General features: G+C 43.4%; 114 protein-coding genes, 3 tRNA genes, 1 other RNA gene and 1 pseudogene (2 of these 119 cut by a window edge). 44 read left to right on the top strand and 75 right to left on the bottom strand.

Going from position 1 to position 115,343, the window contains the following annotated elements; translation table 11 throughout:
* The 5 genes from Q8J82_RS04315 to Q8J82_RS04295 form a co-directional block, all read right to left on the bottom strand.
* Positions 1–1,630 carry the 5' portion of a DNA topoisomerase IV subunit B gene (locus tag Q8J82_RS04315; RefSeq protein WP_304890811.1) on the bottom strand. 356 nt of this gene lie to the left of the window's left edge, so 1,630 of the gene's 1,986 nt are visible here — the first part of the coding sequence; its start codon is at positions 1,628–1,630; the stop codon falls past the left edge of the window.
* A 426-nt stretch (positions 1,631–2,056) separates the two neighbouring features.
* Complete coding sequence (gene cyoE / locus Q8J82_RS04310) at positions 2,057–2,959, bottom strand: heme o synthase (protein WP_304890821.1); 903 nt, start codon at positions 2,957–2,959, stop codon at positions 2,057–2,059.
* An 85-nt stretch (positions 2,960–3,044) separates the two neighbouring features.
* Positions 3,045–4,052 (bottom strand): heme A synthase, encoded by a 1,008-nt coding sequence (locus tag Q8J82_RS04305; RefSeq protein ID WP_305327815.1) that lies wholly within the window; start codon positions 4,050–4,052, stop codon positions 3,045–3,047.
* 1 nt (position 4,053) lies between these two features.
* On the bottom strand, positions 4,054–4,665 hold the full coding sequence (locus tag Q8J82_RS04300; protein WP_305327814.1) for a hypothetical protein: 612 nt from the start codon (positions 4,663–4,665) through the stop codon (positions 4,054–4,056).
* Positions 4,666–4,743: 78 nt separating this feature from the next.
* Positions 4,744–5,595 carry an SURF1 family protein gene (locus tag Q8J82_RS04295; protein WP_305327813.1) on the bottom strand — a complete coding sequence of 284 codons (852 nt, stop codon included), beginning with the start codon at positions 5,593–5,595 and terminating at the stop codon, positions 4,744–4,746.
* A gap of 32 nt (positions 5,596–5,627) precedes the next feature.
* Here Q8J82_RS04295 and Q8J82_RS04290 point away from each other — a divergent pair, with 32 nt between their 5' ends.
* Complete coding sequence (locus Q8J82_RS04290) at positions 5,628–5,822, top strand: twin transmembrane helix small protein (protein WP_304890815.1); 195 nt, start codon at positions 5,628–5,630, stop codon at positions 5,820–5,822.
* Positions 5,823–5,911: 89 nt separating this feature from the next.
* Here Q8J82_RS04290 and Q8J82_RS04285 read toward each other — a convergent pair whose 3' ends face one another.
* The 6 genes from Q8J82_RS04285 to Q8J82_RS04260 all read right to left on the bottom strand — a co-directional run bounded on the left by Q8J82_RS04285 (position 5,912) and on the right by Q8J82_RS04260 (position 11,474).
* Positions 5,912–6,820, bottom strand: a complete 909-nt coding sequence (locus Q8J82_RS04285) for a cytochrome c oxidase subunit 3 (RefSeq protein WP_305327812.1) — start codon at positions 6,818–6,820, stop codon at positions 5,912–5,914.
* A gap of 90 nt (positions 6,821–6,910) precedes the next feature.
* Positions 6,911–7,483, bottom strand: a complete 573-nt coding sequence (locus tag Q8J82_RS04280; protein ID WP_304890817.1) for a cytochrome c oxidase assembly protein — start codon at positions 7,481–7,483, stop codon at positions 6,911–6,913.
* A 179-nt stretch (positions 7,484–7,662) separates the two neighbouring features.
* The gene (gene ctaD, locus Q8J82_RS04275; protein WP_304890818.1) at positions 7,663–9,255 is read right to left on the bottom strand and encodes a cytochrome c oxidase subunit I; all 1,593 of its coding nucleotides are present in this window, start codon (positions 9,253–9,255) and stop codon (positions 7,663–7,665) included.
* Positions 9,256–9,320: 65 nt separating this feature from the next.
* Positions 9,321–10,493 (bottom strand): cytochrome c oxidase subunit II, encoded by a 1,173-nt coding sequence (coxB, locus tag Q8J82_RS04270; protein ID WP_305326763.1) that lies wholly within the window; start codon positions 10,491–10,493, stop codon positions 9,321–9,323.
* Between the two features lie 20 nt (positions 10,494–10,513).
* A complete protein-coding gene (locus Q8J82_RS04265) occupies positions 10,514–11,080 on the bottom strand; it encodes a DUF2244 domain-containing protein (RefSeq protein ID WP_305327811.1) in 567 nt (188 codons plus the stop codon).
* Between the two features lie 309 nt (positions 11,081–11,389).
* Positions 11,390–11,474 (bottom strand) — tRNA-Leu (locus Q8J82_RS04260).
* 61 nt (positions 11,475–11,535) lie between these two features.
* On the opposite strand from Q8J82_RS04260, the gene queA reads away from it, so the two are divergent.
* Positions 11,536–12,588 (top strand): tRNA preQ1(34) S-adenosylmethionine ribosyltransferase-isomerase QueA, encoded by a 1,053-nt coding sequence (gene queA, locus Q8J82_RS04255; RefSeq protein WP_305327810.1) that lies wholly within the window; start codon positions 11,536–11,538, stop codon positions 12,586–12,588.
* A gap of 101 nt (positions 12,589–12,689) precedes the next feature.
* Positions 12,690–13,559: a hypothetical protein gene (locus tag Q8J82_RS04250; RefSeq protein ID WP_305327809.1), complete on the top strand. Its 870-nt coding sequence runs from the start codon at positions 12,690–12,692 to the stop codon at positions 13,557–13,559.
* Positions 13,560–13,662: 103 nt separating this feature from the next.
* Here the strand turns inward: Q8J82_RS04250 and Q8J82_RS04245 are convergent, their stop codons facing one another.
* The 13 genes from Q8J82_RS04245 to Q8J82_RS04185 all read right to left on the bottom strand — a co-directional run bounded on the left by Q8J82_RS04245 (position 13,663) and on the right by Q8J82_RS04185 (position 23,519).
* Positions 13,663–14,166, bottom strand: a complete 504-nt coding sequence (locus tag Q8J82_RS04245) for a DUF1097 domain-containing protein (protein WP_305327340.1) — start codon at positions 14,164–14,166, stop codon at positions 13,663–13,665.
* A gap of 214 nt (positions 14,167–14,380) precedes the next feature.
* Positions 14,381–14,956 (bottom strand): lytic transglycosylase domain-containing protein, encoded by a 576-nt coding sequence (locus Q8J82_RS04240; RefSeq protein WP_370653568.1) that lies wholly within the window; start codon positions 14,954–14,956, stop codon positions 14,381–14,383.
* Positions 14,957–15,016: 60 nt separating this feature from the next.
* On the bottom strand, positions 15,017–16,741 hold the full coding sequence (locus Q8J82_RS04235; protein WP_305327961.1) for a proline--tRNA ligase: 1,725 nt from the start codon (positions 16,739–16,741) through the stop codon (positions 15,017–15,019).
* 123 nt (positions 16,742–16,864) lie between these two features.
* The gene (locus Q8J82_RS04230) at positions 16,865–17,506 is read right to left on the bottom strand and encodes a hypothetical protein (protein ID WP_305327808.1); all 642 of its coding nucleotides are present in this window, start codon (positions 17,504–17,506) and stop codon (positions 16,865–16,867) included.
* Positions 17,475–17,981 (bottom strand): TPM domain-containing protein, encoded by a 507-nt coding sequence (locus tag Q8J82_RS04225; protein WP_305327807.1) that lies wholly within the window; start codon positions 17,979–17,981, stop codon positions 17,475–17,477. Before Q8J82_RS04225 ends, Q8J82_RS04230 begins: the two co-directional genes overlap by 32 nt.
* Entirely contained in the window at positions 17,981–18,835 is an 855-nt protein-coding gene (locus Q8J82_RS04220; RefSeq protein WP_370868624.1) for a YgcG family protein, read from the bottom strand. Before Q8J82_RS04220 ends, Q8J82_RS04225 begins: the two co-directional genes overlap by 1 nt.
* A gap of 42 nt (positions 18,836–18,877) precedes the next feature.
* Positions 18,878–19,477: a LemA family protein gene (locus Q8J82_RS04215; RefSeq protein WP_305327805.1), complete on the bottom strand. Its 600-nt coding sequence runs from the start codon at positions 19,475–19,477 to the stop codon at positions 18,878–18,880.
* A 95-nt stretch (positions 19,478–19,572) separates the two neighbouring features.
* Entirely contained in the window at positions 19,573–20,253 is a 681-nt protein-coding gene (locus Q8J82_RS04210; protein WP_305327804.1) for a hypothetical protein, read from the bottom strand.
* Between the two features lie 24 nt (positions 20,254–20,277).
* Positions 20,278–20,739, bottom strand: coding sequence for a ribosomal protein S18-alanine N-acetyltransferase (rimI, locus tag Q8J82_RS04205; protein ID WP_305327803.1), 462 nt, complete (start codon positions 20,737–20,739; stop codon positions 20,278–20,280).
* The gene (gene tsaB, locus Q8J82_RS04200; protein ID WP_305327960.1) at positions 20,736–21,425 is read right to left on the bottom strand and encodes a tRNA (adenosine(37)-N6)-threonylcarbamoyltransferase complex dimerization subunit type 1 TsaB; all 690 of its coding nucleotides are present in this window, start codon (positions 21,423–21,425) and stop codon (positions 20,736–20,738) included. The genes rimI and tsaB overlap by 4 nt, the downstream gene beginning before the upstream one ends.
* Positions 21,426–21,432: 7 nt before the next feature.
* Positions 21,433–21,843 carry an alternative ribosome rescue aminoacyl-tRNA hydrolase ArfB gene (gene arfB, locus Q8J82_RS04195; RefSeq protein WP_305327802.1) on the bottom strand — a complete coding sequence of 137 codons (411 nt, stop codon included), beginning with the start codon at positions 21,841–21,843 and terminating at the stop codon, positions 21,433–21,435.
* 176 nt (positions 21,844–22,019) lie between these two features.
* Complete coding sequence (locus Q8J82_RS04190; RefSeq protein WP_305327801.1) at positions 22,020–22,877, bottom strand: pirin family protein; 858 nt, start codon at positions 22,875–22,877, stop codon at positions 22,020–22,022.
* Between the two features lie 75 nt (positions 22,878–22,952).
* Entirely contained in the window at positions 22,953–23,519 is a 567-nt protein-coding gene (locus tag Q8J82_RS04185; protein ID WP_304891512.1) for a YceI family protein, read from the bottom strand.
* Positions 23,520–23,719: 200 nt separating this feature from the next.
* On the opposite strand from Q8J82_RS04185, the gene Q8J82_RS04180 reads away from it, so the two are divergent.
* Positions 23,720–24,601: a LysR family transcriptional regulator gene (locus Q8J82_RS04180; protein ID WP_304891511.1), complete on the top strand. Its 882-nt coding sequence runs from the start codon at positions 23,720–23,722 to the stop codon at positions 24,599–24,601.
* A gap of 47 nt (positions 24,602–24,648) precedes the next feature.
* Here Q8J82_RS04180 and Q8J82_RS04175 read toward each other — a convergent pair.
* Positions 24,649–24,724: transfer RNA gene (locus Q8J82_RS04175), tRNA-Lys, on the bottom strand.
* 640 nt (positions 24,725–25,364) lie between these two features.
* On the opposite strand from Q8J82_RS04175, the gene Q8J82_RS04170 reads away from it, so the two are divergent.
* Positions 25,365–25,703: a hypothetical protein gene (locus Q8J82_RS04170; protein WP_304891399.1), complete on the top strand. Its 339-nt coding sequence runs from the start codon at positions 25,365–25,367 to the stop codon at positions 25,701–25,703.
* Positions 25,639–25,950: a hypothetical protein gene (locus tag Q8J82_RS04165; protein WP_305252933.1), complete on the top strand. Its 312-nt coding sequence runs from the start codon at positions 25,639–25,641 to the stop codon at positions 25,948–25,950. The genes Q8J82_RS04170 and Q8J82_RS04165 overlap by 65 nt, the downstream gene beginning before the upstream one ends.
* Positions 25,951–26,022: 72 nt before the next feature.
* Here the strand turns inward: Q8J82_RS04165 and Q8J82_RS04160 are convergent.
* Positions 26,023–26,178, bottom strand: a pseudogene (locus Q8J82_RS04160) (IS256 family transposase); the annotation flags it as partial.
* 184 nt (positions 26,179–26,362) lie between these two features.
* On the opposite strand from Q8J82_RS04160, the gene Q8J82_RS04155 reads away from it, so the two are divergent.
* Positions 26,363–26,551 carry a hypothetical protein gene (locus tag Q8J82_RS04155; RefSeq protein WP_304891400.1) on the top strand — a complete coding sequence of 63 codons (189 nt, stop codon included), beginning with the start codon at positions 26,363–26,365 and terminating at the stop codon, positions 26,549–26,551.
* A 105-nt stretch (positions 26,552–26,656) separates the two neighbouring features.
* Here Q8J82_RS04155 and Q8J82_RS04150 read toward each other — a convergent pair.
* Together Q8J82_RS04150 and ffh are read right to left on the bottom strand one after the other, a co-directional pair.
* Positions 26,657–26,732: transfer RNA gene (locus Q8J82_RS04150), tRNA-Lys, on the bottom strand.
* 232 nt (positions 26,733–26,964) lie between these two features.
* Positions 26,965–28,329, bottom strand: coding sequence for a signal recognition particle protein (gene ffh / locus Q8J82_RS04145; protein WP_304908783.1), 1,365 nt, complete (start codon positions 28,327–28,329; stop codon positions 26,965–26,967).
* An 81-nt stretch (positions 28,330–28,410) separates the two neighbouring features.
* Here ffh and Q8J82_RS04140 point away from each other — a divergent pair, with 81 nt between their 5' ends.
* Positions 28,411–29,217: an inner membrane protein YpjD gene (locus Q8J82_RS04140; protein WP_305252075.1), complete on the top strand. Its 807-nt coding sequence runs from the start codon at positions 28,411–28,413 to the stop codon at positions 29,215–29,217.
* Between the two features lie 20 nt (positions 29,218–29,237).
* Here Q8J82_RS04140 and Q8J82_RS04135 read toward each other — a convergent pair whose 3' ends face one another.
* The 6 genes from Q8J82_RS04135 to Q8J82_RS04110 all read right to left on the bottom strand — a co-directional run bounded on the left by Q8J82_RS04135 (position 29,238) and on the right by Q8J82_RS04110 (position 35,365).
* Positions 29,238–29,906: an HAD family phosphatase gene (locus tag Q8J82_RS04135; RefSeq protein WP_304891937.1), complete on the bottom strand. Its 669-nt coding sequence runs from the start codon at positions 29,904–29,906 to the stop codon at positions 29,238–29,240.
* A 41-nt stretch (positions 29,907–29,947) separates the two neighbouring features.
* Positions 29,948–30,823, bottom strand: a complete 876-nt coding sequence (yedA, locus tag Q8J82_RS04130) for a drug/metabolite exporter YedA (RefSeq protein ID WP_304891938.1) — start codon at positions 30,821–30,823, stop codon at positions 29,948–29,950.
* A gap of 111 nt (positions 30,824–30,934) precedes the next feature.
* On the bottom strand, positions 30,935–32,509 hold the full coding sequence (locus Q8J82_RS04125) for a 2-isopropylmalate synthase (RefSeq protein ID WP_304891939.1): 1,575 nt from the start codon (positions 32,507–32,509) through the stop codon (positions 30,935–30,937).
* Between the two features lie 382 nt (positions 32,510–32,891).
* A complete protein-coding gene (gene pssA, locus Q8J82_RS04120; protein ID WP_304891940.1) occupies positions 32,892–33,701 on the bottom strand; it encodes a CDP-diacylglycerol--serine O-phosphatidyltransferase in 810 nt (269 codons plus the stop codon).
* Between the two features lie 52 nt (positions 33,702–33,753).
* Positions 33,754–34,746 (bottom strand): phosphatidate cytidylyltransferase, encoded by a 993-nt coding sequence (locus tag Q8J82_RS04115; RefSeq protein ID WP_305327800.1) that lies wholly within the window; start codon positions 34,744–34,746, stop codon positions 33,754–33,756.
* Positions 34,747–34,759: 13 nt separating this feature from the next.
* Entirely contained in the window at positions 34,760–35,365 is a 606-nt protein-coding gene (locus Q8J82_RS04110; protein ID WP_305327799.1) for a lysophospholipid acyltransferase family protein, read from the bottom strand.
* Between the two features lie 127 nt (positions 35,366–35,492).
* Between Q8J82_RS04110 and tgt the strand changes: the two genes are divergently transcribed.
* From tgt to clpA, 7 genes are all read left to right on the top strand, one after another.
* Entirely contained in the window at positions 35,493–36,596 is a 1,104-nt protein-coding gene (gene tgt, locus Q8J82_RS04105) for a tRNA guanosine(34) transglycosylase Tgt (RefSeq protein ID WP_304891943.1), read from the top strand.
* Between the two features lie 88 nt (positions 36,597–36,684).
* The gene (gene yajC / locus Q8J82_RS04100) at positions 36,685–37,002 is read left to right on the top strand and encodes a preprotein translocase subunit YajC (RefSeq protein WP_304891944.1); all 318 of its coding nucleotides are present in this window, start codon (positions 36,685–36,687) and stop codon (positions 37,000–37,002) included.
* A gap of 56 nt (positions 37,003–37,058) precedes the next feature.
* Positions 37,059–38,888, top strand: coding sequence for a protein translocase subunit SecD (gene secD, locus Q8J82_RS04095; protein WP_304908786.1), 1,830 nt, complete (start codon positions 37,059–37,061; stop codon positions 38,886–38,888).
* A gap of 54 nt (positions 38,889–38,942) precedes the next feature.
* A complete protein-coding gene (gene secF, locus Q8J82_RS04090) occupies positions 38,943–39,908 on the top strand; it encodes a protein translocase subunit SecF (protein WP_304890714.1) in 966 nt (321 codons plus the stop codon).
* 120 nt (positions 39,909–40,028) lie between these two features.
* Positions 40,029–41,300, top strand: coding sequence for an HlyC/CorC family transporter (locus tag Q8J82_RS04085; RefSeq protein ID WP_304890715.1), 1,272 nt, complete (start codon positions 40,029–40,031; stop codon positions 41,298–41,300).
* A 213-nt stretch (positions 41,301–41,513) separates the two neighbouring features.
* Positions 41,514–41,840 (top strand): ATP-dependent Clp protease adapter ClpS, encoded by a 327-nt coding sequence (gene clpS / locus Q8J82_RS04080; RefSeq protein ID WP_304908787.1) that lies wholly within the window; start codon positions 41,514–41,516, stop codon positions 41,838–41,840.
* A gap of 43 nt (positions 41,841–41,883) precedes the next feature.
* Positions 41,884–44,160 (top strand): ATP-dependent Clp protease ATP-binding subunit ClpA, encoded by a 2,277-nt coding sequence (clpA, locus tag Q8J82_RS04075; RefSeq protein WP_304908788.1) that lies wholly within the window; start codon positions 41,884–41,886, stop codon positions 44,158–44,160.
* Positions 44,161–44,201: 41 nt separating this feature from the next.
* Here the strand turns inward: clpA and Q8J82_RS04070 are convergent, their stop codons facing one another.
* Positions 44,202–44,819, bottom strand: a complete 618-nt coding sequence (locus tag Q8J82_RS04070; RefSeq protein ID WP_304908789.1) for a glutathione S-transferase — start codon at positions 44,817–44,819, stop codon at positions 44,202–44,204.
* 12 nt (positions 44,820–44,831) lie between these two features.
* On the bottom strand, positions 44,832–45,848 hold the full coding sequence (locus Q8J82_RS04065; protein WP_305327798.1) for a quinone-dependent dihydroorotate dehydrogenase: 1,017 nt from the start codon (positions 45,846–45,848) through the stop codon (positions 44,832–44,834).
* A gap of 180 nt (positions 45,849–46,028) precedes the next feature.
* Between Q8J82_RS04065 and Q8J82_RS04060 the strand changes: the two genes are divergently transcribed.
* From Q8J82_RS04060 to Q8J82_RS04045, 4 genes are all read left to right on the top strand, one after another.
* On the top strand, positions 46,029–47,216 hold the full coding sequence (locus Q8J82_RS04060) for a cupin domain-containing protein (protein WP_305327204.1): 1,188 nt from the start codon (positions 46,029–46,031) through the stop codon (positions 47,214–47,216).
* A gap of 82 nt (positions 47,217–47,298) precedes the next feature.
* Entirely contained in the window at positions 47,299–47,796 is a 498-nt protein-coding gene (locus Q8J82_RS04055) for a hypothetical protein (protein WP_305327797.1), read from the top strand.
* 19 nt (positions 47,797–47,815) lie between these two features.
* Positions 47,816–48,652 carry a secretin N-terminal domain-containing protein gene (locus tag Q8J82_RS04050; protein ID WP_304908793.1) on the top strand — a complete coding sequence of 279 codons (837 nt, stop codon included), beginning with the start codon at positions 47,816–47,818 and terminating at the stop codon, positions 48,650–48,652.
* 190 nt (positions 48,653–48,842) lie between these two features.
* The gene (locus Q8J82_RS04045; RefSeq protein ID WP_305327796.1) at positions 48,843–49,118 is read left to right on the top strand and encodes a hypothetical protein; all 276 of its coding nucleotides are present in this window, start codon (positions 48,843–48,845) and stop codon (positions 49,116–49,118) included.
* Positions 49,119–49,191: 73 nt separating this feature from the next.
* Here the strand turns inward: Q8J82_RS04045 and Q8J82_RS04040 are convergent, their stop codons facing one another.
* From Q8J82_RS04040 to dapA, 3 genes are all read right to left on the bottom strand, one after another.
* Positions 49,192–49,965 carry an MBL fold metallo-hydrolase gene (locus tag Q8J82_RS04040; RefSeq protein WP_304908795.1) on the bottom strand — a complete coding sequence of 258 codons (774 nt, stop codon included), beginning with the start codon at positions 49,963–49,965 and terminating at the stop codon, positions 49,192–49,194.
* A 21-nt stretch (positions 49,966–49,986) separates the two neighbouring features.
* Positions 49,987–51,228: an outer membrane protein assembly factor BamC gene (bamC, locus tag Q8J82_RS04035; protein WP_370867108.1), complete on the bottom strand. Its 1,242-nt coding sequence runs from the start codon at positions 51,226–51,228 to the stop codon at positions 49,987–49,989.
* 76 nt (positions 51,229–51,304) lie between these two features.
* Positions 51,305–52,198 (bottom strand): 4-hydroxy-tetrahydrodipicolinate synthase, encoded by an 894-nt coding sequence (dapA, locus tag Q8J82_RS04030; RefSeq protein ID WP_305252080.1) that lies wholly within the window; start codon positions 52,196–52,198, stop codon positions 51,305–51,307.
* Positions 52,199–52,460: 262 nt separating this feature from the next.
* Here dapA and rsxA point away from each other — a divergent pair, with 262 nt between their 5' ends.
* The 15 genes from rsxA (at position 52,461) to Q8J82_RS03955 (ending at position 65,132) form a co-directional block, all read left to right on the top strand.
* Entirely contained in the window at positions 52,461–53,054 is a 594-nt protein-coding gene (rsxA, locus tag Q8J82_RS04025) for an electron transport complex subunit RsxA (protein ID WP_304909470.1), read from the top strand.
* 24 nt (positions 53,055–53,078) lie between these two features.
* Complete coding sequence (gene rsxB, locus Q8J82_RS04020; RefSeq protein ID WP_304909471.1) at positions 53,079–53,660, top strand: electron transport complex subunit RsxB; 582 nt, start codon at positions 53,079–53,081, stop codon at positions 53,658–53,660.
* A 40-nt stretch (positions 53,661–53,700) separates the two neighbouring features.
* Positions 53,701–55,614 carry an electron transport complex subunit RsxC gene (rsxC, locus tag Q8J82_RS04015; protein ID WP_304890393.1) on the top strand — a complete coding sequence of 638 codons (1,914 nt, stop codon included), beginning with the start codon at positions 53,701–53,703 and terminating at the stop codon, positions 55,612–55,614.
* Positions 55,615–55,643: 29 nt separating this feature from the next.
* Entirely contained in the window at positions 55,644–56,666 is a 1,023-nt protein-coding gene (gene rsxD, locus Q8J82_RS04010; RefSeq protein WP_304890394.1) for an electron transport complex subunit RsxD, read from the top strand.
* A gap of 21 nt (positions 56,667–56,687) precedes the next feature.
* A complete protein-coding gene (gene rsxG / locus Q8J82_RS04005; RefSeq protein ID WP_304890395.1) occupies positions 56,688–57,326 on the top strand; it encodes an electron transport complex subunit RsxG in 639 nt (212 codons plus the stop codon).
* A gap of 9 nt (positions 57,327–57,335) precedes the next feature.
* Complete coding sequence (locus Q8J82_RS04000; protein ID WP_304890396.1) at positions 57,336–58,022, top strand: electron transport complex subunit E; 687 nt, start codon at positions 57,336–57,338, stop codon at positions 58,020–58,022.
* 51 nt (positions 58,023–58,073) lie between these two features.
* The gene (nth, locus tag Q8J82_RS03995) at positions 58,074–58,712 is read left to right on the top strand and encodes an endonuclease III (protein ID WP_305327795.1); all 639 of its coding nucleotides are present in this window, start codon (positions 58,074–58,076) and stop codon (positions 58,710–58,712) included.
* Positions 58,713–58,749: 37 nt separating this feature from the next.
* Complete coding sequence (locus Q8J82_RS03990; RefSeq protein ID WP_305327794.1) at positions 58,750–59,865, top strand: FIST C-terminal domain-containing protein; 1,116 nt, start codon at positions 58,750–58,752, stop codon at positions 59,863–59,865.
* Between the two features lie 16 nt (positions 59,866–59,881).
* Complete coding sequence (locus Q8J82_RS03985; RefSeq protein WP_304890399.1) at positions 59,882–60,322, top strand: DUF1841 family protein; 441 nt, start codon at positions 59,882–59,884, stop codon at positions 60,320–60,322.
* Positions 60,322–60,894, top strand: a complete 573-nt coding sequence (locus Q8J82_RS03980; protein WP_304890400.1) for a sigma-70 family RNA polymerase sigma factor — start codon at positions 60,322–60,324, stop codon at positions 60,892–60,894. The genes Q8J82_RS03985 and Q8J82_RS03980 overlap by 1 nt, the downstream gene beginning before the upstream one ends.
* 4 nt (positions 60,895–60,898) lie before the next feature.
* A complete protein-coding gene (locus Q8J82_RS03975; RefSeq protein ID WP_304909474.1) occupies positions 60,899–61,171 on the top strand; it encodes a zf-HC2 domain-containing protein in 273 nt (90 codons plus the stop codon).
* A 44-nt stretch (positions 61,172–61,215) separates the two neighbouring features.
* Positions 61,216–61,605 (top strand): hypothetical protein, encoded by a 390-nt coding sequence (locus Q8J82_RS03970; protein ID WP_304909475.1) that lies wholly within the window; start codon positions 61,216–61,218, stop codon positions 61,603–61,605.
* A gap of 79 nt (positions 61,606–61,684) precedes the next feature.
* A complete protein-coding gene (locus Q8J82_RS03965; RefSeq protein WP_304909476.1) occupies positions 61,685–62,566 on the top strand; it encodes a DUF692 domain-containing protein in 882 nt (293 codons plus the stop codon).
* The gene (locus Q8J82_RS03960) at positions 62,563–63,354 is read left to right on the top strand and encodes a DUF2063 domain-containing protein (protein WP_304890403.1); all 792 of its coding nucleotides are present in this window, start codon (positions 62,563–62,565) and stop codon (positions 63,352–63,354) included. Before Q8J82_RS03965 ends, Q8J82_RS03960 begins: the two co-directional genes overlap by 4 nt.
* Before the next feature lie 248 nt (positions 63,355–63,602).
* A complete protein-coding gene (locus Q8J82_RS03955; RefSeq protein WP_305327959.1) occupies positions 63,603–65,132 on the top strand; it encodes a SulP family inorganic anion transporter in 1,530 nt (509 codons plus the stop codon).
* Between the two features lie 56 nt (positions 65,133–65,188).
* On the opposite strand, the gene Q8J82_RS03950 is transcribed toward Q8J82_RS03955, so the two are convergent.
* From Q8J82_RS03950 to Q8J82_RS03940, 3 genes are all read right to left on the bottom strand, one after another.
* Positions 65,189–65,389, bottom strand: a complete 201-nt coding sequence (locus Q8J82_RS03950; protein WP_304890404.1) for a DUF1289 domain-containing protein — start codon at positions 65,387–65,389, stop codon at positions 65,189–65,191.
* A 30-nt stretch (positions 65,390–65,419) separates the two neighbouring features.
* Positions 65,420–68,143, bottom strand: coding sequence for a preprotein translocase subunit SecA (gene secA / locus Q8J82_RS03945; protein WP_304890405.1), 2,724 nt, complete (start codon positions 68,141–68,143; stop codon positions 65,420–65,422).
* Between the two features lie 136 nt (positions 68,144–68,279).
* On the bottom strand, positions 68,280–69,197 hold the full coding sequence (locus tag Q8J82_RS03940) for a M23 family metallopeptidase (RefSeq protein ID WP_304890406.1): 918 nt from the start codon (positions 69,195–69,197) through the stop codon (positions 68,280–68,282).
* Between the two features lie 41 nt (positions 69,198–69,238).
* Between Q8J82_RS03940 and Q8J82_RS03935 the strand changes: the two genes are divergently transcribed.
* The 3 genes from Q8J82_RS03935 (at position 69,239) to Q8J82_RS03925 (ending at position 72,840) form a co-directional block, all read left to right on the top strand.
* Positions 69,239–69,655: a DciA family protein gene (locus tag Q8J82_RS03935; RefSeq protein WP_305327223.1), complete on the top strand. Its 417-nt coding sequence runs from the start codon at positions 69,239–69,241 to the stop codon at positions 69,653–69,655.
* Between the two features lie 296 nt (positions 69,656–69,951).
* Positions 69,952–71,982: a sodium-translocating pyrophosphatase gene (locus tag Q8J82_RS03930; RefSeq protein WP_305327793.1), complete on the top strand. Its 2,031-nt coding sequence runs from the start codon at positions 69,952–69,954 to the stop codon at positions 71,980–71,982.
* Positions 71,983–72,147: 165 nt separating this feature from the next.
* Complete coding sequence (locus Q8J82_RS03925) at positions 72,148–72,840, top strand: VIT family protein (protein WP_304891308.1); 693 nt, start codon at positions 72,148–72,150, stop codon at positions 72,838–72,840.
* 98 nt (positions 72,841–72,938) lie between these two features.
* Here the strand turns inward: Q8J82_RS03925 and ppa are convergent, their stop codons facing one another.
* The 10 genes from ppa to Q8J82_RS03875 form a co-directional block, all read right to left on the bottom strand.
* Positions 72,939–73,487, bottom strand: coding sequence for an inorganic diphosphatase (gene ppa, locus Q8J82_RS03920; RefSeq protein WP_304891309.1), 549 nt, complete (start codon positions 73,485–73,487; stop codon positions 72,939–72,941).
* A 114-nt stretch (positions 73,488–73,601) separates the two neighbouring features.
* Complete coding sequence (locus Q8J82_RS03915; protein ID WP_304891310.1) at positions 73,602–73,883, bottom strand: YkvA family protein; 282 nt, start codon at positions 73,881–73,883, stop codon at positions 73,602–73,604.
* A 26-nt stretch (positions 73,884–73,909) separates the two neighbouring features.
* A complete protein-coding gene (locus tag Q8J82_RS03910) occupies positions 73,910–74,812 on the bottom strand; it encodes a phosphoribosylaminoimidazolesuccinocarboxamide synthase (protein WP_304891311.1) in 903 nt (300 codons plus the stop codon).
* Between the two features lie 128 nt (positions 74,813–74,940).
* On the bottom strand, positions 74,941–76,377 hold the full coding sequence (pyk, locus tag Q8J82_RS03905) for a pyruvate kinase (protein ID WP_304909483.1): 1,437 nt from the start codon (positions 76,375–76,377) through the stop codon (positions 74,941–74,943).
* A 113-nt stretch (positions 76,378–76,490) separates the two neighbouring features.
* On the bottom strand, positions 76,491–77,672 hold the full coding sequence (locus tag Q8J82_RS03900) for a phosphoglycerate kinase (RefSeq protein ID WP_304890520.1): 1,182 nt from the start codon (positions 77,670–77,672) through the stop codon (positions 76,491–76,493).
* Between the two features lie 49 nt (positions 77,673–77,721).
* On the bottom strand, positions 77,722–77,958 hold the full coding sequence (locus Q8J82_RS03895; protein ID WP_304909484.1) for a hypothetical protein: 237 nt from the start codon (positions 77,956–77,958) through the stop codon (positions 77,722–77,724).
* 70 nt (positions 77,959–78,028) lie between these two features.
* Positions 78,029–79,027: a type I glyceraldehyde-3-phosphate dehydrogenase gene (gene gap, locus Q8J82_RS03890; protein WP_304891042.1), complete on the bottom strand. Its 999-nt coding sequence runs from the start codon at positions 79,025–79,027 to the stop codon at positions 78,029–78,031.
* 184 nt (positions 79,028–79,211) lie between these two features.
* Positions 79,212–81,227: a transketolase gene (gene tkt, locus Q8J82_RS03885; RefSeq protein WP_305327792.1), complete on the bottom strand. Its 2,016-nt coding sequence runs from the start codon at positions 81,225–81,227 to the stop codon at positions 79,212–79,214.
* Between the two features lie 309 nt (positions 81,228–81,536).
* A complete protein-coding gene (locus tag Q8J82_RS03880) occupies positions 81,537–82,559 on the bottom strand; it encodes a Gfo/Idh/MocA family protein (protein WP_305327791.1) in 1,023 nt (340 codons plus the stop codon).
* On the bottom strand, positions 82,556–83,110 hold the full coding sequence (locus Q8J82_RS03875) for a thioredoxin family protein (protein WP_305327790.1): 555 nt from the start codon (positions 83,108–83,110) through the stop codon (positions 82,556–82,558). Before Q8J82_RS03875 ends, Q8J82_RS03880 begins: the two co-directional genes overlap by 4 nt.
* A gap of 90 nt (positions 83,111–83,200) precedes the next feature.
* Between Q8J82_RS03875 and Q8J82_RS03870 the strand changes: the two genes are divergently transcribed.
* The 6 genes from Q8J82_RS03870 to Q8J82_RS03845 all read left to right on the top strand — a co-directional run bounded on the left by Q8J82_RS03870 (position 83,201) and on the right by Q8J82_RS03845 (position 88,281).
* Entirely contained in the window at positions 83,201–83,935 is a 735-nt protein-coding gene (locus tag Q8J82_RS03870) for a 16S rRNA (uracil(1498)-N(3))-methyltransferase (protein WP_305327789.1), read from the top strand.
* A 266-nt stretch (positions 83,936–84,201) separates the two neighbouring features.
* Entirely contained in the window at positions 84,202–85,812 is a 1,611-nt protein-coding gene (gene argA, locus Q8J82_RS03865) for an amino-acid N-acetyltransferase (RefSeq protein WP_305327224.1), read from the top strand.
* 62 nt (positions 85,813–85,874) lie between these two features.
* Complete coding sequence (gene argB / locus Q8J82_RS03860; protein ID WP_304909487.1) at positions 85,875–86,759, top strand: acetylglutamate kinase; 885 nt, start codon at positions 85,875–85,877, stop codon at positions 86,757–86,759.
* A gap of 1 nt (position 86,760) precedes the next feature.
* Positions 86,761–87,435: a pyrimidine 5'-nucleotidase gene (locus Q8J82_RS03855; RefSeq protein ID WP_304909488.1), complete on the top strand. Its 675-nt coding sequence runs from the start codon at positions 86,761–86,763 to the stop codon at positions 87,433–87,435.
* A 45-nt stretch (positions 87,436–87,480) separates the two neighbouring features.
* The gene (gene slmA / locus Q8J82_RS03850) at positions 87,481–88,041 is read left to right on the top strand and encodes a nucleoid occlusion factor SlmA (protein ID WP_304890461.1); all 561 of its coding nucleotides are present in this window, start codon (positions 87,481–87,483) and stop codon (positions 88,039–88,041) included.
* Positions 88,042–88,059: 18 nt separating this feature from the next.
* Positions 88,060–88,281, top strand: coding sequence for a DUF2788 domain-containing protein (locus Q8J82_RS03845; protein ID WP_304890460.1), 222 nt, complete (start codon positions 88,060–88,062; stop codon positions 88,279–88,281).
* On the opposite strand, the gene Q8J82_RS03840 is transcribed toward Q8J82_RS03845, so the two are convergent.
* From Q8J82_RS03840 to rnpB, 21 genes are all read right to left on the bottom strand, one after another.
* Positions 88,278–89,498 (bottom strand): multifunctional CCA addition/repair protein, encoded by a 1,221-nt coding sequence (locus tag Q8J82_RS03840; protein ID WP_304890459.1) that lies wholly within the window; start codon positions 89,496–89,498, stop codon positions 88,278–88,280. The genes Q8J82_RS03845 and Q8J82_RS03840 overlap by 4 nt on opposite strands.
* A 12-nt stretch (positions 89,499–89,510) precedes the next feature.
* Positions 89,511–90,458 carry a complex I NDUFA9 subunit family protein gene (locus Q8J82_RS03835; protein WP_304890458.1) on the bottom strand — a complete coding sequence of 316 codons (948 nt, stop codon included), beginning with the start codon at positions 90,456–90,458 and terminating at the stop codon, positions 89,511–89,513.
* A 39-nt stretch (positions 90,459–90,497) separates the two neighbouring features.
* Complete coding sequence (locus Q8J82_RS03830) at positions 90,498–92,447, bottom strand: transglycosylase SLT domain-containing protein (RefSeq protein ID WP_304890457.1); 1,950 nt, start codon at positions 92,445–92,447, stop codon at positions 90,498–90,500.
* 41 nt (positions 92,448–92,488) lie between these two features.
* Positions 92,489–93,418, bottom strand: a complete 930-nt coding sequence (lpxC, locus tag Q8J82_RS03825; RefSeq protein ID WP_304909490.1) for a UDP-3-O-acyl-N-acetylglucosamine deacetylase — start codon at positions 93,416–93,418, stop codon at positions 92,489–92,491.
* 188 nt (positions 93,419–93,606) lie between these two features.
* Positions 93,607–94,779: a cell division protein FtsZ gene (gene ftsZ / locus Q8J82_RS03820; protein ID WP_304909491.1), complete on the bottom strand. Its 1,173-nt coding sequence runs from the start codon at positions 94,777–94,779 to the stop codon at positions 93,607–93,609.
* Positions 94,780–94,954: 175 nt separating this feature from the next.
* Entirely contained in the window at positions 94,955–96,193 is a 1,239-nt protein-coding gene (gene ftsA / locus Q8J82_RS03815; protein ID WP_304890913.1) for a cell division protein FtsA, read from the bottom strand.
* Positions 96,194–96,222: 29 nt separating this feature from the next.
* Positions 96,223–97,137 (bottom strand): cell division protein FtsQ/DivIB, encoded by a 915-nt coding sequence (locus tag Q8J82_RS03810; RefSeq protein WP_370868614.1) that lies wholly within the window; start codon positions 97,135–97,137, stop codon positions 96,223–96,225.
* Positions 97,091–98,050 carry a D-alanine--D-alanine ligase gene (locus Q8J82_RS03805; protein WP_305327958.1) on the bottom strand — a complete coding sequence of 320 codons (960 nt, stop codon included), beginning with the start codon at positions 98,048–98,050 and terminating at the stop codon, positions 97,091–97,093. The genes Q8J82_RS03810 and Q8J82_RS03805 overlap by 47 nt, the downstream gene beginning before the upstream one ends.
* A 9-nt stretch (positions 98,051–98,059) precedes the next feature.
* Positions 98,060–98,947 carry a UDP-N-acetylmuramate dehydrogenase gene (murB, locus tag Q8J82_RS03800; protein ID WP_370867109.1) on the bottom strand — a complete coding sequence of 296 codons (888 nt, stop codon included), beginning with the start codon at positions 98,945–98,947 and terminating at the stop codon, positions 98,060–98,062.
* Between the two features lie 17 nt (positions 98,948–98,964).
* Positions 98,965–100,359 carry a UDP-N-acetylmuramate--L-alanine ligase gene (gene murC, locus Q8J82_RS03795; protein WP_305252086.1) on the bottom strand — a complete coding sequence of 465 codons (1,395 nt, stop codon included), beginning with the start codon at positions 100,357–100,359 and terminating at the stop codon, positions 98,965–98,967.
* Positions 100,356–101,441 carry an undecaprenyldiphospho-muramoylpentapeptide beta-N-acetylglucosaminyltransferase gene (gene murG / locus Q8J82_RS03790; protein ID WP_305327228.1) on the bottom strand — a complete coding sequence of 362 codons (1,086 nt, stop codon included), beginning with the start codon at positions 101,439–101,441 and terminating at the stop codon, positions 100,356–100,358. The genes murC and murG overlap by 4 nt, the downstream gene beginning before the upstream one ends.
* A complete protein-coding gene (gene ftsW, locus Q8J82_RS03785; protein WP_304890027.1) occupies positions 101,438–102,601 on the bottom strand; it encodes a putative lipid II flippase FtsW in 1,164 nt (387 codons plus the stop codon). The genes murG and ftsW overlap by 4 nt, the downstream gene beginning before the upstream one ends.
* On the bottom strand, positions 102,598–103,989 hold the full coding sequence (gene murD, locus Q8J82_RS03780; RefSeq protein ID WP_304909497.1) for a UDP-N-acetylmuramoyl-L-alanine--D-glutamate ligase: 1,392 nt from the start codon (positions 103,987–103,989) through the stop codon (positions 102,598–102,600). The genes ftsW and murD overlap by 4 nt, the downstream gene beginning before the upstream one ends.
* A gap of 31 nt (positions 103,990–104,020) precedes the next feature.
* A complete protein-coding gene (mraY, locus tag Q8J82_RS03775) occupies positions 104,021–105,124 on the bottom strand; it encodes a phospho-N-acetylmuramoyl-pentapeptide-transferase (RefSeq protein ID WP_304890029.1) in 1,104 nt (367 codons plus the stop codon).
* The gene (gene murF, locus Q8J82_RS03770) at positions 105,124–106,560 is read right to left on the bottom strand and encodes a UDP-N-acetylmuramoyl-tripeptide--D-alanyl-D-alanine ligase (protein WP_304909498.1); all 1,437 of its coding nucleotides are present in this window, start codon (positions 106,558–106,560) and stop codon (positions 105,124–105,126) included. The genes mraY and murF overlap by 1 nt, the downstream gene beginning before the upstream one ends.
* A complete protein-coding gene (locus Q8J82_RS03765) occupies positions 106,557–108,023 on the bottom strand; it encodes a UDP-N-acetylmuramoyl-L-alanyl-D-glutamate--2,6-diaminopimelate ligase (protein ID WP_305327788.1) in 1,467 nt (488 codons plus the stop codon). Before Q8J82_RS03765 ends, murF begins: the two co-directional genes overlap by 4 nt.
* A complete protein-coding gene (locus Q8J82_RS03760) occupies positions 108,020–109,780 on the bottom strand; it encodes a penicillin-binding protein 2 (protein ID WP_305252087.1) in 1,761 nt (586 codons plus the stop codon). The genes Q8J82_RS03765 and Q8J82_RS03760 overlap by 4 nt, the downstream gene beginning before the upstream one ends.
* Positions 109,780–110,148, bottom strand: a complete 369-nt coding sequence (gene ftsL, locus Q8J82_RS03755) for a cell division protein FtsL (protein WP_304891615.1) — start codon at positions 110,146–110,148, stop codon at positions 109,780–109,782. Before ftsL ends, Q8J82_RS03760 begins: the two co-directional genes overlap by 1 nt.
* Entirely contained in the window at positions 110,145–111,095 is a 951-nt protein-coding gene (gene rsmH, locus Q8J82_RS03750) for a 16S rRNA (cytosine(1402)-N(4))-methyltransferase RsmH (protein WP_305327957.1), read from the bottom strand. Before rsmH ends, ftsL begins: the two co-directional genes overlap by 4 nt.
* 140 nt (positions 111,096–111,235) lie before the next feature.
* The gene (gene mraZ, locus Q8J82_RS03745) at positions 111,236–111,682 is read right to left on the bottom strand and encodes a division/cell wall cluster transcriptional repressor MraZ (protein ID WP_304909502.1); all 447 of its coding nucleotides are present in this window, start codon (positions 111,680–111,682) and stop codon (positions 111,236–111,238) included.
* Positions 111,683–112,260: 578 nt separating this feature from the next.
* Positions 112,261–112,600: RNase P RNA component class A (gene rnpB / locus Q8J82_RS03740), an RNA gene on the bottom strand.
* Between the two features lie 296 nt (positions 112,601–112,896).
* Between rnpB and Q8J82_RS03735 the strand changes: the two genes are divergently transcribed.
* Positions 112,897–113,400, top strand: a complete 504-nt coding sequence (locus Q8J82_RS03735; RefSeq protein WP_305327787.1) for an FxDxF family PEP-CTERM protein — start codon at positions 112,897–112,899, stop codon at positions 113,398–113,400.
* A 311-nt stretch (positions 113,401–113,711) separates the two neighbouring features.
* On the opposite strand, the gene pyrC is transcribed toward Q8J82_RS03735, so the two are convergent.
* The gene (pyrC, locus tag Q8J82_RS03730; RefSeq protein WP_305327231.1) at positions 113,712–114,746 is read right to left on the bottom strand and encodes a dihydroorotase; all 1,035 of its coding nucleotides are present in this window, start codon (positions 114,744–114,746) and stop codon (positions 113,712–113,714) included.
* An 82-nt stretch (positions 114,747–114,828) separates the two neighbouring features.
* Positions 114,829–115,343, bottom strand: partial view of a 16S rRNA (cytidine(1402)-2'-O)-methyltransferase gene (gene rsmI, locus Q8J82_RS03725; protein WP_305327232.1) — the 3' portion only. It continues 328 nt past the right edge of the window; 515 of the gene's 843 nt are visible here — the last part of the coding sequence; the start codon falls outside the window, past its right edge; the stop codon is at positions 114,829–114,831.

The raw sequence follows: 115,343 nt of genomic DNA, 5'->3' as shown, positions 1-115,343 counted from the left end.
GTGAAATATAAACATGACCGCGTTCAATCAATTTAGGCGCATGACGCAATAACAAGGTAAGCAGCAACACCTGAATATGCGAGCCGTCAACATCAGCGTCGGATAATATGCATAACTTGCCGTAACGCAGGCCTGAGAAGTCAGGATTATCTTTGATGGTATGAGGCTCAATACCTAGTGCTACAAAAATGTCATGAACTTCAGAATTACCAAAGATACGCCCGGCATCGACCTCCCAAGTATTCAGCACTTTGCCGCGTAACGGCAGCAATGACTGGAATTCATTATTGCGCCCCATCTTGGCGCTACCACCAGCAGAATCACCCTCAACTAGAAACAGTTCAGCGGCCATCGTGCCCGCCGCCTCACAATCAGTAAGTTTGGAAGGCATCATATTGACGCCAGAAGATTTACGCTTCTCGATTTTCTGCGTCGATTTATTTCGAGCAGCCGCAGAGCGATTCACTAAATCAGAAATACGCTTTGCAGACTCAACATTCTGACTAAGCCAAGTTTCCATGATTGGCTTGACTGATGAAGCCACCATTTTCATGGCGTCACGATTAGTCAGCTTTTCTTTAGTTTGTCCTTGGAATTGCGGGTCCAATACTTTTGCCGCCAATACGTAACACACATTATTCCAAACATCTTCCGATGAAACCTTAATGCCACGTTGCATCATACTGTGATGCTCCATAAACGACTTGATAGCTTCAAATACGCCATTACGCAATCCGGCTTCATGTGTGCCGCCAGATAATGTTGGAATAAGGTTTACGTAGGATTCACCGCGCGCACCGCCTGCGCCAAATGACAATGCCCATAAAGCGCCTTCGCCTTTTGATATACCGTCATTACTTTCGTTATGGTAAAACTCGCCTGAAATAATAGGAATTGGCGGCTCATTATCAACCTCATCGCGCTCGCCAATCATTTCTTCTAAATATTGGGGTAGCCCACCTTCATACGTCCATGAACGCTCATCGAAACCATCAGCACCTTCAGTCGTTAAGGTGACGCTAACGCCTCGTAAAAGTACTGCCTTGGATTTAATTAGATGCTCTAGCTGCGAGAGCGACACTCTTGGAGAGTCAAAATATTGTGGATCTGGCCAGCATTTCACTGAAGTGCCAGTATCTTTCTTCAAACATTTGCCAATTTCTTTTAGCGGCTCTATGCAATCACCATTAGCAAATACTAGCCCGTGAACCTTGCCGTCTCTTTTGACTTTTACTTCTAGTCTGGTAGATAGCGCATTGGTCACAGAAACACCAACACCATGCAATCCTCCGGAGAACCTGTAGGAGCTGTTTTCGTCTTCCTTATCAAACTTACCGCCCGCGTGCAGTTGGACAAAGACTAATTCAACGGCAGGCTGAGACTCGCCTGTAGGTATTTCTACCGGAATACCTCGGCCATTGTCAGACACCTCAACAGCGCCATCCTTATAAATAGTAACGCTAATATGTGTTGCATGACCGCCAAGTGCTTCATCCGCCGCATTATCAATCACCTCTTGCACGATATGCGTAGGTGAATCTGTCCTGGTGTACATACCTGGTCTAGCACGTACTGGTTCTAACCCACGCAAAACTCTTACCGAGTCTGCACTGTATTCTTTTTCTGCCATTAATGTTCCTTACAGATTACAAACTAGATGGTTCTTGTAATAAGCTTTCTTTAATCAAACTATTTATAGAAATCATCTTGCCCGCTGTAGCCCCACTGCTAAAGTAGTGACTGATTTAACTTCTTATATTTCAAACACAGCAATATAGCCATTCTCAAAAAGGAAATAATTGCTCACTTTAAAATAGGCTATCCGCTTTCTTTTTTACATAGGTAAAAAGGGGGTGTTTTAAGTAGCACGAATCCTTTGTAAATAGCTTATATTAACCAAAGAGCCGGACATTTGAATAGCCCTAGACGTACTAAAACAAAAGAGATTAGCTTGACAGCCAATCTCTTTTGTTTTGTCAGCAATACCATCTCAATTTAAAACAGGCTATTTTGTATTTTAACTTGAAAGTTACCCTATAAATTGCTCTTAGTGCACCTAAATTAGCCAGTAGTGGTCTACTAATAGCGCTGCAAAAAGTAATGTTAAGTAAATAATTGAATATTTGAATGTACGTTTTGCCAAATCATCTGAATATTGTCGATACAAACCAATCACATAGGCCATAAAAATAGCATTTAAAACAACTGCTGATACCAGATAGATTAAGCCACTCATACCTAGTCCATAAGGCATAAGTGATACCGCCACCAAAATAATGGTATAGAGCAATATATGTAGCAGCGTAAACGCCTCGCCGTGCGTAACGGGTAGCATAGGCATACCTACTTTCGCATATTCTTCACGTCTATATAGCGCCAATGCCCAAAAATGCGGCGGGGTCCACGCAAAGATAATTAAAAACATAATAAGCGACTCTGGTGAAACGGTATTGTTTACTGCTGCCCAGCCTAATATTGGCGGCATGGCACCTGATGCGCCACCTATGACGATGTTCATTGGTGTCGCTGGTTTTAAGAATACAGTATAAATAACCGCATAACCGACGAAGGTTGCAAACGTTAGCCACATTGTGAGCGGGTTTACATAAAAGTAAAGTATAGCTAAACCACTGCCACCAAGTATGGTTGCAAATATCATGGTTTGCATTGAAGAAACTTGGCCTGTCGGCAAGGCTCGTGCACGCGTGCGCGCCATTACTGCATCGATTTTATGTTCAATCAGGCAATTAAATGCTGCCGCTGCACCCGACGCAAATGCGATACCAAGCGTGGTTGCAAGCAGCAACGTTAGCGGCATTGCCTCGACAGCAGGTTTGGCGAGGTACATGCCGATAATTGCCGTAAATACGATAAGCGATGTGACTCTAGGTTTACATAGAGAAAAGAAGCTTTTAATGCTTAAGCCTATACTTTGCATTGTGGTTGCATTGATACTCATTTGACGCTCTCGCTTACTTTTGTTTAATTCAACTATCATGTGAAGCTACTTATAAGATTAAAGATGCTGGTTCATCAGTAATAGATTACCTAGAAGAGCTAGAAATTTTGGAGTTTAACGTCACCAAAATAATCACTAGCAAGCCCGCAGTAAAGTTGTGTGCAACAGCAAGGACTAAGGGCAAATGCAATATCAGATTAGAAATTCCTAACAAAATTTGGGCACATAGCACTACAAACAAGGTTATGCCCAGACGTTTTAACTGCCAGTACTTCATTATGTTGAGCACCAGTAAACCCAAATAAATAAAGGTGATCAGCGCACCAACTCGATGCGCCCACTGAATTGCAGTGATTGAAGCAAGCGTTAAGCCACCACCATTGGCACTTTGCCCTAACTCACGAACCATGTGAAATGCATCTTTAAAATCCATTTCCGGCACCCACATGCCGTGGCAGGTTGGAAAGTCAGTACAAGCAAGGGCTGCGTAATTGGTGCTAGTCCAGCCACCTAAAAAAATCTGCATAAATAGAATCAATAGTGCGAAGCGTATAGCAAACTTAAGGCGGCCTGATTTCACAATACTCGCGGAGTAATGCCCCCAATGCCGATGTGCTAGCCAAGTTAGAATAGCCAGTGTCGACATTCCGCCCAGCAGGTGCGCGCTGACGATGGCTGGTTTGAGTAACATTGTGACTGTCCACATACCCAGCATCGCCTGAAATGTAATCAGTACGAGTAGAAAGGTCGGTGTCCACGGGGAACATTTTATTTCGGCTTTTGCGCGCCATCCGAATATAAAAATAGCCAGAACAATCAAACCCAATATACCAGCTAAGTAACGGTGTGCCATTTCACGCCACGCCTTACCCACTTCAACGGTACTGTGCGGGTAGCCTGCCTGTGCACTGGCAATCGCCGCTTCACTTTGCGGCACGGTCAGCGTACCATAACAACCTGGCCAGTCAGGGCAGCCTAGACCAGCATCGGTAAGCCTGACATAAGCACCAAGCACAGCAACACATAATGCTAAAACTGAAGCGATTAATACTAAAGCTTTAAAATACCTGTAGATTTTTGTAGTTAAATACATCTTAACCAGCCCAGGAGAATCTTAACAATCGCGTAATATCTTTGCGAACTTCAGGCAGCGGCACCTGCGATTGGTAACTCATCATCAAATGGCCAAGTGGATCAACTAAATATAAGCGATTACTCAAAATTACGTTTTCATCATTGACTTGAAACTGCTTTGTGTAATTTGATATATTTTCGATTGATTGATTAACGATAATTAAATCAGGATAGTCGAGTTTAATTCTATTCACATCTTGAGTCGTAGTCATCAATACACGCTGAGCACGTGGCATGTCTTTATAAAGTGAAACATGCAACTGACGCATATCGTGCAATTTATCTAAACATTTTTTTTGGCAATCGCCAGCAATATATACAACACTCCACTTATCCTTCCAGAACTGGTTTGGCAAGTCCAATCCTTCGCTGTTCTTTAACTCACCAGTTGCGCTTAATAAGCGTGCTGGACGAACCAACTCGCCTACGCTTGCGCCATTTGGCATCCAATTAAATTTATACATCATGATGACAACGGCGATAGGTACAACAAAAAATATCAGCATCAGAATCAGGATTATGCGACCTTTACGCTGCATTTTTAATTCAGGTAATTGTTGTTCGTTTTGCATGTAAAACTCATTTAATTAATAAGGGTAAATATCAATATCATTATAAATTGCCAATCTAAATACATGGTGATATCTAAACTACTTAGCATTTATCTCCGGCTTTATTTCATGCCTATCCTTGGTAAAACTCATGTAAATAAAAATAAGCAGCGTTGCGAATGCAAAGCCAAACCACTGATAGGCATAGCCAATATGCGTGGTTATACGCTCTGCTGGCACCTGCCAGTTTCTAACAAAACCACCCGCCTCACTATTTTGATCCAATTTAATTGCCATATCAGACACAGTAAACGGCACGAGCTGCTTATATTTATCAATATCCATATTCTGCCAAACCATTTTCCATGGTTCGCTATTACTTTTTCCACTATTTACGGCCATAGGCTCAGCTTCTAATGTAAATATTTTCTTACTGGGAACCCAAATTTGACCTATGATTGTTTGCGTCCCCACAGGGGTATTAAATATAGGCAAATCTGTATGTGTATCTTTACCTAACACCCAACCACGATTAATTAACACGTATCGCGAAGTATGATCAATTTTTAAAGGGGTGATAACGTGAAAGCCAACTCGTTTACCTTCCACCTGATTATCTAGTAAAAACTGATACTTTGTATCATATACCCCCGTTACCGCCACCTTTTTAAACTTCCAATCATCAATATCCAACTGTTGATTTTTTATATTATTCAGCGGGAATTGAATGGCCTCATCTACTTTTGCATGGTTATATGCCGTTTGTATTGCAAGCTTTTGCTGTGCTTTATTATATTGCCATAGACCGAACTTAATAAATAATGGGATACATATCAAAGTAATTACTATACCCATTAGTGTTGGCCTGAAAATATAACGATTTACTCTAAATTGAATGGGTTTTATCATTGCTTTTGTTTCACGATTGAATTTGTTTCCTGTGTGACTCATAATGCTTATTCAAATTCATATTAGGCAAAATCATGTTAATAAAAGTATTTATTGTTTTAGCTTTAATTGTGATTATTGGCAGTTTATTTTCCGCACTTTATTTTTTGGCTAAAGACAAAACTGGCGGCGAAAGAACTGTGAAAGCCCTCACTCTACGTATTGGCCTTTCAATTACATTGTTTATCCTATTGATGTTAGGCTACTATTTTGGCCTAATTGGTCATTAACATTATTACTGGGTTTACTACTAGCAATCATCTTGATCAGTTGAATAAAAAAGGCGATGCATGGGCATCGCCTTTTTTATTGGCTTATTTTAAAGAATATAGACAAATATAAACAAACCTAACCAAACTACGTCAACAAAGTGCCAATACCACGCGACACCTTCAAAACCAAAGTGATGCTCTGGCGTAAAATGGCCCTTTATACAACGGAGCAGAATAACGATCAACATCAAAGTACCGAGCAACACATGAAAACCGTGAAAACCAGTCAACATAAAGAAGCTCGCACCATAAGCGCCGCTACCGAGCGTTAAGCCCATTTCAGTATAGGCATGGTGATATTCCAAACCCTGACAAATCAGGAAAGTTACGCCAAGCGCCACGGTGAGTGCCATGCCAAGAATGAGTTGTTTACGATTATTTCTAATCAATGCCCAATGTGCCCATGTGATAGTGGCACCAGAAGATAACAATAAAGCCGTATTTATTGCTGGCAAGCCACTCCAGCCCATAGCCATAAACTTAGGATCTGGCACATATTCTGCGCCTAATACCGCGCCGCCAGGACCTATTGAAGGCCATGTGCCTAGAAAGTCTTTATACGGCGTGAATAAGGGGTCAAACGATGCCAACTCTGGCACAGACAATACGCGCATATAAAATAATGCGCCAAAAAAGGCTGCAAAAAAGGCAAGTTCAGAACAAATGAAAACAATCATGCCAATGCGAAACGATTTATCTTCCCAACTTTTATAACTACCTGTCAAACTTTCGGTAATTACGGAACCCATCCACTTAAATACCATAGATAGAATGAGAAGCGCGCCAAAAACCATCATCCATTTACCAGGTGTTTGAAGATAAGCTAAATCTGCGCTTTGATTATTAGCTATGCTAAAAACAAAACCCGACGCTAAAGAAAGCAGCCCAATAGAGATGATAGCTGGATATATACTACCGTGCGGTACGTAATATTGATTGTTAGAATGTGTCGCCATGCAATAACTCCCGTGCATTTTTTATAAATATTAAATTTACAATGGCCAATAAGCCGCCATTACCTCACCATAAACTGCAAACAACCGTACTTACTTAGCACCATCCACCGATGGAAAAAATGCATATGATAACGTCATGTCAGAAACATCTTTCGGTAGCTCAGGGCTAACAAAAAAACGTAAGGGCATTTCTTTTTCCTCACCTGGTTTAAGGGATTGGTTTACAAAACAAAAACACTCAATTTTTTTAAGATTGGCGGCTGCAATGCCAGGTGTAACACTTGGAACCGCCCTGCCGACCACCACTTCATTTGTAGTATTTTTTGCAATAAATATGACCGTTTCAATTTGTCCTGGGTGTAACCTGATACTTGTCTGCTTAGGGTAAAAATTCCAACCAAGCCCTGGCATTACATTCGTGGTGAACTGAACATTTAACCAACGCGTGTTATCTACTTTTGCCTTTGATAACACAGCGGTAGAATTGTTAGTTTTTCCATTCAATCCAGTTAAACTACATAAAACGTCATACAAAGGCACAAGTGCAAAAGCAAACAACAACGAACCCAGCAACATCCATAAAATCTTACGTACCAGTAATTTGTTTTTTAAATCAAGCTGCTCTTTAGCAGTTAATGCTTTGATTTCGTTTATTGATGCCATATTGTAAATATTGACACTACATACCAAATCAATGCAATGCCCCCTAAAATGAGTGCAATTTTTTTACTGCTGATTTTAGTTTTTGTTTCTTTGTTATCCATATTCATCCAAACAAACCCAGTTTAATTATCTTACTCATCAAACTGGGGTTTTAATAACGTCATCAATATCTATCAGCTTTACTTAACCGTCGGTTGCTCAGAAAAGCTATGGTACGGCGGTGGTGATGGCAAAGTCCACTCCAAGCCATGCGCACCTTCCCAAACTCGATCTGTCGCTTTTTTACCACCTTTTACACAACTCACAATGTTGTAAACAAATATCAACTGTGACAAACCAAGTACGAAGGCGGCAATTGAAGAAATCATATTAAATTCAGCAAACTGTAATGCGTAGTCCGGAATGCGACGAGGCATACCAGCCAAACCTAAGAAGAATTGTGGAATAAACGTCAGATTAAATGAAATTGCAGTTAACCAGAAATGCAACTTACCTAACTTCTCGTTATACATATGTCCAGTCATCTTAGGCAGCCAGAAGTACGTTCCAGCCATAATACCCATGATGCCGCCAGCAAACAGCGTGTAATGGAAATGAGCAACCACAAAATAACTATTATGATATTGCGCATCAGCTGCAACGTCAGCAAGCACCAAGCCTGTCAGTCCACCGATACCAAACAATATAATCCAGCCCACCGTGAATAACATTGGCGTTTCAAAGCTCATAGAGCCTTTCCACATTGTTTTAATCCAGCAGAAGAACATCACCGCTAGCGGCAATGAAATAGCCATTGTGCTATACATGAAGTAAAGCAATGCTGGTACTGGCATTCCAGATGTAAAAAAGTGATGAGCCCAAACTACCACTGACAATGCACCAATTGCCCAGAATGAATACACTTGTGCTTTATAGCCGTACATTGGTTTACGTGAGAAGGTTTCCAGGATTTGTGGAATGAAACCCCACACTGGAAGTAATAAAATATACACTTCAGGGTGGCCAAAAAACCAAAATAAATGCTGAAACATGACTGGATCACCACCGCCCGCCGCATCAAAGAAGTGAGTACCAAAGTGGCGATCTGTTAACAACATCGTGACTGCGCCAGCTAAAACAGGAATAGTCGCCACTAATAAGAATGCCGTTATCAACCAACCCCAGCAAAACAAAGACATTTTCATTAGTGTCATGCCAGGCGCACGCATATTAAACAGCGTAACAATAATGTTAATTGAACCTAGCACAGAAGAAATACCCAACAAATGAACTGCAAAAATTGCAAAATCTACACCAATACCACCTTGAATAGATAAAGGCGGGTAAAACGTCCAACCCGTAGCTAAGGCACCATCACCAATACCGAACATCGCCAGCGTAAATGGTAATGTTAGTAGAATCGCTGACGGAGGCAACAACCAAAAACCCCAGTTGTTCAAGCGAGGCAACGCCATATCTGGCGCACCAATCTGCAATGGAATCATCCAGTTAGCAAATCCTGTAGCTGCCGGCATCAATGCGGCAAAAATCATAATCAAGGCATGTACACCAATCAGCTGATTAAAGAACTCCGGGTTCAATAGCTGAAGACCAGGCTGAAATAATTCAGCACGAATAGCCAAAATCATGGCGCCGCCCACAAAAAACATAATCAGAGCGAAAGTAAGGTACATCGTACCGATGTCTTTATGATTGGTGGTGGTCAACCAGCGCATAATCCCTGTCGGGTGTTCAGCATGTTCTTCATGATGTGCTGTCGTTGTTGTACTCATTGCTATCTCCTAATTACTCAAACTAAATAATTAATTATTGTTTAAACTCAAATTGCGACAATTACTTACTGGCGAGCAGCTTTAACTTGCGCTGGTTGCAATACATCGCCGACACTATTTCCTAAAGCGTTTCGCTCATAGGTAATGACTGACGCAATTTCCGTATCATTAAGCAACGCTTTCCATCCGGGCATCACACGTATACCATTCAACACGCGATCCAGATGCCCGTCCTTCAGATACTTACCATCTTCACCAAAAATAGGTGACGTTACAGCTTTACTTCCTGTTAATGCAGGGAAAGCTGGTGGCAGACCGGCACCACTCACTTGGTGACATACCGCACAGTTTTTATCGTAAACACCCTTGCCAGTAGCAACAAGCTCTTCTTTTGTCCACTCCTTATCAGCACCCGCATCTGCTTTTGCTAGCTCTTCTTTTTTGGTGGCTACCCATACTTTGAACTCATTCATCGGCACAGCATCAACCACTACTGGCATGTAACCGTGACCTTTGCCACACAACTCCTTACATTGACCGCGATAAGTGCCCGCTTTATCAACCTGCACCCATGTTTCACGAATAAATCCTGGCACGGCAAGGCGTGAAGAACCAAATTGCGGCACCCACCAGTTGTGCATAACATCAGTTGCGGTCATCAAAATACGTACTTTTTCACCCACCGGCAACACCAGTCGATTATCAACTTCAAGCAGATACTGTTCATCTTTTTTACCGTCAAAACCTTTATCCGTCTGCTCTTTTGGCGTAGACAAGTTACTTACGAATTTAATACCCTTGGCGTCTCCGTCCATATATTCATACTGCCAGCGCCATTGAGACCCTGTGACTTTTACAACCATCGTAGCTTTATCACGCGTATCCTCCATCATAATCACACTGTGATACGCTGGAATACCCATTATCACAAAGTCAATTAGTAATAAAATTACAAACGGTACAAGCGTCCAGAAAATTTCAACCGCAGTTGATGGCGCTTTATCAGCTACTGCTTTGTAACCTTTGCTTTTACGATGTGCAAAAATCGAATAAATCATAATAGCGAGCACGACTACAAATATTGCCATCGTAATTAACATAAATTTGTTGTGCACGTGCAATGTATCTAACGCCATTGGCGTTACTGGCTCAGGGAAATTCCAGGAATATTCAGCATACGCATTGAGCGAGGCTAGGAATGCAAACAACCCTAAGCCAATTTTTTTAAAAACTTGCATAAAACATGCTCCAAAACTAATTAATAAATATTTTTTAATTTTTGTTTAAGCTTACGCGCTAGTTCCGCACGTTGCTCATCATTTATAAAATTTCTACCAAACTCAATTTCTTTTCCATGCGAACGAATAAACAGTCCGCTTTTTCCAATTGCACCCTTGCCGCCAGCTACACCACGCACACTTATTTGCGCCCAATGCGCTTGAAATACGGTTGTAGTGACTTCCTTATAATTTCTTTTTTCTATTACTATCTGGTCATTTTCTATCGTAATACTTTCAAAATCACCTGAATGTATTCGAATATAGTGAAAAGCGTAAGCAAATGCCAAAATCTCTAGCCCAGCGAAAGGCAACACCCACCATGCGCCGATACGCGAGAACCCCAACCCCACTACCAAAATTATTGCAGCCAATCCAGCAAGCACTTTCAGACCAGCCTCAGGCGTCAGTGAATTATTTGGCCTTACAATAATCTTGAAACCTAAATCAGACATTGCCATATACTGTTTTTCAATAAGCAAGCATAAAATTAAACCTCTTACAGTCATTAGAGGTGCGACAATTTGACGCACATCAAAAAGTAGCATAAAAAAAACTTACACTCAAGCGAATTGTTACAACTTTGTAACAATTTAGATAAGTTTAAAATTTAGTTGAATGAGCTTTGCCAGGTAAACAAGCATGATTAGAAGATGCCTCAGTGGCAATTAACCGCCATTTACACAAAATTCAGAACACACTTCAGCATGACGGCTTTTTGGGCACATGAACGGAAAAATCGTTACGATAAATATACATTTTTAACGCTTATTCTAATAGATTTTTTTTGCGTAACAACTGCGCAACGAAAATGGGCAAAAAAAATGACCTGCAAAATGCAAGTCATTGTTTTTTATTGGTGCCCGGGGCCGGAATCGAACCGGCACGCATTGCTGCGCGGGATTTTGAGTCCCGTGCGTCTACCAATTCCGCCACCCGGGCTTTTGGGAATACACATTACTGTATAATTGCAACGTCGCTATTATAGCAAGCTCTGAGAATTATGCGAACAGAAGATTTCGATTTTTATTTACCCAACGAATTAATTGCACAACACCCTACCGCTGATAGGTCCGCCAGTCGTATGTTGCACCTCAATGCTATAGACAACCACCTGGCGGATAAAGCATTTATAGAATTACCTGATTGCTTACAAGCTGGTGATTTATTGATATTTAACGACACGCGTGTGATCAAGGCGCGTTTATTCGGTCATAAGCATAGCGGTGGTAATATTGAGGTTTTAATAGAGCGTGTCATCAACCAGCACATTGCTTATGCACACATGCGGGCATCTCGGGCACCAAAAATAGGCAGCCGCATCAAACTTGCTAACGCTTTTGATGTAGAAGTCACAGCACGTCACGATGATTTATTTGAGTTACGATTTTTAAGCGAATTCTCTGTACTGGACCTACTTGAACAATACGGCGCATTGCCTTTGCCACCCTATATTACTCATAAAGCCACAAGTGAAGATGAAGAACGTTACCAAACCGTGTTTAGCAAACACCTAGGTGCCGTTGCGGCACCCACTGCTGGTTTGCATTTTAATGAGTCTGTTTTACAGACGCTTAAAGAAAAAGGCATCAATATTGCGTATGTAACCCTGCATGTTGGCGCTGGCACTTTTCAACCAGTGCGCGTGGAAAATATTCATGAGCATATAATGCACAGCGAGCTCTATAGTATTTCGCAAACCACGATTGACATGATTACCGAAACAAAAATGCATGGCGGTAAAGTTACTGCCGTTGGCACGACTGTATTACGTGCATTAGAAAGTGCTGCTCGTATAAGTGACACTAATACTGATGGTCATTTACAAGTTGGAAGTGGCGAAACCAACATATTCATTACACCTGGTTATCATTTTAAAGTCGTAGATCGTTTATTTACTAACTTTCATTTACCTAAGAGCACCTTACTCATGCTAGTGTCCGCATTTGCCGGTGTAGAAAATATTAAAAGAGCTTATCAGCACGCTATAGCCAAGCATTATCGTTTTTTTAGTTATGGTGATGCCATGCTGCTGGAAAAGCAGACTAATGCGTAACTTAATATTGTTGGCTGAACGAATGCAGACCCAACATTGACTAAACTCAGCAGGCTTTATAACCAAACATTCCTAATTCAGTATTAAATGAAAGATTAATTATGCGTATTTCAACAGCGATATTTTCAATTGCCTTAGCAGGAGCACTACAGCCAATACATGCTGCGATTCTACCCAATGCTGAAGTTGGCATTAGGATTCCATTAGTACAGAAACCAAGCACACGCCCAATGACTGTGGCATATATTCCTGGTTTAAAACGCTACTACATTGCAGATGGCGGATTGGCACCTATGGGTAGCGAAATTGAAGCTCCTATCTCAAAATCACAGATTCATGCTTATGATAATGAAGGAAAATACGTCAACTCTGCCCGACCTGGCTATGACAATCGCTCGATTTATTACAATCTAAATTCAAAAAACTTAGAAACTATTACCTATAATATTTCTAGTTTTGGTGGCTTCACACCTAACACAGGTATTTTCTCAATTGACCTTACCGAATCTGGTGAAGTCAAAGACACCTCTACTGACATCTTTGGATTCAACCCAGCCTTTGGTGATGCCAATACTATGCCAAGCTATAACCATGAGGCCAATCAGTATTATGCAAAACAGGGTCGCAGCAACAAGGTGTTGATGGTTGATCTAAAGCAGCGCGAGTATGTTCGTGAAATAAACCTAGACCTAGCTAGCGCAGGCGCAGCATTTGATGATGTAAGCGATTATTTTGTGGCTTACACCGGTGCAAAAGGTGAAGAACTTGCGTTGCTTGATATTGATCATAAGTCGGTATTGATTTTTGATTTAAGTGGCAAATATGTCAGTAAGAGCGCACTGCCAAAAGATTTAAAACTGCGTTCACATAACCATCACAATGGTGCTGGCTATGCCAATGACATGATGTTTGTATACCATGAGTCAGAGGGTGAGTTTGGCACTTATTATGGCTTTAAGGTCTTAAAATAAAACTAAACCTAACAACCGTTAATATTCAGTTTTGAGTTTCAATTCACAAATAAAAAACCGCCTAATAGGCGGTTTTTTATTTCACTTAAAATTTAAGCTAAAATTATTTTCCAAGCATACCAGCTAACTTTCCAGAAGCCATACCGAATAATGCGCCAAGCACAACTGAAACTGCCACTAATAACACTGGATTTGTCATATTCATCGCCATTGCATTGCCTGCTGTACCAGCTGTTAATGCCAAGCCTGCCGTTGCGGCGTAACCATACACATTAGCAGGAACTACTGATAACAAGTTAATTCCCGCTACAATCACTAACGGAAACACGGTTACTGCAATAATGACAGGAGCTGCTAAAACACCTAAACCACCTAGCGTGCCAGAGCTTACCAGATACAAAGCAATACCAGCCATGACCGCACCAAATATCATCCCTGCAATTGTTTTTTGCAATGCAGCACCATCACCACCCGTGTGAAAATAGCAACCCCATGCGATAAAACCAACCCATACCAATGCAGCACCAGCGAGTGGGTTTAACGCTAAAAATGCCCACACACCCCCTAAAACAGCAATACTTAATGCAAGTGCAGTTAATTTCGACATACTTTTCTCCTAATTATTATATTGAGTAGCAAGTTAATTCGAATAGCAACGTAATGTGCGAGGGCTTATTCGGAATAGTGCGAAGAATTCACCCCTAACATATAAACGCTGAGGGGAATACTGAATGATTTTTACAAAAATGTAAACTTTTTTGCGATACTTTTTAGCACTAATCTAGTGCAAAATGTACGTAAACTGATAAAAACATCCGATTTTAGATATTTTTTGGTGCGTAATCCCAGTTTTTTGGTGCGTAATCCCAATTTTTACGCCAGGCACCAAGCACTAGATTTGGATACTGCGGCTTACCTAAACTACCGTTATATCGACCTAAAGCGCGATACAAATCACCACGTTCAATGTCAATATAGTGCCTCAGAATTGTGCATCCATAGCGGAGATTAAGACGCAAATGAAACAAATTATGGTCATTGGCACCAATACTACGCACCCAGAATGGCATTACCTGCATAAAACCACGTGCGCCTACCGATGAGACTGCGTATTTTTTAAAGCCACTTTCCACTTGAATTAGTCCAAGTACCATTTGCGGATCAATGCCAGCACGGGTAGCTTCATAATGTACCGTACGTAAAAAATCTTCACGATACGAAGTATCTGGAATACGCTTTTGTAAGCGCCGGGACATTTCATTTAACCATGCTTGACCTTCTTCCTGTGTTGCAAATACAAGTTTTGGCGAGGCTCTGTCGCTGATACTGCGCTGCATCAAAGCCTTTACACTATTCGACAAAGGCTCTTCGCGCTGAGATCCAGCAATGCTAGTCATTGAAACTAAAGTTCCAATCAAAGCAAATAATGTCATTTGTAACAATTTAAGCATGTTTGATTATAGTGCCACTTTTTGCATAAACTCAACTATATTCGATAATAGAACTGACTGCCCTTCTGCATCAGTTCTCCCTTTATACTCCACAGCACCTTCAGCTAAACCGCGCTCACCTATCACCAAGCGATGCGGAATGCCCATTAAATCTGCCTCGGCGAACATCACGCCTGGGCGCTCACCCCTGTCGTCTAACATCACATCAACATCTGCGGCTAACAAGTCATCGTACATTTTATTAGCTGCCAATGAAACAGCCTCTGATTTATCATAGCCAATCGGGCAAATCGCTACCGTAAAAGGTGCCATGCTGACAGGGAACACTATTCCGCGCTCGTCGTTCCCTTGCTCAATAGCTGCACCTACAATACGCGATACGCCGATACCATAACAACCCATTTCCATTACCTTTGTCTGACCATTTTCATCTAGATAGGTGGCATTCATGGCTTCTGAGTACTTAGTACGCAGCTGAAAAATATGGCCTACTTCAATGCCACGGCAAAGTGATAATGTGCCTTTACCATCCGGACTAGCATCACCTTTGACCACATTGCGGATATCCGCCACTAAACCTGGCTCTGGTAAATCTCTAGCAAAATTCACGCCAGCCAAGTGAAACTTAGGCTTATTGGCGCCACAAACAAAATCACTCATCGCTGCAACCGTTCTATCTGAAATGATGGTCACGTTTTCGCTCACATTTACTGGCCCGATGAATCCAGGTGGGCAACTCAGGTTAGCGCGTATTTCTTCTTCTGTAGCAAACCTGAAATCTGACAAACCTGTCAACTTTCCGACTTTTACCTCATTTAAAGTATGGTCGCCACGCAACAATGCTAAATAAAACTTTTCATTTGCAGGCTCAGTTTTAGCTATCAGAGCAATTGCTTTGACTGTTCGCTCTATGCTGATACCCAATAACTTCGCGACATCTTCGCAAGCGGTTTGCTTAGGCGTTTCCACTTCGCGCATCATCTCGGTCGCAGCACTTCGGCTGCTACTTGCCGGCAAAGCCTCTGCAAGCTCTACGTTCGCTGCATAATCCGAGGTTTCGCAATAAGCTAAGCCATCTTCACCAGAATCAGCAAGTACGTGAAACTCATGCGAACCATCACCGCCTATAGCACCTGTATCGGCTTTTACTGCACGAAACTTTAGGCCTAAACGATTAAATACATTGCTGTAGGCCTGAAACATAGTTTGATAAGTTTGCTCTAGCGAAGCAAAATCCGCATGAAAAGAGTAAGCATCTTTCATCATAAATTCACGTGCACGCATCACACCAAAGCGCGGGCGAATCTCATCACGGAACTTAGTTTGAACTTGATAGAAATTGAGTGGTAGCTGTTTATAACTGCGGATTTCTGAACGTGCAATGTCGGTAATCACTTCTTCATGCGTTGGGCCAAAACAAAACTCACGTGAGTGGCGATCTGTAATTTTGAGCATTTGTGGGCCAAACACTGCCCAGCGACCCGTTTCATCCCATAGCTCTCTTGGTTGTACGGCTGGCATCAACAGCTCAAGCGCACCCGCTTTATTCATTTCATCGCGCACGATGGCCTCAACTTTACGCAATACGCGCAAGCCTAGCGGCATCCAGCTGTAAAGACCAGAACCTAAACGTTTAATCAATCCAGCACGCACCATTAATATATGGCTTTGCAACTCTGCATCGTTGGGGGCTTCTTTTTGGGTGTTAAAGAAAAATTGTGAGGCGCGCATGGTGGTATCAAGTCTGTGCAAAAATCAAAGACCGAATTTTACATATAATCAGTGATTTAGTCAGCAATTGTTATGGTATTTATTCGGGGTTATTCCATCAACAATCCATTGAATAAACCTCTCTCAATGACGCTGGACTGGGCTATCTATTGGTATATAGCCAGACTTCCATACTTCAAACGGCACAATGGTAGCGGGCACGCCATTATCATAAAACCAGCTATCCACCGCATAACGCCGGCCTGTAGCAACTTCGCGAATCACCGCAGTAGTATGTGGCCATCCGTTAAAAAAGAAGTTACGTGTACGCATGTCTTCTAATGCATGCAATTTTATTAGGCCGTAATGATGCATTAATTGCATGTAAGTCGTGGTGTTGATGGACTCATCATTGCAATCTAACTGGCCAGGAAACTTTGAATTGTTAAACGTGCCTGCGCGGTCTGTGGCAGTGCCTATTTTTTCTCCTACAATAGTTTCCAACAGACCGATTGCATTTGCAATTTGCTTACGCTCAAACTCCGCCTTTAACTGCGCATCTTTAGTTTTATCTGCAAAGATTGCTTCCACCTTTAACCACTCTACTGGACTCAGTGAAACTCGCCTAATTTCAGCGCAGCCACCGCCAAAACAGACATCAAATGCTTCCAGCGTCGGCTGTTCCTGATAAATCTTTGATATATCCGATACTGCAGCTTCAGCACTCAACGTAGTGATTAAGCAAAATATAAAACTAAATAATGATAGGTGTATTGGGTAGCTCATTAACGTTTTCACTATCTATAGGGTAGTGTTGCATCAATAGCGCACCAATTTGCGCAATGCCATATATCACCCCACCTTCAAATTGACCGTGTCTAAACATAGCCTCCATCTCATGGCTTATCTTTTCCCAACCTTGATTGCCAACATGCTGATGAACGCCGCGATCTGCCAAAATCTCAAAGTCACGGTCGGCTAACAGCAAGTAAATTAACACGCCGTTATTCTGCGCGGTATCCCACACATGGAATTGTGAAAACACTTCAATTGCGCGTTTTTTGGCTGATTTTCCTCTAAAAATATCAAATATATGCAAATTGGATTCAACCACGAAACGAATCTCGCCCATGTGTGAACTTTCGCTGGCAGCAATGGCTGCTTCGATGTGCCGCATAGAGTCTGCAGGGAAATACCGCCTGACCGCCCCTGGCAAAACAAAGAGATGCTTAAATAACCGCTGGATGAATTTGAGTGACATTACCAATCTCCAGACGCGCCACCGCCACCAAAACCGCCACCGCCACCAGAAAATGGATCGCTGCCACCACTACTTCTGCCGCCTCCATAGCCTCCACCATAACCACCCGCTTGGCCCATGCCAGAATGGCCGACGAGTGTTATAAAAAATGCCACAATACCAAACAATATCGCCGCCAATAAACCGCCACCAAGTATCCAAGCCAGTATACCAATAGCACCGCCATTGAGTACGCCACCAAAGAAATTACCAAACATAGCGCGCAATATGCCGCCTAGTATAAGCCCGCCAAACAGCAAAATTGGCAACATGTTTTCAAAACTCTTGCTATTAAATGCTGGCGACGCAGGTGGAGCCAGTTGCTCACCTGATACCAAGCCAATAAGCTTATCAGTGGCATTGTTAATACCGCCATAAAAGTCACCCTGCTTAAAACTGGGTGTCATAATCTCGCTGATAATACGTTTTGCTGTTAAATCCGGAATCGCACCTTCTAAACCATACCCTACTTCAATGCGCATTTTACGGTCATTTTTTGCAACCAAAACCAACACACCATCATCTTGTTTTTCTCGCCCTAGCTTCCAAGCATCAACCACTCGAATACTATATTGCTCTATTTCTTCCGGCTTTGTAGTTGGTACGATTAACACCGCTATTTGACTGCCTTTTTGTTGCTCGAAAGTTGCCAATTTGGCTTCGAGCTGGCTTTGCTGATCCTGTGTTAGAGTTTGAGTTAAATCGGTGACACGTTTTTCAATTGCTGGAATAGCAGCCAACTCAGCTCGCACATTGCATGAAGCAAATAACAGTATCGCGCAAAGCACGAGCAAGCTCGCTTTTAGCTGAGAAATCACTTTATTACTAATTTGAAATGATAGGTCAAATAATGACTGCTACTTCTTATCACCAAAATCCACAGTTGGCGCTACCGAGATTGCCTTCTCATTTTCCACAATAAATGATGGCTTGGTTTTGTACCCAAACATCATCGCAGTTAGGTTTTCCGGGAAAGAACGTACCGCGACGTTATAGCCTTTAATCGTTTCAATATAACGATTCCTCGCGACTGTAATGCGATTTTCAGTACCCTCAAGCTGAGCTTGCAAGTCTCTAAAGCCTTGGTCGGCCTTCAAGTTTGGGTAGTTTTCTGCAATCGCCATTAAGCGGGATAAAGCAGAGGTCATCTGTCCTTGTGCCGCTTGAAATTTAGCAAATGCCTCTGGGTCATTCAGCACTTCTGCTGTGACCTGCATACTGCCAACGCGCGAACGCGCATCTGCAACTTGTGTCAGCACTTCTTTTTCATGCGCAGCATAACCCTTAACTACATTCACCAAATTAGGCACTAAATCTGCACGACGTTGATATTGGTTAAGTACTTCAGACCAGCTAGCTTTTACCTCTTCGTCTAATGATTGAAATTTGTTGTAGCCACAGCCAGTTAAGTTTAACAACAGTAAAGCTGTCAATAATTTTAGGTAGATTTTTTGCATGTCCATTCCTTACGAATAAATCAAAGTTATAAAGCCGTCAATAAAACAAAAGTATACTGATATAAATTGCACCCAAGACTACATATTTCAAGAGTTTACAATTCAGAATTTTGTAAACTCATATCCTGTAAAACTTGCATCGCAACACAAAAGTCATCCCATGCTTTTGCCTTATCTTGTGAGTTTCGCAATAAATGCGCTAAATCATAGGTAGCCACTAATGCTATATCTTGGAATTTTTTGGGTGTGCCACGAAGATCATCTAGCGCTGCTGTTGATTGCAGCATGGCTTGCGCAGTAGATTCCCCCATCGCAATCAACAGCTTGGGGCGCATATTCTTTAAAACATCCAGTGGGTTTTTAGATATCTCCGCTGGCTTGGTTTTGATGTGTATCGCCTTGCAAATATTTTGAAGCAAAAGTGCTTCATCGCCAGGCAGTGCAACATCGGGCATCACAAATAACCAATCATCATCTTCACTAGCGATGTGCGTGAATAGCTGCGGTACAGCTGCTTGCGGTTCTAACGTCACGGCTAAATCAGATGTAAGCTCTACTAAAAGTGTTTCTTGTTCAGAATTGACTGACTCGGATTCCAATATATCTCCTGTCAATATATTTTCTACCAATAACCCTTCTGCCTTTAACTCCTCTAGCAAGGTTATCTCTGCTTCAACCTGCGGCAATTCAGCCTCCACTTGCGACGGCAAAGGCACTCGCAGTTGCCAGACAGGCAGCAACTCGAGTTCGCGCATAATATCTTCACGTGTCATCATGGTTTTAGTTTCATGTATAAAATCTTAAAGTGCCAAGCCCATTAACACAGCGTCCTCACGACCATCTACTGCCGGGTAATAAGCGCGACGGATTGCCATTTCATTGAAACCCATATTTTCATATAACGCAATGGCAGGAATATTACTTGGGCGCACTTCTAAAAACATATTAGCCATCTGATTATTTTTGGCAATTCCCACCATATATTCTAATAACAGCCGACCTAATCCTTGTTTTTGGTAATCTTTAGCTACACTCAAATTAAGCAAATGCACCTCATCTAACACCATCATCATCAGTGAGTAAGCAATGATTTGTTCATTCCACACCAGTACCCAAGCACTGTAACCAGAAGTCAATGAATCACTAAAGTTGCCGCGCGTCCAGGGATAGGGGTAAATATGTGGTTCAATTGCCATAATCGCGTCCAGATCATCCATTTGCATAGGGCGAAATTGATATTGAGTTTTTAGCATAGCACTCATAAACGCAAACCTTGCTCCCGCTCTGTGGTTTTAAGTGCCACGCGGTTACGAATATAAATTGGCATAGCCTCACCCGCAGGCCTAGCTTCACCATTAACTAAAATTGGCTCAGCAAGTTTAAGTATTGCACTAGCAGTGGGCAATAATTGCGGTTGGGTTGCTTGCAATTGCCCTGCATACACAAGGTTTAATTGTTCGGCATAAGTCTGCCAACCGCTGCCTGCACCAACCCAGCCATCACCAATTATTGCAGGCACAACATCTGGCTTATATAAACCAGGAGCAAAGATAGTTTGCCACTCATTGCCTGTTTTTTCATAAGCCGCATGGTATACCTCACCCATGCGCGCATCCAGGCAGGCAATCACTTTATTGGCACCACTTGCTTCAGCCAACGCTAATAAGGTGCAAACACTTACAACAGGCAAATTAGCACCAAAGCCCAAACCCTGCGCCACTCCTGCAGCAATACGTACACCAGTAAATGATCCTGGTCCCGCCCCAAAAGCAATACATTGCAACTCATTTAATTGCAACTCTGCGGCATCAAGCAAGGCTTGTATTTGCGGCAATATGATTTGCGAATGTGTTTGACCTGCGTTGATGTCAAACATTAGAGTTTCATTACCTTTTAACAAGGCTATTGATAAGTATTCGGTAGAGGTATCAAAGGCTAATAAATTCACGATAGGTTTAATGCTCATTTTTGTCAGACGCTATTTTGCCACGCATCTGCTTAATTTGCCCACGTTGTGTTTTACTTTCTAAGCGTCGCTGTTTAGAACTGTAACTAGGGCGAGTGGCGTAACGTGTAGGTTTTACTTGATTTGCTGCATTTATAATTTCATGCAAACGTTTAATCGCATCTTTTTTATTTGCCTCTTGCGTACGGTATTGCTGCGCCTTTAACACCAAAACACCTTCATCAGTAATGCGATTATCCTTCAAATGCATCAACCGGGCTTTAAGCCAATCGCTGAGTGATGAGGCCTGAATATCAAAGCGTAAATGAATCGCACTCGATACTTTGTTCACATTTTGCCCACCTGCGCCCTGCGCGCGAATAGCGGTAAGTTCATACTCGGTTTCGGGGATTAAAATCATATGGTTAAGTATCAAACAATTCAGTAGCGATATGGTGATTGCACAGGTAATAAGCAATCTGCTTCATTGTACACATTCTTAAGCGCGTCATTAATGCAAAGTGGCAAAACCATTAAGGCCCAGTCATTTCTGACAGGGCCTTAATGTGAGTTAAAACATGAAGTATGATAACTACATCATGCAAGTTGGCCATTCTGATAATCAGTGATTGCTTGCTTAATTTCTTCCCGAGTATTCATTACGAAAGGGCCGTATTGAACGATGGGTTCTAATAAGGGACGGGCAGCAAGCACCAAAAATGCAACCGCTGTATCTCCAGCACTAACCTCAACACGTTCGCCTGCAGTCAGAACCCCCACCGCTTGTGGCTCCAATAGGCGCTGTTCTGCCATAGGTCCCACCAATACTTTACCTTCGTAAGGATACACAAATGCATTGTGTCCTTCTGCAATCAATTGGGTAAAGCTTTCTCCTGCAAGTAGGTGCACATCCATAAATAGCGGGGCTGTACTTAGGCCTTGAATAGGCCCTGAAATAGTTTTACCGTCTAATATCGCTGTTCCAGCAATGATTTTGACCATGCCGCCATTGTTCAGATTCACTAACGGAATCTCTTCCGGTCGAATATCCAGATAAGCGGCTGGCTTCATCTTTTCACTGGCAGGCAGGTTTATCCAAAGTTGAAAACCACGCATACGCCCGCTTTCTTGTTGAGGCATTTCAGAGTGAATAATGCCGCGTCCAGCGGTCATCCATTGTGCACCTCCACTTTTTAAATCACCTTTATTGCCTAGATGATCCTGATGCAACATATGGCCATCGAGCATGTAAGTGACTGTTTCAAATCCACGATGCGGATGATCTGGAAAGCCAGCGATGTAGTCATCAGCATTTTCAGAAGAAAATTCATCCAACATTAAAAATGGATCTAATCGCGTAAAGCCAGACTGACCAAGGCTTCGGCGTAACTTCACGCCCCCACCATCTGAGGTTGGAATAGACTGAATCACTCTTTGTAATTGGCGAGCTTGCATTTTAACCTCCATAACTCAATGGCAAACAAAACTAGTCTGCCATTCCATTGTGCTTACGACATTTTAATTTACTCGTTATTGCTTAACGGCTTCAACCGGTAAAGTGATCGTCACTTCATCACTTACGTAAGGCACATGTTTAGCCATATTAAAATCTGAACGCTTTACTACTACAGTGGCATTTGCACCGCAAGCATCTTTTTTTAACATTGGGTGTGGCATGCACATAAAAGATGTCACCGTAAGCGTTTCTGGCTTGCTAATGCCTTTGATAGTCAGCGTGCCATCAATTGAAACAGGCCTGTCCCCTTCAAAATTGATTTTTTTAGAAACAAAAGTAGCCGTCGGAAATTTTGCAGTATTAAAAAAGTCTTCAGCTTGAATATGCTCGTTAAATAAAGTGACCCCAGTGTTCACAGAGGTAGTATCAATCGTCACATCTACAGAGCCAGTTTTAGCAACCCGGTCAATAACGATTTTACCCGTGGCTTTATCAAAGCGGCTTAATTGAGTCGAATAGCCAAAATGGTTATAGGAAAATCGCGGTAATGTGTGATTACTGTCGATAATATATGTTTCCGGGGCAGCGATAGCAGCTGTGGAAATAGTTGCAGCGATAGCAAGTACGGCAAAGCGTTTCATTGATTTACTCCTAAATAAATAGCGATTAAAAAAGTAATACATTTTTCCTAGTAATTACTAGAAAGAAATTCGACTTTTTTGTTATTTATTACAACGTAAAAGTCATATCGCAATAGAATATTTGCTATTAAACACTTTACTAATAAGATAAAAAAGTATAATAATTTGCTATTAATCATCAGTTAATTAGATAAGTATAAATGACCCCTAATATCAGTCTGGAGCAATGGCGCACACTAATCACCATTGTAGATGCTGGCGGTTATGCCCAAGCCGCAGAAATCATGTATAAAAGCCAATCTGCTGTAACCTACGCTATCCAAAAAATTGAATCCCTACTTGAGGTCAAAGTCTTTGAAATACAAGGGCGTAAGGCAATTCTTACACCAACAGGCCAGATGCTCTATCGTCGTGCATTAGCGCTAGTGAATGAAGCAAATGAACTTGAGCACGCAGCTCACGCTTTGTCTGCCGGCTGGGAAGCAGTCATTAATATTGCAGCAGAAATATTATTCCCTTCCCACCTTTTATTGTCATGTATGGCGCAATTTGGATCAGAAAGCCCGCATACACGAATAGAGCTGGTTGAGTCCGTCATAGGAGGGACATCCGAAGCCCTACTCAAGGGAGAAGCAGATATAGCCATTTCACCTCAGTTACCTCCCGGTTTTTTGGGAGACCTTCTGATGCGAGTGAGATTAGTCGCAGTTGCCCACGCCGAGCATCCGCTACACCATATAGGTCATATGTTAACTTTTACAGACCTGAGAGCTTATCGCCATTTAGTAGTAAGGGATTCAAGCAAAAAGCGCGACCAGCGTGCGGCTTTTGTAGAAGTAGATCAAAGATGGACCGTAAGCCAAGTTGCTACGTCAATTGAAGCGGTTGCCATGGGCTATGGCTTTGCATGGCTGCCCGAAGAGCATATCAAGCTGGAACTTAAGTCAGGCCTACTTAGACCACTCCCCTTGCTGGAAGGAGGCGTTCGCGAAATTCCGTTATATCTAGTACTGGCTAATCCAGATTTCGCAGGTCCAGGAATAAGGCGTATGACAGAGATTATCAAGAACTCTGTAGAATAAATCGACATTAATTAAAACGACACACACTTCCGTGAATTCCATAACATTGGTAGGGCGTGCGAGGATCGAACTCGCGACAAATGGATTAAGAGTCCACTGCTCTACCAGCTGAGCTAACACCCCATTACAGCATCTTTAAATATCTAAGCTAATTATACCAAAATTAAAATCTATCGTATGTTTTAAGATGTGAGCGAGTAAAAAAACAAAAAAGCCTAGTCATTTCTGACTAGGCTTTGTATTTGGTGCGTGCGGGGATCGAACCCACGACAAGCGGATTAAAAGAACGTAGGTCTAGTTACAGTCCTATATAAATCAACTACTTGCAACGCTCGCGACTTGTAAAGTTAGTTGTATTTAATACAGATTAGTCATATTTAGTACCAATTAGTTACGTTTTGGCTACGTTCATTTAATACTTTTGGTTAATCACAACTATGATCAATAGTTATGAGTAGGGATGTTAGGAAATTTATTAAATCAAAGTTTGTTAATTTAATAAATTAGTGCTATAGTATTTTAGTGCATTATTATAAATCGACAAACTAAACAAACTAAACAAACTAAACAAACTAAACAAACTAAACAAACTAAACAAACTAAACAAACTAAACAAACTAAACAAACTAAACAAACTAAACCAACTAAACAAACTAAACAAACTAAACAAACTAAACAAACTAAACACGACAAATACACAAAATAGCGAAACTAAACCCAAAGCGGCGTTTGAAGATAATTCAAACAAAGTTAGGAGTAAATAATGATGAATACACATGAAATTAAATCAAGCGTAAAAGTAGTCGGCTTAAATGGCCAGATTTCACTTGGGAAAGAGTTTGCTGGCAAGCAGGTGCTTGTAGAGGAGCGTGAGCCTGGTGTTTGGATGGTACGTACTGCCTTAGTCATTCCTGAGAATGAGTTATGGCTACACCAACCTCAAGTGAAACAAGGTTTGCAACGTGCTTTGGCATATGCACAAGCTAATTCACCCCAAGAAACCGACGACATTGACGCATTTTTTGGGAATGTTGAAAATGAAAGAAAAAATAAAGCTGGACTTAAACAATCCCGAGTTTCAGGAAAGTTGGCTAAGGCTTGATAAGGTAGAGCGTAACAAGGTTACAGATACACTTAAAAAGTTAAGCCAATTAAGCTGGGAGCAGGTATATAAGGATCAAGGTTTGAAGTGGGAAAAAATTGTCAGCGTTAAGCCCCCCAAGGGCATTGAGGCAATTTATTCACTTAGAATCACACAATCCTGCCGAGCTGTTACATTTAGAAATGGTGACATAATGAGTTTTTTGATTATTTCGCCTGATCACGACGCGACCTACGGGAAGAAGTAAAAAAGAAGCCAGAGCAATCTGGCTTCTTTTTTGAACCTGTAAATAATTCTGTGTAAATGCTGTTTGAGTACATTAATTGAAGGGTGGCAGTCTGTCACCCAATTCAATACTAAACCGATTTAGCGCTGCCTTCCAATCCCGTAATGGCATCGTCCATTTCTTGGAAGCTTGTAGCATCGCCAAATATACTACTTTAAATGCCGCATTGTCATTGGGGAAGATTTTACGGTCGCCGTAGCTTCAATGCGGAAAAAATGAAGCCTGTGACCATTACGAAACGAGCCAGCGAGTTTATCAATCGAGGGGATATTGCAGGGAGGATTCAGGAGTTACGCAAGCCAGCAATCGATGCCGCTCAATTCACGCTTGAAGAACATTTGAATGCCCTAAAAAACTTAGAGATGATGCCGCCATGGCTAATCAGTTCAGTGCGGCCATTACTGCCGAAGTCAATCGTGGAAAAGCATCAGGCTTTTATATCGAGAAAAGTAAATTTGGTGGAGATCAGGATGATCCACTAACTGCGTTAATAAAGCGCATACAAGGAAGTGCATTGCCAGTCGTTAGCGATGCGGATATTCCTAGCGATGACGATTATTGAGAAATTAACAATCTGTATTGATTGAATTTGCCTACACAGCGCCTACACGAAATAAAATTCACTAGAAAAGAAAAAGGCTCCCATCGCTGGAAGCCTTTTAGATATTGGTAGGGCGTGCGGGGATCGAACCCACGACAAACGGATTAAAAGTCCGCTGCTCTACCAGCTGAGCTAACGCCCCATTGTGTTACATGGGTAATACTGTGTTTCTGGTGTGATTTTTTTCTAAAGCCACTTTATTACTTAATAAAGCATTACTTACGAAAGGGCGCAATTATGCTAGAAACTACTGGCTTGGTCAATGCAAAACTAACAAATAAATTAACTTTTTATATTCTTTATATTGATGGGCTAATGAAATTTTTCAGCAATTTACGTAGATTGCCAGGCATTACTAGCTATCACTGCATTATTTAGCGCATACCAGGCATTTTTCCGCCCATTAAATTACCCATACTGCGCATCATTTTGGCCATGCCGCCTTTGGCAAACATTTTCATCATTTTTTGCGTTTCTTCAAACTGCTTTAATAAACGATTCACTTCTTGCACCTGTACGCCAGAACCATCTGCAATGCGTTTCTTACGTGTAGCTTTAATTAACTCAGGCTTGCGGCGCTCTAACGCAGTCATGCTGTTAATAATACCCTCGATGCGACGAATGGCTTTATCCGCATCGTCAGGGTTCATTTTGGCTGCCATACCGGACATCTGTGCTGGCATTTTATCCATGAGTGCGCCCATGCCACCCATTTTTCGCATTTGCGACATTTGCGCTTTGAAGTCGTCTAAATCGAAATTCTTGCCAGATTTAACTTTATCGGCAAGCTTTTGTGCCTCTGCCATATCAACGTTTTTATGGGCTTGTTCAATCAAGCTAAGCACATCCCCCATGCCCAATACACGTGAAGCCATACGCTCTGGGTGAAATGGCTCTAGTCCATCTACTTTTTCACTTACGCCGATAAATTTAATTGGCTTGCCAGTAATATGGCGCACAGATAGTGCCGCACCGCCGCGCGAGTCGCCATCGAGCTTGGTAAGTATCACGCCTGTGAGTGGCAATGTGTCACCAAAGGCTTTTGCTGTGTTTACAGCATCCTGACCTTGCATCGCATCGACCACAAACAATGTTTCAATCGGGTTCAGTAGCGTGTGCAGTGCTTTGATTTCTGCCATCATCGCTTCATCAATACCTAGGCGACCTGCAGTATCGAAAATCACCACATCGTAATAACCGCGCTTGGCGAAATCTAGTGCGGCATGGGCAATATCTGCTGGTTTTTGACTGGCATTACTATCAAAGCAATCTACTTCTAATTGTTTGGCGAGTGTTTTAAGTTGCTCTATCGCAGCCGGACGATAGACGTCCGCACTGGCTAACAACACTTTCTTTTTTTGCTCTTTTAACAATTTTGCCAGTTTGGCAGATGTAGTGGTTTTACCCGAACCTTGTAAACCTGCCATCAAAATAATGGCGGGCGCCACGGCTGCTAAGTTCAAGCCTACATTAGCCTTACCCATAAGGGCGGTAAGTTCATCGTGCACAACTTGAATAACCGCCTGACCTGGTGTAAGGCTCTGCAATACCTCTTTGCCTTGAGCGCGCACTTTAACTTGCGCAATAAACTCTTTCACCACGGGCAGAGCCACATCGGCCTCAAGCAAGGCCATGCGCACTTCGCGCATTGCATCTGCAATATTTTCTTCAGTTAGCCTAGCTTGGCCACGTAGAGTTTTAATAACGCCCTGTAGGCGGTCGGTCAGATTTTCTAGCATTGCATTCTCTTACGAATCATTAGATACTCAATTTTACATCAACCTATTATATTTACAGCATAATTGCGCCATAATCACGTTATGCAAAAATTAATCTCATATTTCGCTGTTGTATTTATCTATTTAGCTGTTGCAACAGATTTCTGGCGCTGTGCTAAGACCCCGGCAATGTCCCAATACTTGAAGCTACATTCCACCATGATAGCGTTTGGATTAATTATTCACGCCTGGCTGTTATATCAAACCATTTTTGTTAATGGCTATAATTTAGGATTTTTTAATGTTCTTTCAGCAATAGCCTGGCTCACCGTACTAATTTACTGGGTGGCTGACCTCAATCACAAGCTCACCAGCCTGCAAGCATTTGTACTGCCGCCAGCGGCTATCTTTGCACTTTTACCTGCATCCAATGCAACCAATCACTTCATGCCCTTAGCTGAGTCACCACTGTTTTTAGCACACATCACCATCGCCTTGCTGGCTTACAGTCTATTCACATTCGCTACATTTCACGCTCTACTTATGACAGTGGCTGAGCGCAGTTTGCATAACAAGCCAACGCCTATCAAATTGCCGAGCTTTCCGCCACTCATGGTAATGGAGAGCTTGTTATTCAGAATCATTAGCTTAGGCTTTATTTTGCTGACTATCACGCTCGTTAGCGGCATGTTGTTCTCTGAGGAGATTTTTGGAAAACCCATGCAATTTAATCATAAAGCCGTATTTTCAATTGCCAGCTGGTTTATATATGGCGGGCTTTTATATGGTCGCTACCAATACGGCTGGCGTGGCTTAAAAGCCATTCGTTGGACTTTGAGTGGCTTTATCTTGCTTGTACTGGCTTACGTAGGCAGTAAGTTCATATTGGAAGTGTTACTGGGTCGATAAAAGCCTTAAAAATCCAGATTCTAGCGCAAGCTAATTTGTGGCCACCCTTGCTGTTTTGCATAGGCCGTTAGTATTTCATCAGCATCTACCGCTACAGGATCAGTTACCAACTTCATCAGCGGCAAATCGTTGTGCGAATCGCTATAGAAATAACTGGTTTTAAAATCTGACAACTGTTGCCCACGTGCTTCTAGCCATTGATTGATTCGAATGACCTTGCCTTCTTTGTAAGTTGGCACACCGGTCACACCACCCGTATATTCGCCATTCACCATTTCCGGGTCACTGCCAATCAAATGCTCGATGCCATAAGCGGTTGCAATGGGCTTGGTTACAAAGCTATTGGTTGCAGTAATGACCACACATAAATCACCTGCTTGCTTATGCTTATCTACCAAATCCTGCGCTTTTTGCGTCATCATCGGGCGGATGATTTTTTGCATATATTTTAAATGAAGCTCATCCAAGAACTTTTTGGAGTGCTGTGAAAGCGGTTTTAGCTGAAATTTTAAAAATTCCGTAATATTTAAACAGCCATTTTTATAATCCAGATAAAACTGTTCGTTACGGTCATGATGCGTTTTCGCATCAAGCAAACCTTCACTTATCAAAAATAAGCTCCAGTTATAGTCGCTATCACCAGCAAGCAGGGTATTGTCTAAGTCAAATAGTGCTAGGTTTTGTTTCATATTAAACATCTTTTAAATTAAACTTTTGTAAATTAAATGCTCTAAATTTCTTTATTGCTGGCAGACAGCACTAGGAACACGCCAATCAATATCACGCCAAGCGCAATGAATTCAGTCGTTGTCACATGCTCATTTGCAAACCAAATGCCCACGATAAACGCCACTACGGGGTTCACAAATGTATTACTGCTGGCGACTAGCGGGCGCACGGTTTTAAGTAAATATTGGTAAGCACTGTATGCAACCAATGAGCCCAATACCACTAAGAACAACATAGCACCCCATGATTTTTGGCTAATTGTTTGCGGCCAAGTTTCACCTTGCAGAGAACTCACCATTAACAATACCACACCACCGGCCAGCATTTGTGAGGCACTTGCCATCAAACCATCAGGCATATCCAAACGCTTGCTCCACACTGAACCAAATGACCAACTCGCTGCTGCAAAAATCAGCAACATTGCACTCGCTAGTTCGCCGTGCAGGCTGCCACCCACATTTAACAGCACAATACCTGCTAGGCCAACAGCAATACCAAGCCATTCTTTACTGGTGATTTTATGCCCCCAAATGGACGAGAAAATCGCCATCCAAATCGGTGCAGTGGCAATAGATAGCGCTGCCACGCTAGATGAAACCGTTTGCTGCACATAGCATACCGTTCCATTGCCCAAAGCTGGCAGAAAAATACCAACCGCGGTTGCACCTAACCATTGCTGCCTGGTAGGATTTGGTGCGCCAAAAAAACGCATCACGCAATATAAAATCGCCCCTGCAATAGTAAAGCGCACACCTGCCATGAGAAATGGCGGAAAGCTTTCTATACCAAAACGTATGGCGAGATAAGTTGAACCCCATATAAAATAGGTGCAGAACAGCGCTAAAACAATTAGCAGACCTTGATTTTTAATTTTCATTTGACGCGTCTTACCATTTCAAGATTGCGCGAGAACAAAGCGCCTGAACGAAGACAGTACATTTTGTACGGCAAGTTCAGACAACAAAGTTATCGCGCAATGTTGTAATGGTTATACTTGAGGATGCGCACGCTCAGACTTAGACTGTATCTTATTCAACGCATTCAAATAGGCCTTTACCGAGGCAACTACAATGTCAGTATCCGCGCCTTGGCCATTTACAATACGGCCGCCTTTAGAAAGACGCACAGTTACCTCGCCCTGTGCATCCGTGCCACTGGTAATATTGTTTACAGAATAAAGCTGCAATTCAGCACCACTTTGTACGATAGTTTCAATCGCCTTGAAGGCTGCATCAACCGGCCCGCCACCGTCAGCCTCAGCACGTTTCTCAATGCTATTTTCTGATATGGTAATAATCGCATGTGGCACTTCACCTGTAATAGAGGAAACTTGCAAATACACTAATTTGAAGCTTTCTGCCGCCTCTGAAACAAATTCATCGCTTACTAAAGCATGCAAATCCTCATCAAATATCTCAGATTTTTTATCCGCCAAATCTTTGAATTTTGCAAAGGCAACATTAAGCAAATCATCTGTTTCCAACTCTATACCAAGCTCTTTTAAGCGTGTTCTAAACGCATTACGACCAGACAATTTACCCAAGGTTAATTTATTGGCATTCCAGCCCACATCCTCTGCGCGCATGATTTCGTAAGTCTCACGGTGTTTTAATACGCCGTCCTGATGTATACCAGACTCATGCGCGAAGGCATTCGCGCCAACAATAGCCTTGTTTGGCTGTACTGGGTAACCTGTAATCGTCGACACTAATTTACTTGTTGGCACGATTTGCGTCGCATCAATACGCGTAGTTAAGTTGAAAATATCGCTGCGGGTTTTAATCGCCATTACAATCTCTTCAAGACTTGCATTGCCTGCACGCTCTCCCAAGCCATTAATCGTGCATTCAACTTGTCGCGCACCGTTCATGACGGCGGCCAAGGAGTTAGCGACTGCCATACCTAAATCGTTATGGCAGTGCGTACTCCATACCACCTTATCAGAGTTTTTAACGCGCTTAATCAAAATGGCCATGCGCTCACCCCAAGGAGCGGGAATGCTATAGCCCACCGTATCTGGCACATTGATGGTTTTAGCGCCTGCTTCAATGACGGCATCAAATACGCGCACCAAGAAATCGATGTCTGAGCGCACTGCATCTTCAGCTGAAAATTCAACATCATTAGTGTATTCCAACGCCCATTTAACCGCTTGTACGGCGCGCTCAACCACTTGGTCTTCGGTCATGCGAAGTTTGTTTTCCATGTGGATTTTGCTGGTAGCAATAAACGTGTGTATACGCCCGCTAGCCGCATGTTTTATAGCTTCGCCTGCACGGCGCACATCGTTCTCGCTCGCGCGTGCCAACGAACAAACCGTCGAGTTTTTAATGATTTTGGCAATCTCTGAAATTGCATCAAAATCGCCAGGGCTTGCAGCGGCAAAGCCTGCCTCAATCACGTTTACACCCAACTTTTCAAGCTGGCGGGCAATACGGATTTTTTCTTCTTTAGTCATCGCTGCACCCGGGCTTTGTTCGCCATCGCGCAAGGTAGTATCAAAAATAATAATTTGATCTTGTTTTGTTGTTTGGCTTGCAGCTTGATTAGTCGCTTGATTCATAGTAATTACCTAATTTTTATTCTGTTTAATTTTAGCGCTATTTAACTCAACTTGATTGATGTACATGAAATCGAGCTCAAATAGTAGCATCTCGTCGCAATGATTACGCAACGTCATTTAATACATGGTGTGGGAGGGGTGTAGTTTGCGCGCTAGCGCAGGTTGTTGGCACGAAGCGCAACAGCACGAGATTTTGAATTGTAAATTTCAAATAATTTGCGCCAAAACAATGCACTAGCCAAAAGGCTAGCTACAAAAAAAATATCTGAAATGTATGAATTCAACATAATGATAGAAATATAGTATTTTTTACAGGATTCTGCAAGTGTTTAATTTGAAAGTATTTAACTCGTTATATATATCGCACAAATTATAAATGGACCTAATCTTTTTTACCTTTTTCTAACTTATCTTGCACCCACATGATATAGCCAGAAAGTGCATAGGAAGCCATCACGAAAAATAGCACTTCGGGCGGGCTATATGAAATCAACACTATCACCAGCATGATTCCTAGGATCACGAAAAATGGCACGCTCTCCTTCAAGTTAATATCTTTGCCGCTGTAATAACGCAAATCTGTCACCATCGAAAGTCCCGCAAATATAGTGATGCCCCAAGCCATCCATTTCCATTGCAATATGCCAAAAAATACATCGCGCCCGCTCACGCCATATTCATATGAAACCCATACAAAACCCGCTAACAAAGCGGCAGCGCCTGGGCTAGGCAAACCTTGAAAATAGCGTTTATCTTGATGTTCATCGTCTAATTTGGTGTTGAATCTAGCTAAACGTAACGCTGCGCAGGCGCAGTAAGTAAATGCGGCTAACCAGCCTAGTTTACCCAACGGCTTTAATGCCCAAACATATAAAATAAGCGCTGGCGCTACACCGAAAGACACCATATCTGACAAGCTATCGTATTCTGCACCAAATGCGCTTTGCGTATTAGTCATACGAGCAACGCGACCATCGAGCCCGTCTAACACCATGGCAATAAAAATTGCGATTGCTGAAAGTTCGAAGTTGCCATTCATTGCCTGCACAATGGCAAAAAAACCTGCAAACAATGCTGCCGAGGTGAATAAGTTGGGCAGCAGATAGATGCCTCGCGCACGAAGGCTAGCGCTGTCGGTTTCCCTACGTTTAACTTTGTCGTTAAGTTTAATCTTCTCGTTAGGCTCAGCCATGCTTGGAAACCATCAGTTATTAAGTTGAGCTATTATAATAAACACTTTTTACTCAAGACGTAAAAAAATAGCGCACCAAATGAAAGAAAATCGGCGCAGAAAAACTGACAGAATCCATTCTATCAAGCATCCCGCCATGGCCTTCTATCATACTTCCCCAATCTTTAGCGCCCAAACTGCGCTTAATGGCGGACATTACCAAGCCTCCGAGAAAGCCCATAACAACAATCACTGCTGCCATGCCTGCGCTTTGCAAAGGGGTAAAAGGCGTCATCCACCACAAGGCCGCACCTACCAAAATAGTAGATAGGCCACCGCCAACCAAGCCTTCCAGAGTCTTATTAGGGCTAACGACAGGTGCTACTTTTGTTTTGCCGAACAAGTTACCAAACACATATTGCAACACATCGCTCAATTGAACGATAAGTAAAAAGTAAAATAGCAACAATAGGTTTTGACCTTCAAAATTAATGATGGGCAATAAAAGTAGTGCTGGTGCGTGGCTTATGCAATAAATCGCAATCATCACGCCCCATTGAATTTTGGCAGCGCGCTCTAAAAAATGCTCGGTATCTTGCGCCAGCACAGAAATAGAAGGCATCAGCAAGAATGCGTATACCGGAATCAGAGTGCTGAATAACCCATACCACTCAATGTAAATCAAATAATAGTGGAGCGGAATTAGCAAAAAAAAAGCTAATGACAAAGTACGATGATCGCCCGAACGCGTGGGTGTAAGCGTCATAAATTCGCGCAATGCGAAATATGAAATAAAACCAAACAAAATAATCGTGCCTAACTTTCCTGCTAAAAACGCTATCCCAAGTATCACCACCATCACCCACCATGCGTTTACACGCGCAATCAGGTTATTGATGACTTTTTGAGATGTCTCGGATGGGTTTTGCCTGGCTAACAAACGTCGATTAAGCAGCCAGCCGATAACAGACGCAATCAGCAATAACGCCGCCACTCCACCGATAAGCCAGTAAAATTTTTGACTCGGACTCAGTGCCTCCAAAGCATTAATCAGGTTACCTAGCATGTTTCATTAACTCCTAAATCAAACTCAAAACCGCCTCGCGAGCGCGAGCTAAAAATACTTTTTTATGTTCATTTTCTTGCCGCACCAGCGGCGCACCAAAACGCACTGTGCATATCAGTGGCACAGGCAGAAAGCTACCTTTGGGCATACTGCGATGCAGGGTATCTAAATATACAGGGATTAATATCACCTGCGGAAAGGCTTCTGCCAAATGATATAAACCGCCCTTAAAGTCACTTGGCTCTGCTTGCGCCCTGCGTGTGCCTTCCGGGAATATTATCAACGAGTCGCCTGCATCCAAAGCGGCTAACAAAGGCGCTAGCGGGTCAGTATGGCGTGATACCTCACGATCTATCAACACCGCATTCAGCACTTTTAAGGCAATAAATTGTTTAATTATGCCCTTACCCCAATAATCTTTAGCTGCTACGGGTCTTGTATTGGCACGAATTTCAGCTGGCAGTGCCACCCACAAGGCTAGCGTGTCGAGATGGCTAGTATGATTGGTAAAGTAAATGCTTTGCGCCAAACTTGGTGCAGCATTAACCCAGCGCGGATTAGCGCCAATCAAAAGCCTTACCAAAGCTATCAGTCCTAATCTAGCTAAATGTGTGAGCATTTTTACTGCACTAATTTTCTTAAAGTTTATATTTAAATGACAGTTTTATTAGACAAAAATGAGTATAGCAAAGCCTTGTGATAATATCGCGGCTGATTATTAAAGTTATTACCATAGAATTTACCACATGCAATTTACACTACACAAACAAGATGGCCTCGCCCGCCGTGCTACATTAACACTTGCGCATGGCGAGGTACAAACCCCAGCGTTTATGCCAGTAGGAACTTATGGTACGGTTAAAGCCATGTCGCCGCTTGAGCTAAAAGAAATTGACGCACACATCGTATTAGGCAATACCTTTCATTTATGGCTGCGTCCTGGGCTAGAAGTGATTGCAGCGCATGGCGGACTGCACAAGTTTATGGGCTGGGATGGCCCAATACTGACAGACTCAGGTGGTTTTCAGGTGTTTAGTTTGGGCGCAATGCGCAAAATCTCGGAAGAAGGCGTGAAATTTAAATCACCCATCAATGGCGACACATGCTTTTTAACCCCAGAAGAATCCATGCACATTCAAAAAGTGCTTAATTCTGACATTGTGATGATTTTTGATGAATGTACCCCTTACCCGGCTACCATCAAAGAAGCCAATGACTCTATGCAATTAAGTTTACGTTGGGCAAAACGCAGCAAAGATGCGCACCAAGGCAACCCAAATGCACTATTTGGCATTATACAAGGCGGCATGTATGAAGAGTTGCGCGATATATCACTCGCTGGTTTAACTGACATTAACTTTGACGGCTATGCAATTGGTGGATTATCTGTTGGCGAGCCGAAAGAGGATATGCTGCGCATATTGGCGCACACTGCCCCAAAAATGCCGCAGAGCAAACCACGTTACCTAATGGGTGTAGGTACGCCAGAAGATTTGGTTGCCGCTGTCAGTCAAGGAATCGATATGTTCGATTGCGTAATGCCTACCCGCAACGCACGTAATGGCTGGCTATTTACCCAATACGGCGACATTAAAATTAAAAATACCCGCTATAAAACTGATACCCAGCCTCTAGATGCCGATTGCAGCTGCTATACCTGCAAGAACTTCAGCCGCGCATACTTACATCATTTGCACAGAGTAGGTGAAATTTTGGGCTCACGTTTAAATACTATTCATAACCTGCATTATTACCAAGTACTCATGGCAGGTATGCGCAGCGCCATTGAAACTGGCACGTTTGAAGTGTTTAAACAAGAGTTTGCCGTAAAGCGCGGGAGTTTGTCCTAGACGACTAGTCTGCAATAACTAATAGTCTGTGTTAAAATCCGAAGCTAATTTTTTATAATATTCTAGTTAATTTAAAGAGAGCCATATCGTGTTTATTTCAAATGCATACGCAGCCAGCACCCCAGCAAGTAATGAGTTAATGAGTTTTCTTCCACTCATCATCATTTTTGTATTATTTTTCTTCATGATTATTCGCCCGCAGATGAAAGCCGCTAAAGAACAGCGCAATATGATCGCAGCCTTGCAAAAAGGCGACGAAGTCATTACCAGTGGCGGCATTGTAGGCAAAGTGACTAAAGTAACTGATACGTTTGTAACGGTTGAAATTGCTGAAAACACTGAGATTGTGGTGCAGAAACAATCGGTGCAAAGCGCATTGCCTAAAGGCACCATTAAGAATATTTAAGCTTAAATAATAAGCAGTTTCTAAAACCATATACCGTTATTAACTAGAGCCAGACTATGAACCGCTATCCAATGTGGAAGAACATCCTTGTTGCAACCATGATTTTGATGGGGCTGATCTACACCATTCCAAACTTTTTCGGCGAATCTCCAGCTGTTCAAATTACACCAGCCAAGAACACAACCAAACTTGATCCAGCATTACTAGGCAAGGTTGAGGAGATTTTCAAGCAAGAAAAAATTGAATATGATGGCGTATACCAAGATGCCCGCGGTATTAAGGCACGCTTTGCCAATACTGATACGCAAATCAAAGCAAAAGATGTGTTGCAGGCTAATTTAGGTAAAGATTATACGGTTGCGCTTAACTTGCTCTCTCGCTCGCCTGCATGGTTACGGAGCTTGGGCGCAAAACCTATGTATCTAGGTTTAGATTTACGTGGCGGTGTACATTTTTTATTGCAGGTAGACATGAAAGCGGCGTTAAGCAAAGCGGCAGAACGTTTTGTAGGCGACTTTAGAATCGCACTGCGTAAAGAGCGGATTTCCTACGTTGGTGTTACCCGCGAAGGCGAAACGGTGCAGATTCGCTTTAACAATGAAGCGGAGCTTATTAAAGCTAAAACCGTTATCAGCAAAGAATACCCGAACTTAACACTTAATGAATCAACAGTTGGCGAAGAAAAAATACTGAAAGCATCTTTAAATTTAGTCGAACAAAAAACGATTCAAGATTTCGCTATCAAGCAAAATATTCAAACACTGCACAACCGCATCAACGAATTAGGGGTAGCCGAGCCAATCATTCAACAACAAGGTGCTGACCGTGTTGTAGTGCAATTACCAGGCGTGCAGGATACCGCAAAAGCCAAAGAGATTTTAGGTCGCACCGCCACGCTGGAAATTCGCTTGGTAGATGAAGATAAATCCGACTTTGCAACGCTTGAAATGGCTGATAAAGGCCAAGCGCCCATTGGCGATGATGTATTTAAAGATCGCGAAGGTCGCGCTATTTTAGTGAAAAAGAATGTGGTACTCACTGGCGACTACATTACGGATGCTGGCCCGGGTGTTGATGGTCAATCAGGAAGATCTACCGTAAATGTAACGCTAGATGCGCGCGGCGCACGTATTTTTCAACAGGTTACACGTGAAAATGTAGGCAAACGTATGGCGATACTGTTAATTGAGAAAGGCAATACCGAGGTCATTACTGCGCCTGTGATTAACGAAGAAATTGGTGGTGGTCGCGTACAAATCTCCGGCATGGCCAACACACAAGAAGCGACTGATATTGCATTACTACTTCGCGCGGGCGCACTTGCCGCGCCTATGGACATTGTTGAAGAGCGTACTGTTGGCCCAAGCATGGGTGAAGAAAACATCAAACGCGGCATGCATTCAACTTTATGGGGCTTTGCCGCTATAGCCGTGTTTATGATTGTTTACTATGCGATGTTTGGTGGTATTTCTGTCATCGCGCTCAGTGTTAACCTACTGCTGTTAGTAGCCGTATTATCAATGCTGCAAGCCACGCTTACTTTACCCGGCCTTGCCGCAGTAGCGCTCACACTAGGCATGGCAATTGATGCTAATGTACTCATTAACGAACGTATCAGAGAAGAGTTGCGCAACGGCAATACACCGCAGGCTTCAATACATGCAGGCTATGAGCGTGCATGGGATACCATTTTAGACTCAAACGTCACTACATTAATCGCAGGCCTTGCGCTCTTCATGTTTGGCTCAGGCCCAGTAAAAGGCTTTGCAGTAGTGCATGTGCTTGGCATATTGACTTCTATGTTCAGTGCGGTCGTGGTTTCTCGCGCCATCGTTAACTTGCTTCATGGCTATCGCCGAAAAGTGAATAAACTTTCTATCGGCTAATATTGACTTCAATGCCGTTGCAAAATAACACTTAAATTTAAAGAGTAAATAATTATGGAATTATTCAGAGTAAAAAAAGATATCCCCTTCATGAGCTATGGCCGGCTTACCACCGCCATATCACTGATTACCTTTATTCTCGCCATATTCTTTTTAGCAACCCGCGGACTTAATTTTGGGGTGGATTTTACTGGCGGCACCATGATGGAAGTCAGCTATCCGCAAGCTGCCGATTTAAATAAGATCAGGCAAGCTGTAGACAGCATTGGACTCAAAGACGCCACTGTACAAAACTTTGGCAGCAGTCGTGATGTACTGATACGACTTCCGGCACGGGAAGGCATTTCCGGCTCACAACTTTCAGAGCAAATGCTTGCCAGCCTAAAGACTGTAGATAGCTCTGTGCTAATGAGCCGCGTGGAATTTGTAGGGCCCCAAGTAGGCGAAGAACTATATGAAAATGGAGCGCTCGCCTTGTTATTGGTAACTGTTGGCATCATGTTGTATCTTGCCATGCGCTTTGAATGGCGTTTTGCCGTGGCAGCCATCATCGCTAACATGCATGACGTTATTATTATTCTGGGGTTTTTTGCATTCTTTCAATGGGAGTTCAACCTTACCGTACTTGCAGCCGTATTGGCGGTATTAGGTTACTCTGTAAATGAATCTGTCGTGGTATTTGACCGAGTACGCGAAAACTTCCGCAAAATGCGCAAAGCTAGCGTGGTCACAGTGATTGACAACGCCATCACCCGCACCATGTCACGTACAGTGATTACCCACTTTTCAACGCAGCTGATGGTATTGTCAATGTTGTTATTTGGTGGCGAAGTATTACATAACTTTTCTTTAGCACTCACCATCGGTATTTTATTTGGCATTTATTCTTCAGTACTGGTTGCCTGCCCAATCGCCATGTATTTGGGCGTGAATCGCACAAACCTGATTGGTGATGTTGAGAAAAAAGAAGGCGAGAAAAAAGAAGCTGTCGCTGAGCCACACCCTTCTGACTTCGCATAATAAAAAAGCAAACTCATAAGCCGCGGGCATGCGGCTAGAGCATCTTTAATAAAACGCTCTTGATTATTAACATCGCTCGCGGTTAAACTTAACATATCGTGAATACCAACAAATCTCCACTTGAATAACATCCCACTTTCCTGGCAATTTGGCGCGCTTGTCGTCATGTTGCTATTGTCTGCATTTTTCTCCATGTCCGAAACCAGCTTAATGTCGCTTAACCGCTATCGATTGCGGCATTTGGTCAAACAAGGGCACCGAGGTGCAAAACTCGCAAGCACACTACTAGCTAAAACGGACAAGTTACTCGGCGTAATTTTGCTTTGCAACAATTTAGTTAATACCACTCTAGCCACGCTGGCAACAGTGATTACCGTGCAATTATTAGGTGAAAAAGAGTGGGTACTAATGCTAAGCACAGTTTCTGTCACGTTTGCCATATTAATTTTCAGTGAAATATCACCCAAAATCATTGCTGCAGCGCATGCTGAAAGAATCGGTATTTTTTGCAGTTACATTCTTTATCCCTTGCTAAAGCTGCTTTATCCTGTTGTTTGGTTCGTCAACCTGATTGTTGCAGGCTGGCTAAAAATACTGGGCATAAAGGTAAATTTCGGCGAAGTGGCAAACGCGCTTACGATGGATGAACTCCGAAGCATTGTGACCGATGCCGGACATTTTTTGCCTAAAAAGCATCGTACGATTTTGCTCAATCTTTTTGAATTAGAAAAAATTACGGTTGATGATGTAATGACAGCCCATACTCTAGTGGAAGCCATCGATTTCGATGCACCACTAGATGACATTTTGCAGCAAATTTCTAGCAGTCACCATACTCGTCTGCCTGTGAGACAAGGTGAGCAAGAAGAAATTATCGGCGTTTTGCACTTGCGCAAAGTCATGTCCCAATTACGCTCTCATCATGAGAACAATGATTTAGATAAAGACGCATTACGTGAAGTCATTTCAGAACCTTATTTCATCCCGTCGGGTACACCGCTATATACCCAAATGCAGCAGTTTCAAGAGAAGCAGCAACGCGTCGCCCTGGTAGTAGATGAGTATGGCGAGTTTAAAGGCTTAGTGACCTTAGAGGACATTCTGGAAGAGGTGATTGGTGACTTTACAACGCAATCGCCTTCTCGTCTTGGCAGCTACCGAAAAGATACTGACGGCGGCTGGCTGGTGGATGGAAGCAGCACACTGCGCGACTTAAATAAAAAGCTGAACCTGCGCTTACCGCTAGATGGCCCTAAAACACTCAACGGCTTGATTCTGGAACATTTTGAAGATATTCCAGAGTCTAATACCAGCTTCAAAGTTGGCACACACGTGATTGAAATTGTGCAAACACAAGATCGTATTGTCAAAAGCGTTAAAATATTTCCTTAATCGCATCTTCAGTTAACTAGCGCAGTAGAACCAAGTTACGCTAGCAACGACTACAAGTAAACTTCGTCTGCAAAAAAACAACGCTAGCGCTCTTTTTAAAGTAAGCACTCTTTTTCAGGTTTGTTCTCCTTAATGAAATTTAATTTACCATTTATCATAAGCTTATTCAAATTGGGCTTGAAATTTCTACAGTTTGGCTCAAAATAGTCTCATATGGCTAACTTACCTAAAACTGCAAAGCCTGCTGATAACGATACGGCACTTAAACCTGAAGTAGTAAAACCAAAGCTGCCACCCATGTTTAAGGTGTTGTTATTAAATGACGATTACACACCTATGGAGTTCGTAGTAGAGTGTATAGAACGTTTTTTTAACAAAAGCCGTGAACAAGCGACACAAATTATGCTCAAAGTACATACTGAGGGAATAGCGGTATGCGGTGTTTATCCGCAAGATATTGCAGAAACCAAAATGAATCAAGTGCTTAGCTTCGCAAATGAACAGCAGCATCCATTGCAGTGTGCAGTAGAACCAGCCTGATAACTGTCAGGCGTATAGTTAATATAGAAATTAAGGATCTAAAATGATCGCACAAGAGTTAGAAGTTAGTCTTCACATGGCATTTATGGACGCTAGACAAAAGCGCCATGAACTCATTACAGTTGAGCATTTGCTGCTTGCTATGATTGATAACCCGACTGCCGCGGAAGTAATGCGAGCGTGTGGTGCAAAATTAGAGGTATTACGTACCGAACTCACTCAATATATTGAAGAACACACTCCAACCGTTAATGGGCAAGATGACGTTGATACACAACCTACATTAGGCTTTCAACGCGTTATCCAGCGTGCAATGCTGCACGTTCAGTCTTCCGGAAAAAAAGAAGTCACTGGCGCAAACGTGCTGGTGGCAATTTTTGGTGAAAAAGACTCTCATGCGGTATTTTTCTTGCATCAGCAAGGCGTTACGCGTTTAGATGTCGTTAATTTTATTTCACATGGCGTATCGAAAATTGGTGAGGCTGCAAAGCCAGACGGAGCTGAACAGGAAGCTGATGTGGAGTCCGCGCCAAATACTGCACTGGAAAATTTTACACTTAACTTAAATGTACAAGTAGCTGCTGGAAAAATTGACCCGCTCATCGGACGCGGCCCAGAGTTAGAAAGAGTGGTACAAACACTGTGCCGCCGCCGTAAAAACAACCCCTTGTTAGTGGGTGAGGCTGGCGTGGGTAAAACTGCCATCGCAGAAGGTTTAGCGCGTCGTATCGTTGAAAAAGATATTCCGGACATACTGGCAAATGCAACCGTGTACTCGCTTGATATGGGTGCGCTGCTTGCTGGTACAAAATATCGCGGTGACTTTGAGCAACGTTTAAAGGCCGTGATGAAACAACTCGCTGATAATCCGGATGCCATTTTATTTATTGATGAGATTCACACCTTGATTGGTGCAGGCTCTGCCAGCGGCGGCACTTTAGATGCGAGCAATTTGTTAAAACCTGCATTATCCAATGGCACGCTAAAATGCATAGGCGCAACCACTTACCAGGAATATCGTGGCGTATTTGAAAAAGACCACGCACTATCACGCCGCTTCCAAAAAATAGATGTGGCGGAACCAAGCGTAGCTGAAACCATTGAAATCTTAAAAGGTTTGAAATCACGCTTTGAATCTCACCATAGCGTGAAATACAGTGCGAGTGCTTTAACTACGGCAGCAGAGCTGTCAGCCAAGTATATCAATGACCGTCATTTGCCTGACAAAGCGATTGATGTGATTGATGAAGCTGGTGCTGCACAACGCATATTGCCAAAATCTAAACAGAAAAAAGTGATTGGCAATAAAGAGATTGAAGACATCATCGCTAAAATCGCGCGCATTCCACCCAAAAATATCTCTAGCGACGATAGAAATGCGCTAAAAACATTAGAGCGCGATTTAAAAGCAGTAGTATTTGGTCAAGACAAGGCGATTGAAACGCTGACTTCAGCCGTCAAAATGGCGCGCAGCGGCCTTGGCCAAGGCAACAAGCCCATCGGCAGCTTCTTATTCAGCGGTCCAACAGGCGTAGGTAAAACTGAAGTCGCTAAACAATTAGCCTACATTATGGGCATAGAATTGATTCGTTTCGACATGAGTGAATACATGGAACGCCATGCAGTATCACGCTTGATTGGCGCACCTCCTGGCTATGTGGGTTTTGAGCAAGGCGGCCTGATGACCGAGGCGATTACCAAACACCCTTATTGCGTGTTGTTGCTTGATGAGATTGAGAAAGCGCATCCTGATATTTTCAACATTCTGCTACAAGTCATGGATCACGGTACGCTGACTGATAATAATGGTCGCAAAGCGGATTTTAGAAACGTGACTATCATTATGACAACTAACGCTGGCGCTGAGGGCTTATCTAAATCCAGCATGGGCTTTACCACAGCTAAGCAAGCAGGTGATGAGCAAGCCGATATCAAACGCTTATTCTCACCTGAGTTCCGTAACCGTTTAGATGCTACGGTGTCGTTTGCGCCATTATCACAAGACATTATCATTCGTGTTGTAGATAAATTCTTGATTCAACTTGAAGACCAGTTGCATGACAAAAAAGTTGAAGCGACATTTAGCGACACATTAAAAGCATACTTAGGCAAAAAAGGCTTTGACCCGCTGATGGGCGCCCGCCCAATGGCAAGGTTGATTCAAGACACGATACGAAAGGCTCTTGCTGATGAATTGCTATTTGGTAGGTTAGCCAACGGTGGCAGCGTACATGTTGATATTGATGATAAAGATGAGGTAAAACTTATTTTTGCAGAGAATAATCACTCTTCAGAAGGTTCACTCGCGACAGCTATATAACATTTAGTTGTTCCCTAAGCTTGTCGAAGGGAACGACTAAATTAAGTTGGCTGTTTTTCCATCACACTCAGGAACAGTTCAGACTCAGCAAGCGTTTTCAGCCAGATTTTTAATCTTGGATATGGGGCAGATTCAAACCAAATACTATCTACCGAAGCGAACTGTCTGATAAATGGGAATATGGCGATATCAGCCAATTTGACTTTGTCATTCAATAAAAATTGCGATTGATTTAATAACACTTCAAGCTTAAGTAAAAAAATTTCACCTTGCGTCCTGTAAGTCTCGACAGTATGTTCGGGGAAACGAATCGCATACTTGTACTTATCTAACGCACGTTTAAAATCTCCATCATTCTCAGCAATCAATTGCTCAGTCAACGCGCCATCCGTAGTTAACCAACCATCAACATCCCTCTGCCGCAAAGCCCAGTACATAATTTCCAAGCTCTGCTCGATGACTACTGTTTTATTTAAACTTTCGTCTGAAAATACAAGAACAGGCACAGTGCCTTTTGGCGATACCTTCAGCATTTCTGCAGGTTTGTATCTTAGAGAAATTTCGCGGATTACAACAGGTATCTCAGCATATTTAAGCGCCATTCTGGCTCGCATGGCATAAGGGCAGCGGCGATACGAGTAAAGGATATTCAACGCCATACCACTAAAAAATTAGCCCAACGTTCGGCAAATATCATGTACTAATTTTGGGCCTTTATAAATCAAACCGCTATAGACTTGCACCAAATCAGCACCCGCGGCAATTTTTTCAACGGCATCTGCACTGCTTAAAATACCGCCAACACCAATAATAGGTAGTGCACCCTGTAATCGTAGGGATAACTGCTGTATCACCAAAGTTGATTTTTCGTGCACTGGCGCTCCCGATAAGCCGCCAGTTTCATCAGCATTCTTCATGCCTAGCACCATCTCGCGTGATAACGTAGTGTTGGTCGCAATCACACCATCAATTTTATGCTCCATCAGCAAGTCAGCGATTTCACTGACTTGCTCACACTCCAAGTCTGGCGCTATTTTTAAGGCAATAGGCACATATTTACCATGCTGGTTTGCGAGATTAGTTTGCTCTAATTTAAGCGTAGCCAGCAAATGTGATAACGCCTCTTTTTCTTGCAAAACACGCAAGTTTTTAGTGTTGGGCGATGAAATATTAACCGTGATATAACTGGCGTACTCGTAAACTTTACGCATACAAATTAAATAATCATCTACCGCATTTTCTATAGGCGTATCAAAATTCTTGCCGATGTTAATACCCAGCACGCCCTTGTATTTAGCAGCTTTTACGTTCTCGATTAAATTATCGACACCCAGGTTATTAAACCCAAAGCGGTTCACAATCCCTTGTGCTTCTTTTACGCGAAATAAACGCGGCTTAGGGTTGCCAGGCTGTGGGCGTGGCGTAACCGTACCCACTTCAATAAAACCAAAGCCCAGTGTTGCCAACCCATCAATCACCGCACCGTTCTTATCCAACCCTGCAGCCAACCCCACAGGGTTTGGAAAAGTAACTCCCATAACTTGCCTCGGCTGGCAGGCAGGAGGCGCTGGGTAAATTGATAATAGACCAGTTTTCTCGGCAAGCTTGAGACTTTTTAAAGTAAAATCGTGGGTAGATTCAGCATCAAACTGAAAAAGTAAGGGTTTTGCGAGCGGATAGATATTCATATTTGCATTTTACTGCAAAACTATTTTGCCGCCTATTAACAACGCTGAACGCCGACATATTCAGCCACACTCTTTTGCCATTTTTTTACCAGTCACACAATGCCGGCACATAGATAGCAAGCCTACCGAACCAATGGCATAATGATTACCAAGCTATTAAAATTAAATTGAATTCAAATAATGTCAAACAACCAAGCACTCTCATTACTCGGCGGGCTAACACCAACGCAATTTCTCGCAGAATATTGGCAAAAAAAGCCGCTGCTCATTAAAAATGCCATCCCTGATTTTACTGGCCTACTAAGTCCTGATGAACTTGCTGGCTTAGCCTGTGAGGATGATGTGCAATCGCGGATTGTTGAGTATAAAAAGGGGAAATGGTCTGCAAAACACGGGCCCTTTGATGATTCTGACTTTGCCATACTACCTGAAAGGCCAACAAAAGAGCATAACTGGACATTGTTGGTGCAAAGCGTGAACCATTACTTGCCGGAAGCAACGGCACTATTGCAGCAGTTTGATTTTATTCCGCATGCTAGACTTGATGACTTAATGGTGAGTTATGCCCCTGATGGTGGTGGCGTAGGGCCACACTTTGATAGCTATGACGTGTTTTTATTGCAAGGCCAAGGTAAACGCCTATGGCGCATTAGCCAGCAAACCGATTTAACGTTAGTTGAAGATGCGCCTTTGCGTATTTTAAAGAGTTTTGATACATCACAGGAATGGCTATTAGAAGCAGGCGATATGCTGTATCTACCGCCACACCTTGCACACTGGGGCATTGCCGTTTCAGAGGGAGCGACTGATTGCATGACATATTCGATTGGTTTTCGTGCGCCAAAAAACCAAGAACTTGCTACTGAGTTTTTAGGATTTATGCAGGATAGATTAAATCAAGATAAGTTGGTTTTAGAGGGTATATATCAGGATGCTGATTTAACTTTGCAAATCCACCCAGCTGAAATTGACAGCAAAATGATTAGTAAAGTCAGTGCTAATTTACAAAAAATTAAATGGTCAGACGATGTAGTTGCGGAGTTTTTGGGCACATATCTTTCTGACCCTAAAGCCGAAGTTGTATTTGATGCTCATAAAAAAATAGCTTTACCTACTTTTTCTGAGAAATTAACAAAGTTAGGTATTGCACTTGACCTTAAAAGCCAAATGCTGTTTTTTGGTGATAATTTTTTTATGAATAGCGAAGGAGTAAAATTTACTGGTGAAGCCGCAATCATATTGCAGTCACTCGCAGATAAACGCTGTATTTTAGCAGCCGATTTTACAGCTCATATAATTCAAGATGCTCAATTAATACAACAGCTTTATGATTGGTATATGGCAGGTTACTTAAATTTTAATTACTAGCGGCTTTGAATTCCCAATTTAATTGAAACTCTCTACTAAACAATTCAAAATTGGCGAGGCTAAACTTGGAGATAAAAATCTCATGAATAACGACAAAGCACTTATCCCAGACCAAATAATTGTTGGCGAACAGCTTTATGCTGAAGCAATTAATATTATTTTAGACGGCGCTCAGCGCGAGTTGCTGATTTTTGACCAGGATTTTAGTCACGGGGATTTTGCCAGCAAACAAAAGTATGAGCTGTTTCGGCAATTTTTAAACAAAAGTCCTAGCAATCAACTAACTATTATTCTGCAAGATACTGATTTTTTTCAAAATAAATGCCCACAGTTATTAGATTTATTAACCACATACGGGCATAAAATGGCCGTATATGAAACCAATGAGTCGGTAAAACATGCAAAAGATTGCTTCATATTGGCGGATGACCAAAATTACATCAAACGAATTCACATCTACCAAGCACGCTTTAAGTACGGCTTGAATGACCTTGCGAGCGCTAGCTTACTGAATACCAGATTTAAAGAACTGCTTGATGCGACACATGATGTGGTTGTGATTAGCAAACTTGGCCTATGAACTTTATAGGCATTTTGAAATGAAGATATATTTATACCGCCTTTTACTTTCGCTATATTTTTTATTTACCACAATTCTGTTACCACTTCACGCAATCGCAGCTACTGATTTTAAAATCATCGACTTGCAGCATCGTTTTGCAGAGGATATCATACCGATTATTCAACCTTTAGCTGGCAGTGAGGGCGCTGTGACTGGCATGCAGAACCATTTAATCATTCGTGCCACCCCTGAAAGAATGATTGAAATTGAACAAGTCATTTCAACTTTAGATGTGGCCCGTCAAAATCTAAAGATTACGGTGAGTCACCAAAATAACCTACAAACAGAGCGCGAAGGTGTTGCCGTAAGCGGCCGGAAACAAATCGGCAATGTGGACATAGGCACTAACAGATACCAAAAAAACGTAAGGGACGGTGTTCAGCTTGATATTGAGAACAGTCAGCACAACACGCGTAGTAGTAGCAATCAATATATCAATGTGATTGACGGTGAAGCTGCTTTTATTCGCGTTGGCCAATCTGTGCCGTTTACACAAGAGTGGGTAACATTAACGCGTCGATATATCAGATTACAGAAAACCACCGAGTTTATAGATATCAGCACTGGTTTTTCTGTAAGGCCCAGAAGCATAGGCGATGAAATTGAACTGCAAATTACACCAAGAATAGCTCAACTAAATCAACGTGGCTATATTGATTTTGAAGAGCTTAACACTACTGTACGAGTTAAGCGTGGTGAATGGCTGAACCTGGGTAACATCATGCAAGATAAAGATGAGGTAAGTCGCGCAATTTTAAGCCAACAAAATAGTATTCAATCCCGAAACAACAATCTATCCATTCGTGTGGAATAGCCAAAAATTGATATTTGTGGTAAAAAAAATACATTTTTTTGTAATTCTGTTGCTTTACCCTTGAAATAAGCTAGTTTTTTTAAAAAAAGCTGGTAAAATTTGCGCCACTCGGTATAGCTAATTAGGTAAAACTTTTAAGCGGTTATCGAAAAAAGTTTTTTCACTAGTTATAAACCTTAAGGAATCAAAAATGACACGTTCTATTTTACTTGCTGCATTGTTAGCTCTTGCTGTTACTGCTTGTGGTGAAAAACCTGCTGAAGAAGTTGCAGCAACTGCAACTGACGCTGCTGCTGTAGCAACTGACGCTGCTGCTGCTGCAACTGAAGCTGCTGATGCTGTAGCAACTGACGCTGCTGCTGCAACTGAAGCTGCTGCTGCTGCAACGGATTCTGCTGCTGCTGCAACTGATTCTGCTGCTGCTGCAACGGATTCTGCTGCTGCTGCAACTGAAGCTGCTAAATAATTAGCTATTAGTTGTAATTGAAGAAGCCGACTTTTAGTCGGCTTTTTTATTTTCATGCCCTATGTTTAATTAACTAACTCATCCCTCGCCAGTCAAAACCTAACAACTGATCCGCAATACCGATCCACCCATCATCGCAACCTAGTGCTTTAGCTAAAGCTGACTTAGCTAATTCTGGCGTGTTATTTTTAGCGCTTAAATGTGCAGCAACAATATGTTGCAGTTGACTGTTATCTAATTTTTCTAATAATTTTGCTGAATCCAAATTCTCTAAATGCCCTAAATCTCCACCCACACGCTTTTTAAGCGTCCAGCTATAGGGACCAGTTTGCAGCATACTGGCATCGTGATTGCATTCCAATACTATTGCCCTACATCCGCTTAATTGCGCTTCAATATGCGGCGTGCTACGCCCAACGTCTGTAAGTACGCCTAACTTGTGATTTCCGTCAGAAAAAATACACTGAATTGGTTCGCGAGCATCATGCGGCACGGGGTAGGGCTGCACCTGTATATCATCGACTGAAAAGTCTCGATGACTGTCAATGATATTAAATTGAAGATTATGCTGGCTGGGAATATATCTTGCCGACATTTTAAGTGTGCCATAACTGAGCCACACTGGAATATTATATTTAGCTGCGAACTTAAACGCACCCCCAGCATGATCGTCATGCTCATGCGTAATGACTATACCCGTCAAATCACTGGGGTTAAGACGCAATCGCGCCAGCCTTGCCTGGGTTTCTTTAACACTGAAACCACAATCCAGCATAAGCCTCGTGTTGTTAACCTCTACTACCAGCGCATTGCCAGCACTGCCGCTACCCAGCGAAGCAAAGCGCATTTGTAGTATTACCTAAAAAAACTATTTTAGCTGTTCATACATAAGCGCGACTATGCGATTTGCGGTAGTAGTGCGGATACGTGTGCCCTCTTTATCTACCACCGTCACTATTGCACCATCTTTAGCATCATCAGCCACTTTTATACGATATTGCTTTTCTGGATTTGTTTTTTGCTTATCGTCACTGCCCCAGAACTTCAATTTCTCAACCATGCTCTTGTCTTGTTTTTCTGATGTGACTTCTTTTTTCTCGTCATCATTACCCCAGAATTTCAAAGTTTCGAACAGGCCTTTCTTTTTCTTAGGCGTATCGTCTATGTCTACATCTGCATAGCGTACAAAGAAAATACCATTAGAACGATCTTTATCTTCAATCACAAAACCGATTCTGTCTAGCGCCAAACCTACACGACGCCATGCACGGTCAAATGGATCATTGAGTAACAATGTTGCGCTGCCATCGGCTTCTTTCACGACTTCAGCACGTTTCAAACTGACCGCAGAAGCAATAATAGCCTTGGACTTCTGCTCTTCGATGCCTAACTTCACCATTAAACGGCGTAATAGTTCAGCATCTAACTCAGCATCCCTGGCATCTGCTACAACTACAGTTTTTGCTTCCAGCCTATATCCTGTCTCAATTTCACCATAATTAGTCCTAACTCTATTTTTACCATCATCTGGAGCCCCCGCAACGGAGCGATGCGTCATATAAATTTCAGTGGTATTCGGTTCGTTGCCATGCTCTAAACGTGTTTTAAATTTTTTCTTATCTGCAAAGCCCGATAATTTATCCAGCCATTTATCAAATTTATCGCCTAAATTACCAGTCTCATCTTTTTTAATGGCATCAGCATCAATCCACTCTGTTTCCATCACGCCAAGCTGCGCATTTTCAGAGCGAACTGCAAAGCCTTGGTCGGTCCAAAACTCACGTATCACTGGCCATATTTTTTCTGCTGGCGCATTCACTACTAGCCAACGTTGTGCACCTGCTTTTTCTAAACGGACTCCCTCAGGTGTAGCCAATACTTTTTCAACCGCAGCCTCTTGACCTTCTTGCGCTTGGCTATAGGTAGAGTAACTGGTGCTGCCAGGAATAGAATATGCATCGCTAACTGGGCTTGCAGTTAAATCTGGTGGCACTTCTAATGGCTTAGAGCGACCTGCACCTTTGTAATCCGAAGTGTTATTAATAAACGGAATAGAATCGCAACCTACTAAACTGGCGGTAATCAGCATATAAATTGCTAAGTGTTTCATAGTACTGGGTTTAATAATACTAGGCTTGATATTCATTTGTTTCATTCAGACCTCTTTAAAAAAACGATATTGCTCATTATAAAATACTGGCGGCCTTGCACGCGCCGCGCAATACATCATGGTACTGCACCGACAAAGGCACCATAGGTAATCGAATACCTGTTTTAATCAAGCCCATTTGCGCCAGCACCCATTTAACTGGAATTGGATTAGCCTCAACAAATAACTTTTGATGAAGTTGAAACAGTTTTGCATTGATTTCACGTGCTTTGATCGCATCGCCAGCCACTGCAGCCACACACATTTCATGCATGAGTTTTGGTGCGACATTAGCCGTTACTGAAATCACGCCTTTTCCGCCCAATAGCATTAAAGACATCGCGGTAGCATCATCTCCGCTTAACACTGCAAATTCTTTAGGGGCTCTCAGAATTAAATCCGTACCGCGTTCTATGCCGCCAGTAGCATCTTTAATACCAACGATATTAGGATGTATAGCTAACCGTAATGTTGTTTCGTTACTAATATCGCAACCCGTGCGGCCTGGCACGTTGTAAAGAATCTGCGGAACATCCACTGCATCAGCAATCGCTATAAAATGCTGGTACAAGCCTTCTTGTGTAGGTTTGTTGTAGTACGGCGCTACAAGTAAGCAAGCGTCTACACCTAATTCTTTAGCTTTTTGTGTAAGGGCAATGGCCTCTTTCGTTGAGTTGGCGCCAGTGCCTGCGATGACCGGAACACGCCCGTTGACTTGGCTCACAGCCGTTTTTATCAACAAACAATGTTCGTCAAAATCTACTGTAGGCGACTCGCCAGTAGTACCTACAATAACAATACCATCAGAGCCTTGGGCCACATGAAAATCAATCAGCGCATTCAAAGATGGAATATCTAAACGGCCGTCTTCAAACATTGGCGTGACAATAGCAACTAAACTGCCTTGAGCGACAAAATTCCCTTGCAACATAGCAAACCTAAAACTATTTATAATCCTTCATTTTAACTTAAAAGCTTGGTAAATATATAGTTTCTCAATGCAAACTTAACGCCCCATCAATTGAGTCTCGCATATGGATATTCGATATAGTTATAAAGGTATAATTACTTATACTTTGCCAAGGTCAAAACTTATCGTTATATTAGGCGTCCCATTGGTTTGGGTGCCCTTTTGCTTGATTTGGTGAAGAGTAAACGCTGTATAATTCAAGGTAACAATTCAGACGCTGACCATGACTATTGATTTCCATCATTACATTATGATTTTAATCGGCACAGTGCTTGTGAATAACATCGTGCTGGTTAAAATTCTGGGGCTCTGCCCCTTTATGGGTGTTTCTAAAAAACTAGAAGCCTCCATCGGCATGGCTGGCGCTACTGCATTTGTTCTAAGCATAGGCTCAATGACCAGCTGGGGCATCAACCACTACCTACTTGAACCTAATAACTTACAGTACCTGCGTACGCTTTCGTTCATTGTGATTATCGCCGGGGTAGTGCAACTCACTGAAATGGTAATGGAAAAGAACTTCCCCCCGCTATACCAGGGGTTAGGTATCTTTTTACCGCTCATCACCACTAATTGCGCGGTACTGGGCATCCCTTTGCTGAACGCCCAAGCAAGCCATAGCTTTACAGAATCATTATTCTTTGGCTTAGGCGGCGCGATTGGATTTTCACTGGTGTTGATTCTATTTGCATCCATGCGCGAACGCTTAGAAGCCGCCGATATCCCTGTGGCATTTAAAGGGTCAGCAATCGCCATGGTCACGGCAGCACTCATGAGCCTGGCGTTTATGGGTTTTGCTGGTCTCGATAAATATTAGTCAAAGTATTCAAGTTATAAAAACATGTTAACAGCCCTTTATATCATGCTTGGCCTTGCTCTAGTGCTTGGAGTGTTATTAGGCATTTCTGCTTTATTATTTAAAGTAGAGGGTGACCCATTGGTCGCACGAATAGATGCTATCTTGCCACAGACACAATGCGGGCAATGCGGCTACCCAGGCTGCAAACCCTATGCGATGGCGATTGCGGCTGGTGAAGCGGATATCAATCAATGCCCGCCGGGTGGCGAGGCTGGCGCACATGCATTAGCGGACCTAATGGGGGTGGAATACAAGCCACTCAACGCTGAACATGGCTTGCCTAAACCTAAATCTGTCGCCTTTATAGATGAGGCCACCTGCATTGGCTGCACTTTGTGCATACAGGCCTGCCCTGTAGACGCTATTCTAGGTGCAGCAAAACATATGCACACCATTATTGCCTCTGAATGTACTGGTTGCGAACTATGCCTTGCGCCTTGTCCTGTGGACTGCATTACAATGATACCAATTGCAGAGAACCCGGATAACTGGAAATGGAAATATCCGGTGATACCCATTATCGCCGTGTCTTTTGATGCAAATAACGCCAATTTAACTAAATAACACTAAATTAAAATAGTACTCAAATAAATAAAACTTAAGCATGAATGCAATTATCAATTTTGCGAGCAACTTGATTCGCGGCGTCTCTAGCAATAAAGATGTTTTTAAGTTTAATGGTGGTGTGCATCCTCGCGATCACAAAGCTGAATCAACAACACGCCCAATAGCCAAGCTTGCCATCCCTGAGAAACTGATACTACCTCTACGTCAGCATGTAGGCTATATCCCTAAAATTAAAGTGCAAGTGGGCGACCAAGTTCTTAAAGGTCAAATGCTCGCAGAGCCTGAAGGCACAGTATCTGCAGCCATTCATGCGCCAACTTCTGGCACTATTTCAGCCATTAGTGAAGAGGTGATTCCGCATCCTTCCGGCTTGCCTGATATGTGCATTACACTAACACCAGATGGCAAAGACACATGGGGACAGCTGCACCCAATCGACTGGCGGCATACCGATAAAAAAATATTGGTTGATAGCTTGCGTGAATCAGGCATTGTTGGTTTGGGTGGCGCCACTTTCCCAACCCATATTAAATTGCACTCAAACGGCAAATCTAATGTACATACCTTAGTGATTAATGCCGCAGAATGTGAGCCGTATATTACATGCGACGACATGCTGATGCGCGAACGTGCAGATGAAATCGTCAAAGGCATTGAAATCGTAAAGTATCTGCTAGGTGCAGAAAAAAGTATTATTGGCATTGAGGATAACAAGCCGGAAGCTGCCCGTGCCATGTCAGCCGCATGCGTAAGTGACGATATGCTAGTGAAGGTTGTACCCACGCTATATCCTAGCGGTGATGCGCGTCGCCTGATTCATTTGTTGCTGGATATTGAAATCCCTCACGATAAACGCTCAACCGATGTAGGCGTACAAGTATTCAACATAGCCACCGTGTTAGCTATTTACCGTTACTTTGAATTCGGCGAACCCTCTATTAGCCGCATTGTGACCATTACAGGCAATGTACATACACCGCAAAATTTTGAAGTGTTATTTGGAACCCCGCTTGAATCATTGGTAGCAGCTGCGGGCGGCACTAAGCAAGATACAACGCACTTCATTATGGGTGGCCCGATGATGGGGTTTGACTTGCCTAATGAGCATGTACCGATTACTAAAGCCGCTAACTGCATAATTGCTGCAGCGCCAGGCCTATTTGCACCACCGCCGCCTGCCATGCCTTGCATACGTTGCGCACGTTGTGCGGACGCCTGCCCAGTTAACCTGCAGCCACAAGAACTTTACTGGTTTGCAAAATCAGATAACTTTGAAAAGGCACGCGACTACAATTTATTTGATTGTATCGAATGTGGCTGCTGCTCTTATGTATGCCCAAGCGACATTCCGCTGGTGCAATATTATCGATATGCAAAAAGTGAAATCATTGCAACTGACAAGGCCAAAGAAGCCGCTGATTTGGCGCGTGAACGCAATGATTTCAGATTAGCGCGTATTGAGCGTGAAAAACTAGAACGTGCTCAAAAACATGCCGAGCGTGCTCAGGCAGGAAAAACGCAAGCTAAAGTTGAAGATGCATCAGCTAATAAATCAGAAGCTGAGTCTACCGTTTCAAGCGAAGCCACACCTAGCGTTAACGACAAACAAGCGGCAATAGCCGCTGCAATAGCAAGAGCGAAAGCACAGAAATTATCATCTGCCCCCGCTAATCAAGAATTAGCAGCAGAAAAAGCTGAAGCGACTAATATAGCTAAAACCCCAGAAATGGAGGCCGCAGGATTATCTGTTAATGAAACCCAGGTAAAGCAAGATAAACAAGCGCTGATAGCGGCAGCCATTGAGCGTGCAAAAGCGCAAAAACTAGCGGCAGCCCAAGCGGGTGTTGTCCCGAAAAATGTAGACAATATAAGCGCTTCGGTTCAAGCTGAAATCAATGAAACAGATGCTATTCGTGAAAAAGCAAAACTTTCTACCGATAATAAGAATTAAAATTAAGTAACCCTAATAGGACTAAAGACTTGAACCGTTCTCCGTATATTACAGACGCACCAACCGTTAGCGCCATTATGCTTAAGGTGCTGCTTGCGCTGGTGCCTGGCATTATTGCGTATGTATGGATTTATGGTGGCGGTATTTTAGTGAGCATTACGCTAGCAACCATCACAGCTTTAGCGGCAGAAGCTGCCTTGCTAAAAATTCGCCAGCGTCCTATTAAGCCGTATTTAATGGACATGAGCGCAGTAGTCACAGCATGGTTATTAGCGCTTGCGTTACCGCCCTTGGCGCCTTGGTGGCTAGTCGTAGTGGGTACGTTCTTTGCTATCGTCATTGCCAAGCAACTTTATGGTGGCTTGGGCTACAATCCGTTCAACCCCGCTATGGTTGGTTACGCGGTACTACTTATTTCTTTTCCGCTGATAATGACTAAATGGCCTGCACCGCTATTATTGGCAGAACATCCGCTTAATTTTATGGATCAATTAAATTATATTTTTAGCGGTGTGCTGCCGACGGATATTAAAGTCGATGCCATCACCTCCGCTACTCCTCTTGATTACTTAAAAACACAATTAACGCTCAAACATGAAGTGGCGAGCATTATAGAATCACCGATATTCGGCATGTATGGCGCAAAGGGTGGAGAGGTAATCACAGGTGCCTATTTGCTAGGCGGTTTATATTTATTACAACAGCGGATTATAAGCTGGCATTTACCCACCGCATTTTTAGCAGCATTAGCGACTATTTCTTTAGCATTTTACGCTGTGAACCCTACACACTTTGCTAATCCGCTATTCCATTTAATGAGTGGGGCATCTTTGTTGTGTGCATTTTTTATCATTACTGATCCTGTCAGTGGGCCGACAACACCACGCGGTAAACTTTATTTCGCCGCTGGCGTTGGAGTTCTGACCTATTTAATTCGCGTATATGGCGGCTATCCAGATGGCGTCGCATTTGCAGTTTTAATTATGAATATGTGTGTGCCGCTCATAGATGCACATACGCAGCCCCGCGTATTCGGGCACAAAAAACCTTGAATATGGACTATTAAAATAAATATGCCAGAAACCATATTTAAACATGCTTTAAAAACCGCAGTCACCATGCTCGCTTTTGCGTTCGTGGGAACGTTGCTACTCGCTTATGTGTTTGAAATCACGCGCGCGCCTATTGAGGCTAGCGAGAAAGAAGCTCGTTTGGCGCTTTTTAAACAAATTTTGCCTGAAAACGCTTACGATAACGAGTTGTTAAAAGAGACTGTAGAGATACCGCCTAATGAGCAGTTAGGCAACCGCCAAGCCAGCATCGCCAATATCGCTAAATTCGACAACAAAACCGTGGGTGTTATATTAGAAGCCGTTGCACACGATGGTTATAGCGGTGACATCAAATTACTAATCGCGATTCGTGCTGACGGCTCTATTAGTGGTGTGCGTGTATTGGCGCACAAAGAAACACCTGGTTTGGGCGATTATATCGATATTGCACATGGCAATTGGATAAAACTATTTAATGACGAATCTGTCCATAAAACACCAGCTGAAAAATGGCAGGTGCTAAAAGATGGCGGCAAGTTTGATTACATGGTCGGAGCCACCATTACACCTCGTGCCGTGGTAAAAGCGGTTTTAAAAGCGTTGCAGTATTTTGAAATGAATAAGCAAACAGTATTTGCCGTTGCAAATGAAGCCGTTTAAGGAAGTATTATGAGCAACCTCTATAAAGAAATCACCATCAACGGCCTATGGAAACAAAATCCAGGCGTAGTTCAGCTACTGGGCTTATGTCCAACGCTGGCAGTGACGACGACTGCGGTAAATGGTTTAAGCTTAGGACTTGCAACCGCACTTGTCATGGCGGCATCTAATGGCTCAGTATCCCCTGTGCGCAGATTCATTCCAAGCGAAATCCGCGTGCCCGTTTTTATTTTAGTGATTGCGGCTTTAGTTACCGTCATTGATTTATCCATCAATGCGTTTGCACATCCGCTGCATAAAGTCTTAGGGATTTTTATCCCGCTGATAGTAGTCAATTGCATCGTACTTGCGCGGGTAGAATCATTTGCCGCAAAAAATTCGCCAGTCCCTTCAATACTGGATGGCTTCATGATGGGAATAGGCTTAGCGTTAGTGCTTGGCTTACTAGGCGGCATGCGTGAAATTATAGGCAAGGGCACGCTGTTTTCTGGCTTAGATTTGGTATTCGGCCCTGAAGCCAAGCAGTTTATATTAACGGTAATTCCTGATTATCACGGATTCTTATTAGCCGTGTTGCCGCCCGGCGCATTTTTAGGGCTAGGTGCACTGATTGCTGTGCGCAATTGGATTGAAATCAAAAAAACAGCTAAAACCAATGCACCAACGGCACAACTTGAGCCAGCACTCAGCCACTAATCAGCCCTTCGTCTAGTTCGACATGCTCACCAACCAGCTCAGGTGTCAACAATGAATGCTAAGCATCGCTTTGAAATTTTTAAGCGCTTAAGTATTGCTATTCCTAACCCCACTACAGAGCTCAAGCATAACAGTACGTTTGAACTGCTAATTGCTGTCATCTTGTCAGCACAGGCTACAGACAAAAGTGTGAATATTGCCACTGAAAGGTTGTTTGCCGTCGCCAATACTCCAGAAAGTATATTGGCATTAGGGTTACATGGGTTAGAGGAATACATTAGAACTATCGGTTTATACCACTCCAAAGCGAAAAATGTACTAGCGACCTGTCAGATGTTAATTTCACATCATCAATCACAAGTGCCAAATACCCGTAAGGCGCTCGAAGCGCTGCCAGGCGTAGGGAGAAAAACTGCCAATGTGATTTTGAATACGGCATTTGGTGAACCGACCATTGCTGTAGACACTCATTTATTTAGATTAGGTAATCGCATTAAACTCGCTACAGGCAAAACCGTGCTGGAAGTGGAAATGAAGTATCTCAAAACGATACCTGCCGAATTCATAAAAGATGCGCATCATTTGCTCATCTTGCATGGACGTTACATTTGCACAGCACGCAGGCCGAAATGCGCAGAATGTTGCATTGAGGATTTATGTGAATACACGGCAAAAGAATACGCAAACTAAAGAATATGTCCCTGACTAAATTACCCCAAGGCCATCAATGAAAGTAGCAACAAGCATTGTGCTGGGCAATAAAGCCACACCCGCGCTGGTGGCAGAAGCTGTTGCCAAGGCGATGCTTAAGGCAGATATTTCTATTGCAAACTCAGTCCTGCTGTTACTCACCACCGAGTTTGCAGATAATCCTCAACCAGCTATTAAAGCGGCCGCTAAAGCGGCCAACTGTACGCAGGTCCTTGGATGCTCAGCAACAGGAATCTTCACTGAAGAAGACTGGGTGTTGGACTCTCCAGCAGTAGCCGTAATGGTATTTGGTGGTGATGTCAGCATTCACTCGGCCAAGTTTAACCACACGCAACAAGCCTTGTTAACCCTGACTGCACCTAATGCGATTAATAGTACTTGGCTAAATGACGGCAATGCACGTTATGGCGGAGTGTCAGGTGATGCGCTTGGCCAAGGGCCTTTTTCTGTATGGCAAAATGCCAAAGCTGACAGCACGGGCCGGATAGAGGCCTTTTTTACTGGCGTTAAATTAGCCACTAAAGCTTCACATGGGTTAAAACTACTCACTAAACCAAAAAAAATTCAGCACATAAATGGTTATGATATTGAGCTACTAGACAATAAATCACCTTTTGCAGCACTACAAAAAGCTTGGGAATCACATCGTAAAAGTAACGCAAATATTAAAAGTGATACAACGTTACCCTCACATTTGGTCATGGCTGTATACGCAAGCAGTGCCGAGGTTATCCACAAAGGGGAGTATGAGCAAGCTAATTTAATCAGTGTCGATGAGTCTACTGGCAGCATAACGCTGGCTCAAACTCTGGAAGTTGGGCAATATTTGTGCTGGGGTTTGCGGGATCAAGCAACAGCAGAAGTAGACTTAGTCCTTACCACTCAATCATTGACAAAAGAATTAGGGGCTAAAGCTGATTTTGGTCTGCTATTTTCCTGTATAGGTCGCGGCCCCTTTTATGACGGCATAGACCATGATCTAAAAGTGATTACTCAGCAGCTACCCAACATGCCATTATTAGGTTTTTATGGTAACAGTGAAATTGCGACTATTGGCGGTAAAAATCAATTACTGCCGTATTCCGCAGTTCTAAGTTTATTTAGCGAACTGGCTACACTTAACCTTAAATAAAAAATTGAGTTAAAAAATGAGCTTATATAACCCAAGCCGTGACCAAGCCCGTCAGTTTTTGTTTGATGCGTGGGGAAAATTCAAACAGTACCTGACACTAACAGATTTAGAAAAAATAGCGGTTGAAGTCATACAAATGCATCCTGAGTATCATGCAGTATTAGATGCGCCAGAACGCTATATGCACCAACAATACTTTCCAGAAATGGGTGAAACCAATCCATTTTTGCATTTAAGTTTACACTTATCAGTCATCGAGCAAATTAGCATCAACCAGCCTATTGGAATTCGCGAGATTTATGATAAATTACGACAGCAACATAACGATACCCATCTTGCGTATCATGACTTAATAGACTGTCTCGCAGAAACAATTTGGCAAGCACAACGTAATAATCAACCGATGGATTCCGAACATTATTTGAATTTACTAAAACAAAAGCTGGGGCATGTGTAATGAATACAAGTCTGCTGAATAAAAATGTAAATGACTGGCTAAATGAACACGGTGATTACCTCTATCGCTTCGCTCTGGCTAGGTTGCGCGACCCGCATCAAGCCGAGGATGCCGTGCAGGAAACCATGCTCGCAGCCATTAAAAGTAATAGTTTTGAAGGTGCATCTTCAGCCAGAACCTGGCTGACCGGCATACTTAAACATAAAATCATTGATTCGCAGCGTAAGCAATTTCGCGAGCAACCGCTCTCTGATTTAATTGATCTAGATGCATCCGATACCAGTATGGATGACTTTTTTGACAAAAACGGCCATTGGCTTGATAAACCGCAAACATTGGACATGCCAGAAGAAGCACTTGAGCAAAAACAATTTTTAAACATATTAAGTGGCTGTATTGATAAGCTACCAGCCAAATTGGCGACAATTTTCATGATGCGTGACGTCCAGGAAACTGACAATGAAGCTATTTGTAAGGAACTGGAAGTTACTGCGACCAATGCTTGGGTGATGTTGTACAGAGCCCGTATGGGATTAAGGAAATGTTTAGAGATACATTGGATTACCGGGTAACAATATGAAATGGATGCTCAGCTGCAAACAGGCAAGCCAAATTATCTCACAGTCGTTAGACAGTCCTTTGTCAGGTTCAGACCGTATGAAATTGAGGTTTCATCTATTTTTATGCGGTGCTTGTACTCGTTTTAGCCGTCAATTGCGTTTACTTAGCAGTGCGGTTATACGCATTAAACATAATATTGAAAATGACAGTTCTGTACAGCTTCCATTAGAGTCTAAAGCTAGAATTTTTCAAAAAATTTCTAGTGCGATTGAATCTAAAAAACATTAATGACGTAATTTACTTTTTAACAATATTTATTTGAAGGACTTATCATGAACAACACACAAAAATCAATCGCACTTGCTGTTAGCGGTGCATTCGCTTTATCAATCGCAGCAACTTCAGTGAATGCTGCAGAAAATCCATTTGCAGCAAAATCATTATCCTCAGGCTATCAAGTTGCCGAACAAGATGCAAAAATGAAGGACGGTAAATGCGGTGCTGGCAAATGTGGCGCTAACATGAAAAAAACAAAAAAGACTCAAACTGAAAAAGCTAAAGAAGGTTCATGCAGTGCAGAAAAAATGAAAGATGGATCTTGTAGTGCAGAGATGAAAGGGTCAGCCGATAAAGCGCGTGAAGGATCTTGCAGCGCAGAGAAAATGAAAGAGGGTTCTTGCAGCGCTGAAATGAAAAAAGAAATGGAAAGCACTACTAAATAAACCGTATAAATAATCCTAATAAATATACCAAGTAAATAAACCCAGATGAATTACTGGTTTAGTTTTAATTAGATTTAACATGACCACTTTTAATCATGCAAAATCTAAAATCAATGGCGTGGGTTTGGGGTTAAAGCGCGAGCTGATTCCCCAAATTCAAGCTGCATTTGGCGAGGAGTCTATCGCCAATATCAACTTTCTTGAAATTGCCCCTGAAAACTGGATTAATGCAGGTGGCAAAGCCGCCAAGCAACTTGATTGGTTTGTAGAACGATACCCGATTGTTTGTCACGGCTTGTGCCTATCACTAGGTGGGCTAAGCCCGCTTAATGTTGGCTTTGTAAAACAAGTCAAAAACTTTCTGCATCAGTATCAGATACCCATTTACACCGAACATTTAAGCTACTCCACGGATGGCTATAAAGGTAAACAAGGTTATTTATATGACCTGCTACCCATTCCATTTACTGAAGAAGCTGTGCATTACGTAGCTCAACGCATACGTCAAACACAAGATATTTTAGGGCAGCAGATTGGTATTGAAAATGCCTCATTTTATGTAGCGGCGCCCGTGTCAGAAATGAGCGAACTAACATTCCTTAAAGCCGTGCTAGATGAAGCGGATTGCTTGCTTCACCTAGACATCAATAACATTTACGTGAATAGCGTTAACTTCAACTTTAACCCGCATGAATTTTTACGTGGCATCCCAGGTGAACGTATTATCTATAGCCATGTGGCGGGGCATTACCAACAAACCCCGAATTTATTGATAGATACACATGGTGAAAACATCATTGACCCTGTTTGGGCTTTGCTCGAAGAATCTTACCAACTATTTGGCACTTTCCCGACCCTGCTAGAACGAGACACCAATATCCCACCTTTGAAAATTTTGATGAGCGAAATCAATAAAATTGCCCAGTTACAACTTAACCAAAGCAATCAACAAATATCATGAGTGCTAACCTGCCGAGCTTTCAGCGCTATCAATTAGCATTTACCGCACACATACGCAACCCACACCATCAGCCACGTCCTCAAGGCGTGGATGCTAACCGCATGGCTGTATATCAAGAAATTGTGTTTAATAATCTATTTGCATCAGTATCTGCCTGCTTTCCCGTTGCGCAAAAAGTTTTAGGCAAGCGTGCATGGTTAAAATTAACTCAAGCTTTTTTGCGGGAACACGCTGCAAATACGCCAATTTTTAGACAAATTCCTGAAGAGTTCTTAAGTTTTTTAAGTGACACAAACACACATGCAAACACTGATGTTAAGCCGTTACTGCCGCCTTATCTCGCAAGCCTATGCCATTATGAATGGATAGAACTGTTGGTAGCTTCAATGCCAGCGCCTGAGTTGGCCAGTGAAAAAATCAACCTAGCAGGTAATTTACTCACAGGACACCCAGTTTTTGCACCAACAATGCAATTACTGCATTATGACTATGCCGTGCACAAAATTTCACTTCGTAACAAACCCAAACAAAAACAAAGCACACATCTTTTGGTGCACCGCAACACAGAGGATTTGGTTAAGTTTACAGAATTAAATGCTATTACATTTAGACTGCTTTTATTATTACAACAAAATAAAATCACTGGTGAGCAAGCACTCACATTGCTCGCTAATGAGATAGCGCAACCACATCCTGAAACTATCATTCAATTTGGGCTGGAAACTCTGGAGAACCTAAGAAGCCAAGGCGTGATTCTTGGTACAGCTTCATCTAACCTTGGTGACTAACTTAGCCAATTCCATCAAACAATATTTCACCACATAAAAACAAAGTTAAGCACCATAAGTTACTAAGAAATATGAGATAATTGCATTGTAGAAACAAAACCATTGCCCATGTAACCCTCTGTAATACCTCCCAACTCCGTTAAGCCTAAACAAAAAACAAGCAGTTTCACCTCTATTTTTTGCAGCCAGCAACATTCATCTGCAAAAAATGTATTACCAATGACTGACAATCGGAGAACATTTTGTCAATTTTAAACATCAACAACCTTAACCCTCAAGAAATTAAAACCAATTTACTTAGTGGCTTAACCGTCGCATTGGCTATGGTGCCAGAAGCTATTGCCTTTGCCCTTATTGCCCACGTGTCACCTCTCACAGGCTTGTATGCCGCCGTAATCGTTGCCTTCATCACCTCTGCCTTTGGCGGCCGCCCAGGCATGATTTCTGGCGCAACCGGCGCTCTGGCTGTAGTGATGGTGGCACTGGTTGTACAGCATGGCGTTGAGTATTTATTTGCTACAGTTGTACTCATGGGCATACTGCAAATACTGTTTGCAGTAGCCAAGCTGGGTAAATTTATCCGCATGGTGCCGTACCCAGTGATGCTGGGCTTTGTAAATGGCTTAGCCATTGTGATTTTTCTGGCGCAATTTGGGCATTTTAAAACTGTCGCTGAAGATGGTACTGCCACCCGGATGAGCGGCTACGCTCTTTATATCATGCTGGGGTTAATAGCCTTAACTATGGCAGTAATCTACCTGTTACCTAAACTTACCAAAGCCATTCCATCGACCTTAGCCGCCATCATGCTAGTATCATTCGGTGTAACTTTCCTGAAGGTCGATACAAAAACCGTAGGCGATTTAGGCTCTATCGCTGGTGGTTTGCCTAACTTCCATTTACCCACTGTGCCATTCAATTTTGAAACGCTTACTATTATTTTTCCCTACGCCTTAATACTGGCAGCGATTGGCTTGATTGAAACTTTGCTGACACTTAACCTTATTGACGACATGACCGACACCAGAGGCAAGCCTAACCGCGAGTCGCTCGCTCAAGGCATAGCCAACGTGGTGACAGGTTTCTTCGGTGGAATGGGTGGATGTGCCATGATTGGTCAAAGTATGATTAACGTGAATAACGGTGCATTAAAAAGACTTTCAGGCATAGCCACTGCGGTATTTTTGCTTTCATTTATTCTGTTTGCATCACACTGGATTGAAATGATTCCACTCGCAGCATTGATTGGCGTAATGTTTGTCGTTGCAGAAAAAACCTTTGAGTGGGGAAGCTTTAGATTATATGGCAAAGTACCTAAGCCTGATTTATTGGTTATCGTATTGGTAGCAAGTATTACAGTCGTTGCTGATTTAGCGATTGCTGTAATTGTTGGTGTTATTTTCTCTGCCTTGGTGTTCGCATGGGAACATGCCAAACAAATCAGCGTAACAACGCGCACCAATGAACATGGCTGGAAAGTATACGAATTGCAGGGAACATTATTTTTCGCTTCAATTGCTGCTTTTCAGAATCTGTTTTCTCCTGCTGATGATCCACAAGAAGTTGCGATTGATTTTAAAAATGCAAAGGTCGCAGATCATTCAGCACTAGCCGCAATTGACTCACTTGCAGAGCGCTATCAGTCAGTTGGTAAACAGCTGCATTTAAAACATCTTAGTCAAGATTGCCTGGAACTACTAGATAAAGCCAAAGGCATGATAGAAGTGAATGTATTGGAAGACCCAAAATATCACATAGCTGATAACAAGTTGGGATGATGCATCCCTAACCCAACCAACTTGGGCTTCTGGGAGGGTTAGCAACCGCCCATAAACTAATCGTCGAAATTAACTTGCTGTAGCTGCCGTTCTTCTAGCGCTACAAGCAAGTTTTTTTGTTCCGTTTGCCCCATACCCCACCAAGCCTTTATTTCATCGATGGTGCGATAACAGCCTTGGCACAAACCGCTCGATTCGTCCACCGCACATACACCAATACAGGGCGACTTAATCTCGGGCTGCGTGTTTTCCGTCATATTATTTATCCGTCAGCTTCACAGAAGCGGCTAACTTAAGATACCGTGGCACTGCTTATATTTTTTACCTGAGCCACATGGACATGGATCATTACGCCCAACTTTAACACCGTCACGAATCACTGGTTGATTAGTGGCCTGTGCTGCTTCCGTGTCAGCCGGGTTAGCTAAAGCTTCATCATAATCAGCATGTTGATAGTGTACATTTTCCAATTCCACTGGTTTTTCAACGGCCTCAACATCTGCCTCGGTTTTCACTTGTACCAACATAGTCACTTTGGTCACTTCGCTTTTTACCGTATTCAGCAGGCCTTCAAATAGCTCAAAAGCTTCACGCTTATATTCTTGTTTAGGATTTTTTTGTGCATAAGAACGTAAATGTATGCCTTGGCGCAAATGATCCAGTGCAGCAAGATGTTCGCGCCAATGATTATCCAGGCTTTGTAACATCACTGAGCGCTCAAACTGGCGCATGATATCAGGGCTCGCTTGCTGCTCTTTGGCAACATAAGCGCTATTTGCAGCATCTATAATGCGTTCACGCAGGGTTTCTTCGTGTAAGTCAGGGTTATCTTCCAGCATTTTTTGCAATGGAATCTCAATTCCGGCTTCAGTTTTAAGTTCTCGCTCCAAACCTGGCACATCCCATTGTTCTTCAACACTATTCGGTGGAATGTGAGCAGCAATCATACTTGTCAACACATCTTCGCGCATGGCCTTGATAGTTTCACCGACATCGGCGGCTTCTAACAACTCATTACGTTGCTCGTAAATCACCTTACGCTGATCATTAGCGACATCGTCGTATTCTAGTAATTGCTTACGAATATCAAAGTTACGGCCTTCAACCTTTCGTTGCGCATTTTCAATTGCACGTGTCACCCATGGGTGCTCAATTGCCTCGCCATCCGGCATGTTGAGTTTTTCCATAATGGCTGAAACACGATCAGAGGCAAAAATACGAAGTAACTGGTCTTCTAATGAAAGATAGAACCTGCTCGAACCCGCATCACCTTGCCGACCAGAGCGCCCTCGTAACTGGTTATCTATGCGACGTGATTCATGACGCTCCGTACCCGCAATATGCAGGCCGCCAGCAGCTAAAACTGCATCGTGTCGTTGTTGCCATTCTGCTTTAAGCGCAGCGATGCGCGTTTGCTTCTCTGCATCCGTAAGCTTTTCGTCATGTTTAACTGCTTCAATATCTGTTTCCGGGTTACCGCCCAGCACAATATCAGTACCACGGCCCGCCATGTTGGTGGCAATGGTAATCACACCAGGACGACCTGCCTGTGCAATCACATGCGCTTCACGCTCATGCTGCTTAGCATTTAACACTTGATGCTCTAATTTTTCTGCATTCAACAACTTAGAAATTAGCTCCGAGTTTTCAATCGAGGTAGTGCCTACCAATACTGGCTGTCCACGGCTTTGGCAGTCTTTAATATCCAATATCACTGCAGCATACTTTTCTTGCGCTGTGCGGTACACTTTATCCATATTATCTTTACGCAACATAGGGCGGTGCGTTGGAATCACAATAGTTTCTAAATTGTAAATCTGGTTAAACTCATAAGCTTCAGTATCTGCAGTACCTGTCATACCTGAAAGTTTGGTATACATACGGAAATAGTTTTGAAATGTGATAGAGGCGAGCGTTTGGTTTTCTTTTTGAATCTCTACACCTTCTTTAGCTTCAACTGCTTGATGCAAACCATCTGACCAGCGGCGACCCGGCATCATACGGCCATTGATTTCATCTACAATAGTCACTTCACCATCACGCACCACGTAATGTTGGTCTCTATGGTAAAGATTGCGCGCGCGAAGTGAGGCATATAGATGATGCACCAGCGTAATATTAGAAGCCTCATACAAACTCGAACCTTCCGCTAACAAGCCAGCCTCAGTGAGCAAGCCTTCTGCATGCTCATGTCCTTGTTCAGACATCACGACATTTTGGCCTTTTTCATCCACCCAAAAGTCACCCTCGCCGTCTTCTTCGGTTTGAGCAACTAATTTTGCAGCAACGGCGTTAATCTGACTGTACAGCGCAATGCTGTCATCCGCTTGGCCAGAAATAATCAACGGCGTACGTGCTTCATCGATTAAGATTGAATCAACCTCATCAATTAAAGCATAACTCAAACCACGCTGCACACGACCGTCACGCTCATGCACCATGTTATCTCGCAGATAGTCAAAACCATATTCGTTATTGGTACCATAGGTAATGTCTGCAGAATATGCCTGGCGTTTAACGTCATTTGGCATTTGCGATAGATTAATGCCTATTGTTAAACCTAAAAAGTTGTATAACTTGCCCATCCATTCAGCATCGCGCTTTGCAAGATAGTCATTCACAGTAACTACATGCACACCCTTACCTGTCAGCGCATTTAAATAAACTGGCAGAGTCGCTACTAAGGTTTTACCTTCCCCTGTACGCATTTCGCCAATCTTGCCTGCGTTAAGCACCATACCGCCTATCATTTGCACGTCAAAATGGCGCATACCTAAGGCACGCACACCACCTTCACGCACAACAGCAAAGGCTTCTGGCAAAAGTTTTTCTAAAGTCTCGCCATTGTTAAAGCGTTGTTTGAACTCTTCAGTTTTTGCCCTTAACTCATCATCAGACAAGGCCTGCATTGCTGGCTCTAGCGCATTGATTTGATGTACCTTTTGCGCGTATTGTTTGACCAACCTCTCATTACGGCTACCAAATAACTTTTTGAACAACGTGGATATCATGAAATGACTGACTTTCGACTTTAAAGAATTTTTAATTGGAGAAATAGGTTTTTTATAACTTAAGTTTCTAAGTGTGGTTTTTAATGGCGTGTCTTTTTATTATCATGCGGGGTACATGGGGCTTAGTTTAATTAATTCAATGACTGGCATGAAGATATTTTCTAGGATCCAGCGCATTTCCATTCAACCTGATTTCATAATGCAAATGTGCGCCAGTAGAACGACCCGTACTACCCACTAACGCCACCACCTGACCTTTCTCAACCCTATCGCCAAGCTTCACCATTAATTTTGAGGCATGTGCATAACGTGTTTCCAAGCCAGAGCCATGATCAACTTTTACAATATTACCATAATCTGGTGAATGTTCTGCTGATGTCACTATGCCGCCAGCTGCCGCATATATTGGTGTACCTGTAGAGGCAGAAAAATCCAGGCCTTCATGAAATGCTTTATTCCCGTTAAATGGATCAATACGCCAACCATAACTAGAACTGTTAAATGCTGCATTGACAGGGCTGCTATTGGGCAACATGTCTTTTAAAACGCTCTGTTGTAAAAGCTTTGCCTCGATATCACTTAAATATTCCGTATCAAAATCAATTTTTGCCATCGTTTCTGTGATTTTCTGTTGCAATTCAATCTCAGATATTGGTGCATTAAGCACTAAAGGTCCGCCTCGATTAGCTGGTTGCGACTTACTTTCATCAAGCTTGGTTGGCTCGGAATTATCACGCACCACCTTCTTCTCACCAGCCAACTTGGCCAATCGCTCGCTTTGTGCATCCAAACGCATAATGCGCGCTTGCATCTCCCCTAATTGCACGGCGTAAGCATCAAGATGTTTTTGTGGGTTATTCATGTTAAAAGAAAACTTAAGCTTATCGGGAATAAGTGAGCCCGCCCCTTGTTGCACAACAGACTCCTGTGGCACAATCAGCAATAAAGCTAATAGCAATGGCAACAATATTAGCGCGAGCACAATCAAACCAACTTGTAGTGTTGATAGTGTTTTCGCTTTCGCCATATTATTTGAGACAAAGATGATATTCATAGCAGTCCTAATCACTACTCGCATTTTTAACACTGGCTACCATGCGCCAGTTTAATTCATTGCTTAAGCAACCCGAGCTTATTGCATTAAACGCTCGCTCAATAGAAACTGAAGCTGCGCAAAAAATCTGGGTTGCGATTGCGCCTGACAATTTGGCACAATTCAGCCATGCAAGTAGTATTAAAAACAAACAATTTACGATATTTGCAGACAACAATACTGTAGCCGCAAAAATTAAGCTTTTTATACCTAGCTTATTGATTAAGCTAGAAAAGCAAGGGTGTGAAGTTACTTCAATTCTGGTGAAAGTGCAAGTAAAATCTACCCCTCTGGCTAAACCTAAAGTAATCAAAAAGCTTAGCGCTCATGCCGCGGATGAGATAAATCAGCTCTCAAAAAAATTATCCGGCACACCACTTGGTGACGCGCTAGCCAGATTAGCTACAAAAGCTAATTGAAACATCACTCACTCTATTAAACCCCTAAGTCTAACTTCAGCAAGGCAAATACACATTGCCATAGCCATATAATCTACCGGTTGTTCGCCGCGCTTATTAGTGCAATAATGACCCGTTGTTACAAATTGTTTACATTAATAAATATGGTGTAACTTCAGTTTTTACAAAGCGTTTCGCAGTTGGTCAATTAGCATTTTTGTTTCACATTGATATCTTGGTTCGCACTAGTTTTATTTTTAACGTTTTAAAAATTATTTTTTTGTCACGGTTTATAAAAATTTAGATAGGGAGAAGTTATGTCAGTCGCACTAATGATTGCTGTTGGCGCTGCTATTTTAGCGGTGTTATATGGCGTAATAATGAGCAAATGGATTAGCAACTTACCAGCGGGCAATGCACGCATGCAAGAGATTGCTAGCGCAATTCAGCAAGGGGCGGCGGCTTACTTAGCACGTCAATATAAAGCAATTACCATTGTTGGCATTATCCTGGCAGTGCTTATTGGCTATTTCCTGGGATTAAAGACTGCTATTGGCTTTGTTGTCGGCGCTGTGCTATCGGGCGCATGCGGCTTCATTGGTATGAATGTATCAGTTAAGGCTAACGTTCGCACTGCTCAGGCGGCCACACGAGGCATAGCACCTGCATTAGACGTTGCCTTTAAGGGCGGGGCGATTACTGGTATGTTAGTAGTAGGTTTAGGCTTATTAGGCGTGGCTGGTTTTTACTGGTATTTAGGCGGCGAAGCAGCAACTGACTTAAACCCATTAATTGGTTTAGCTTTTGGCTCATCTCTAATTTCCATCTTTGCACGTTTAGGTGGCGGCATATTCACAAAAGGTGCGGACGTTGGCGCAGACTTGGTTGGCAAAGTTGAAGCTGGCATTCCTGAGGATGATCCGCGTAACCCAGCTGTGATTGCTGATAATGTTGGCGATAACGTGGGTGACTGTGCTGGCATGGCGGCTGACTTATTTGAGACTTATGCTGTCACATTAATTGCCACCATGGTCTTGGGTAGCCTGTTAGTCTCTAATTCAAGTGCAATTCTCTATCCGCTCATGTTGGCGGCAGTTTCTATCGTAGCGTCTATCATTGGCTGCTTCTTTGTAAAAGCTTCACCAGGTATGAAAAACGTAATGCCCGCCTTGTATAAAGGCTTGGCAGTAGCAGGTGTGATTTCACTCGCCGCATTTTACTTTGTAACTACGAAAATGTTCCCAGAAGGCTTAGTTGCGGGCGACTTAACTATATCAGCCAATCAGCTATTTGGTGCTTGCGCGGTTGGCTTGGTATTAACTGCAGCATTGGTATGGATTACTGAATACTATACAGGCACGGATTACGCGCCAGTTAGACACGTTGCACAAGCCTCTACTACCGGCCATGCTACCAACATCATTGCAGGTATTGGCATTTCAATGAAATCTACAGCTTGGCCCGTGCTTTCAGTTTGCCTTGCTATTTTCGTATCGCATCACTTAGGCGGTTTATACGGCATTGCAATTGCCGCAACTTCTATGCTGAGTATGGCTGGTATCGTTGTTGCGCTAGATGCTTACGGCCCGATTACTGACAATGCAGGCGGTATTGCAGAAATGGCCGGCTTACCGAAAGAAGTACGTGACGTGACTGATCCACTTGATGCGGTTGGTAACACCACTAAAGCGGTTACTAAAGGCTATGCAATTGGTTCTGCAGGTTTAGCTGCATTGGTATTGTTCGCAGATTATACCCATAAGCTTGAATCTCACCTTGGCCAGGCAATAGACTTTAGTTTGAGTGACCCAATGGTGATTATTGGCCTGTTCATTGGTGGCTTAATTCCATTCTTATTTGCCGCTATGGCAATGGAAGCGGTAGGGCGTGCTGCCGGCGCGGTGGTTGAAGAAGTGCGCCGCCAGTTCCGTGACATCAAAGGCATTATGGATGGCACGGGCAAACCTGAATACGGCAAAGCGGTAGATATGCTCACCACAGCCGCCATTAAAGAGATGATGATTCCATCACTATTACCTGTTGCAGTACCAGTTGCAGTTGGCTTATTACTTGGCCCTGTCGCGCTAGGCGGCTTGTTAATGGGTACTATTGTGACGGGCCTGTTTGTAGCGATTTCAATGTGTACTGGCGGTGGTGCTTGGGATAACGCCAAGAAGTATATTGAAGATGGCAATCACGGAGGCAAGGGTTCAGAAGCACATAAAGCAGCCGTTACTGGCGATACCGTTGGTGACCCGTACAAGGATACTGCGGGGCCAGCAATTAATCCATTGATTAAAATAATCAATATTGTAGCTTTGTTAATAGTACCTCTATTACATATGTAAATTTAAGTATATATGTAACGGATGAAGGCGGCCCAGGCCGCCTTTTTTATTACACTTCTTATTACAGGTTATAATACAAACACATATTCAATAAGATACCCAGACTACCCGAAAAGTATTGTTGTAAACTTATGTTCAGGGCGTACATCTGGTAAGGAGTTACATTTGAGACATTCTGAAAATCACCGTTCGCATCGCATTGGTTGGTTACGTGCGGCGGTTTTAGGCGCAAATGATGGCATTGTATCCACCGCGAGTTTAATTATTGGCGTGGCGGCAGCAAATGCCGCGCAAGATACGATTCTGTTAACCGGTGTCGCAGGCTTGGTATCTGGTGCCATGTCAATGGCGGCGGGGGAGTATGTCTCCGTTAGCTCTCAGTCCGATACCGAAGCGGCAGATTTAACCCGTGAACGTGAAGAGCTTGCCACCCAGCCAGAGCATGAACTTGAAGAACTAAAGGGTATTTATATTGGTCGTGGACTCACACCGGATTTAGCTCATCAAGTCGCGCTACAACTCACCAAGCATGATGCGCTAGGCGCACATGCCAGAGATGAGCTCGGCATTATAGAAACAATGAATGCACGTCCTGTTCAAGCCGCGCTGGCTTCTGCAGGCACGTTTGCGGTTGGCGCTGCATTGCCTCTACTGGTTGCGGTTGTCGTCTCTTCAACAAATACCGTACCTTATGTTGCAGGTATGTCACTCGCATTTTTAGCCTTGCTAGGTGGCCTAGCCGCAAAAGCTGGTGGTGCCAACATTTGGCTAGGAACTGGCCGCGTAGCCTTTTGGGGTGCATTAGCGATGGCAGCAACGGCCGGAGTTGGAAGCCTATTCGGCGTTGTAGCTGCGTAACATATTTAATTAAAAATAAAAGTAAAAAAGGCAGCTTAAGCTGCCTTTTTTACTTAATGTGACCTAAGTTTTAATACCTGGCAAGTTTACCTGACCATTTAGAATGCTGGTTTAACCTTAGCATTGTTATAGTTGGCAACACCATCTAAAATTTCTTTTTTAGCTTGCTCGATATCGCCCCAGCCATTGATTTTCACCCATTTACCTTTATCTAAATCTTTGTAATGCTCAAAAAAGTGAGAAATCATATTCAAACGCCATTCAGAAACATCTGTATGCGTTTTAAGGTGACCGTACAAACCACACACTTTCTCTACTGGCACTGCCAATACTTTTGCATCTAAGCCAGCTTCATCTTCCATCAAAAGCACACCAAGTGGACGACAACGCACTACAACACCAGGAATTAAAGCAACTGGCGTCATTACTAGCACATCTACCGGGTCTCCGTCATCTGCCAGCGTATGTGGCACATAGCCATAATTGGTTGGATATTGCATGGCAGTTCCCATGAAACGATCGACAAAAATCGCGCCGCTGTCTTTATCTACTTCATATTTAACTGGATCACCCTGCATTGGGATTTCAATGATGACATTAAAGTCATTTGGCACATCTTTACCGGTTGGCACTTGGTTTAACGACATTGCGGATTCCTAGATTATAAAATTGACTGATTAATTCTTTGTATTTAATTTTGAGCCGCAATTATAGCAAGCCCACTAGATAAATTTGTAAAAAAGCATACCAAATGCTTGTAACTAAATTGTGACTTTCACTTGCTCTCGGCAACTTTGAATAACGGCTTGGGGAATAAACAATAAAGCAACATAAACTAATACAGGAATAATCACGACGTCATCAAGCTGACCTAACACCGGTATAAAGTCTGGAATCAAATCAAAAGGAAGCAATAAATACCCAACTGCCAAACCCAAAAACATCTTAGCAATCCATGGTGTTTCAGGATGTTTGAGTACCAAACGATAGACTGCAAACTCCTGTTTGAGATGCTTAGTTAAAGACTTCAGTTTTTCAATCACGGTATTTGCCAGCAATTCAGTAGAAACTAGTCTAGGTGTAGCGGATGGCCTGTTAATCGCTCAAACGCTTCCATATATTTTTCACTGGTTTTTCGTGCAACATCCTCTGGCAATGCTGGTGCAGGAGGAGTTTTATTCCAACCTATGCTTTCCAGCCAATCACGCACAAACTGTTTATCATAACTTGGCTGATTACTGCCGACTGCATAACTATCAGCTGGCCAAAAACGTGATGAATCTGGCGTTAAAACCTCATCCATCACATGTAAAACGCCGTTCACATCTAGACCAAATTCAAACTTAGTATCGGCAATAATAATGCCGCGAGTGAGCGCATACTCTGCAGCTTGTTTATATAGAGCAATTGCAACGCTTGCTACCTGGTCAGCCATTTCTTTACCAATCAAATCTGCGCATTGTTGCAAACTGATATTTTCATCATGCTCGCCAACTGCCGCTTTACTTGATGGCGTAAAAATTGGAGTTGGTAATTTAGAAGCTTCTTGCAAACCAGCCGGCAATTGAATGCCGCATACAGTTCCTTTGGTCTTATATTCTTTCCATCCACTACCTACTAAATAACCACGCACAATGGCCTCAATAGGCAAGGCTTTTAGTTTTTTTACAACAACTGCACGTGAGCCAAGCTGTGCTTGCTCTACAGGGTTGGTCACTACACTATTTGGATCTATACCAGTTAAATGGTTAGGCACGACATCTTTGAGCTTTTCAAACCAAAAATTCGCCATCTGTGTAAGCATCGCACCTTTATTAACAATGCCTGTGGGCAATATCACATCAAAAGCAGATAATCTATCGGTGCTTACCAACAGCATTGTATCGGCGTCGATATCATAGATATCGCGTACTTTACCTTGGTGTATGCGTTTTAGGCTTTGAATACTGGTTTCTAATAAAGGCTTATTCATCTGAGGTGACTTATGTTTTAACGGTTGAAAGTTCGATTGGCTATTATAAAGGCCTAGTAAAAACCTAGCAAAACTTTATCCATGGATTTACACATTCAAATACTTTCGACTTTTAGATATATTAAAGACTAAGCCTGTTTGTTTTCACCGACTTTAATTATTTTTAGTGTATTTGTTCCACCTGGGCTGCCAATAGGCTCGCCAAATGTTAGCAATACAATGTCGCCTAAACTCACTGCTTTTTGTTGTAATAATACTTGTTCCATTTCTTGCAAAATTTCGTCCTTATTTTTATTACCTTGCTCAATAGGAAATGGGTAAACACCGCGATGCAGAGTAAGTTTTCTGCGAGCGTATTTGTCTGGTGATAGCGCATAAATTGGCATCTCAGAATCAGCCCGTGAAAGCCATTGTGCCGCATTACCAGACTGCGTAAGCGCGGCAATCGCTTTAACTTTCAAGTGTTGGGCTGTGTAGATGGCAGCTGCCGCAATCGCCTCATCAGTCCGGACAAATACTTGGTCTAGCTTTTTAACATGCTCTTGGATGTAATACTCTTTTTCAGCCTCCATCACCACACGGTGTACCGCTTGCACCGTTTCTAACGGGTACTGCCCTGCTGCAGTTTCAGCAGACAACATTACCGCATCCGTACCATCCAGCACGGCATTAGCAACATCCGAAACTTCAGCACGCGTTGGAATTGGGCTGGTAATCATGGATTCCATCATTTGCGTAGCGGTAATCACTAATTTATTTTGCACGCGCGCCATGCGTATCATTCGTTTTTGCAGGCCTGGTACGGCCGCATCACCTACCTCAACGCCTAAATCACCACGTGCTACCATGATTGCATCTGAAGCTTCAATAATTGACTCCAGGTTATCAATGGCTTCTGCACGCTCAATTTTGGCGATAATACTTGCTGTACCTCCGGCCTTTTTAACCAAAGTTCGCGCAAGCTCAACGTCTAATGCGGTTTTAGGAAAAGACATCGCAATATAATCCGCCTCTAAAGCCACAGCAGTTTTAATATCTTCACGATCTTTTTTCGTCAACGCATCTGCCGACAGCCCTCCCCCTTGGCGATTTATCCCTTTGTTATTACTTAATATGCCGCCGTTTAAAACTAAACAATGAATCTGGTTTCCTTTAACTCTATCCACTTGCATGGTAATACGGCCATCATCCAGCAGCAAAATAACACCTTCGGCAACTTCTTGCGGCAGCGCTTTGTAATCCAGCCCGACATGATCTTGATTACCTAATTGGCAATCTGAATCTAAAATAAACAAATCACCTGTTTTTAAAGTCACTTTACCCAATTCAAATTTACCAATACGGATTTTTGGCCCTTGCAAATCGCACAATACGCCAATGGGGCGGTTGAGTTTTGCAGCGATTGCACGCACCATTTCTGCGCGATTGATATGCTCCTCTGCGTTACCATGAGAGAAATTAAGACGCACTACGTTCACGCCAGCCATAATCATACGCGCCAGCATTTCCTCACTATTTGAGGATGGGCCTAAAGTTGCAACAATTTTTGTTTTACGTAATGTCAATCTTTAAACTCTTTTCAACGATATGTTGTTTTTAATATGATGAATTCTAAATTCAAATAAAAATGGGGCTAGTAGCCCCATTTTATGGTTTATACCAACTTTTAGGCTATTTATTAACTACCTGCCCGCTGCTCAAGTATCTCTACAGCTGGCAGTTTCTTCCCTTCTAGAAATTCTAAAAAAGCGCCTCCAGCGGTTGAAATGTAATCTATTTGATCTTCAATACCGTATTTCTGAATCGCGGCAATCGTATCTCCACCACCCGCCAATGTGAACGCTTTGGTATTAGCTATGGCAAGCGCTATGGTTTTTGTGCCTTCGCCAAACTGGTCAAATTCAAATACGCCAACAGGCCCATTCCAAACCACAGTGCCTGCATTTTTAATGATCGCTGCTATTTCATTAGCAGATTTCGCGCCAATGTCAAAAATCATATCGTCTGCCGCCACAGAAGCCACGTCTTTCTTGATTGCGGGCTCATTTTGATCAAATTTTTTCCCGCAAACCACGTCCACAGCAATTGGAATTGTCGCTCCTCTTTGGGTCATTTTGTCCATTAAGGTGCGCGCAACGGGAACTAAATCATCTTCACAAAGTGATTTACCCACTTCATTGCCTGCCGCCTTCAAAAAGGTATTAGCAATACCACCACCAACTACCATTTGATCTACTTTTTCTGACAAACTTTCTAGCACTGTCAGCTTAGTAGAAACTTTGCTGCCGCCAACAATGGCCACCATAGGGCGCGCTGGGCTTAGCAAGGATTTAGTCAATGCCTCCAATTCATTCACCAACAAAATGCCTGCGGCAGCAATTGGCGCAAACTTTGCTACACCATGTGTTGAAGCCTCTGCACGATGGGCTGTACCGAATGCATCCATCACAAATATGTCGCATAGCTTGGCATATTTTTGTGACAATTCATCTACACTTTTTTTCTCACCTTTATTGAATCGACAGTTTTCTAACACCACCAATTCACCTGCAGCCACATCAAAACCGCCATCAACCCAGTCTTTTATCAAACGTACAGGCTTGCCTAGATTCGCAGAGATGACATCGACCACTGGTTTAAGTGAGTTTTCCTCAGAATAAACACCTTCTTCAGGGCGGCCTAAATGTGATGTCACCATAACCTTAGCTCCTGCCTTTAAGGCATGCTCAATGGTAGCCATAGAAGCCGTAATTCGTGCATCTGAAGTGACTTTGCCATCTGTGACTGGTACGTTCAAATCCGCACGAATCAGTACGCGCTTGCCATTTAAATCTAAATCCGTCATTTTAATTACATTCATCGCTTAGATCTCCCTTAGCATTCATCTTAGCTTGCGCCTAAGTATTTTCTTATGATTTTATCCAGTAAAACTCGACTTCATCTTTATCGCCCATTGCTTTTTCTATAATTGTAGCCAGGTGTACATCCGCGCCGCGAGCCTTAAGCATGTCTAAAGCATCGCGATTCACCCAGTAATCCTGGTCATCCTTATGTTCTGTCACTAACTCATCATTCAAAAACTTCAATTGGGCATAGCTGATTTGGCCTAACCAACGATTATTGCTTTTATCTTTCAGCGTAATCATTTACATCCTTACTTTGTAGATTATGGTCATGTGGAGATAGGCCGAAATGCCAGCCTATCCTCACTGACATTTACTTAGCGATATGTTGCACCAAACGCATTAAGTTGCAGGTATAGCCATATTCGTTATCGTACCAGGCAACAATTTTCACAAAGGTAGGATCTAATAAGATACCAGCATCTGCATCAAATACTGATGGGCAAGTTTCACCGCGGAAATCAGTAGATACTACTTTCTCTGTAGTGTAGCCAAGCACACCTTTTAGCTCGCCTTCAGAGGCTTTTTTCATGGCTTGACAAATAGCTTCGTAAGTAGCTTCATTGTTCAATTCGCATGTTAAATCAACGACAGAAACATCAGAAGTTGGTACACGGAAAGCCATGCCAGTCAGTTTTTTGTTGAGTGATGGAATGACCTTACCTACTGCTTTAGCCGCACCCGTGCTCGATGGGATGATATTCTCTAAAATACCACGACCGCCGCGCCAGTCTTTATTTGATGGGCCATCTACTGTTTTTTGTGTCGCTGTTGCAGCATGAATCGTTGTCATTAAACCGCGTTTAATACCAAAAGCATCGTTTAATACTTTAACCACTGGCGCCAAGCCATTAGTTGTACATGACGCCGCAGAAACAATGGCCTCGCCTTTGTATTCATTATGATTCACGCCATATACGAACATAGGTGTGTCATCTTTACCTGGCGCGGATTGCACCACCTTCTTAGCGCCAGCGTCGATATGCTTCTGGCAGGTCTCTTGGGTTAGAAAAAAACCCGTACATTCAATGACGATATCAGCTTTAACTTCATTCCACTTCAAATTAGCGGGGTCTTTTTCAGCCGTCAGGCGAATAGTCTTGCCATTCACCACCAAATTATTACCGCTAACCGCCACATCGCCCTTGAAACGACCATGCACAGAATCGTATTTAAGCATATACGCCAGATAATCCGGCTCTAGTAAATCATTGATTGCGACCACTTCAATATCAGTAAAATCTTTGACTGCGGCGCGAAACACCATACGCCCGATACGTCCGAAACCATTAATTGCTATGCGAATTGCCATGATAATTCCTAAGTTTTATTATTCACCTTAACGCTAGAAACCGTAGCGTTAAAATAAATCTATACCATCAAAAAAATAAGGCACCTCATTACCGAGGTGCCTTATTAAACTAAGCTACTAGTTATTTCACGACGCTTTTAATTTCAGCGCCTTAAATTAAGCTACCAAAATTAAGCTTGTAAAATTAAAGCACCGATTTAACCGTTGCCACTACATTTTCAACCGTGAAGCCAAAATGTTTTAACAACACACCGCCAGGAGCTGATTCACCGAATGTATCGATACCTACAACAGCGCCTTCTAAGCCTACATATTTGCGCCAGAAATCAGTTACACCCGCTTCAACAGCCACGCGTTTTACGCCTGGTGTCAATACGCTTTCTTTGTATGCTTTATCTTGACGGTCAAATACATTAGTTGAAGGCATTGAAACTACGCGCACTTTAGTACCCGCAGCATTTAGCTCAGCAGCCGCTTTAACCGCTAATTCAAGTTCTGAACCATTGGCAATGATAATAACATCAGCTTTACCTGCAACATCTGACAGTACATAACCACCTTTACGCATTAAATCAAATTGAGCAACGTCATGTTTCATACCAGGTACGTTTTGACGGCTTAATACCAAGCTGCTCGGACCATTTTTGCGCTCAACTGCAGCCACCCAAGCTACAGCAGTTTCAGTTGAGTTACCTGGACGCCATACATCCATATTAGGAATCAGACGCAAACCAGCAGTATTCTCGATTGGTTGGTGCGTTGGACCATCTTCACCTTGACCGATAGAGTCATGTGTTAACACAGCAATAGAACGTTGTTTCATCAATGCAGCCATGCGTAAAGCACTCTTCGCATAGTCAGAGAACATATGGAATGTACCGCCGAATGGAATCAAACCACCGTGTAACGTCATACCGTTCATGATTGCGAACATACCAAATTCACGCACACCGTATGAAATATAATTACCCGGTTTTTTCGCATCAACATGGGTAAAGCTACTGCATGAAGTTAAGTTAGACCCTGTTAAGTCTGCTGAACCACCTAAGAACTCAGGCAATAATGGAGCTAATGCACCAATCACGTTTTGAGAAGCTTTACGTGTTGCAACGCCTTCAGCTTTTTCGTTGGTTGAAGCGATGATTGCGTCAGTGGCTGATTTCCAGTTAGCTGGCAAATCACCTGCCATGCGGCGTTTATACTCAGCAGCTTCAGCCGGGAATGCTTTTTCATAAGCAGCAAACTTATCATTCCATGCTGCTTCGGCAGCAGCGCCTTTAGCCGTTGCATCCCAACCAGCGTAAACATCTGCCGGAATGACGAATGGCTCATGCGGCCAGCCGATATTAGCGCGTGTTGCAGCAACTTCATCTAAACCTAACGCAGAGCCGTGGCAGTCATGTGAACCTGATTTGTTTGGCGAACCCATACCGATGACTGTTTTACAGCAAATCAACGATGGCTTGTCTGTTACTTTTTTAGCTGCTGCGATTGCAGCGCCGATTGCAGCAACATCATGACCATCTACAGATTGAACGTGCCAGCCGTATGATTCAAAACGTTTAGCAGTATCATCTGTATACCAGCCTTCGATATGACCATCAATAGAAATACCATTGTCATCCCAGAATGCTGTCAACTTGCCCAAGCCCCAAGTACCAGCAAGTGCACAAGCTTCGTGAGAAACGCCTTCCATCATGCAGCCATCGCCCAAGAACACATAAGTATGGTGATCAACAATATTCAAGTCGAGAGGTTGATTGTAGCCCTCAAAATGACCTGACTTATTAAATTGGTCAGCAAGTAATTTTTCAGCCATCGCGAAACCCACGCCGTTAGCAATCCCTTGGCCTAATGGGCCTGTAGTTGTTTCAACGCCTGGTGCATAGCCATATTCTGGGTGGCCGGCACATTTAGAATGTAATTGACGGAATGTTTTAAGCTCATCCATCGGCAATGCATAACCTGTTAAGTGTAGCAATGAATAGATCAACATTGAACCGTGACCATTAGAAAGCACAAAACGGTCGCGATTTGACCAATTTGGATTTTTTGGGTTATGGCTCAAATGGTGATTCCAAAGCTCTTCTGCGATTTCAGCCATGCCCATAGGCGCGCCTGGGTGGCCTGAATTAGCTTTTTGTACCGCATCCATAGATAACGCACGAATAGCGTTGGCTAGGTCTTTACGTGTTGCCATAGTTTTCTCCCTAATGATTAACTTGAAGTTTTACGATTTACATCTGACTTAAAGTTTTGGTTTTGACAAAACTCTAAGTCTTACAGAAAATCAGATAAAACCTTGATTGAATTCTTCAAAAAGTCAGTTTTAATAACTACTTTTTTGCAAATGTTAAATTATTCCTTAATTACCCTTTTTCGGCAAGGGCTTAGGCCACAATTGATATCTGGATAAGCCATTTTTTTAAATTCGAATATTTAAATAAGACGTTTTAGCTTGAGCATTAATTGGTGTACATGGGCAATCGTTTTGCACACCCTGCACTTGCTACGCTGGAATATCGACTTTCTTGCCGGATGTCACAGACTGTAAAACCGCCTCAATCGCTTTGCAGTTGGCTTTTGCATCCGTAAACGTTAAATGCGGTGCTTTGTTATTCAGCACACAGTCGCCAAAATGTTCAATCTCTAAGGCGAAGTGGTTGCTTGGCGCAAAGCGCTCTTCGGCGGACTTACCATCTTCCAGCGCCCATGAAATCACAGGCACATCGTTTTGAAACACCCATGCGGCATGACATTTTACCCATCCTTTGGTGCCGACGACTTCATATTCAGATTTGCGTGAGCGCTCGAAACTGATGTCAAAGTGACCAAAACGCGCACGTCCTTCAGCATCTTGCCCAAAATCCAATATACCGCTAGTCACAATATCTGCACCGACATCATTCAATTTAGCATGTGCCATAACAGAAACAGGCTCAAGACCGAAACACCACCTTAGCGAATGAATTGCGTAAGGGCCGATATCCCACATTGCGCCGCCGCCGTCCATCATGCTGCGGTTAATGCGATACATGCGTGCTTGTTTCATCAAAAACGAGTAAGAAGCGCGCACTGAAAGCACATCACCTATCAGGCCAGATTCCACAATCTCTTGCAGCCTTTTATGTTGCGGATGAAAGCGGTACATAAAACCTTCCATCACCTTCACATTATTTTCAGTCGCCGCAGCCTCTATCGCCTCTATGTCTTTTAATGTGAGCGCCATAGGCTTTTCAATCAACACATGCTTACCTGCGTTAATGGCTTTAAGTGCCCACACAGCATGCTCTTCATTTGCCATCGGGCAGTAAATAGCCTCTACGTTTTTGTCATTAACAAGCGCTTCCATGTCGTCATAACAGCTTACATTTTGATGGCATGGTGCATATTTTTCTAATGTAGCTTTAGCTGCGCCTGCTCGACGGCTGGCTATGGCGACTAATTGTGAATTCGGCGCTTCTATAATCGCAGGGAGCAAACGCTCGTTCACGCGCGCTGCGCCTAAAATTCCCCATTTAAGCTTATTCATAACTGGCTCCATTTAATGCTACACCCGATACTTGCAATCTGCTCTTTTGGCCCAGCGCCTGACTCAGCTATTTGCTTCATCGCATAAAACAAATCACGCGTGCTGTTGGGCGCTGTTTCTTTGCGAGACTCGTCAAAACGGCCGCGATATTGCAGTTCGCCCTTACTGTTAAAACCAAAAAAATCTGGCGTACAAACAGCATCGTACGCTTTTGCAACAGCCTGCGTTTCATCTAATAAATACGGGAAGGAGAATTCCATCTCTCGTGAAATTTTTTGCATATTTTCAAAACTGTCTTCCTGATAATCTTTTGGATCATTGGACATAATGGCTACGGCATTAATACCAAGCAACTTCAGTTCACGCACATCACTAACAAGCCTAGGCAAAATCGCCTTTACATACGGGCAATGATTACATATAAACATCACCAACAAACCATTTTCACCCATGCTGCTGCTTAATGAATAGCGTTTACCATCGATGCCAGGTAAATTAAAATCTGCGGCAGGTTGTCCAAAATTACAAACGGGGGGATTTAGGCTAGCCACTTTCTTTTCCTTAATTCGTTATAATTATTTATTCGATAATAACGACGTTTATATTATCACTTTTCGCCACCTTCTTAAGACGATAAATTCATGGCCAACCTGCGCTTTTACACCAACATCCCATTAATTTTAGGTGCAACAATTCAATTGTCAGCTTCTGCTGCTGCGCATGCAACTCGAGCTTTAAGATTAAATGTTGACGATAGCGCCATTGTATTTAACGGTGATGGTTTTGATTATGAATGCAAACTGACTTCAATAAAAAAAAATGAAGTACATGCCAAAATAACGGCCTCCAAAAAAATCAACAATGCATCACCATTACGCATTACCCTACTGCAAGCTATATCCAGCGGCGACCGCATGGACTTCACCATTCAAAAAGCGGTAGAACTCGGCGTAACGGGTATTCAACCCATTACCAGTCAACGCAGTGTAGTGAAACTGTCTGCAGAACGTGCAGAAAAGCGCACTGAGCATTGGCAAAACATTGCGATTTCCGCATGTGAGCAATCAGGAAGAACTTTAGTACCGAATGTTGCCGCGCCATTAAGTTTGCAGCAATGGTTAGCAGCCAACCCTAAAGCCGATTGCATACGCCTATTGCTAAATCCCACAGGCGCACTGCGACTAGCTGAATTAGCAAAACCTAATGATGAAATACAGTTGCTCATAGGTGCAGAAGGAGGTTTGACAGAATTTGAAATTGATTTAGCAAATAGTTATGGATTTCAATCTATTGTTTTAGGCCCTCGCATTTTACGTACCGAAACTGCCGCTCTTGCCACAATTTCTGCACTACAGACTTTGTGGGGAGATTTTTAATGGATTTATGAAGAGACCTTTGCAAAAGTGTTTAGTGTGGATAAAGTACAAGGCGCACGGAACACAGAAACCGAGATAGTACGTGGTGTACAGCGAGGTTGCGAGTACCGCGCAACGCAGTAATTTGCCGCAATAAATACTTTTGCAAAGGTCTCATGAAGAATACCACCAAAATAATTTGCATATATTACATATTTACCTTATATTATTGTAAAAATTACATTTAATAGATTTAATTTATATCAACATTTACAAAGTGTATTGCTATGCCTATTGGAAACGCCATTCGTTATCGGCGAAAATCGCTTAATATCACGCTGCAAACGCTGGCAAACCAAGTCGGGGCGGACGCTGGTAATTTATCGCGCATAGAACGTGGTGAATTGGGCATCAATGAAACCTTGTTGCGCAAGGTGGCGGCAGCGCTCGATTGCACGCCTGCGTATTTATACGCACAAAGCGATATTCCAGAAACAACTCGTAAGATACAAGAACATCGCCAGCCTTATCTGGCAGGACAGCCTCAGTTTAGCAACAAAGCCAATACCGAAAATATTACAGACTTCGTTCAGTGGTTCAGGTCTGCTACGCCATATATTCATGCGTTTGGCGGGCGTACTTTTGTCATCGCTTTTGGCGGAGAGATAGTGGATGACAAGCAGTTTATTGCGCTTTCACACGACTTAAACCTTCTTGCCAGCCTAGAGGTAAGGCTGGTATTGGTACACGGTGCACGACCGCAAATTGAAAAACGTCTGCGTCGCGATAAACTTTCACCTAAATTTGTAAACGGCCTACGCGCCACTGATGATGCGGCAATGGAGGCCGTAAAAGAGGCCAACGGCGCTATTCGCGTTGAAATTGAAGCATTACTCTCTATGGGTTTAGTTAATTCGCCAATGGCAGGCTCTGACATTCGCGTTGCGAGCGGCAATTTTGTAACAGCAAAACCGATGGGGGTTCGTGACGGCGTTGATTTGCAACATACTGGAGAAGTGCGTCGGGTGGATGCTGTTGGCATACAAAAACGTCTGGATGACAACGAATTAGTTTTACTTTCTCCTCTTGGATACTCTCCTACAGGAGAAGCCTTTAATTTAAGCTTGGAGGATGTGGCCGTTAGCGCCGCGATTGCGCTGGACGCAGACAAGCTTATTTTCTTAATGGATTCTGAAGGTGTACATAATCTACGCGGCGAATTATTACGTGAGATGACCGCTGAAAAAGCTAGAAACTTACTGCGTAATGTGATGGAAAACGAGCAAGTCATCAACATCTCAGAAGATATTAATTACTATTTACCAGCAGCAATTAGGGCTTGTGAACACGGCGTAGCAAGAACTCATTTAATTTCACGCCACATTGACGGTGCCATTATTCAAGAGCTATTTACCCTAGATGGCATAGGCACCATGGTGACAGAGTTAAGCTTAGAAAGCATGCGACAAGCGAATATTGACGATGTAGGTGGTATATTAAAGTTAATTGAACCACTGGAAGCTGAAGGTTTTTTAGTAAGGCGTGGTCGTGAACATATTGAAATGGAAATTGACCACTTTTATGTGATGGAGCACGATAATCGCATTATCGGCTGTGCTGCTTTGTATCCGTTCACCGCAGAACGCACTGCAGAATTTGCTTGCCTGGCGATTGACCCTGCCTACAGAGGCGGGGGTCGTGGTGATAAATTATTTTATTTCTGCGCTAATCAGGCCAAAGAATTAGGCTTTAAACGGCTATTTTGTCTAACTACGCGCACGGAACATTGGTTTTTAGAACGCGGATTTACTGAACAAAGTGTTGAAAAATTACCAGCTGAAAAACAAAAACTTTATAACTACCAACGGAAATCAAAAGTTTTTAGCAAAACGCTTTAAGCAAAATTTAGTTACAATTACACCAACCAGAATTTATCTAAATTTAAGCTTACGGAATACTTATGTTAAGTCAAACCACCGCCGCAAAAAAAGCACGAACTCTTGCTGAGGCACTCCCTTACATCAAACGTTTTTTTGATAAAACCATCGTAATCAAATACGGCGGAAATGCAATGACTGACGAGCATCTCAAACAATGCTTCGCTCAAGATGTAGTGCTACTTAAACTGGTAGGAATGAACCCTGTAGTAGTACATGGTGGCGGACCGCAAATTAATGAGATGTTGGATAAACTTGGTAAAAAAGGGGAGTTTATCCAAGGCATGCGCGTTACCGATGCAGAAACCATGGATGTTGTCGAGATGGTGCTGGGAGGACAAGTGAATAAAGAAATCGTCAACCTGATCAACCGCCACGGCGGCAAAGCGGTAGGTTTAACAGGACAAGATGGCAACTTTATTCATGCACACAAGCTGCTGATGGAAGACTTAAAAGATCCCACCAAAATGATTGATGTTGGGCAAGTGGGTGAAATAAGTGCCATAGACCCTAGTATCATCAACTTTTTGGACAGCGGGGATTTTATTCCAGTAGTTGCTCCTATAGGCGTGGGTACTGATGGCGAAACCTATAACATTAATGCTGATGTGGTGGCTGGAAAGCTTGCTGAGATTTTAGGTGCCGAGAAATTGATCCTGCTCACTAATACACCAGGCGTATTGGATAAAAATGGTGAACTACTGACTGGTTTAACCCCCAAGCAAATTGATGACTTAGTGGCTGACGGTACGCTCTCTGGCGGTATGTTACCTAAAATAAGCTCAGCGCTTGATGCAGCTCGCAGTGGCGTAAAAGCAGTGCATATTATTGATGGGCGCGTAGAGCATGCGTTATTACTTGAAGTATTGACTGATGAAGGTGTAGGCACGCTGATTAAGGCCAAGTAGCTTGATACAATGCAACTTGTTACAAAGTAATTTAACTCCAGGTAGAAATTCAAGAGTTTGGATTTTTGATCTGGACGATACATTGCACAACGCTTCGGCACATATTTTTCCTGTAATGAATCGCGCAATGACGCAGTACATTATGGATAAGCTGGAATTAGATGAAAGTGCTGCACATGGCTTACGCCAACATTACTGGCGTATCTATGGCGCAACGCTCAAAGGGTTAATGCGCCATCACGGCACTGATCCGCAACACTTTCTGCATGAAACACATACTCTGAAAGATTTGCCAGATATGGTGCTTCAAGTTAAACGTTTACGGCACATGTTACAAAGTCTTTCAGGCCGTAAGTTAGTGTTCACTAATGCTCCGCGGAATTACGCTTTACGTGTGCTCGATTTAATGGGAATAGGTGACTGCTTCGAACTTATATTCAGTGTGGAATCCACCAAATTCCATGCCAAACCTTCTTTGCGTGGCTTTCAAATGTTACTCAAAACAATTAAAGTTAAAGCCAGCGACTGTGTAATGCTTGAAGATAATTTACCTGCGCTAATGACGGCAAAAAGATTGGGGATGAGAACGATTTGGGTCACCAAAAAACCACAAAAACCAAATTTTGTGGATTATCGCTTAAATGATGTGTTAGCACTCACTCACCTTAAGTTATAATTTATCATAAATGTAATTATTACCATTATTTGTAAGGGGAAATAAATGGCTGGCGAACGCAAACAACAAATTTTAGAAACACTGGCAAAAATGCTGGAGTCGCCTAAACGTGAAAAAATCACCACAGCATCACTCGCAGCTAGGTTAGACGTTTCCGAAGCAGCGCTTTATCGTCACTTTGCCAATAAAGCACAAATGTTTGAAGGTCTGATTACCTTTATTGAGGAAACAATTTTCGGTTTAATCAACAAAATCAACGCAGAAGAAACAGATGGCATCAGGCAAGTACAACGTATCATCACTATGCTGTTGGCTTTTGCAGAAAAAAATCCTGGTATGGTACGAGTACTCATTGGCGATGCTTTAGTCAATGAAGATGAAAAACTTCAGCAACGCATTAATCAGCTTCATGATCGCATTGAGGCAACAATCAAACAAATTCTAAAAATTACAGTTGCAGTTTCCGGTAGAAAAGTAATGCCAGAGGCACAAGCAAATCTGATCATCTGTTATGTCATTGGCCGCTGGCATCAGTCTGCAAAAAGTGGATTTAAGCGCAAACCGCTCGAATTTGCGACCATGCAGGTAAGTTTATTAGCTGGTTAAAGTCATCAGGAGCATAAATTGGAAGGTACAATATTCGGCTTTACTGAAGCGCAAATTACAGAGTTTGGCATGACCTACGGTGTAGGTGGCCTTATGCTACTGATGATTTTTATCGTAGGCCATCTTGCTTGGGAGTCTAAAGTAGGTAAGTTTGGTACTTTTGTTTTATTTCTTGGGCTCACATTTGGTATGGTGGGCTATGTGGCTAAATATTTCATAGAGCACTATATGAAAATTTAAGCGCTGGTTTGTAATGCCTGCTTAACCGCCTTTAATCTTGCTTCAAATACAACTATTTTGATTTTTTCTGGCTCAGTATATTCACTGGCAACCAACCCTGCATCAATACTAGAAGCGGCTTCCAGCACTTTAATCATCAAATCTGCCGCCGGAGTAGTGCTATTCTCGAAGCCTGCTCTTCCTCTTGAATCAGCTTCACAAGCCTTAATAAACTCTTTAAACCTTGCTGGTTGACGAATAGCGTCTAACTCTATTAAAAAGTCCAATAAAGTACTTGGTCGCATTTGTAGTGACTGGTGCAATTTACCATGAAACTTGGCCACGATTTGTGCGAGCTCTTTGCAATCATTGGGCACGCGTAACCGCTTACAAATATCTTTTAGCAATCGCATACTACGCTCTTCATGGCCGATATGGCGCGGTAATACTTCAAACGGCGTTTCACCCTTGCCTAAATCATGCATTAAAGCCGAAAAACGAACTGCTAGACTAAAGTTTTGTTTTGCCGCATAGTCAATCACCATCATTACATGTACACCTGTATCAATTTCAGGGTGATGCTGAGGAGGCTGAGGCACGCCCCACAACTTGTCCAGCTCAGGCAATATTTTCTGCAGTGCACCACAAGCCCGTAAAACATCAAACATACGACTTGGTTTTTCTTCCATCAATCCTTTTGCAAGCTCTTGCCATACACGTTCAGCAACAAGCGCATCTACCTCACCCGCATCCACCATTTTCTGCATTAACTGATTGGTTTCAGGTGCAACTGAGAAATCTGAAAATCTTGCTGACAACCTAGCCGCACGTAATATACGGACGGGGTCTTCAGCGAAGGCATCGCTCACATGTCGCAGGGTTTTAGATTGAATGTCTGCCAAACCTTTATAAGGATCAATTAACTTACCCACGCTGTCTTTTGCAATCGCATTAATCGTTAAATCACGGCGTGCTAAATCTTCTTCTAAAGTCACATCAACAGAAGCATCTACTGTAAAGCCCTTATAGCCTCTAGCTGTTTTTCGCTCAGTACGTGCAAGCGCATATTCATCATGCGTTTGGGGGTGCAGAAATACCGGAAAGTCTTTTCCCACTCGTTTGAAACCTGCCGACTCCATTTCTTCTGGCGTACTGCCGACCACGACATAATCTTTATCTTTTACGGCAAGGCCTAACAACTCATCACGCACTGCGCCACCGACCAAGTAGATTTGCATGGCAAATAGTCTCTATCTAGCGGCTGATTGACGGAAACGATCGTAAGCACCACGCGGCGTTTGATCGACTAAGTATTGCGGAATCACTGCTTCTAGTGAGGTTGGCTCAAGGTTGAATATTGCAGGAAATGACTGATTACTTACACTTGCAACTTCCATAGAACGTATGTTATCGCGAGACATGAGTTTAACTGGCAGTAACTCCATCATCAATGCTTGCGCGTAAGATAGGCTGTCATTCAGGCCAATAATAGGCCGCTTAATCTGCAAAGTTTCCATCACAGTTTGCACCAGTTTCCGGAATGTATAAACTTTGGGGCCTGCTAATTCATAGGTTTGTCCATACGTACCTGAATTTTTTATGCTAGCTACAATGCAGCTAGCGACATCTTCCACCCAAATTGGCTGGAACTTAGCATTAGGTTTGGCCAGCATCACCATTGGTAAAAGTTTAATTAAACTGGCAAATAAGTTGATAAAGCTATCACCACGACCAAAAATAATGGATGGCTTGAATATTGTAATATTCAATTGATGTTGATATTCCAATAAGGTTGCTTCGCCCGCAGCTTTAGAGCGTAAATATTGACTTGGTGCATTTTTTTCCGCCCGCAAACTGCTCATATGGATTAGACGTTTGATGTTTAAATCCACGCAGATTTTAGCCAGTTGTGCTGGCAACTGATGATGCATTGCATTGAAACTTAAGCGGCGACTTTGATGCAAAATGCCTATCAGATTGATGACAGCATCAACCCCTCTTAAAGTACTATTTAACGCTTGATAATCAAGTACATTACATTCCACCACTTGCACATTAGGTAGTAATAATAGATGTTTAGCCGCATTTCTACGTCGCGTAAGGACTTTAACCGAATAGCCCGCTGCATCCAGTTCAGCAACTACAGCACTGCCCACAAAACCTGATCCACCCAATACACATATTTCTCTTATTTGCATTTTTATCCTAAATTCGTCCTTTGTTGTTGGCTAAGCGGCTTATTCGGTATCTGAGTTATCCTCGCCAATCACTTCTGGCTTGCCGCTACCAGGAATAATTCCTAAGCGAGACTTAAGTGTTTGCACTTTTGAGCCTAGGCGTGGTGCGTAAAGTTGCGCATTCGCCATCACTTTTTGTACATATTGCCTTGTTTCAGTAAATGGAATACTCTCAATGTAAATGGCAGCCTCCAAGGGGCCACTGGCCATCCAGCGTTTAGCCCTGCTTGGCCCGGCATTATAGCCTGCTGTTGCCATGACGGCTTGGCCACCCATTAAGTCTAGGGCATAACGCATATAATAAGTGCCGAATTCAATATTAGTACTTATTTCGTGAATCATACTATTGTTATAGCCATTCATTCCCATTCGTTTAGCTACCCATTTGGCTGTAGCAGGCATTAGTTGCATCAACCCTGAAGCACCAACACCAGATTTTGCATAATGCATAAAACGGCTTTCCTGGCGGGTAATCCCATATACCCATGCTTCATCCAAACTAACACTATCAGCAGACTTTTTAAATAAATCTCTGTAAGGCGTTGGATAGCGCAAGTTAAAATTATGGGTGTACTTAGTATTGTCTGCGGTGCTAATGGCAATGTCATACCACTTTTGGCGCAGGGCGAATTCTGCTGCGGCTAACAGCTGTTTATCATCGAAATGACGTGTCGCCCAAGCCCATTCAGCTTTTGCTTCCCAGCGCATATCCAGACGCTGCAATTCAAGTGCGCGCTTGATTTCAGGCTGGCTGGCAATCGCAGTCACTTCAGTATCAGTTACTTTGTAATCTATCGCCGCACTACTCATCATACTTTCAAGCTCTTCAGCAGCCAGCCAGCCGTAATAATGTCGCTCCGTTGAAAGCTTGCTAAATATCGCATTAGATTCAGCAATCTCACCTGCCTCCTTGAGCGCCCTTGCCTTCCAATATCGCCATGCGCCCTCTTCTTGCTGTTTGGCTTGCATAGCAGTAATTGCGCTCAGTACGGTTGCCCAATCTTGAACGCGCAACGCTGCCCTGACTTTCCAAGCCAGTTGCTCTTTATCTAAAGCTGCGCCATCAGCTAAAGCGTAGTAACTAATTGATTTTGGGTGATGACCACGTGCCGCGTGGTAAGCGATGCGCCCCCAGGCAAAAGCGCGATTGTCTGATTCAAACTGATTTTGTACTTTTTTATAAGCGCTGATTGCCGACTCCAATTTACTTCGAGCCAGCCTGTCGACTGCATAAAGATTCACTTCCGCGCCAAAACGGGTCTTAAATGGCACCAAATTTTTATCTAATATCAGTTGTGGAGACTGGTATGCACGATCAAGCAATTTAAGATTAGCGACATCAAAACCAGGCAAGCGTGTAATTACATTTTTGGCTAGGTTCAGTTTTCCATCTTGAAGTGCCAGACGGAATCTTGCCCAAATATCTTCATTGCTTAACGCACCAGTTTTTTGTAGCTCATCAAACAACTGATTACAATTACTGGGTAAGTCTGCGCTTGTGAGCCATAACTCTTTTACCTGGCTGGTAACATCCACATCGCCTAATAGTGCGTGACCCTGCAGGGCATAACACTGTACGGCAATATCTTCACGCAGGAAAAGCGCTTGTTCTTCAAAAAACGGCCCCCAATTTTGTTGTTTGCCTAACTTTTTTAACCATTCGCCACGTATGCGGTCTGCGAATGGCATATCCACATATTGCGCTAAAAAATTCTGCACTTCCTCATCTCTAGCCTGCTCAAGTTTGAGTAACATGAGCCAGTAATCTGCATATGGTGCTAATAGGTATTGCTGAGTATTAAGTTGAGCGACATCTTCTGCCAACGCGATTTCGTTTTTTGCAGTGTAAGCTTCTCGCGCATGTTGAAACAAGGCTTGGTCTGATAAAGCAAATACCTGATTTGATAATGTGATAGCGACTAAGGCTAATAGAAGGCGAGTTAATAACATGGAACGCCCCTTTTAATTGAAATGACTTTTAATTTAACAACTTAATAAATTGGCTCAGGAAACAGCTGTTTTTCTTGTGCTGAAAATGCATCTGGTGCATCTTCTTGCTTTTCGAAAGTAGCATATTCCCAGGCGGTTTCATCTTGCAACAAGGCTCGCAACAACTGGTTATTAAGCGCATGGCCCGATTTATATGCATAAAAAGCACCTAAAATTGGATGCCCCAGCATATATAAATCCCCAATCGCATCTAACACTTTATGCTTTACAAATTCATCATCGTAGCGCAAACCGTCGGCGTTAATCACACGATATTCGTCTAAAACAATAGCGTTATCCAGGCTACCGCCCCGCGCCAAACCATTCGAACGCAAAAATTCAACCTCGTGCATAAAGCCAAAAGTCCGTGCACGGCTAATTTCTTTAATATACGAGTCTTGAGCAAAATCAATTTTTACATTGCTTCCAGAACTCTCAAATACAGGATGATTAAACGCAATTGTAAAGTCTATTTTAAAGCCATGATAAGGTTCAAAACGCACCCATTTATCACCTTCAATCACCTCAACAGTTTTTAAAACGCGTATGAATTTTTTAGCTGCAGCTTGTTCAACAATGCCAGCTTCTTGCAGCAAGAATACAAACGGACCTGAACTACCATCCATAATCGGTATTTCTGATGCATCCACATCAATATAAACATTGTCCACGCCCAAGCCAGCAAGCGCAGACATAATATGTTCAACAGTAGCAACGCGTACGCCATTGGCCTCTAACGCAGAGCACATACGTGTGTCGTGCACTGCGCCAGGAGTCGCTAAGATTTCATTGGGTTGAGGCAGATCAACCCGTTTGAAAATAATACCAGTATCGGCCACAGCGGGGCGCAGGGTAAGAGTAACCTTTTCGCCGTTGTGCAAGCCAACGCCAGTGGCGCTAATCGCTTTTTTTAATGTACGTTGCTTTAACATCAATATTTAAACATTCCCAATAATAAAACTTTAAGCTCAAAACAATAGGCTTACAAAAGAAATTAATATTTACCTTACTAATCAAGAAAATAGTAGCATATTTAAGCCTTCAAACGCTACACGCTCGCTGAGTACGGCTTGCCTATATCATTAAACTTAAGCGTTTAATTGTTAGTTCAACTTAGCAATCAATCCGCTTGTTTGCGTAAAAATGCTGGAATATCGTACTCTTCCACACCTGACATTTTCATCGCTTCAACTTGCGCACGACGGCTATTGGAACCAAACACTTGCGGCGCGACATCTTCATCCATGCTGCCACCCATATACATAGGCTGGTTAGTAGTGCCGTTACGGACCACTTCTTGCGTCATCACACGCAGTTCAGGTTTTTGCTGACGGCGTTGTGCGCCTGTTAAACCAGTCGCCACCATTGTTACACGCAAGCCATCGCCCATCGCTTCATCGAACACGTTACCAACAATGACGGTAGCATCATCTGCTGTAAACGCTTTAATGGTATTCATCACGTCATAGTATTCTTTCATTTTGAAAGAAGCTGAAGTGGTGATATTGACTAAAACGCCACGCGCATTTGCAAGGTTGACATCTTCGAGTAATGGGCTTGCCACCGCCTGTTCAGCCGCGATACGTGCGCGATCCGGACCTGTTGCAATCGCTGAACCCATCATTGCCATGCCCATTTCACTCATCACTGTGCGTACATCGGCAAAGTCGACGTTGACCAAACCTGGGCAATTAATGATTTCTGCAATACCGGATACCGCATTGTGCAATACATCGTTAGCCGCTCTAAAAGCTTCTAAAAACGGCACATCTTCTCCCAAAACTTCCATCAGCTTTTCGTTTGGAATCACAATCAAAGAATCTACATACTTCGACAACTCTTCTAGACCATCAGTTGCAACTTTAGTGCGTTTACCTTCAAAAGAGAAAGGCTTAGTCACAACTGCCACTGTTAAAATTCCCATTTCTTTTGCAATTTGGGCGATTACCGGGGCTGCACCTGTACCTGTACCTCCGCCCATACCTGCGGTAATAAATAACATATCAGCACCATCAATCAGTTCTGCAATGGCATCACGATCTTCAAATGCTGCTTCACGACCGATTTCAGGTTTTGCACCAGCACCTAAACCCTTGGTCATTGCCACGCCCATTTGCAATACAGTTTTGGCTTGGCTCTTTTTCAAAGCCTGCATATCTGTATTAGCGCAAATGAACTCTACGCCACCGACGTTTTTTTCAATCATGTGTGCAACAGCGTTACCACCGCAACCACCTACACCAATTACCTTGATGACAGCTTCTTGCGAATTTTTTTCCATAATTTCAAACATTTAATGTCTCCTCTTTTTAATTGTCACAACTGCACGTTTGCTTCTGCTTAAACCAGTGTTTCTGCTTAAACCAGTATTTCTCTTTAACCCAGTATTTTGGTTAACCCGGCATTTCAGTTAACCCGATACCTCTGCCTGAACCACTCACTACTACTAACTGCTTAATAATTACTACTTAAAAATTGCCTTGAAACCAACTCTTCATTTTTTCCAGCACCCGTCCTAATGAGCTTGACTCCATTTGTCCGCTGATATGTCTTTCTAACTGCTGTTTACCCATCAACACCAATCCCACACCTGTTGCATAACGCGGGTTGCTCACTACTTCTGACAGTCCACCGACATACCTTGGCAGTCCCATACGCACGGGCATATGAAAGATTTCTTCACCTAACTCCACCATGCCGCGCATCATCGCTGAACCGCCAGTAATCACGATGCCGGATGCAATCATTTCTTCCATGCCACTGCGGCGTAATTCATTGAGTACCAATTCGTATAACTCAACCACACGCGGCTCTAATACCTCAGCTAACGTCTGTACTGATAACTGACGTGGCTCACGTCCGTCAACGCCAGGCACTTCAACGATTTCACGTGGATCGGCCAATTGGCGTAATGCACAACCATGTTTGATTTTGATGTCTTCTGCTGATTGTGTCGGTGTGCGAAATGCCACTGCTACGTCATTTGTCATTTGGTCGCCCGCAATTGGCACCACTGCTGTATGACGTATTGCACCTTGCTTGAACACCGCAATATCTGTAGTACCGCCGCCAATATCAACCAGGCAAACACCAAGCTCTTTTTCATCTTCTGTTAACACCGCCAGACTTGAAGCTAAGGGTTGCAGAATCAAATCACTCACCTCAATACCGCAACGCTTGATGCACTTCACTATATTTTGTGCGGCTGCCACGGCACCAGTCACAATATGCACTTTTACTTCAAGCTTCATACCGCTCATGCCTAGTGGCTCACGCACGTCTTCCTGGCCGTCTATAATGAATTCCTGCGTGAGGATATGCAGTATTTGCTGATCTGCCGGCAATGCAATGGCACGTGCTGTTTCTATCACCCGGTCTACATCCATTTGTGAAACTTCAGCATCTTTAATTTTTACCATGCCGTGCGAGTTCAGGCTCTTGATATGGCTGCCAGCGATACCTGTATACACATTGTTGATTTTGCAATCCGCCATCAATTCAGCTTCTTCAAGCGCGCGCTGTATAGATTGCATGGTCGATTCGATATTAATCACCACGCCTTTTTTAAGGCCTCTTGAAATATGCTGTCCAAGTCCGATGACTTTTACCGTTCCTTCCGGCTGTAATTCAGCAACGATGGCAACAATTTTTGACGTGCCTATATCCAGGCCTACAATCAAATTCTTATCTTCTTTTACTCTACTCATGGTTTGCTCCCTCCGTGTTCAACGCACGGTTATGTCTGTTGCTTATTAATCTCGGCCGGCTTTTTATTGCCAGGTTGTAAAGTACCTGCTGGATTGGTACTGTTTAATTTATTTTCATTAGCCTTGCTAGTGCCACCAGTCTTGCTATTGCCACTAGCCTTACTAACACCAGTCGCCTTGGCACTATTTTTATCTTCACTTAACGGCTTAGCTTCAGCGGGTCTTCGTACTGCAAATCCATTGGGATAACGCAAATCAACATACGTTACCTTCATATTTAGTCCTGCTATGGTGCTGCTGTAGGCACTGACAAACTTTTCTAACCTCCGCTGCATTTCTACACGCCCTAACTCCACCACCATTCCGTCAGTAGTAGTGACTTGCCATGCACGTCTTGGCGTAAGCGCCAAGTTGGCAATGGCTAAGTTTGCATCTTTTAATACTTTACTAAACTCGGCATATTGAGATGCCACTTCTATTACCCCATCACCTGGCCCGTAAAACATAGGCAACTCGCTGCCTGAGGCCGCGTGAAATAACTCTCCATGTGTATTAACCAGGGCAACATTGCCCCAGCGTGCCAACGCTTGATGCTCTTCAATGACCACCTCTAACTTATCTGGCCAACGGCGGCGCACACTCACACTGCGTGCCCACGGCAACTTTTCAAACGCGTCACGCGCTTTAATTAAATCCAGCGTAAAGAAATTGCCTTTTAAATGTTTCGCCACAATCAGCTTCACCTGCTCACGATTCACATGGTTTAACTGACCTTCCACCTTCACTTCACGCAACGGGAATATAGGTAAATGCACCACCACATATAGCGCTGCGTATAGCATCACCACTATGCTCACTGCAAAAAGCAGGTTGGCAATCCAGTTCAACAATGTAGGTTTATCCCACACTGGCAGACTCCAAAATACGTACAACCAATTGTTCAAAACTAATGCCTGCAGCCTTTGCTGCCATCGGTACCAAACTGTGGTCGGTCATGCCTGGGCTAGTGTTCAATTCTAAAAAGTAATGGTTACCCATGTCGTTAGCTACAGTGCTGTCCATTAAGAAATCAACTCGCCCCCAGCCCTCGCAACCTATTGCTCTAAATGCAAGTAATGCCTCTTGTTGGATTTGCGCTTCTTTTTCTGCACTTAATCCGCAAGGGCATAAATACTCAGTATCGTTTCGCAGATACTTTGCTTCAAAGTCATAAAATTCATTTTTTGGCACAATACGAATAATTGGCAAAGCCGTATAGTCACCCTCGCCATCAGGAATAATGCCAACGGTATATTCACCGCCACCGACGTACTTTTCTGCAATGACTAAGGGATCTGCCTCGGCGGCGATTTTATAAGCTGCTTCCAACCCCCCCGCTTCTTTTACTTTGCTGATGCCTATGCTAGAGCCTTCATTTGCTGGCTTCACGAACAATGGCAACCCTAACTTTTGCTCTATCGCCTTAAAGTCACTTGTGGCAGTTACCAACTCAAAATCTGGCGTGACTACATTCATCGCGCGCCACAATAACTTCGTGCGCCATTTATCCATACCAATAGCCGATGCCATTACTCCGCTGCCCGTATATGGAATATGCAGCATTTCGAGCGCACCTTGCATACAACCATCTTCACCAAAACGGCCATGCAGGTTAATAAATACACGGTCAAAAATCTCCAGGTCATGTAATGGTTTATCAATCGGGTCAAAACCATGTGCATCTATGCCCTGCGCTTGCAAAGCAGCCAAAACCGCCGCACCACTTTTTAGTGACACTTCACGCTCGCCAGATTTTCCACCAAGCAACACGGCTACCTTCCCGAACTTTTGGCTATCAATGTTATTCACGCTGTACATACTCACGACTTAATATTCCCCGATGACTTTGACTTCTTGCTGCAATTCAACGCCCTGTTTTTCCAACACTGTTTCGCGTATGTGTTTAATCAGCGACTCAATGTCCAGCGCAGTCGCACTACCTAGATTCACAATAAAATTGGCGTGTTTTTCAGATACTTGAGCGCCACCAATGGTGTAGCCCTTTAAGCCGCTAGCCTCAATCAATCTCGCTGCGTAATCACCAGCAGGGTTCCTAAAGGTAGATCCGGCATTTGGAAGGTTCAGCGGCTGTGTTGCTAAACGCTTGGCCAACAAAGCTTTTATTTTTTGCTCGGCTTCACTTGCATCACCTTCAGCCAATGAAAACCAAGCCGCAAGAAACCACTCCTCTGCCGGCATCTCTACATGACGATAGCTTGGAATAAATTCCGACTTGTCTCTTGTATGGATAACCCCACGACGATCCACTGTCATTACTCTAGCCACCACATCCCAGGTTTCCGTTCCATGACATCCAGCGTTCATGGCAAGCGCACCACCTACGGTGCCAGGAATTCCTGCCATAAATTCAGCACCATGCCGGTGTTGCCGTGCACTAAATTTTGCAAGTTTGGAGCACGTCACCCCAGCCTCCGCATAAACATGGTTTTGCACCATACCCATGTCTGTCAGGGCGTTGTGCATCAGAATAATCGTACCTCTCACACCGCCATCTCTCACTAACAGATTAGATCCAAGACCCATAAAATAAATTGGCTCTGCTTCCTCTAGCGTATGGAGAAAGGTAGCGAGATCTTCCAAGCCAGCAGGTATATACATACGGTCAGCAGGGCCGCCTACACGCCAGCTGGTGTAGCGCGCAAGAGGCTCGTTAAGCAACACCTCGCCTTGCGTAAACAACAAATTACCTTGCAAAGGGTAATGTCCTTTTTTCACGCGGCTAGCTCCTTCGTTTTCATGGCCACCTGACCAATAGACCCCGCACCCATGACGATGACCACATCATGCGCTTGCGCTACATCCAGTATCGCCTCCGGTAATGCATCGGCTTTTTCCACAAATAGCGGTTCAACTTTGCCGGCGATGCGTATAGAACGAATGAGCGACCGCGTATCAGCCGCCACAATCGGCGCCTCACCAGCCGAGTAAACCTCCGTTAGCAATACTGCATCCGCACTTGAAAGTACCCGTACAAAATCTTCAAAACAATCACGCGTACGTGTGTAACGGTGTGGTTGAAACGCCATTACTAATCGGCGATTAGGGAAGGCTGCGCGCGCTGCAGCTATAACAGCCTGCATTTCAACTGGATGATGGCCATAGTCATCAATTAACGTAAATGTGCCTCCACTTTTTGCGTCAATCTCACCATAGCGCTCAAAACGTCTACCCACGCCTTTAAATTCTTTTAATGCTTTAATAATCGCAGCATCTGGCACGTTTAATTCACTGGCTATTGCAATGGCCGCGAGCGCGTTCAGCACATAGTGATTACCAGGCAGATTCAATGTCACGTTAAATTCTGTAGTGACACCATTAATGCGTAGCACCGTGAAATGCATCTTTCCATCATCCGCACGTACGTTAATTGCTCGAACGCGTGCATCTTCACTAAACCCATAAGTCATGACAGGCTTGGTTACCCGCGGCAAAATCTCACGAATATTGGCGTCGTCTATGCAGACTACTGCCATACCCCAAAACGGCAGTTGTTGTAAAAATTCTACAAACGCGCTTTTAAGTTTGTCGAAGCTGTGTTCGTAAGTATCCATGTGGTCTTGGTCAATATTCGTCACCACCGCCATCACTGGCGTTAAGTGCAAAAATGAAGCATCAGATTCATCAGCTTCTGCCACGATATATTCGCCTGTACCAAGTTTGGCATTGGCATTGGCTGCCTCTAACTTGCCGCCAATCACAAAAGTCGGATCCATACCTGCTTCAGCTAAAATACTGGCAATTAAACTAGTGGTGGTGGTTTTACCATGTGTTCCAGCGACAGCAATACCTTGCCTGAAACGCATCAATTCTGCCAACATCAATGCACGTGGCACCACGGGAATATTTTTAGCTCTTGCGGCTTTAACCTCCGGGTTTTCTTCATTCACCGCAGATGACACGACCACCACATCAGCATCCTTAACATTGTCAGCCTCGTGGCCTTGATACACAGTTGCACCAAATGCCACCAATCGTTTGGTTGTCGCATTCGCTGCTAAATCAGAACCCGTCACCGTAAAATCCAAGTTGATTAACACTTCAGCAATACCACTCATACCGGAGCCACCGATACCGACAAAATGTATATTTTTTACTTTATGTTTCATCGCGCCACCTCAATGCAGATTTTCGCTACGTTTTCTGTAGCTTCGGGCTTACCCAAAGCACGTGCTTTAATTGCCATGTCTAGACATTTCTCACGGTTTAATTCGCTTAAAATTTTCACCAGCTTCTCTACACTTAAGTCTTTTTGCTGTAAAACCAAAGCTGCACCTTGCTCGGATAAATACGCAGCATTGGTGGTTTGATGATCATCCACGGCGAATGGAAACGGCACCATCAAAGAGCCTAAACCCACCGCCGAAACTTCTGCCACTGTAAGCGCGCCTGAACGGCAAATCACAAAATCTGCCCACGCGTAGATGCTCGCCATATCATCAATAAATGCGCGTGCATCCACGGCCACACCCGCTTTTTCATAATTATTTTTTAATGCCTCAATATGCTTGATACCAGCCTGATGTATCACTTGCGGACGTTTCACAACTGGTAATTGCGCCAATGCCTGCGGAAGCGCCTCATTCAATGCTTTCGCCCCCAAACTGCCGCCCACTACCAATAAGCGTAAAGCGCCTTCACGTTCTGCAAAGCGCACCTCCGGCTTAGCTAAAGTTGCAATATCGGCACGTACAGGATTTCCCACTAGTTTTGCATTATTGGCAAATGCTGCTGGGAACGCCGCCAGTACCTGTGTTGCAAACTTAGCCAGCACCTTATTGGTTAACCCTGCGACTGAATTCTGCTCATGAATCACCAAAGGCCTACCTAACAACCTCGCCATTAATCCACCAGGAAAAGCAGCGAATCCACCCATGCCTAGCACTACGTTTGGCTGATGCTTACGAATAGCCGCAGTACTTTGCGCAAATGCTTTTGCCAGCTTCACTGGTAGCAGTAACCAACCCATAAGGCCTTTACCACGGACTCCTTGCATAGTAATCATGGCTTTTTCATATCCACTTTTTTCGATCAAGCGATTTTCCATGCCACCTTCTGTGCATAGCCATACGATTTTCCAACCCATGATTTTTAAGTAATCTGCAACAGCCATGGCTGGATATACATGCCCACCCGTGCCGCCCGCCATCACCATTAATGTTTTTTTCGATGTATTTATGGCGACACTCATGCTGGCAAACCTTTTTGCAAACGCCTATTCTCAAAATCTATTCTGAGAATGATTGCCATCGCAATACAATTGGCCAAAATACTGCTGCCGCCAAATGATAATAATGGCAAGGTCAAGCCCTTAGTGGGTAACAGCCCCATGTTTACACCCATATTGATGATGCCCTGCACGCCTATCCAAACGCCCAAACCTTGTGAGAGCAAGGCTGCAAAGTAGCGCTCATTGGCGATTGCTTCTTTAGCAATACCAAACGAACGAATCACTATCCATGCAAATAACCCAACAACTGTTAGCACACCAACAAAGCCAAGTTCTTCAGCGATAACTGCTAACAAAAAGTCTGTATGCGCTTCTGGCAAATAAAGCAATTTCTCTACGCTTGCACCCAAACCCACGCCAAACCACTCACCACGACCAAATGCGATAAGCGCATGGGATAACTGGTAGCCTTTGCCATACGGATCAGCCCACGGATCCATAAAACCAATGACGCGCTCGAGTCGATAAGGTGAACTCCAAATCAGGAAGACAAACCCCACCACCAGCAATATCAGCAACCCCGCAAAAATACGTCCGTTGATACCGCCCAGCCATAAAATGGAGATTGATATTGCTGCGATCACTGCAAACGCCCCAAAGTCTGGCTCACGCAATAACAAGCCACCCACAAGCAACATCACTGCCAGCATAGGCAAAAAACCTTTTGTGAAGCTATCCATCACCGCCGCCTTGCGCACGGTGTAATCTGCCACATACAAGGCGGCAAACAACTTCATAAATTCGGATGGCTGCGGGTTAACTACAAACAGTTTCAACCAGCGACGACTGCCACCTGCCTTAAGGCCAATACCTGGAATCAGCACCAGTACCAGTAAAACCAAACCAAAGAGAAATAAATACGGCGCCATTTTTTGCCACCAGGCAATAGGGATATTAAATGCTACAAATGCAGCACTGATAGCGACCAACATGAATATGGCTTGATGCACCAGATAATAGCTGCTGTTGTGTCCAACACCTTTGTCAGCTTCCGCAATCGCAATTGAGGCTGAATACACCATCACCAAGCCTATCCCTAATAAACACAGGACTACCCATAACAATCCCTGGTCATAGCTTGGAGAGTTAATACGTTCGCGATTTAACATTGCGGCAATCATGCAAGCTCCCTTTCGCTGGCTTTTAAGGAGTTCACTGCACTTATGAACACTTCCGCACGATGCACATAATTTTTGAACATATCAAAACTTGCGCAGGCAGGTGAAAGCAGCACAGCATCTCCGGATTGGGCAAGTTTTTTGGCAATATTCACCGCTTCAGGTAAATCAATCGCCTGATATAAAGGTATGCCTGTTTCCAGTAATTCGGCTTCTATCACAGGCGCATCACGGCCGATTAACACCACTGCACGTGCGTTATTGGCTACGGACTCTTTCAGCGGTGAAAAATCCTGGCCTTTGCCATCGCCACCGGCGATTAATACAACTTTCTGCGCCAATCCGGACAGTGCAGCGCAAGTTGCACCTACATTGGTACCTTTTGAATCATCGTAATAATCTACATCGTCAATATTAGCCACCCATTCAACACGATGAGGCAAGCCTTTAAAGTTATAGAGCGTTTGGATTATATGTGCATAATCGACACCAATGCCGCGACATAATGCAACAGCAGCTAATGCGTTAGCCGCGTTATGCAAGCCTACAATTTTTAAATCTTGTAAATTAATGAGTTCTTTATCACCTTCGCAAAGCCATGTATCCCCATCTATCTGCTTTAATCCATACTCGCCGTCATCCGAACTTATATTTGAAGTTAAGCCAAACGTCACTTGTGCTAATTTTGGCCTTGCCATCAACATGCTCCACGCGTCATCACGATTCAATACCTGGAGGTTTGCATTGTAAAAAATCCGAGCTTTTGCAATGGCATAATCTTGCAGGCTCTCGTACCTATCCATGTGATCTTCAGATAAATTCAGCATCGTCGCTGCATCTATCTGCAAAGAGCTAGTCGTTTCAAGCTGAAAACTTGAAAGCTCAAGCACGTAGACATCCGGGGTTTCCATACTTAAAGCATCTAGCACTGGCAGGCCGATATTGCCAGCCACAATGGTTTTTAAACCAGCGGCTTTACACATCTCACCCACTAATGTAGTGACGGTGGTTTTGCCATTGGAGCCTGTAATAGCAATCACCTTGGCACTGCCTGGGCGCATGTTTTCATTGAGATAGTGCGCAAATAACTCAACATCGCCAATCACGCTAACGCCGCGTTTAATAGCGGTTTGTATTTCAGGCGTACTCAATGGCACACCCGGGCTTGCGACGATTAAATCTGCATCACTAAACACCGCTGCATCAAATGCGCCCGTATGAATTTTCACGTTTGGCAATTCAGTTTTTAATACTTCAATGCCCGGAGGATTTTCACGCGTATCGGCCACAGACAAACGTGCGCCTTGCGTGTTTAACCAACGCAAGGTAGAGACCCCTGTTTCACCAAGGCCCAGCACTAATACTTTTTTGTCTTTTAACTCAATTTTCATGTTTTTTATACGGTTATTTAATATTTACTGTTTATCTCAACTTCAAACTAGCCAAGCCAATCAATACGAGCATCATGCTGATAATCCAGAACCGCACGACTACCTGCGTTTCTTTCCAGCCTTTTTCTTCGTAATGATGATGCAGTGGCGCCATTAAAAAGATGCGCTTACCGGTACCTGTTTTGCGTTTGGTATATTTGAAATACATGACTTGCGCAGCTACCGAAAAAGTTTCTACCACAAACACGCCGCCCATGATGAACAGGATGATTTCCTGGCGCACAATGACCGCTACAATACCCAGTGCAGCGCCTAGCGCTAATGCACCTACGTCACCCATAAACACCTCTGCTGGATAGGCGTTAAACCATAGAAATCCTAAACCCGCACCCGCCATTGCAGCGCAAAACACCATAAGTTCACCTGCACCAGCTACATAAGGTACGCCTAGATATTTTGAAAAATACAAATGCCCTGCCACATAAGCAAAAATGCCCAAAGCACTGGCCACCATCACCGTGGGCAATATCGCCAAACCATCCAAGCCATCAGTTAAGTTCACGGCATTGCTACTGCCCACTACCACTAAATACGTCAGCACGATAAAACCTACAGCACTTAAAGGCAGCACTAGTGACTTAAAGAACGGTACGATTAGTGTGGTTTCCACTGGTGTAGCTGCTGTTTTGTATAAAAATACTGCTACTGCTAAACCAATTAAACTTTGCCAAAAAAACTTGGCTTTTGCTGAGAGGCCTTTAGGGTTTCTATGCACTACTTTGCGGTAATCATCTACCCAGCCTATTGCGCCAAAACCCAAGGTTGTGAACAGCACCACCCATACAAAACGATTGCTTAAATCTGCCCAAAGTAATGTAGAGATACCGATAGATACTAATATCAGTGCACCGCCCATGGTGGGTGTACCCGTTTTAATCAAATGTGTTTGCGGACCATCGTCGCGCACCGCTTGCCCGACTTTGTACTTGGTAAGCTTACGTATCATGCTAGGGCCAGCGATGAATGAAATAGCCAATGCTGTAAGCGTAGCCAATACCGCACGCAATGTGATGTAGTTAAATACATGAAATCCACGAATATCGTGAGCCAGCCATTGCGCTAGTTCTAATAACATTATTTATTCTCCATAAGTTTTTTTTGCATGACTGCTGTTTCGTTCAATTTTTCTTCTAACAGATCGACCACACGCTCCATTTTCATAAAGCGTGAGCCTTTTACTAACACGGTTGCATCTTGGCTTAGTAATGGTTTAATCACTTTTGCGACATCTTCTGGCGAGGCGTAATGATTTGCACCTGCACCAAATCCACGCGCCATTTCCACGCTAAGCGCACCTAAACAATGCAAGCTTCTAAGCCCTGCATTCTTGGCATAAGTACCAATTTCTGCATGCATGCGTTTAGCGTCTGCGCCCAGCTCACCCATATCGCCCAATATGAGAATTTTTTCACCCGCCTGATGTGCAAGCACGTCTATCGCCGCTTTCATTGAATCAGGATTGGCGTTATAAGTATCATCTATCAACACTGCGCCATTCAAACCCGGCTTGCGCTGTAAGCGGCCTTTTACGCCGCTAAAACTGCTTAACCCACGGGCGATATCCGCGTTAGAAATTCCCAACGCAACCGCCACTGCGCTTGCTGCCAGGGCATTACTGATGTTATGTGCGCCCAGGACATCCAACTTAAAGCTGATTCTGCCTTGGGGTGTGGTTAAATGCACCTGACTTAATGCATCCATTTCCTCATAAGTCGCGCTGACATCTGCTGGTTTATTTAAGCCACTGGCATTTAAACTACCTGCATTTAATCCAATAACATTCAGGCCGAATGTCACGATTTTTTTACCAGAGTTGAGTGATTTCCAATAGCTCGCATACTCATCATCGGCATTAATAACTGCCACGCCGTCATCACTTAAGCCTGCAAAAATTTCGCCTTTGGCTTTTGCAATGTTTTCGCGCGAACCCATTTCACCAATATGGGCTGTGCCTGCGTTGTTAACTACCGCCACATTTGGCTTGGCAATGCGTGTTAAATATTCAATTTCGCCTAAATGACTCATACCCATTTCAAGCACTGAAAACTGATGGATTGCCCGCAACTTAAGCAAGGTCAACGGTAAGCCAATGTGATTATTCAGATTGCCTACAGTGGCATGTATCACTTCATGGCTGCCAGTTTTTTCCGCCAGAATCGCTGCTATCATTTCTTTAACGGTTGTTTTGCCATTACTGCCAGTAACCGCAACGAAAGGAATCGCAAACCTTGATCGCCAATAGGCAGCAAGCGCCCCTAAAGCTTGATAAGTATCTTCAACTAAAATAGCAGGCTCTACGCCTAAAGTTGGACTTGAAACCAGCACCGCCGCTGCACCTTGTTCGATGGCTTTAGCGGCAAAATCATGTCCATCAAAATTTTCGCCTTTAAGCGCGACGAATAACTGGCCTTTAGTAACATTGCGGCTATCTGTACCTACGTTGGTAAACATGGCATCTTGGCCATAAAGTTTCGCTTGTATTGCGTTAGCGGCTTCTGAAAGCAGCATCATGCCGAAGCCCTCACATTGCCTGTCACTTGATACTTTTTCAAGGCAGTCTGCGCAATAAGTGCATCATCAAACGGATATTTCACACCTGAGATTTCCTGGTAGTTTTCATGGCCTTTGCCAGCCAGCAAAACGATGTCACCCGGCTTGGCCGACTCAACCGCTTTGTTGATTGCAACGTCCCGATCCATTTCAAGCACATAGCCAGAATGCATATTGCTAACAATTTCACGAATAATGGCGGCAGGGTCTTCATTACGCGGATTATCAGTGGTCACAATGACTGCATCTGCGAATTTAGAAGCTACAACACCCATCAGCGGACGCTTACCCGCATCTCGATTGCCACCGCAACCGAACACACAAATCAACTTACCTTGTGCTTGCTCTTTTAACGTGCTTAAGACTTTTTCCAACGCATCTGGGGTATGAGCATAATCAATCACCACCAACGGTAAGTCGCCACCGCCAAATTGCTGCATACGACCTTGCACTGGTTTGATTTTGGTAATGGCAGCTACTGCATCTTCCAGACGAATATCCATGCTCAATAAAGTTGCTAGTACAGCAAGCACATTGTAAGCATTAAAACGGCCTAGCACTGGCGCAGTTAATAAAGCTACGCCTTGTGGCGTTGATACCTGCATGCTCAAACCTGCGTCATGCAATTTCAAATCCCTCCCGTACACATCGGCAGCTTCAAATCCGTAAGTCATGCATGGCTTAGCCTGCGATTTGACTGCGCTTACTACTGCCTGCCCAAATGCATCATCGGCATTCACAATCGCCATACTCAAGCCTTGCCAGGTGAATAGTTTTTGCTTGGCAGCAGCGTAGGCTTCCATGGTTTCGTGATAATCCAAATGATCACGACTCAGGTTTGTAAGCACGGCTATATCAAACTCCACACCATTTAGACGACCTTGATCCAAACCATGAGACGACACCTCCATCACAACAGCATTCGCTTGCTGTTGGACGTAATCTGCCAGCATGCCCTGCAATAGAATCGCATCGGGCGTGGTATTTACTGCTTCCGTTTGAGCATCTAAAAACCCATTCCCAATTGTTCCTAACACGGCAGTTTTTCTACCAAGCAACGTCAAGCATTGCGCAATCCACTGGCTCACAGAAGTCTTACCATTAGTACCAGTCACACCTATCATGGTCATTTTTTTTGATGGGTTTTGATAAAACTCGGCAGCAATAATGCCAGCTTGATGCTTTAAGTCTTTTACTGAAATATTGCTCACTTGCCAGTCAGCTTGCCACGCAAAGTCCGCATCTTCCCATATCACAGCTTTAGCACCGGCTTTTATGGCTTGCGGAATGAAATGCCGGCCATCACTACTGGCACCTGGGTAAGCTAAAAATAACGACCCCGCCTGCACGCTTCGGCTATCTGAAGTGATAGAAGTGAATGACTGATCTAAAGTACCAAGTGTTAAAGAAGTGAGTATGGTCATATACCCTCCTTAACATCTTCGTCATTACTTTCTAGCACAACATTATTGTTAGGTGCGTCTTGTGGCACAGCATACAAACGTAAAGTATCGGACATAATGGTGCTAAATACTGGCGCAGCTACCGTGCCGCCGAAATATGCACCGCCGCTCGGTTCATCTATAATCACCGCAATGATGAAGCGGGGGTCAGAAGCCGGCGCCATACCTACAAATGAAGCGACATACTTATCCGCCACATAACCACGCTCACCCAGCTTGTGCGCAGTGCCTGTTTTACCACCTACGCGATAACCCAAAACCTGCGCTCTAACCGCCGTGCCACCTGGCTGTACCACCAATTCCAGCATATCTTTTACATGGTTTGCAGTTGCGGCAGAGAATACTTGCTGCCCTATAGGCATTTCAGTCAATTTAAGTAGCGATATTGGACGCAATTCACCTTCATTAGCAAACACGGTATATAACCGAGCCAACTGTAATAACGTCAGGCTAATACCATGTCCAAAAGACATCGTTGCCTGTTCAATTGGGCGCCATGTTTTATAAGGACGCAGCCTGCCAGAAGCCTCTCCTGGAAAACCAATACCCTCTACATGACCCAGACCAAGTTCATTGTAAATGCTCCACATATACTGCTTATCCAGCGTCAAAGTAATTTTGGAAGTTCCTACATTCGATGACTTTTGCAGCACTTCCGCTACAGTTAGGATTCCGTGCGGATGAGAATCCCGCACAGTCGCAGGGCCAATACTGAAACTGCCAGGTGCGGTTTGAATTTTTGTTTCCGGAGTGTATTTACCTGATTCCAAGGCTGCGGCCACTGTAACTGACTTTAACGTAGAGCCTGGTTCAAAAGTATCAACAATCGCACGGTTTCGTGTTTTACCTTTAATATTCACAGGATTATTAGGGTTATAAGTTGGCACGTTGGCAATGGCGAGCACTTCTCCGGACTTGGCGTCCAGCACAACGACCGCACCTGCTGCCGCTTTATTGGCTTCAACCGCCTTAACTAACTCCCGATGTGCTAAATACTGAATTCTTAAATCAATAGACAACGTAACATCTCGTCCATCCTGCGGCACTTTGACGGCCTGCAAATCTTCAATGATGCGGCCTGACCTGTCTTTAATCACACGACGGCTGCCATCAACACCTGAAAGCGAGCTATTTTTTTGCAGCTCAAAACCCTCCAGTCCTCTATCACCAGCGCCTTTATCGCCTGGACCAGTAAAGCCCACCATATGCGCAGTCACGTCACCAGCTGGGTAATAGCGTTTATATTCACGCTGCAAATCGATACCAGGAATACCAAGCTTCATTACTTTTGCGGCTAACTCAGGCGAAATGCGTCGTTTCAAATACACAAATTCACGCTCACTATTGGCAAGCTTCTTCTTGACATCATCCACTTTTAGATTCAATAGCCCAGCAATTTGCTTAGTTTGAGCCGCATCAATTTTCACGTCTGGCGGGCTTGCCCATACAGACTCTACTGGTGTACTGGTAGCCAGCAACTCTCCATTTCTATCGGTAATTTTTCCGCGCTGCGACGTTAACACCAGATTGCGGCTATAGCGTGCGTCACCCTTATCTTGCAAAAACTTCTTATGGATACCTTGCAAATAAATGCCACGTCCAAGCAAAGCAGCGAACCCTAGCAGCACAGACACCAACAAAACTCGACGACGCCATGCAGGTAGCTTAACCACTACAGGCGTATTAACAGGTGAACGTGTAAAGGTACGAAATGCCATTATTGCGCAACTCCGTTTTGCTGGTTTACTTGCCCATCAATTTTTTGACTTGGCTGTACATTTATTGGCGCCATTTGCATTGGCTCAAACTGAGCAGTAGGAACCTGACTAAGCGAAATCACTTGCACACGCTTTGCATCCGGCACTTGCATCTGCATTTGTGTTGCAGCAATCTTTTCTATGCGCGAATGCATTGCCCAAGTACTTTGTTCAAGTTGCAATTGGCCATATTCTTGCTCAATCCGTTTTGCAGCTTGATTGGTTTGCTCCAGCTCAATATAGAGATTGCGTGCTTTATGTTGCGAGTTCACAAGCCCTAAAGCCGAAAACATCAGCGCAAAAAATAAAATGAGATTTAACCGCATCATGCTATGTTGGTTCTTTCAGCCACACGCAACACCGCACTGCGTGAGCGCGGATTAAGCTTAATTTCTTTAGCACTTGGTTTGATTGCCTTGCCAATATTAACCAACTTAGGTTGCGGCAAATCGGCCGCACGTACTGGAAAGTTGGCAGGCAAATCATCGCGATTCGCTTGATCACGAATAAACTGCTTCACAATGCGGTCTTCCAGAGAATGAAAACTAATCACCGCCAGCCGGCCTTTTGGCGCCAACAATGCCAAACATTGCGGCATGGTTAGCGATAACTCCTCAAGCTCTTGATTGACGTAAATCCGTAAAGCTTGAAATGTACGCGTTGCGGGATTCTGCCCTGGCTCAAACCGCGTGACTGCCCCTGCCACGACCTTGGCAAGTTGCCCTGTAGTGGTGATGGCGCGCCCGTCATTGCGCTCCGTAATAACCGCCCTTGCAATCTGCTTAGCAAACCGTTCTTCACCATAATTCTTTATAACCTCCCCTAAATACTGCTCTGTTACAGTGGCGAGAAAATCTGCCGCTGTTTGTCCACTACTTTGATCCATGCGCATATCCAGCGGCGCATCGTATCTAAAACTAAAGCCACGGCTTGCTTCATCAATTTGTGGCGATGAAATGCCCAAATCCAGCAAAATACCGTCCACCTTCAAAACACCCATTTCAGCCAATTTGGCCTGCATACCCGCAAAATGGCTATGCACCATGCTAAAACGTGGGTCTGTCATTTCTTTGCTTGATTCAACCGCCTTCAAATCGCGATCAAATGCAATCAATCTGCCATTTGCACCAAGTTGCTCTAATATTTTTCTTGAATGTCCGCCACGACCAAATGTACCGTCCACATAAACACCATCCGCCTTAATGGTAAGCGCCTGCACTGCCTCATCAAGCAGTACCGTGATATGAGAGTTTGGATTTGTACTTAATTCGGACACTGCTATTTGCTGCTTTTCTAAAATTAAAGCGTCTTGTGCAGACGCTTTTTTGGGAGACGCTTTTTTTAAAGATACTTCTTTCAAAGACGTTTCTTTTAAAGGCAAGGATGCTTTAGTGGGCGCGCTGTTCACGCCCTTAATCACAGCGAAAAGCCCTCGAGTTCTGATGGCATCGTAAAGTTGTCGTCCTGCATCACTTGTGCCAGCTGCGCGCGCCAAGCTTCCATGTTCCACAATTCAAAATGGCTACCCTGGCCAACCAACATCACTTCTTTATCCAAACCCGCAAAATCACGCAACACGGTTGACACCAACATACGGCCGGCGCTATCCATCGCCACGTCTTCCGCAAAACCGACCAACAAACGCTGTAAAGCACTTGATTGTTTATCAAATGAAGATAACGCCATCATCTTGGCTTGAATCGGCTCCCAAGCAGGTTGCGGATACAACAACAAGCAACGATGCGGATGCGCAGTCAACACCAAATCTCCAGCGCATTGAAGCTGCAAAGCCTCTCTGTGCTTAGTTGGCACTGCTAACCTACCTTTAGCATCCAAACTTAATGATGTTGCGCCGCGAAACATGTTTTAATAATCAGCCTAAATTTTTACCAAAAAAATATGATGAAAAAAGTGAGGAAGTTCTAACCGCCCTTAGTTTCGATTAGAAACGATTTAAGTGAAAATCTCCACAAAAACCCACTTTTCCCCACTAAGATGAACTATAGATAAAAAAATAGGGCAACGCAAGCCCTTTTTGACTATTTCCCTTTATATCTCAATGACTTAGCGCATTTTAACGCTAAAAATAATATCGTTATAAATTAAGTACATACAAAATTAAGTGAATGTAGATTATTAGAATAACGATGAAACTGATTGAATTGTAATTGACAGATTTTTAGAGGTGAGAGCAATGGGTGCTTTTAAATTATTTATGACACGAAGATAAGCCGAATTTGATACAAAGACCGCAAGGTCTTCCCCTGCTCACCAAGCAACCAAGACTGTAAAGGTCTCCCCGCAGAATATATTCGCTGTCCTTCGACAAGCTCAGGAACCAAAGCGTATTATTCCGAGTGAAAGTGGCAAGTAAGCCAGCTTATGGCTTACCCGTGTGAATATATGCTACAAGTTACATATATTCACATGCCAAAGAGTAAAAGTGAAGCTGGCCGATAAGCCGGGTTCTGTAGGCCTTATTACTAAAGCTGACAGTCATTCATCTAGGCGAACAATTACTTGTACGCTCAAGCAACCTACCCGCTGGCAGCGCGAGTCACGCCTTATTTACTTGCGTAAAAATGCCAGCCTATTTGGTCTTGCTGCAGATGGAGGTTACCGCGTTTCACCGTAACTTAATACGCTCGTCTCTGTGGCCCTATTCCGCGCCTTATACTGTTGCCAGCTTTCAGCGTACGGCCGTTAGCCGTCATCTCACTCTACGCAGCCCGGACTTTCCTCCCTCACAAAAAACGTGACGGCGACTGTCTAGCCAGCTTCGGTTACATTTTATCACGTAGCCAAATCAGGCAACAAATTATCAATCTGAATTACCATCCAATAATGCAATATGTTAATTCATACCACAACACCAATCACTTACGAATTCTCAAGTAACATCGCCTTCTAGCGCACATGTCGGCTTTATTGCCTAGTGCAACAAAGCCATTAACCCTAATGGGCTATTGCTGGATTAAAGGTTCTCGATGAGAATACATGTGTAGCAATGCTGTGCTGATTTTTTGGTTATTCAAAAAAATATTACGTAGGCACGCAAACATCTTAAGGGAATTAATATGAAAAATACAATCAAACTGTTGACAGTTGCAATGTCCTTAGCGTTCAGCCTTAATATTAGCAGTGCAAATGCAGCGATTTTTAATGCTGGCAACCTCACTGTTGGCGACTCTATTACAAATCTTTTCGACGTACCTTCGCTTAATAATGATGGTCCAGATTACTTTGACACAATATACTTCAACATATTAAGTACATTCAATGTAAGAATATTTGCTGAGAATGTGCCTGAAGGTTTCAGTTTCAGCCGCGTGGATTTACTTGGCCCTGACAGCTTTAATTGGCTAGCAGAAGATAGTGTGATGCCTATTGATTTTACTAACACCTTGAGTGCAGGTAATTATCAGGTGAATTTCAAATATGGCATTAATACTAACCAAGTAGGCACATACCTGGGCGGTGTTAGCGTTGCTGCAGTTCCAGAGCCGGAAACTTACGCAATGCTGCTTGCTGGCCTCGGTTTAATTGGTTTTGCAGCACGCCGCCGTAAAACACAAGTTTAGCTTTTAGGTCCTTTGCAATAAGTCATTCACCGTTAATCTCGGTCTCGGTGCTAAGAAAAAAAGCAAACCCCACCAAAGCGTGGGGTTTACTTTTTTCAAAGTTTAAACCGAGATTTAGTCGAAAATCAAGGTTTAACGACAGAACAAATTTTCCGCAGTTTTAACAGCCTTTGCTTTTTCTGCCTATTATTCTGCGTAGTTTCTGATGGATTAATTACGTAAAAGCCAATCAATTTGGTTTCTATTTTTGCACAGCTAAACTAAACACCGCATTTTTAACGCGGTATTTTCGCCAAGCACTCGCAAAATCACTACGTTAACTTCCAATAAAGCTGTTGCCCCGCCCTCAATGGCACCAATACATCCCCATCAAATGGCAAACTTTCAGGCACTGTCCAGCTTTCTTTCACCAATGTAACCTGCTCTTTATTCCTCGGCAAACCATAAAAATCCGCCCCATAAAAGCTAGCAAAACCTTCCAACTTATCTAATGCGTTCACCGCTTCAAAGACTTCCGCATAAAGCTCTATTGCCGTATGCGCCGTATACATACCAGCACATCCACAAGCAGCTTCTTTAGCGTGCCTAGCATGCGGTGCACTATCTGTACCTAAGAAGAATTTTGGATTGCCTGATATTGCGGACTTAACCAACGCTACGCGATGCTCTTCACGCTTCAAAATAGGCAAACAATAATGATGCGGCTGTATACCGCCTTTGAACATGTCATTACGATTCATCAGTAAATGGTGCGCTGTTATAGTAGCAGCTACATTACCAGGCGACCCCATTACAAAGTCAGCTGCATCTTTAGTAGTGATATGTTCAAACACAACTTTTAAAGCAGGATATTTTTTCAACAGCGGAATCATATGTCGCTCAATAAACACGCGCTCACGATCAAACACATCAACATCACTGTCAGTGACTTCCGCATGCGCCAACAATGGCACACCTAATTTCTCCATCGCCTCTAGCGCTTTTGAACATAAATCCAAGCTAGTAACACCTGAATCAGAATTGGTCGTTGCACCCGCTGGGTAAAGCTTTACGCCGTGAATAATACCACTCGCTTTAGCACGGGCAATTTCAGCAGCCGAAGTGTTGTCAGTCAGGTACAAAGTCATTAGAGGCTCAAAGTCCAGTTCACTCGGCAGCGCATTTAAAATGCGCTGGCGGTAAGCAATAGCTAATTCCGTAGTCGTAACAGGCGGACGCAAATTAGGCATAACAATCGCTCGGGCAAACTGCCTTGCAGTATCTGGCAGCACCGCTTTAAGAGCAGTGCCGTCACGCAGGTGTAAATGCCAGTCATCTGGGCGGGTAATGGTGAGTGTTTTTGTCATTTATTTATCCTAACTTTTGACCACCCTTCGACAAGCTCAGGGAACTTATGCGTCTTCGTTCCCTGAGCTTGTCGAAGCGTAGCTAATTTTTAATCTTTAAAGCCAAATCGTAAAGCGAATTTTTCTTTTCATGGGTGATTTCAGTCGCCAATTTCACTGCCTGCTTAAGTGGCAATTCTGCAAGCAGTAACTTCAGCACTCTAACTGTTTCTTCGGGAATCTCCTCGGCATCTTTAACAGCAGCAGTTTCAACCAATAACACAAACTCGCCACGCTGTTGATTTGCATCGGCTTGCAGCCAAGAACTCGCCAGACTTGTCTGGCAAGTGTGAATTGTTTCAAAAGTCTTGGTAAGTTCACGTGCAATAGTAATTTTACGGTCTTCACCCAGCACTTTCGCTATGTCATCTACACTTTCAACAATGCGGTGTGGCGCCTCATAAAACACTAACGTTACTGCTTGAGTTTTAAGTGCCTCCAGCACCTTACGCCGCGCCGCGCCGCTAGCGGGTAAAAAGCCATGAAACAAAAAACCATTTTGCGCAATACCCGAAGCCGACAATGCCGCAATCACAGCACTCGCCCCAGGAATCGGCA

It is taken from the genome of Methylotenera sp. (genome assembly GCF_030684185.1).
GTDB lineage: Bacteria > Pseudomonadota > Gammaproteobacteria > Burkholderiales > Methylophilaceae > Methylotenera.
This window is presented reverse-complemented; position numbering and strand designations above follow the sequence as displayed.

What these genes read in the sequence shown, in the direction of transcription:
- Q8J82_RS04245 (WP_305327340.1), bottom strand. Translation starts at nt 14,166, where the DNA reads ATGTCGAAATTAACTGCACTTGCATTAAGTATTGCTGTTTTAGGGGGT.
- gap (WP_304891042.1), bottom strand. Translation starts at nt 79,027, where the DNA reads ATGGCAATTCGCATAGCAATTAATGGTTTCGGACGTATCGGGCGTATG.
- Q8J82_RS03970 (WP_304909475.1), top strand. Translation starts at nt 61,216, where the DNA reads ATGAACAACACACAAAAATCAATCGCACTTGCTGTTAGCGGTGCATTC.
- argA (WP_305327224.1), top strand. Translation starts at nt 84,202, where the DNA reads ATGCCTATTGGAAACGCCATTCGTTATCGGCGAAAATCGCTTAATATC.
- nth (WP_305327795.1), top strand. Translation starts at nt 58,074, where the DNA reads ATGAATGCTAAGCATCGCTTTGAAATTTTTAAGCGCTTAAGTATTGCT.
- Q8J82_RS03910 (WP_304891311.1), bottom strand. Translation starts at nt 74,812, where the DNA reads ATGAATAAGCCTTTATTAGAAACCAGTATTCAAAGCCTAAAACGCATA.
- slmA (WP_304890461.1), top strand. Translation starts at nt 87,481, where the DNA reads ATGGCTGGCGAACGCAAACAACAAATTTTAGAAACACTGGCAAAAATG.
- murC (WP_305252086.1), bottom strand. Translation starts at nt 100,359, where the DNA reads ATGAAACATAAAGTAAAAAATATACATTTTGTCGGTATCGGTGGCTCC.
- tgt (WP_304891943.1), top strand. Translation starts at nt 35,493, where the DNA reads ATGCAATTTACACTACACAAACAAGATGGCCTCGCCCGCCGTGCTACA.
- Q8J82_RS04055 (WP_305327797.1), top strand. Translation starts at nt 47,299, where the DNA reads ATGAATAACGACAAAGCACTTATCCCAGACCAAATAATTGTTGGCGAA.
- Q8J82_RS04000 (WP_304890396.1), top strand. Translation starts at nt 57,336, where the DNA reads ATGAGCAACCTCTATAAAGAAATCACCATCAACGGCCTATGGAAACAA.
- Q8J82_RS04115 (WP_305327800.1), bottom strand. Translation starts at nt 34,746, where the DNA reads ATGCTAGGTAACCTGATTAATGCTTTGGAGGCACTGAGTCCGAGTCAA.
- Q8J82_RS03990 (WP_305327794.1), top strand. Translation starts at nt 58,750, where the DNA reads ATGAAAGTAGCAACAAGCATTGTGCTGGGCAATAAAGCCACACCCGCG.
- yedA (WP_304891938.1), bottom strand. Translation starts at nt 30,823, where the DNA reads ATGAAAATTAAAAATCAAGGTCTGCTAATTGTTTTAGCGCTGTTCTGC.
- Q8J82_RS04135 (WP_304891937.1), bottom strand. Translation starts at nt 29,906, where the DNA reads ATGAAACAAAACCTAGCACTATTTGACTTAGACAATACCCTGCTTGCT.
- rsxG (WP_304890395.1), top strand. Translation starts at nt 56,688, where the DNA reads ATGCCAGAAACCATATTTAAACATGCTTTAAAAACCGCAGTCACCATG.
- Q8J82_RS03940 (WP_304890406.1), bottom strand. Translation starts at nt 69,197, where the DNA reads ATGAATATCATCTTTGTCTCAAATAATATGGCGAAAGCGAAAACACTA.
- Q8J82_RS04240 (WP_370653568.1), bottom strand. Translation starts at nt 14,956, where the DNA reads ATGACTAGCATTGCTGGATCTCAGCGCGAAGAGCCTTTGTCGAATAGT.
- clpS (WP_304908787.1), top strand. Translation starts at nt 41,514, where the DNA reads ATGGCTAACTTACCTAAAACTGCAAAGCCTGCTGATAACGATACGGCA.
- secD (WP_304908786.1), top strand. Translation starts at nt 37,059, where the DNA reads ATGAACCGCTATCCAATGTGGAAGAACATCCTTGTTGCAACCATGATT.
- ftsA (WP_304890913.1), bottom strand. Translation starts at nt 96,193, where the DNA reads ATGAGTAGAGTAAAAGAAGATAAGAATTTGATTGTAGGCCTGGATATA.
- Q8J82_RS04300 (WP_305327814.1), bottom strand. Translation starts at nt 4,665, where the DNA reads ATGCAAAACGAACAACAATTACCTGAATTAAAAATGCAGCGTAAAGGT.
- Q8J82_RS04285 (WP_305327812.1), bottom strand. Translation starts at nt 6,820, where the DNA reads ATGGCGACACATTCTAACAATCAATATTACGTACCGCACGGTAGTATA.
- Q8J82_RS04215 (WP_305327805.1), bottom strand. Translation starts at nt 19,477, where the DNA reads ATGCAAAAAATCTACCTAAAATTATTGACAGCTTTACTGTTGTTAAAC.
- Q8J82_RS04235 (WP_305327961.1), bottom strand. Translation starts at nt 16,741, where the DNA reads ATGCGCGCCTCACAATTTTTCTTTAACACCCAAAAAGAAGCCCCCAAC.
- rimI (WP_305327803.1), bottom strand. Translation starts at nt 20,739, where the DNA reads ATGAGTGCTATGCTAAAAACTCAATATCAATTTCGCCCTATGCAAATG.
- Q8J82_RS04210 (WP_305327804.1), bottom strand. Translation starts at nt 20,253, where the DNA reads ATGATGACACGTGAAGATATTATGCGCGAACTCGAGTTGCTGCCTGTC.
- Q8J82_RS04290 (WP_304890815.1), top strand. Translation starts at nt 5,628, where the DNA reads ATGTTAATAAAAGTATTTATTGTTTTAGCTTTAATTGTGATTATTGGC.
- secF (WP_304890714.1), top strand. Translation starts at nt 38,943, where the DNA reads ATGGAATTATTCAGAGTAAAAAAAGATATCCCCTTCATGAGCTATGGC.
- Q8J82_RS03765 (WP_305327788.1), bottom strand. Translation starts at nt 108,023, where the DNA reads ATGACCATACTCACTTCTTTAACACTTGGTACTTTAGATCAGTCATTC.
- Q8J82_RS03870 (WP_305327789.1), top strand. Translation starts at nt 83,201, where the DNA reads ATGGCCAACCTGCGCTTTTACACCAACATCCCATTAATTTTAGGTGCA.
- Q8J82_RS03760 (WP_305252087.1), bottom strand. Translation starts at nt 109,780, where the DNA reads ATGGCATTTCGTACCTTTACACGTTCACCTGTTAATACGCCTGTAGTG.
- Q8J82_RS04230 (WP_305327808.1), bottom strand. Translation starts at nt 17,506, where the DNA reads ATGAGCTACCCAATACACCTATCATTATTTAGTTTTATATTTTGCTTA.
- Q8J82_RS04265 (WP_305327811.1), bottom strand. Translation starts at nt 11,080, where the DNA reads ATGCTACTTTTTGATGTGCGTCAAATTGTCGCACCTCTAATGACTGTA.
- rsxB (WP_304909471.1), top strand. Translation starts at nt 53,079, where the DNA reads ATGTTAACAGCCCTTTATATCATGCTTGGCCTTGCTCTAGTGCTTGGA.
- Q8J82_RS04165 (WP_305252933.1), top strand. Translation starts at nt 25,639, where the DNA reads ATGAAAGAAAAAATAAAGCTGGACTTAAACAATCCCGAGTTTCAGGAA.
- arfB (WP_305327802.1), bottom strand. Translation starts at nt 21,843, where the DNA reads ATGATTTTAATCCCCGAAACCGAGTATGAACTTACCGCTATTCGCGCG.
- Q8J82_RS03950 (WP_304890404.1), bottom strand. Translation starts at nt 65,389, where the DNA reads ATGACGGAAAACACGCAGCCCGAGATTAAGTCGCCCTGTATTGGTGTA.
- ctaD (WP_304890818.1), bottom strand. Translation starts at nt 9,255, where the DNA reads ATGAGTACAACAACGACAGCACATCATGAAGAACATGCTGAACACCCG.
- Q8J82_RS04305 (WP_305327815.1), bottom strand. Translation starts at nt 4,052, where the DNA reads ATGTATTTAACTACAAAAATCTACAGGTATTTTAAAGCTTTAGTATTA.
- ftsL (WP_304891615.1), bottom strand. Translation starts at nt 110,148, where the DNA reads ATGATGCGGTTAAATCTCATTTTATTTTTTGCGCTGATGTTTTCGGCT.
- Q8J82_RS04070 (WP_304908789.1), bottom strand. Translation starts at nt 44,819, where the DNA reads ATGGCGTTGAATATCCTTTACTCGTATCGCCGCTGCCCTTATGCCATG.
- coxB (WP_305326763.1), bottom strand. Translation starts at nt 10,493, where the DNA reads ATGCAAGTTTTTAAAAAAATTGGCTTAGGGTTGTTTGCATTCCTAGCC.
- Q8J82_RS04065 (WP_305327798.1), bottom strand. Translation starts at nt 45,848, where the DNA reads ATGAATATCTATCCGCTCGCAAAACCCTTACTTTTTCAGTTTGATGCT.
- ftsW (WP_304890027.1), bottom strand. Translation starts at nt 102,601, where the DNA reads ATGATTGCCGCAATGTTAAATCGCGAACGTATTAACTCTCCAAGCTAT.
- Q8J82_RS04180 (WP_304891511.1), top strand. Translation starts at nt 23,720, where the DNA reads ATGACCCCTAATATCAGTCTGGAGCAATGGCGCACACTAATCACCATT.
- dapA (WP_305252080.1), bottom strand. Translation starts at nt 52,198, where the DNA reads ATGTTGCAAGGGAATTTTGTCGCTCAAGGCAGTTTAGTTGCTATTGTC.
- murD (WP_304909497.1), bottom strand. Translation starts at nt 103,989, where the DNA reads ATGAAAATTGAGTTAAAAGACAAAAAAGTATTAGTGCTGGGCCTTGGT.
- Q8J82_RS03930 (WP_305327793.1), top strand. Translation starts at nt 69,952, where the DNA reads ATGTCAGTCGCACTAATGATTGCTGTTGGCGCTGCTATTTTAGCGGTG.
- Q8J82_RS04280 (WP_304890817.1), bottom strand. Translation starts at nt 7,483, where the DNA reads ATGGCATCAATAAACGAAATCAAAGCATTAACTGCTAAAGAGCAGCTT.
- lpxC (WP_304909490.1), bottom strand. Translation starts at nt 93,418, where the DNA reads ATGTTAAAGCAACGTACATTAAAAAAAGCGATTAGCGCCACTGGCGTT.
- rsxC (WP_304890393.1), top strand. Translation starts at nt 53,701, where the DNA reads ATGAATGCAATTATCAATTTTGCGAGCAACTTGATTCGCGGCGTCTCT.
- Q8J82_RS04125 (WP_304891939.1), bottom strand. Translation starts at nt 32,509, where the DNA reads ATGAATCAAGCGACTAATCAAGCTGCAAGCCAAACAACAAAACAAGAT.
- ftsZ (WP_304909491.1), bottom strand. Translation starts at nt 94,779, where the DNA reads ATGTTTGAAATTATGGAAAAAAATTCGCAAGAAGCTGTCATCAAGGTA.
- Q8J82_RS04190 (WP_305327801.1), bottom strand. Translation starts at nt 22,877, where the DNA reads ATGCAAGCTCGCCAATTACAAAGAGTGATTCAGTCTATTCCAACCTCA.
- Q8J82_RS04225 (WP_305327807.1), bottom strand. Translation starts at nt 17,981, where the DNA reads ATGTCACTCAAATTCATCCAGCGGTTATTTAAGCATCTCTTTGTTTTG.
- ppa (WP_304891309.1), bottom strand. Translation starts at nt 73,487, where the DNA reads ATGTCGTTAAACCAAGTGCCAACCGGTAAAGATGTGCCAAATGACTTT.
- Q8J82_RS03830 (WP_304890457.1), bottom strand. Translation starts at nt 92,447, where the DNA reads ATGTTATTAACTCGCCTTCTATTAGCCTTAGTCGCTATCACATTATCA.
- clpA (WP_304908788.1), top strand. Translation starts at nt 41,884, where the DNA reads ATGATCGCACAAGAGTTAGAAGTTAGTCTTCACATGGCATTTATGGAC.
- Q8J82_RS03835 (WP_304890458.1), bottom strand. Translation starts at nt 90,458, where the DNA reads ATGCAAATAAGAGAAATATGTGTATTGGGTGGATCAGGTTTTGTGGGC.
- Q8J82_RS03965 (WP_304909476.1), top strand. Translation starts at nt 61,685, where the DNA reads ATGACCACTTTTAATCATGCAAAATCTAAAATCAATGGCGTGGGTTTG.
- ffh (WP_304908783.1), bottom strand. Translation starts at nt 28,329, where the DNA reads ATGCTAGAAAATCTGACCGACCGCCTACAGGGCGTTATTAAAACTCTA.
- Q8J82_RS04185 (WP_304891512.1), bottom strand. Translation starts at nt 23,519, where the DNA reads ATGAAACGCTTTGCCGTACTTGCTATCGCTGCAACTATTTCCACAGCT.
- Q8J82_RS03805 (WP_305327958.1), bottom strand. Translation starts at nt 98,050, where the DNA reads ATGTACAGCGTGAATAACATTGATAGCCAAAAGTTCGGGAAGGTAGCC.
- argB (WP_304909487.1), top strand. Translation starts at nt 85,875, where the DNA reads ATGTTAAGTCAAACCACCGCCGCAAAAAAAGCACGAACTCTTGCTGAG.
- secA (WP_304890405.1), bottom strand. Translation starts at nt 68,143, where the DNA reads ATGATATCCACGTTGTTCAAAAAGTTATTTGGTAGCCGTAATGAGAGG.
- Q8J82_RS04295 (WP_305327813.1), bottom strand. Translation starts at nt 5,595, where the DNA reads ATGAGTCACACAGGAAACAAATTCAATCGTGAAACAAAAGCAATGATA.
- mraY (WP_304890029.1), bottom strand. Translation starts at nt 105,124, where the DNA reads ATGTTATTAGAACTAGCGCAATGGCTGGCTCACGATATTCGTGGATTT.
- murG (WP_305327228.1), bottom strand. Translation starts at nt 101,441, where the DNA reads ATGAGTGTCGCCATAAATACATCGAAAAAAACATTAATGGTGATGGCG.
- Q8J82_RS03900 (WP_304890520.1), bottom strand. Translation starts at nt 77,672, where the DNA reads ATGAATGTAATTAAAATGACGGATTTAGATTTAAATGGCAAGCGCGTA.
- Q8J82_RS03735 (WP_305327787.1), top strand. Translation starts at nt 112,897, where the DNA reads ATGAAAAATACAATCAAACTGTTGACAGTTGCAATGTCCTTAGCGTTC.
- Q8J82_RS04040 (WP_304908795.1), bottom strand. Translation starts at nt 49,965, where the DNA reads ATGCGCTTTGCTTCGCTGGGTAGCGGCAGTGCTGGCAATGCGCTGGTA.
- Q8J82_RS03895 (WP_304909484.1), bottom strand. Translation starts at nt 77,958, where the DNA reads ATGATTACGCTGAAAGATAAAAGCAATAATCGTTGGTTAGGCCAAATC.
- Q8J82_RS04060 (WP_305327204.1), top strand. Translation starts at nt 46,029, where the DNA reads ATGTCAAACAACCAAGCACTCTCATTACTCGGCGGGCTAACACCAACG.
- Q8J82_RS04170 (WP_304891399.1), top strand. Translation starts at nt 25,365, where the DNA reads ATGATGAATACACATGAAATTAAATCAAGCGTAAAAGTAGTCGGCTTA.
- Q8J82_RS04250 (WP_305327809.1), top strand. Translation starts at nt 12,690, where the DNA reads ATGCGTATTTCAACAGCGATATTTTCAATTGCCTTAGCAGGAGCACTA.
- Q8J82_RS04140 (WP_305252075.1), top strand. Translation starts at nt 28,411, where the DNA reads ATGCAAAAATTAATCTCATATTTCGCTGTTGTATTTATCTATTTAGCT.
- Q8J82_RS03960 (WP_304890403.1), top strand. Translation starts at nt 62,563, where the DNA reads ATGAGTGCTAACCTGCCGAGCTTTCAGCGCTATCAATTAGCATTTACC.
- Q8J82_RS03935 (WP_305327223.1), top strand. Translation starts at nt 69,239, where the DNA reads ATGCGCCAGTTTAATTCATTGCTTAAGCAACCCGAGCTTATTGCATTA.
- cyoE (WP_304890821.1), bottom strand. Translation starts at nt 2,959, where the DNA reads ATGAGTATCAATGCAACCACAATGCAAAGTATAGGCTTAAGCATTAAA.
- murF (WP_304909498.1), bottom strand. Translation starts at nt 106,560, where the DNA reads ATGATGCTGCTTTCAGAAGCCGCTAACGCAATACAAGCGAAACTTTAT.
- rsxA (WP_304909470.1), top strand. Translation starts at nt 52,461, where the DNA reads ATGACTATTGATTTCCATCATTACATTATGATTTTAATCGGCACAGTG.
- queA (WP_305327810.1), top strand. Translation starts at nt 11,536, where the DNA reads ATGCGAACAGAAGATTTCGATTTTTATTTACCCAACGAATTAATTGCA.
- pyrC (WP_305327231.1), bottom strand. Translation starts at nt 114,746, where the DNA reads ATGACAAAAACACTCACCATTACCCGCCCAGATGACTGGCATTTACAC.
- Q8J82_RS03980 (WP_304890400.1), top strand. Translation starts at nt 60,322, where the DNA reads ATGAATACAAGTCTGCTGAATAAAAATGTAAATGACTGGCTAAATGAA.
- tkt (WP_305327792.1), bottom strand. Translation starts at nt 81,227, where the DNA reads ATGGCAACACGTAAAGACCTAGCCAACGCTATTCGTGCGTTATCTATG.
- Q8J82_RS03975 (WP_304909474.1), top strand. Translation starts at nt 60,899, where the DNA reads ATGAAATGGATGCTCAGCTGCAAACAGGCAAGCCAAATTATCTCACAG.
- Q8J82_RS04050 (WP_304908793.1), top strand. Translation starts at nt 47,816, where the DNA reads ATGAAGATATATTTATACCGCCTTTTACTTTCGCTATATTTTTTATTT.
- Q8J82_RS04045 (WP_305327796.1), top strand. Translation starts at nt 48,843, where the DNA reads ATGACACGTTCTATTTTACTTGCTGCATTGTTAGCTCTTGCTGTTACT.
- mraZ (WP_304909502.1), bottom strand. Translation starts at nt 111,682, where the DNA reads ATGTTTCGCGGCGCAACATCATTAAGTTTGGATGCTAAAGGTAGGTTA.
- Q8J82_RS04110 (WP_305327799.1), bottom strand. Translation starts at nt 35,365, where the DNA reads ATGCTCACACATTTAGCTAGATTAGGACTGATAGCTTTGGTAAGGCTT.
- bamC (WP_370867108.1), bottom strand. Translation starts at nt 51,228, where the DNA reads ATGAAACACTTAGCAATTTATATGCTGATTACCGCCAGTTTAGTAGGT.
- Q8J82_RS03840 (WP_304890459.1), bottom strand. Translation starts at nt 89,498, where the DNA reads ATGCAAATCTACTTGGTCGGTGGCGCAGTGCGTGATGAGTTGTTAGGC.
- pssA (WP_304891940.1), bottom strand. Translation starts at nt 33,701, where the DNA reads ATGGCTGAGCCTAACGAGAAGATTAAACTTAACGACAAAGTTAAACGT.
- Q8J82_RS04155 (WP_304891400.1), top strand. Translation starts at nt 26,363, where the DNA reads ATGGCTAATCAGTTCAGTGCGGCCATTACTGCCGAAGTCAATCGTGGA.
- Q8J82_RS03880 (WP_305327791.1), bottom strand. Translation starts at nt 82,559, where the DNA reads ATGAATAAGCTTAAATGGGGAATTTTAGGCGCAGCGCGCGTGAACGAG.
- Q8J82_RS03985 (WP_304890399.1), top strand. Translation starts at nt 59,882, where the DNA reads ATGAGCTTATATAACCCAAGCCGTGACCAAGCCCGTCAGTTTTTGTTT.